Source organism: Candidatus Nitrotoga arctica (genome assembly GCF_918378365.1).
Lineage (GTDB): Bacteria > Pseudomonadota > Gammaproteobacteria > Burkholderiales > Gallionellaceae > Nitrotoga > Nitrotoga arctica.
The window spans coordinates 977002-1092344 of sequence record NZ_OU912926.1; the positions used below are offsets into that span (position 1 = coordinate 977002).

The window sequence follows — 115343 nt, forward strand, 5'->3', positions numbered from 1 at the left end:
ATAGGCTGCGGCGATGGGCTCGTACTGAAAGCTCACCTCGCGGAAGCCGGCGGTGCGGGCGATGGCTTCCAGCGTCACCTCGGCTTTGTCGTCGGCCGCTGTATCGTCATCCACAAAAAATACTGGCCGACCAAACACGGCTTGGTCGAAAGAGCGATCCGCTGCCATTTCGGCCCGATGCTTGAGTTCGGTGATGAATTGGGTCAGTAATTCCTTGTAGGGCAGCGAGCGGCCCTGAATTTCGGTTTTGCCTTCCATCAGGCTGCTGCCGAGGAGGCTCTTCAAGGCGCGCATCAAGCGGCCTTCGTAGCCATCCAGATATTCCTTGAGGCCGGCCTGGCCAACGCTTACGGTGTTTTCTTCGGCATTGAAAAAAACTACGGAGGGCAGGCTGGGCTTGCCGTTTTCCAGTGCCAACAGGGTAGGCTGGCCGGGACACAGCCAGCCTACGGTGGAGTTGGACGTACCGAAATCGATGCCGCAGGCGCGGGCGGGAGTTTCAACAGACATGGTTAGGAGAGGGGTCTGAAATCGAACCGATAAAAAATGGAGCGCGATGCTACCGCCCGTGCAGGAAAATGTCGAATGGTAGCCAGAAATGATCATTCAAAATTCTGCCCAAAAATGACAGCAGGGACCGATGATCTGCCCGTCATGACGAGAATACCAACCGTCGCTTCATCGGCTATTGCGGACATCAGGAGCGCCGATCAAACTTGTGTCGATCAGGATCTGCCCGTTGATTTTCCGCCGGGTGATTGATACCGCTGAAACACACCCGCTATGCCTCTACTTTCTTGGACTGGTAGCCCTGATATGGGTTGAAAATTCCTAAACTATCGTACTTTGGTTGGTTATCCATATTTTATGGCAAACGAGTAAAAAATTTAAGCGCGGCATATGATTGATATGTAAGCGATAATTTTTTCGAGTAACGCCGTATTGTGACGAAAATTGGATTTTTAGAGATGCCCTTATGTTCCACCAGCAATGTCTTGGTGCCAATATCGTGTGTGGGTTCTGCGATATCGCTCTACGCTGATATTCTGCGCATCCATTTCTACGAGGATGGCGCCGTCCCGATCCGAACGCAATAGTTCGCTGTCCACTGCAAGATAGCGTTCGACCACCTCTTTATTCGGATGACCGAAGCGATTGCGGTAACCCACGGTGAATACTGCATAGCGCGGATGTATGGCCGCTACGAAAGCATTCACCGATGAGGTTTTGCTGCCGTGGTGTGGCACCACCAAAAGTGTAGCGGGGAGCTTTTCCTCATGTTGTTTCAATAATCGCCATTCAGATTCTTTTTCGATATCGGCGGCGAGCAATATGCTATTTTTGCCCGTGCTGATTTTCAACACGCAGCCGCGGTTATTGTCGCGGATTTTTTCTGCTGCATAACTTTCCGCTGTAGGGTGTAGCACTTCAAAGTGCACTCCGTCCCATTCCCACGTTTGCCCATCCATGCAGCGTTGGGTGTTTGAAGCGTGTTGTAACAGGGGATGGTTTGCAGCGAGCGAGGATGAGAGCCAACCTACCGGTAACCCTTGCAAAATAGATAATGCGCCGCCGGTGTGGTCGTTGTCATCATGGGTAAGAATCAGGCCGTCGAGTTGAGAGATCCCCATGCCGCGCAATGCCGGGATGAGGATGCGGTTGCCACTATTGGCCTCGCTATTAAAATTGGGACCGGTGTCATACAGCAGTGCATGGTTGTGTGTCTGAGCGGCTACCGCCAAACCTTGCCCGACATCGAAAATTACCAGGTGTAGCGTACCTTCTGGCGGTACTGCGGGCAGTACCAGAAACATGGGTAGCAGGGCGAGCAGCCCCAGCCAGCGTGCGGGAAATCCGCGTGGCAATAGCATCCATAACACACCAAACATGCCGATGGCTATGCTCCATGTGGGCGGTGCGTGCTGTGTCCATACCACCTCTGGCAGACTATTCAGCCATTCCAGCAGGTTGATACACACTCCCATGGCCTGATGTGCCAGCCATAGCGGCCAATCAAAGGGAAGCACTGCACCCAGCAGGGTGAGCGGTACCACCACGAAGCTGACCAACGGAATGGCAAAAGCATTCGCGATCGGTGACACTAGTGAAACTTGCTGGAACATTGCCAACAGCGGCGGAATCAGCCCAATGCTCATAGCCCACTGTACGCGACCATACGTTACTAACCAGTGCGGGGGGCGCAAACGGTGCGCCGTTACATAAAAAATTAATGCCACCGCACCGAAAGATAGCCAGAATCCCGGCGACAGCACCGCCCATGGGTCGAGCAACAATACAACGAGCAAGGCGGCGGCAAGAATTTGTGACGGTGCGACAGTGCGTGATAGCCACAGCACCGTCGCTATCGTCGCCAGCATATACACCGTGCGTTGCGCCGGTACACCGTAACCCGCCAGTAGTGCATAGCCGAGTGCCACCAGTAAGCCGATGAGTGCAGCAGCTTTGCGTGCCGGTAGCGCGCGCGTGAGGCGTGCACTGCGTCGCCATAACCAATAGCTTGCAGCAAACGCCAGACCGGACAGCATGGTGATGTGCAGACCTGAAATACTCATCAAATGATTAACCCCAGTGCGCGTAAAAACTTGCCACTGTGCCGCTGGGATGCCGGCCTGATCGCCGATGGCAAGTGCGGTTAACACGCCGACGTAATTATTTTTTTCGATGACACTCGCTTCAGCGCTCTGGAGAACTTCTTTCCCGCTTGCGGTGTGAGGAATTCGTAATGGATGACGCTGATTGAGGAATGGGTTTAACCTTTTCTGGATATGTTCGCGCACTTTTTCGCGTAGGTTTTGGATATAGTAATCTGGTGATTGCACTAACGCATCCAGTCGTACGTTATCTTGCTTTCGATGAATATAACCATTGGCGCGCAGCTTGTTTTCCAGCATCCATGCTTCAAAATCAAAATCGTGAGGATTGCTGCTGCCGTGTGGCTGCTTCAAGCGTACTGTGAGCCGCCAGCGTTCACCGGCGTGGATGTCAAGAGGTTCTTCTCGTATACCATCGTAACTGGCAAGCAGGATGTGTGGCGGAACAATGGCATTGGGGGTGAGTACCTGTTCCACATCAAACACAAAACGAAGTCCGTGTTCATGCTGTGAAGGGAGCTTTGCCACTACGCCTATGATTTGAATGTCTTTGCCCTGCCATTCGGCAGGGAGAGTATCGGACAAACGTTGCTGGGCAAAAAATGCTGCATAGAAAAACCCAAAGGTACAGGCAAATGTTGCAAGAAGAGCAGGGTATGCTTGGCGCTGCAAAAGAGTGCTACGCGGTAGTAACAAAATACCAGCGAGCAATAAAGTCAGCCCACTCCAAGCGAAGTTGGGAAGTACTGACTGTTGTTGCAAAAGCCATACGCCAAATGCAAAAAATAAAACGGCATAGCGCATGGTTTGCTTAGTGCCGCCGAATGAGCTTGAGCAATTCGCGCACCATTTCCAGTGCAATCGTTGGAATGTCGCGGCATCGGGTTGGGGGCAGTTTGTTCATTCTTTCAGCTTGCAGCCGCATATGTGCTTCGGCATACGGTAGGCCGCTCATGTCAGTTGGATCGGGTATTTTCGGACTCACGTGTGCAAACTTCCCAAAGAGGGCTGGCATATCAAATATAATCAGGTAATCTACTATCCTGATTTTGCTCAGTAACGATTTTGCCTTATTAACGATTGCTCGTGCCGAAAAAATATTTTAGAAAATTCCTGCCCAGCCATGAAACATTCAAACAAAGCCGTTGGGCGCGTTGGTTTGGCGGCTGGCTACATCATCCCAACCTATGGCATCTTAACCGCCATTCAGTGTCGGGCGGCGTAGCCGTCGGGCTGTTCACCGGGCTAATTCCTGGTCCGCTTCAAATAATAAGCGCAGCTTTGCTGGCAGTGCTATTCCGCGTTAATTTGCCGGTGGCTGCGGTCACCACGCTGTACACCAACCCACTTACCATCGTGCCGCTCTATGCGCTGGCATATCAGCTTGGTGTATTTGTTACCGGGCACAATAACGGCCAGTCGCCCGTTAACTTTTCCCTGCCAGAAATGACTTGGGTTAACTGGCCTACCGTCATGCTGGATTGGCTTGTGTCATTGGGTAAACCCCTCGCTGCTGGCCTGCCGCTTCTGGCGTTAAGTTTTGCTATCGCGGGTTATTTTAGCGTGCGCATGCTGTGGTATGCGATTGTGGTATGGGAATGGCGCAGGCGTGCATCACGGCGGCAATAATGATTTTCAGGGGCAGCGCATATGCCACTGTGCTCAATTTTTTATACCCTGGTATGGTTTTCGGCAAGTCGGACTTATTGACTAAGATAAAAAGATTGTGATGAAAAAACTTGACCAATTGAATTTTGATAATACTTTTTCTCGGCTGCCAGATATTTTTCATAGCCGTCTGAATCCTACGCCGTTGCCCCATTCCTATTTGGTTAGTTTTAATGCGAGTGCTGCCGAATTAATTAATTTGGATGTAACCGAAGCTGAGCGCGCGGATTTCGCCGATTATTTTATTGGTAACCGTTTGCTGCCTGGCAGCGAGCCATTATCGATGCTCTACGCCGGGCACCAATTTGGTTCCTTTGTGTCTCAATTGGGAGATGGGCGCGCAATTTTGCTTGGTGAAATAAAAAACAGCAATGGAGAGTATTGGGATATTCAATTGAAAGGGGCTGGTATCACACCGTTTTCGCGCAATGGCGATGGGCGTGCCGTGCTGCGATCCAGCATTCGTGAATACTTGTGTTCAGAAGCAATGCATGGCCTGGGTATTCCTACTTCTCGTGCTTTGTGCATTGTGGGCAGCGACGCAGAGGTGTACCGTGAGACTATCGAAAGTGCCGCGGTGGTTACTCGTTTATCACCGTCGCATGTGCGTTTTGGTTCGTTTGAGGTGTTCGCCTATAGGGATCAGCACGAGCCGATCGCCTTGCTTGCTGATTATGTTATCGCCAAGCATTTTCCTGATATAAGCGATGCGCCGGACAAGTACTTGCGTTTTTTGAATGAAGTAATCACGCGCACCGCAAGTCTGATGGCTCAATGGCAAGCTGTCGGTTTCGCACATGGCGTGATGAATACGGACAACATGTCGATCCTGGGGCTAACTTTCGATTATGGCCCCTTCGGTTTTATGGAAACCTACGACCCGGGTTTTATTTGTAATCACTCCGACCATGGCGGGCGCTACGCCTTTGATCAGCAGCCGCAAATCGGCTTGTGGAATCTGGCTTGTCTGGCGCAGGCTTTGACGCCTATTATTGCGGTGGAGGAAGCGCAAGAGGCCCTGGAAAATTACGAGCCGACATATTTCGAACACTATACTGAATTGATGGGCAAGAAGCTGGGACTAACCAACGTCACCAAAGAAGATGCTTCTCTAGTTACCCCACTGCTGGAAATGATGCGCGCAAGCCAGCTGGATTACACCAATCTGTTTCGCAGTTTAGGTCTGTTCAAATTCGCGCCGGATGAGAGAAGCAGCGAGTTACGCGATCAATTTGTCGATCGAGCAGCGTTTGACGCTTGGGCTGATGTTTATCGTACACGTCTGCAAAGTGAGCCTGGAACGGATGAGGAGCGAAAGGCACGTATGGACAAGGTTAACCCGAAATATATTCTGCGCAATTCCATGGCACAAAGTGCGATTGCTTTAGCTGAGCGGGAACGTGATTTTTCGGAAGTAGATCGCTTGCTGGCATTACTTAGCCGACCTTTCGATGAGCAGCCAGAAATGGAAGATTATGCTGCGCCAGCACCGGATTGGGCGCGCCATGTCGTGGTCAGTTGTTCATCCTGATGAATGAATGCTGTCTGTAAAGCTTTTGGGTTGCCAAAGCAACACCCTAAAGCTTAGCCGGAATTTAAGCTTGGCCGACAGAGTAGATATTTTGTGTTGTTTGATGACGAATTATTTGCGGCTAAAATTGTTCACACGTATACCGGCATGAGAAATTTCCCATACAAATCCGCAAAAAACCAAAAGTTAGGTCGTTATGTTGGATGAGCATAGCGCATTGAGCGACTGGCTCGCCTATCTTGAGACCAAGCATCCCAAAGCTATTGAACTGGGTCTTGAGCGTGTTGCAAAAGTTAAACAGCGGCTGGGACTTAACCCAACTTTTCCGGTTATTGTTGTCGGCGGTACTAACGGCAAAGGTTCAGTGTGCGCAATGCTTGAAAGCATGCTGCACGCGGCAGGTTATCGTGTTGGTTGCTACACTTCGCCTCACTTGCTGGATTACAACGAACGCGTCCGTATCGGCCAGCGGCAGGCCAGTGATGCGGTGCTGTGTGCAGCATTCGAGCGAGTAGAGCAGGCGCGTGCGGTTCCACCTTTGCAAAACATGGATGCCAGCTTGCAGGGCAATGATGAATTATCAGAAATTTCGTTAACCTATTTCGAGTTTGGCACGCTGGCTGCGATGCAATGTTTTATCGATCAAGCGGTAGAGGTGGCGATACTGGAAGTGGGTCTGGGTGGACGGCTGGATGCGGTTAATGTGTTCGACCATGATTGTGCGGTGGTTACCAGCATAGATTTGGATCATATGGAGTATCTTGGTGATACGCGTGAACATATTGCATATGAGAAGGCGGGAATTTTTCGTGTTGGGAAAGTGGCGGTGTTTGGCGATATGGATGTGCCTATTACGATCCGTGCGCAGGCACAGCATGTCGGCGCGCAGCTTTGGTGTCTGGGTGAGCAATTTAGTTTCACGGCAGGTGCGCAACAGTGGAATTATCATGGTGTGAGTGGTACTCGCAGCGCCTTGCCCTATCCTGCTTTGCGTGGAGCATTTCAATTGCACAATGCCAGCGCCGCATTGGCGGCGCTGGATGCGCTTAAGAATAAATTGCCGGTGAGTATGGCGGCGGTACGGCGAGGCTTGGTCGAGGTAGTGTTGCCAGGTCGTTTTCAGGTTGTACCCGGCAGGCCGATGCTGATTTTGGATGTGGCGCACAATCCCCAGGCGGCGCGCTCTCTGGCGCGAAATTTGGCCGACTTGCCGCCTTGCCACAAGACTTTCGCAGTGTTCGCCATGCTTAAGGACAAGGATATGGCCAGTGTTGCGCGTGCGCTCAAGGGGCAAGTGGATGTCTGGTTAGTGGCTGGCATAGCCGCGTCACGCGGTGCAACGGCCGCAGAATTATCCAGAGTGCTATATGCCGAGAGAGTAAAAAGTGCAGTGTTGACGTTTGTCACAGTAACAGATGCGCTACAGCATGCCTGTAATGAGGCTGTCGAAAATGATAGAATTATAGCATTCGGTTCATTCTATACAGTAGCGGAAGTGATGCGTGCGCAGTCTGCGCTACGCTTTGATTTGCGCGGAGATACATAATGGCAAAGCAACTGATGGATGATGAAGTCAGTCTGAAGCGTCGAGCAAGACGTCGGTTGATTGGCGCAGTGGCACTTGTCATCGTAATTGTGGTGCTACTGCCCATGGTGTTGGATAGCGAACCCAAGTTAGGGGGCCAGGATATTGAGTTGCGCATTCCGGACAAAGATAAGGTGGGTGAGTTCATGCCCAAGATGGGCATGCCGTCAGCGCCTGTCTCCGTTCTTGCGGTTTCTTCACCGGTTGCTGTTCCTGTTTCAGCTGTGCCCAGCCTACCTGTCATTAAAGAACAGGTAGTCGCGGCATCGCAAACGATTGAAAGTAAGCTTGCTCCAGTCAAGTCTGAAGTTAAGTCTGTTGGGGAGATTCACATAGAGAACAGGAAAATCACGCCACACTCTGGTTTTGTGGTGCAGGTTGGCGCATTTGCAAATGCCGACACCGCGCACCAATGGCAGAAAAAATTGAATGAACAAAATATCAAAGTTTATACCGAGAAGGTAGGTAACAAAATCCGCGTACGCGCCGGTCCTTATGCCACGCGTGAAGCTGCAGACAATATCTACAAAAAGCTGGAGGCGCAAGGGCTGAAACCGACGGTAAGTCCAGCGTATTAGGCATGACGTGGTTTGATTATACTGTCATTATAATTGCCGTATGGTCGGTGTTGCTGGGATGGTGGCGCGGCTTTGTGTATGAGGTGTTGTCGCTACTCGGTTGGGTGGCAGCTTACGCGGTGGCACGTTGGCAGGCAGTAAATTTGGCAGCGTTAATGCCGGCAGAGCTTGGGATAGATGCGATTAAGGTCACGGTTGCTTTTATCTTGCTGTTTGTGGCGACCTTGATCGTGAGTGGTATCGTGATATGGTTGTTATCGAAATTAATTAAGTTCACCGGCCTCGGTTGGATAGACGGCCTATTCGGCAGTCTATTTGGCATGCTACGTGGCATGCTATTAGTGCTGATGTTGGTTCTGCTAGCGGGGTTGACTGATTTGCCGAAAAAGCCGTTTTGGCGCGAGGCGAAGTTAAGTAAGCCATTAGAAAGTATGGCTCTAGCTAGCTTGGTCTGGTTGCCAGATAGCGTGGCGCGCCGTGTGCATTTTGGATTGAGAAAATGAATATTGGGGTTAAAACATGTGTGGCATTCTAGGCGTTGTCGCGCAAACATCGGCCAATCAAGTTCTATATGATGGCTTGTTAGTGTTGCAGCATCGCGGGCAGGATGCCGCCGGTATTGCCACTATTGAAGGAAATACCTTTCACTTGCACAAGGGTAATGGCCTGGTACGCGATGTGTTTCGAACGCGTAACATGCGAGCGTTGCGCGGCAATGCGGGCATAGCTCATGTGCGCTATCCTACTGCGGGTTCCGCCCTCGATCACAATGAAGCACAGCCATTTTATGTCAATTCGCCATTCGGCATTGTGCTTGGACATAACGGCAATTTGACCAATACCGAGCAATTGCAGCAAGAATTGTTTCTGGAAGACAGGCGTCATGTCAACACCAATTCTGATTCGGAAGTGCTGCTCAATGTGCTTGCGCATGAGTTACAAGCCAATTCCACAATGCGCTATCGTCTTGATATTAAAAATATCTTTGACGCCGTATCCGGGGTACATCGTCGCTGCCGCGGTGCTTATGCTGTGGTGGCAATGATTGCGGGTTATGGCCTGCTGGCGTTCCGCGATGTTTATGGCATCCGGCCACTGGTATTGGGTAGCCATCAAACTGAAAATGGCACGGAATATTTGATTGCTTCGGAAAGCGTGGCATTGGATACGCTAGGCTTTAAGTTTCTCCGCGATATTGCACCAGGTGAAGCGGTATTTGTTGACTTTGATGGAAACTTTCACAGTCAGCAATGTGCAGAAAATCCAACACTTAATCCATGCATTTTTGAGTATGTTTATCTGGCGCGTCCGGATTCGGTGATCAATGGGATTTCGGTATATGAGACACGCTTGAATATGGGTGAAAACCTGGCCGACAAAATTACCCGCGAATGGCAGCAACACGATATTGATGTCGTTATTCCCATTCCTGATTCCAGCCGTCCTAGTGCCTTGCAATTGGCTAATCGTTTGGGTATCTCATTTCGTGAAGGTTTCGTGAAAAATCGTTATATTGGGCGTACATTCATCATGCCGGGACAGGCAATGCGGAAAAAATCGGTGCGCCAGAAACTAAATGCAATTAGCGTGGAATTTAAGGGTAAAAATGTCCTGTTGGTAGATGATTCCATCGTACGGGGTACCACGAGCCGTGAAATTGTTCAAATGGCGCGTGATGCCGGAGCGCGCAAGGTGTATTTCGCCTCCGCCGCCCCACCGGTACGTTTCCCTAATGTGTATGGCATAGACATGCCGAGTCGCAAAGAGCTGATTGCCACCGGTCGCAGTGATGAAGAAATTTGCCGTGAAATCGGTGCAGACAGATTGATTTATCAGGATCTTGATGATCTCAAAGCGGCAGTGCGCAAGACGAATCAGGATATTCAGTACTTCGATGCTTCATGTTTTGATGGTGATTACATCACTGGAGATGTCACATCAGAGTATCTCGATGAAATTGAAGCGGCGCGTGAAAATGGCAAGGTAAATACGGACGATGATGTCAGCCAGCTTGATCTTGATTTAGTCGCTAACCCGTAAGCAGAATTGCTGTTCAGAGGTTGAGTTATCAGTTTTTCGAACGACCAATCTGATTGAACTCAAAGTGCCAGAAAGAACATGTTATAAAAATAACAATTTTCCTTGATACTGAAACCGAGGATTGGGTAGTGTCTCAGTTTGAAATTCAACTAAGTTGAACTTGTTTTTATCAATGCTATCATACAGGCATGAATAAAAGACCTAAAAACTTAGACATGAATCAGCTTGCCAAACGCATTGTGGATGAAGCTGTAGGTGATGAGCCTGTAACCCCACCGCCACCAGAAACGAATCAAACCGCCGCAGATAAGAGACGGCTTGATGGGTTGAAAGGTGGCGTTGCTCGCGCGGAAAAATTAACTGCGGAACAACGCAGTGAAATAGCTAAATTGGCTGCCAGCGTTAGGTGGCATAAGGTAGATTAAGCAGCCTTATCAAAAGGCATTTGTAATTCTTCAACGTCGACCGTAAAGTCCAAAACAACCTGTATTGGCTCAGGAGATTTCCTTTTATCGTTATATACATCAGCATCAGTTTTTAGCTGGTAGCAGTCTCCAACTATTTGCGAGCGTCTTTGTGCTATAGATTTCTGAAAATGAGAATGTGGTGCATTAACATCATCCATATCCGCCCACAATGACAGTGTCTTATTGCCTTGTTTCTTTATAACCGCATGTTTTGCCCTATATCTTCTTCCATATTGATCGGTTCTATATTCTTCTCGGAAGAGCTGAGCAATATCTTTAGCAATTAAATCAATAATTGTTTTTGTGCTTGGTTTGTGCAAGCCATTTTGATAAGCCCAAGCCGCTAAATTATGCGGGTCAATCAAGGGGCTGTCATCAACCTCCATTTTATAGCGGTCTATGTATTCCTTTACTGCGTTTGAATATGCTGACATATGAATTTTCCTTAGTTATTTTCCACGAAGCCCCAGCCATCGGTTAGCGCGCCAATAGTTGCATGGTTGCGAATTTTTACCTGATAGCCTTTACCTCTTAGATAATCATGCCTGTCCAATCTTTTTTGAAGCTGACCAACAACAATCCCCATATGAATGCCAAGACGTTGAGCAAACATCTTGACTTTATGCTCACTAAAAAGAGGAAATACTCGAGCATAAAAATTTTCCAGTTCTTTTTTGGGGACACAAAAATCATCACCTGCTAAGTTTGCAATGTTTTCCTCCTCCACTATTACATCTAAGTTTTGTTCCTCTGAGTCCGAATCTAAAATGTAACCCACTTCCTTGCCGTGCCCCTGTAAAACATGTTCAATTTCATGGCGCAATACGAACCAAAAAATATCAATTCTATCTAGACGCAAAGACAAGGCTATTACTGGCTGACCATTGTCCAACCAAAAACATGCGCCATCAATTTTCGAGCCGGGAAAAGGTTCAACAATGACATATTTAACCCCGCACTCCGTCAAAATTTTTGAAACATGCCTTGTTTCTTCGGGCGCTGCAAGTAGTGCGCTTAATTTTGGGATTGAATTGCTTAGTGCAATTGCATCGTATTTTTTCGTCACTTGTGACGAGGCCAACATCTTGGCGCGATAAAGCCATGCAAGCTGTTTTGGAGTAATGCCATCATGTGCATTTGTTTTTTTAGCGGAATGCGAAAATACTGGAGATGTCTCCAAGTCAGAAATATTAAAAAACTTCTTAAATTGCTGCTCTAATATTTCAATGTTATCAGCCGCCTCAACCCAGCCTCTTTTTATCATTTCTCTTACAGGAAATTTTTCATATAGTTTTGCTTTACGGGATATTGTATTGACTGCCTTATCTCTTACCTTGAATAACTGATATTGGCTTTCAAGATTCATCCAAACTTCGGGGCCAGTACCCAAAGCGTCGCCTAGCTGAATAGCTGTATCAGGTGTGATTTGCTTCTTACCGGTAATAATGCCGCTAACTAAAGTCGTGGGACGTCCGATAATTTCAGAAAATTCTATCTGAGACCATTCTCTCGCTTCCAGTTCTGCCGCCAAAAATTCACCAGGTGAAAATATCTCTGCTGCTTTGTTCATTTCTATCTCCTCGTATCAGTGGTAGTCACTTATTGATATAACAACTACCCACTTACTTGAACCTTCCTTTCTTAATTTAAGTATCAAGCGCCATTTTTTATTCAATCGCATTGAATGCAATCCATCCAAAGTGCCTTTAAGCTTTTCATAGTGCAATGACTTCATATTGTAGAAGGCTCTCTCATCTTGAGCCGCCCTTATATATTGAATCAACATCCTAAAAGATTTAACTATAGATCGCTCAAAGCCTGCATCGTAGGATAGGTCTTCTTCCAGTTTCTTTAGCGAGTCTTCTTCAAAAATTATTTCCATATGGGCAGTATATCAATGCTTGGTTATCTGGTATATATATATTTACACTATGTGTAAATATAGTATACAAATGCTTAGTATGTATATATAATTCAGTTTCAATATTGACAGCAAAGAACAACATGAATGCCCTAACAATAGAAAAACGCACACAAATAATAAATCTGTTGGTTGAAGGCAATTCTATGCGCGCTACCTCTCGCATTGCGGACTGTTCAATAAATACCGTTACCAAATTACTTATAGATGTTGGTGTTGCTTGTAGCGAATATCAAGACAACGCGATGCGCAATCTCACATGCAAGCGCATCCAGTGCGATGAAATATGGTCATTTTGCTACTGCAAACAAAAGAATGTAGCACCCGAAAATGAGGGTGTTCTAGGCTATGGCGACGTTTGGACGTGGACAGCGATTGACCCAGTTACAAAGCTGGTTCCCTCGTTTATGGTCGGAAGCCGTACAGTAGAATATGCGGAAGCGTTTATAAGTGATTTAGCCTCTCGTTTGGCTGGACGTGTGCAATTAACCACCGACGGATTAAAGGCTTATGTGGATGCGGTTGAAGGCGCTTTTGGGGCAGATATAGACTTTGCGCAACTGGTTAAAATCTATGGCTCGGAAGGCATAACAAAAACCGATGCTAGACGTTATAGCCCGTCAGAATTTACAGGCTCAGAAAAGCGCATAAAAATGGGCGATCCAGATGTTAAACACATTTGCACTAGTCATGTTGAACGTCAGAATTTAACAATGAGAATGTCTATGCGCCGCTTCACTCGTCTGACAAACGGTTTTAGTAAAAAGATTGAGAATCTTGAACACATGGTTGCGTTGCACTTCATGCACTACAACTTTGTAAGAATTCATAAATCGCTACGCACTACGCCTGCAATGGCTGCGGGGGTAAGTGAAAAGCTTTGGGAAATTTCAGATATCGCAGCGCTTGTTACTGACCCTATACCAATGAAGCGCGGAACATACAAAAAGAAAGGTTAAGAATGTGTCTGTGCCTTGTTGACACAATGGATGATTCACCTTACTGTAAGGGCATCCCTCCAGATTAGAAAGCTGCCGTTATGATTAGCTGCTTCCAAGTTGCAGATTACTTTCTTGCGCAGCAAGACACTGAATCTGGCGACACGATATCAAACCTTAAATTACAAAAACTTGTGTATTACGCGCAAGGGTTTCACCTCGCTATATTTGACGCCCCTTTGTTTAATGAGCCTATAGCAGCTTGGACACACGGGCCTGTTATCCCTGAGCTTTATCAAAAATTTAAGATTTATGGCTCTGGTGCCATTCCTTGTTCAGCCGATATTGATCTCACCAGATTTGATGAGGAAACAAAAGCTTTTTTGGATGAAATATATTCAGTATTCAATCAATACTCTGGCTGGACATTGCGCAACATGACCCACGAAGAGTTGCCATGGAAAGAGCGGGAAGCAGATGCCGGTGTTATTTCATTAGAATCCATGAAGTCGTATTTCAAGACACGAATCAACAGCTAAATAGTGAAGATCAAGCGCCCGGATCGTAAAAAAAGCGGTCATATTCCACCGCCAACAGAACCAATTAATTATGATCAGAAACCACCTATATTTTCACTTGAGAAGCTGGCTCTTGGTAAGTATTGCTTGTCCGGTTTAGATCAAGAGCATAAAGCTAAATTTGCGGATGCAGTATTTCGTCGAAAAAATTTGCCATGGATAGATATTAAAAATGCCGACAAACATGCACTTGGAACTGAGAAGATAGCAAGAAAAAGCATCAAGGCCCCAATGCCTAAATTCATAACAGAGGATGTTGACCATTTTATCGCTCTTCGCTTTCACGGAATGAAGCCAATGGTTGGGTATAGAACTAGAGATATTTTTTATGTTCTTTGGTTTGACAGCGACTTTACTTTATACAATCATTAAAATCCCGCTTCGGCGGGTTTTTTTTGGAATTTCAAACTGAGACACTACCGAGGATTGAATTTGTTTGACAGGGGCTAGTCTTTTAACATAAAATTCGCGCCCTTCGAAGTTTACTATTTTTTGTTTTAGGAAGCGCCATGAAAACATTTTCAGCTAAGCCCCATGAAGTCCAGCATGACTGGTATTTGGTAGATGCTGCCGACAAGATTTTAGGTCGTTTAGCTAGCCAAATTGCAGCCCGTCTACGGGGCAAACATAAGGCGATATATACACCGCACGTGGATACGGGCGACTTTATTGTCGTGGTTAATGCTGAAAAGCTGCGCGTTACCGGCAACAAGGCGAAAGACAAGGTCTATCACCGTCACACTGGCTATCCTGGCGGAATTTATACAACTAATTTTATCAAGTTGCAGGAACGTCATCCAGACCGCGTGCTGCAAAAAGCGGTCAAAGGTATGCTGCCAAAAGGCCCGTTAGGCTATGCCATGTTGCGCAAGCTTAAGATTTATGGTGGTGCTGAACATCCACATTTGGCGCAGCAACCTAAACCTATTGATCTATTGAAAGCTTAATCATGAACGTGACTTACAACTATGGCACCGGTCGCCGCAAGAGCGCAGTAGCTCGTGTATTCATTAAACCAGGCAAGGGCGATATCGTGGTAAATGATAAGCCACTCGATATATTTTTTTCGAGAGAAACTGGTCGCATGATAGTGCGTCAGCCGCTGGAACTGACCGACATGCTTAACAAATTCGATATTATGGTAAACGTGTGTGGAGGTGGTGAATCTGGCCAAGCTGGGGCGGTGCGTCATGGCATCACTCGTGCTCTGATAGATTTTGATGCGAGCTTGAAGCCAATGTTGAGCAAAGCTGGACTCGTTACCCGCGATGCGCGTGAAGTTGAGCGTAAAAAAGTTGGTTTGCGCAAGGCGCGCCGCCGCAAGCAATTCTCCAAGCGTTAAGCGTATTTGGAGTGTTTGGAAAAGCCGCCTTTGGGCGGTTTTTCATTTTCGTTGTACTATTTCGTCAATAAATAGTTGGCAAACAGTTGAGCGCTTCATAAACCGGAACAATGCCCTGACAGTTTGAGTGCGCGCGGAACAGGCTGTAATCTTTGACCCTGTATCTTCGTGATGGCGAAATTTCGATTGGTATGGCACTATCGACCGCCTTCACAGGAATAATAGCTGCTACGATGTATTTGCCATAGATAACGCAAAATAGGGGAAAGAAGTGATCAAAGTTGGCATCGTCGGAGGAACAGGTTATACGGGAGTCGAGCTGTTGCGGCTACTGGCACAACATCCGCAAGTGGAGTTGCGCGCCATTACCTCGCGCGCCGACCAAGGAATGCCAGTCAGCCAGCTGTTTCCCAGCTTGCGTGGCTATGTAGATTTATGTTTTACCCACCAAGATGAAGCACATCTGGATCAATGTGACTTGGTGTTCTTTGCTACACCCAATGGCATTGCCATGCATCATGCACGCGCATTGCTTGACGCAGGTGTACGGATAATAGATTTAGCGGCGGATTTTCGTATTCAAGACGTGGCGGTTTGGGAAAAATGGTATGGTATGAGACACGCCTGCCCTGATCTGGTTCCTGAAGCAATATATGGTCTGCCAGAGAGCAATCGCGAACAGATAAAACATGCACGGCTAGTGGCCAACCCGGGGTGCTATCCAACCGCTGTGCAGCTCGGCTTTCTTCCGTTATTGGAAGCGGGGATTGTGGATTGCAATAGCTTGATTGCCGACGCGAAATCAGGTGTGTCTGGCGCGGGGCGAAAGGCAGAGGTTAGCATCATGTTTTCCGAGGCAGCGGACAATTTCAAAGCTTATGGTGTATCTGGGCATCGCCATTTACCAGAAATTAGTCAAGGACTCGCGCGAGCGGCACAACAGGAAATTGGTCTGACCTTTGTGCCACATCTTACTCCGATGATACGCGGTATCCATGCCACATTATATGCGCGCATACAATGCGATGCCGACCTGCAAGCGCTATATGAACAGCGTTACGCCAATGAGACATTTGTGGATGTAATGCCAGCCGGTAGCCATCCGGAAACGCGTACGGTACGCGGTTCGAATTGCTGCCGTATCGCGGTACACCGGCCGCAACAAGGTAATACTGTGGTTGTATTGTCAATAATTGATAATCTGGTCAAAGGTGCGGCCGGTCAAGCGGTACAGAATATGAACATTATGTTCGGCTTACTTGAAACAACAGCGCTGACCAGCATCCCTTTGCTGCCTTAGAATGCATTAATTCAATTTGGGGTAAGTTGAAGTGGGTTATAAGTAATGGATTATAGCTGCACATCGCTTTCGGTATTCTTTGCATCATTTGACACCTCCGTTTTGAGTTTAACAAAACGTAATAGCCATTTGTTAAACTTATTTAATGGCAAAAAGCTCGCAAAATTCAGGATGCCATCTGAAAATCTCGTTTTTTTGAATCTCAGTTATTTCATTTTTGAAAAATACTATCGCTTCATAAAGTATACGGAAAACGTTAGAATTGCGGTCTTTGTAATACTCTTAAGGAAATTCAACCATGTCTATGGCTGACCGCGACGGTTTTATCTGGTATGACGGCAAACTCGTGCCTTGGCGAGATGCCACAACACACGTACTGACGCATACACTGCACTATGGTATGGGAGTGTTTGAAGGTGTACGTGCATATAAAACTACTGAGGGCACGGCAATTTTCCGCCTGAAAGATCATACCGACCGCCTGTTCAATTCAGCCTATATCTTCAAGATGAAGATGCCATTCGACAAAGAAACTTTGATGGAGGCGCAATGTGAAGTAGTACGCGCTAATAATCTGGAGTCCTGTTACATTCGGCCCATTGTGTTCTATGGCTCGGAAGCTATGGGAATCGCCGCCACTGCTATTAGCACCCATGTCGCCGTTGCGGCTTGGCCATGGGGCGCGTATCTTGGTGTCGAGGGAATGGAAAAAGGGATTCGTGTAAAAACTTCCAGTTTCACCCGCCACCACGTAAACATTAATATGTGCCGTTCCAAATCAGTCGGTACTTACACCAACTCTATTCTGGCCCATCAAGAAGTAGCGCACGATGGCTATGACGAGGCGCTGCTACTGGACGTGGATGGCTATGTAGCGGAAGGAGCGGGCGAGAATATCTTTATTGTGAAAAAAGGTAAGCTGTATACACCTGACCTGACTTCCTGCTTAGAGGGCATCACGCGCGACTCTATAATCACACTGGCGGCTGATCTTGGTATGCAGCTGATCGAAAAACGCATCACGCGCGATGAGGTATATTGTGCCGACGAGGCTTTCTTTACGGGTACTGCGGCCGAAGTTACACCGATCTGCGAGCTGGATAATCGTACTATAGGCAATGGTACGCGCGGCCCGATCACAACGCGCCTGCAAGCGTTGTTTTTTGATTGTGTCAGTGGAAAAAATCCGCAATATGCCGATTGGTTGGCACACGTTTAAAGGGAATTACATGCAAACCGAACATGCCAAGCTACGCTATATCGAAGTGACCGCCACAGATTTGCCGCTTTATTGTCCTATGCCTAATACGAGCCTATGGAATGCACATCCCAGAGTGGTCATCCCAGTCGACAAGATCGGTGAAGCGCGCTGTCCCTATTGCGGCACACTATACAAGTTCAAGGGTGAGTTACCTAAAGGACATCACTAAAAAATTCCCGCTAAGCGCAAAATCATAGGGCGCTTTAAGTTGATCACATCAGGATCGAGCATTTTCTCTCACACTGTTCCGTTATCCTTGATAGCGTTATGCATACATTCCTATCTAATTTATTGAGTGAAACCATGCAAAACTTACCTAAAGAAATTTTTAAGGCCTACGATATTCGCGGCATTGTCGGTAAATCACTGACTCAGGAAATTATCGAGATTATTGGCCATGCTATCGGCTCAGAAGCCAAAGCACGTGGCCAGCACACGATCGCAATTGGTCGCGACGGACGTCTGTCTGGCATAGAATTTGCCGCCGCTTTAGCACGTGGTATTCAGAAGAGTGGCATCAATGTTATTGATGTTGGGCGTGTTGCTACGCCCATGGTGTATTTTGCAGCGTATCACCTGGACACGCATTCTGCAGTTATGATTACTGGTAGCCACAACCCCCCCGATTACAATGGACTGAAAATGGTACTGGGAGGCGAGACGCTCTCCGGTGATAGCATTCAAGCTTTACGCACACGTATTGAGCACAATAATCTCAGTCATGGTGCAGGTGCTTACTCGCAATACGATATAGGCCCCGTATATATTGCACGCATCGTTTCCGACATCAAATTGGCACGGCCCATGAAGATCACGGTCGATTGCGGCAATGGCGTGGCCGGGGATTTTGCCGCCAATTTGTATCGCCAGTTAGGCTGTACTGTCACGGAACTGTTTTGCGAAGTAGATGGCAATTTCCCTAACCATCATCCTGATCCTTCACAACCGGAAAATTTGCAAGATCTGATTCATGCACTCTCCAGCAATGATAGCGAACTGGGCTTAGCCTTCGATGGCGACGGTGATCGCTTGGGCGTCGTCACTAAAAATGGCAACATCATTTTTCCAGACAGGCAGTTAATGCTGTTCGCCGCCGATGTGCTGGCGCGCAATCCTGGTGCAGAAATTATCTTCGACGTTAAATCCACGCGCAAGCTGTTTGGCTGGATCACACAACATGGTGGTAAACCTATACTCTGGAAAACCGGCCATTCCTTCATCAAGACAAAAATGAAGGAATGCGGCGCATTGCTGGCAGGGGAAATGAGTGGCCATATATTCTTCAAGGAACGATGGTATGGCTTCGATGACGGTTTGTATGCGGGTGCCCGTTTGCTCGAATGCTTGAGCAAACAGTCAGATGCAAATGGCCTGCTGAATGGCCTGCCCAATTCAATTAATACACCGGAACTGCAAATTAAGCTAAAGGAAGGAGAGAACTACGCATTGGTCGCACAGTTGCAGAAGGATGCAAAATTTACTAATGTACAGGACATTATCACCATAGATGGCCTGCGCGTGGAATATGCCGACGGTTTTGGCTTAATACGATCCAGTAATACAACGCCAGTGGTTGTATTACGCTTTGAAGCAGATAATGAGGAAGCGCTCACCAGAATTAAGCAAGATTTTCGCCGCGTGTTGCTGAATGCCAATCCAAGTTTACAACTACCATTCTGATGCGAATTTCTTGGGTTGAAAATACCTCGCGTGATGCGGAATATTTTTGACTTTAAGCGGCATTCAGCTGTACTTTTTGTATAGGGTGGGCGTGCTTAAAACTACCGAAGTTAATAATTGAAATAAAAATTAATCGATAAAATATGATCGTTCCGGTTTACTGAAGTAAGTGGCCGGTTAATATATTGATTCATATAGCCGATTTCAGATTTAATTTCTTTATTAAAATTATAGCCTATCCCTATGAACGCTCTGTTTTGATCGAATCCTTTATGAGGCCCCCAATCGTTATTGTTGAGATTTAGAAAATATTCATCGCTAGCCACTACGCTATAAGCTGGAGCAGCAGCCAGTGGTACAGATACTTTAAACATTTGCCGAAAACGTATAGCGGTATCATCACCCAAACGAGGTGCTAAACGTTCTTCCAAGCGACTTCGGCTGGTGACTGATCCAAATGAAAATTTATTGTTCCATAATAATTGTTGCCAGAATCTTCGTTCGTTGAATGTCGTTTTGGAAAATGGTTCTGCAGTGGGAACCAATGCATAACCCACCCAAACGCTAGTCGTATTGTTAATTGCATATCCTATCCCTGGACGAATGATAGCTTGAGAAAAGCGCGACGTGTCATCGCCAAAACGCCCTTGGAATTCTGCCCAGTATTTGAAATTCTTTAATGCCGGATTGACATTCTCTAGGCTACCAACCGCCGTTGCAGTGCCCCATGTTTGGAAGTCGTTTATATCTTTTGCGGCAATAACTGGGCCAGAAAGTAATAAGCCAGATATTGTTAATGCGGTAGACATATTTATTTTATTTAGCACTGTGTTCCTCTCGCCATAGAATATTTTGTATCAAAAATTTAATCTAACTAGCTGAAAAAAATTCTAATTTTTTTAGATGCTTAACTTTATTCAACTTTAGGCAGCCTTTCCCTTTACCTTATCCGAACGGTGACATAACTAAACTCTTATTGGAGCTGAGTATCTAAATTTGAATGTAGACGCTAACTAGCAATGAATGCAGCCCCGTTTTCGTAACGGCATTGTTTTTCCTGATGTACAGCCATCATCACCTTCTACAGTACAAATACAACCATCAAAAGTTCAGCAATATTGACCGGCAGCATAACCAGATGACCATGCCCACTGAAAGTTGTAACCGCCTAGCTGACCTGTTACATCAACCACTTCTCCGATAAAATACAGACCGTTCACCTCATGGGCTTCCATGGTTTTAGACGATAAGGCATGGGTGTCAACACCCCCGCAGGTAACTTCTGCCTTGGTATAGCCCAATGTGCCGCTAGGCGTAATTTGCCAATTATGCAATTTGGTGGCAAGTGCAGCGATCTCCTTATCCAAATATTGGTTAATTGGCATGTTACCGGAAAGATTATTCCCGGCCAACTGGGCACACCATGTTTCAATAAATCGTTTGGGTAAATATTGCGCAAAAAAATTGCTCAGCAACATGCGACTGTCTCGCTGCTGCGCGAACAATTTCAGTGTGTCATGATCCGGCAGCAAATTAATGTGCAGCGGCTGGCCCGCTTCCCAATAAGAGGAGATTTGCAAGATGGAGGGGCCACTAAGGCCGCGATGGGTAAAAAGGAGATTTTCGCGAAAAATCTGTTCACCATAACTTACCACCGCATCCACGGAAATTCCGGCGAGACCAACATAAGGCGCCCAATCATCGGGATGAAAACTTAATGGTACTAACCCCGGCTTGAGTTTGGTCATGGGAATGTCGAATTGTTGCGCGACTTGGTAACCAAACGGTGTTGCGCCAATCTTGGGAATAGACAAGCCACCGCTGGCAATCACCAAGGACTGCGCACGAAATGAGCCATGATTGGTATTGCAACTAAATCGTTCGGTGGATGAACGCATATTGTCTTTTACTTCTGGCCCCTCTCCTGCTTGCGGGAAAGAGGGAAAGAGGCGCTCAACCTTATGCACTTCGCAAGACATAAGCCAACGTACACCCGCTGCATCGCATTCGTTTTTTAGCATCGCAATAATGGCTGTCGATCCTTCGTCACAAAACAGTTGCCCGAGTTTTTTTTCGTGATAACCGATGCCTTGTTGATTAAGCCATGTGATGAAATGTTGGGGGGTGTAGCGCGCCAATGCGGAGCGACAAAAATGCGGATTGCCAGATAAGTAATTTTCCGGTTTGGCGTACAAATTGGTGAAGTTGCAGCGGCCACCGCCGGAGATGCGAATTTTTTCTGCCAGTTTTTTAGAATGATCAAGTAACAGCACAGAACGCCCTCGACGTGCAGCCCCGATGGCGCACATCATGCCCGCTGCGCCGGCACCGATGATCAATACATCCACATTGACACTCATCGCAACAGACAACTAGCCGCTATCAACAGCCTGTCAGCTTGGCCATGCTTCTAACATTATGTATCACGGCTGCACCTCCAAAAGCTCCAATTGTTTCCACAGACATGCGCCTTTGCTGGCTTTTTCAATATCGGTCAACTGTTGCGCGTGTTGCGTCAATTCATCAGTGCTAGCAGGCAGCACACGCAGTTTCAAACGCGATAAATCTGCAAAAACTATGATCGGCTCTTCTTTCTGTTCATTGCTCCCATCATCCAGCAAACTTTTCTGTCCGCGCGTCATGGACAGATAAACCTCTGCCAACAACTCGGTATCCAATAGCGCGCCATGCAAGGTGCGATGAGAATTATCTATCTGGTAACGGTCACACAAGGCGTTCAGATTATTTTTCTTGCCGGGATGCAACTCCTTGGCCAGCTTCAGTGTGTCAATGACGCTCACACAATAGTTATTCAATACAGGCAGCCCGCTACGTTCCAGCTCCTTATTGAGGAACCCGATATCAAACGGCGCATTGTGAATGATGAGTTCCGCACCGCTGATGAACTCGAGCAGCGCTGGTGCAATTTCAGCAAATTTCGGTTCGTCCTGCAGACGCTCCAGCGTCAGGCCATGTATCTCCGCCGCTCCCGTATCAATTTCGCGTTCCGGGTTGAGATAGCGGTGAAAACGTCGATCAGAAACTTTGCGGTTGCATAATTCGATAGCCGCCAGTTCAATGATGCGGTGGCCTTTCCCTGGATCGAGGCCAGTGGTTTCGGTATCCAACACGATTTGTCTCATTTCATGCTTTCATTCAAAAGTTGCTCAATCCCGCGATTGGCTAATTCATCCGCACGCTCGTTCCCATCATGTCCAGCATGTCCTTTTATCCACACCCACTGAACATGATGTTTGTTTGCTAGTTCATCCAGCGTGCGCCACAAGTCTTCATTTTTGACCGGTTTTTTGTCGGCAGTCTTCCAGCCACGCTGCTTCCAGTTATGCACCCAGATACTAATACCTTGCTGCACATATTTTGAATCGGTATGCAGGACCACCCGGCACGGCCGTTTCAATGCCTCCAGCGCGCGGATCGCGGCCAGCAACTCCATTCGATTGTTGGTTGTATGCGCTTCGCCACCACATAGCTCGCGCTCTTTGCCCATAATCTGTAACAGCGCGCCCCAGCCGCCCACGCCGGGGTTCCCCTTGCAAGCCCCATCCGTATAAATTTCTACTATATCTTCACTTACTGTTACAAGTTCGCTCATTCGGGCTCCGTTTTTTTACACTGCGATATTTCTCTATTCAGCTTAGGTGTTGCCGGTAACAGCTTGCCAACTAGTCCCTCGTTCCATTTTGGCTTGATCAGGTTCATTCCCGGCACATGCTTAATCGCCTGCAAAAAATACACTCCGCCCCACACCGCCCACCAGCGGTCCCCGGCTGGCTCCATAAAATTAAAGCGGTTAAGCCAATTTGGATTGGTGAGCGGTGGTGCGTAACAGGCAAAACGCCCCGTTACCACCTCAAATCCCAGCAATGCCAGCCAATCCTTCAATCGCGACAAAGCAATAAAATCTCCACGCCAGGGGAAATTCGTCTGCGAACCCAACACACGCCGAGCCCCCCACAGGCTACGCGGATTGAAACCGCTAATGATGACATTTCCTTCAGGCCTTAATACACGCTCAACCTCACGTAAAATTTGATGAGGATGGGCATTGAATTCCAGTACATGCGGCAGAAGCACTAAATCCAAGCTACTGCATCCGAATGGCAATTCATCCATATCTAGCCGTACTTGCACCCCGGCCTCGTTTCCCACTACGGCGCGTAATGGCATACGACTGGCACGTAGAAAATTATGCTCGGCCAGCCCGAGTTGCAGCGCATTGAAGCCAAAAATGTCAGTCACACTGTGATCAAACAATGCTTGCTCGCACTCCAGCAAATATTTTCCTGGGGGCGTGGCGAACCAATCATTCAGCGTATTTGTGGTTGACATGCAATACTCTTTCACTCGAGTATAGCCAAATAAAAAACGGACATTTCCATGTTCAATATTATTCCCATCCCGGCATTCAAGGACAACTACATCTGGATGCTACACGACCACCAACATGTGGTAGTGGTCGATCCGGGCGACGCAGCGCCGGTGCTGGCTTATCTCAATCTACATAAGCTCAAACTCACCGCCATCCTGTGTACTCATCATCACAATGATCACGTCGGTGGCGTTCGCAAACTTGTTGAATTATACAACGTGCCTGTGTATGGGCCACAGCTTGAAAATATCCCCTGCATCAGTCATATGCTCGGCGAAGGTGATGTAATTGAAATTCCGGAATTAAAAATAAAACTGAGTGTTATGGATATCCCTGGTCATACCCACGGACATATCGCTTATCTGGGCGCTGGCGCTGTATTTTGCGGCGACACCCTGTTCGGTTGTGGCTGTGGTAGATTATTTGAAGGAACAGCTACGCAATTATTCTATTCCTTGCAACGGTTGGCAAATTTGCCTGATGAAACAAAAGTATATTGCGGACATGAATATACCGAGGCTAACATCCGCTTCGCATTAGTCTGCGAACCCGACAATGCTCGGCTCAAACAACGTCAAGCAGATGTACAGGCGTTACGCGCTGCCGGGCATCCAACGTTACCGTCGACTATTGCCCTGGAAAAAGACACCAACCCTTTTTTGCGCTGTGCTGAGCCAAGCGTCATCGCCACCACATTACGCATGACACAAATTAAAGAGACCGATGAAACCAGTATCTTTACTGCCCTGCGCACCTTAAAAAATAATTTCTAAAAAATTATTTTAGATTGCGATAAACCCCTTTCTGGTTTATCCTGCGCGGCCTTCGGAGAGGTGGATGAGCGGTTTAAGTCGCACGCCTGGAAAGCGTGTTTAGGATAATATCTTAACGCGGGTTCGAATCCCGCCTTCTCCGCCAGTGCTATAGGTATAGCAAGGCTTGCACGTCATTTTATTTAACTGCCCATGTTTCTGCCCATATTATTTTTTTAGTAAACGAGAAAAAGAGGAAGGCACCTTTCTCTCTCATTCATAATTTCACTTCAACAGGAGATTAAGACATGACCGTTAAATCCATTCCCGAAGGCCATCACAATGTAACGCCTTACTTGAGCATAAAGAATGCAGCCAAAGCTATCGAATTTTATAAAGAGGCATTTGGTGCAACTGAGATGTATCGTTTAGAAACACCAAACGGTCTGATCGGGCATGCGGATATCAAGATAGGTGATTCACGAATCATGCTGGCTGACCCGTGTGAGGGTGTGGGTACCTTTCGCGCTCCTGACTCTCTGGGCGGTACTTCTGTTGGCCTACATTTATATGTTGATGATGTAGATGCTCAGTTTGCCCAAGCAGTAAAGGCGGGAGCAAAGGTAATCAATGTAGTGCAGGATCAGTTTTACGGCGATCGTTCAGGGACTCTTGAAGACCCGTTCGGGCATATGTGGTTTCTTGCTACTCACAAAGAGGATCTTACCTCAGAGGAAATATACAAACGCGCTGAGGCATTCTTCAAGAAGAATAACGGTTAATAATGCACCCCGCCTAGCTTGATCTGCGACATTTCCATCCTCTCCCTTAAACACCGATATCTCACCGCATCAGCAGCATGATCAGGCCCGCTTGAATCTACGTCCTCAACGCGTTTTTGATCACGTCCTAGGTAGGGTACGGTCTCCCAGAAGTATTGACACGTTCTGGCTATGTATAGGCCGGGGACATCAGGCTTACCCGCATCAGCCAACAACCTACGCATAATATTCCAGCCGGTAAGTCGGTCGGCTTTCTTGGCTGCAATGAAACGGACGCCGCCACGGTTAAATTCGTCCGCAATACTGCCAGCGCCACTTCCGGACTTACTGAAAATAGCATCATCAGCTACACCCATAGGCTTAACGTTCCATCGCTTGCACATGGCAATGATTTCCTCAGAGAGGATCGGCACAGTCCAGCCTAGACCCTCGTTTTGTCTATCCCGTTTCGCAGTTGCGAGTTCATCTACAATCACCAGCGAATCACGTGAATAATAGCGACCGTCCGGCCCATTGGTTCCGGGGCTTTTGGCAAAGATGTAAGTAGCGCTCGGTGCACTGCTGCCAAAGTCATGAGCCAAGAATGTTTCCCACGGCTTGCCATAATGCACGGGTATTTTGTCCCATGGGTCTATGCAGTTGCGGGACTCATCCAACACGCTAGCAAAATATGCTCCTCTGCTTACCGTCCAGTCTCCATCTATCCAGGCGCGCAATAATTCGGGATCGCTGGGACAAGAAGATTCAAGCTGATTGCGATACTGCTCAATGTCTATGAATTGATTGCCGACAAAGGTACTTGGAGCGTAACACCATTGCCGCTTCGATTTGGGTTCAAGGAATGGGCTCCATGGTTTACCAGTAAATACATACCGTTTGGCAATCCAATGATGACCTGGGCCGCCCGGGTTTGCGGCAAGCACCACGCGAATGGGTACATCTTTGGGGCCACGTAAATTCGATCTGAGAATGTCGAGTAAATCAGGTGTAGAAAATTGGCCGATTTCATCTGCCATCAGTAGAGTGAAAGAACGCCCTTGATACTTTGAATAGTCGCTATGTGTTTCAAGTTGGCCGAACTCGATATAAGCACCATTTGGAAACCGCCAGACATGTTCAGCGCCGTTATAGCGCGCCGCCGTGCCATATATCAGACCAAACAGTTCACGAGTTAACAGCTCGAAATCGGCTAATCCCTTGTACGTCCGCCGAATATAGAGGATGCGAGCGCGGTCACCATACTGTTCGACGTGCCTAAGCGCCAGTAAAGCCAAGGCATAAGATTTACCACCTCCACGGCCACCACCAAGAAAGCAATCAACTTCTTCAGGCAGCAGTAACACTTTTTGCTGAAAATTGTTTAAATCAATTGTTTGGTTTGACATCTTCGATCACCTTGAAATCCTTCATTGTCATTGCGCCGGGTAGCGTGAAATTAATGCTGACCCGATTATTTGATTCGCCCTGATCACCTTCTCGGTAGCCGTGACGCGCTTTTAGAAGAAACATTGCGGCTGTTGTGTTCTTGTCAACGGTAGCAGCTGTATAAAGTACGTTATGCAGTGTATGGCGCTCTTTTTCACGTCCTTGATCAAATGCAGCCTTGAGTTCTACATCTTCATCAAGCCAACGTTTGAATGTGTCTACTGATGTGCCCAGTTGATGAGCAATGCCGATGATGGCGTGTCCAGTCGCTGATAACTCCCTGATCACTTCTTCCGCCTTTTCTGGTGGCTGTTTAAGTGGTCTGCCTATTGTTTTCTGTGTCATATTTTGTTCCGGTGTTATTTAAGGCCTATTTAACGGGTTTTGATGAACTGGATAGGGGTAAGCCTCAACTGAACAAAACAAACCCCTCCCATATCAACTAAAGAGCACTTGCTGGTGAAACTATTCGGCTTGAAACTTCTTGCTGACGAGCAACGGTAAGCCGCCGTACCGGATCTGCCGATCTACCAGAGCCAGCCGCTGACCAAATCATCTCTGCGTACGACCGATTTGATATGCAAGTCGCGATTGCCGATAGTGAGATCGCCTGTCCTGGTATTTCAATGCCATCGAGTGCTAGATCAACGCTATCGACAAAACCTGCTTCACTGCTGCGGCCCTGACCTACCCTCCAGCACTGATAAATAAGTGCTAGATTCTTGTCACTTCGCGCGTTTTCCAGCATGAGCCCCAATAAGGGCAAAGAAGAACTGGCCAGCTCTGCAGCATGATAAATCCGGATTTGTGCATCTTTTGCATCATCTTCATCGAACTTTTGCAGGCTTAAAAGAAGTGGTCGATTCTCCCAAAACCGCTGATGCGCACTTGAAGTATCTGCCATCGTCATAATTGTTTTAAGCTCGGCTGTTATTGCCGGCAATGCCTTTTCGCGTGCGGCTTTCACAGTTGAAAGTACCCAATCCCGACTTCTGGATTTATCCTTCTCTGCTGTTTCTATTACTGCATTGAGTGCTGCTACAGCCTGATCCATCTTTCTAACGCAGGCATTCGATATTTCTAGGTTCTTTTGCAGTTGTGCTTGGGATAACATTTTTAATACCTTTCATTAATTTTAATCGCCTGGGTGTTAAAACTTTCCGTTGGCGTAAGCGGCAAGTCGGTTTCTGTTTTGCTTCGATAATTAACGTTCAGGAAGTCAGTCATTAAAACCTCCTGGATAGGCATTGCCATGTAGGGTGGAGCTTCTTGCTGATTGTTGACGGGGATGGGGGCCGGTGTATTTTGTAAATTGCATTGTCGGGCCGTCGAGTGCGAGCAATACGTCACCAAGCGGGCCATTCCGGTTTTTGCGAACAATCAATTCAGCCAGTCCGATCCATGCCTGGGTAGGATTGCTCAGGTCTTCACGGTGTAGCATCGCTACAATGTCAGCATCCTGTTCAATTTCTCCAGAATCGCGTAGGTCTGAAAGTTGTGGGCGTTTGTCTTGCCGGGTTTCGGTTGCGCGGTTCAACTGTGCCAAGGCAATAATGGGCACGTTTAATTCTTTGGCGAGAGCCTTGAGTCCACGGCTCAAACTCCCGATCTCTTGAGTGCGGTTCTGACCCTCGCCCCGCATCAACCCTAGGTAATCCACCACGACTAGCTTGAGACCATGCTGGCGCTTGATCTTTCGCGCAGCAGCGCGAACATATGGGACACCAATGGCCGGGCGATCGATCAATAGTAGGCGGTGGCCGTCTGTGGATGCATGGCAGGCGCTAATTCGGCTCCACTGGCTCCCTTCAAGCTGACCGGTACGCATGGCTGTTACGGACACCCCTGATCGCAATGCAATCAAGCGCTGCGTGAGTTCACGGCGCTGCATTTCGAGGGAAAAGAAGGCAACTGTGCCGCCATGCTCGGCTACATGATTGGCTACATTGAGTGCGATGGCTGTTTTTCCAACGGATGGCCGCGCTGCTAAGATTACAAGTTGCCCTGGTTCAAGTCCGCCGGTGACAGCATCAAAATCTTCTACGCCTGTAAGTAGCCCAGAGGGGCGAGTGCCGGTCGCGCGGTCATCTATGTCCTGGATTGCGTCGGCCATGGCATCAAACAGCATGGTGGGCTCATCAGTACCAACGTCAAGTAACTGCACCATGGCTGCATCGGCTTGATTAATAATTGCTGCAACGTTTGCACCAGGAGCTGTGCAACTCGCTTGAATTTCTAGCGCCAAGGCAAGCAAACTTCTCTGCAAAGAACGCTCGCGTACTGTCATCGCGTAAAACTTAATATTTGCGGTGCTGGGGACGTTTTGCGCTAAGCTGCCTAGGTAGGCCAGTCCGCCTATGCGTTCGAGGCTGCCAGATGCATCCAGCGCCTCCGCAATGGTTATCACATCGATAGGAGAGCCAGCATTTGAAAGCTTACGTGCAGATGTGAAAATCAGCTGGTGTTCTTGGCGATAGAAATCAGATTCAACAATTAACCCTTCAAGACGATCTAAAGCCGTACCGCCTTCAAGAAGGATTGCTCCAATTACCGATTGTTCTGCATCGATCGAATGCGGCGGTAGGATGTTGGCATCTACGTTCATGCTGCCACCCTCCGCGCTTGTTCACCTGCTGTTGTCCACTGAGCAGCTTCGCCTGGTTTCATGAACCAAAGTTTTTTCCAATTACCCCGAACGCTATTTCGGAAAGTTTTTCTCCAGTCTTTGTAAGTTTTCTGAGTTGGCAAATAATCAGCTTTAAATTCTTGCCAACAAGCAGCAATCATTTCGACTTCTAAGCCAACTGTTTTTGCATACTCAAAAATCGGATCACTTTCAGGAATGGCTTGCTCAGAATTTTCCTTGCAAGCTTCCAAGAATTGTTTCAACGTAATGTCAGTTTTTTTACTACGAGAAATCTTCTTGGTGGTTCTATGATGGTTCTTGGTGGTTAGGGTGTCATGGGTGCTAGGGGTCTCGCGCACCGGTGCTAGGGGTAAACGCGCATCCATGCTAGGGGTAGCACTGACGCTAGGGGTAGCATCCATGCTAGGGGTAGCAAGGTTTTTTAAGTTCAATTTGTATTGTCGTGATTGCCCAGGATTTCCTCCACTATGATTACCAATAACTTCCAAATATCCATCCTTTATAAATCCGTGAATAATCCTTCTGGCTTGAGATTCGCTAACATTAATCTTTTTTGCAATTGCATTAATTGATGGATGTAGGCTACTCCCTTGGTCATTGCACCAATCGGCAAGGGCAAGTAAGGCTAGTTTTTCACTGCCGCCCTTTAAGTAATTTTCCCAAACCATCGACATAACGCGAATAGACATCTTTATACCCCCGCGATTCGCGCCGCTTGGCGTATTGCCGCGTCATATTCTGCAGGCGTACGCGCCGATGCGGTCAGAGACGCTTTAAGTGACTCATAACTGCCGTAATTTCCTGGCACTCTGCTGCGTTGTAGTGCGTGGGGGTTATGATTTGGATGGGTTCGTGAATCACTTTTCACTCGCTGAGAAATGATAGGTTTTGGGGTCATGCAACCCCCTTACGGCTAAGCTGAATTTGAGTGGTCAGCCATTGGGATATTTCAGATTCGATCCATCCAACTGCACGAGGCCCGAGTGAAATGTTTTTAGGAAATGTCCCTTCGGACATGCGTTGATAGATTGTGCTGCGAGATAAGCCAGTGCGGGCTTCGACTTGCTTACGACGGATTATTGCCAGTGCTTCCCGGATTTGCTGCGCCATGATGGCTCCTTGATGAATGACTCCGGCACATACCGGAATTCATGGAGCAATCTTAGGGAAGCGTGTGGACTCGCATAATGGAGGAAAGCAGTTTTCCTCCGGGGGAAAGTGGGTTTCCCACTGTTGACCTTATTCTCGGATTCTTGGAGTAAAGTTTTTGAGAGCTTCAAGGGTATGCTCAGAAAGCGCGGGGGGCCTAAGGGGCACTAGAGGGGCACCCATTATCTTCAGTGATGCGTCGGAAAGGATTGGTAGACTATTTCGAGGAGGCTTAAGTTGCGAAGCTCTGTTCTGCAGGCTGTGAGCAAGGGATGCAAGCTCGCGGTCATCTAACCATTTGGAAAGATCGTTCCGGATGCCGTTTTCCTCGGCATCTCTTAACTGGATTAAATGCGATGCCCAAAGGTGCGCGACGGCGCGGTACTTCATCCAGTTGCTTCGTACAGTATCGCGGCCAGCTTTATAGTCTTTGCCACGCCCGTCCTTGAACCCCTTCGCCACTCCCTTCTTAGGTGTATCGTACATAGTGCTAACTACGTGGCAGGCTTTATCAAGTCCACCGTCCTTAACATTGCTTGCTGCCATTTCAAGCAGAATGAGAAGCACGTCCCCGGCCATACAGCCTCCTGCCACAGCATTTTCTATATCTTGACCTACTCCAATTTCGGCTGCCTCCACTAGGCGGCGTAATGTATCTTTACAAATCTCGTATTCGGTATCAATGGCCATCTTGGCAAGTAGGAAAGCACCCAAGCGCTCCCGCTTGTTTTCATCGTCTGGATGTACCATGTAAGGCCACAATAGTACTTGGGCTATGTCTCCATTCATACCGGTAATATCCACACAGTCGCTTGTCATGCGCATCCTCTTCAAACACTCTTCAAAAAAAGAAGCACCAGACAGGCAGGATAGTCTGGTGCAAAACTTGATTAATGATACCTCGCCAGTCTCCTAGCGGGCGTGTCCCACACTGAGGTTCTCGAGTATTCCCAAGCTGGCGGTCTGAAAATGTCCCAAAGTGGTGTTCTCGAGAATTGATGAACTATCTATTTTCTTTTGCGTGGTTCTTTAGAAACGCTTCGCTTCTTTCATTGATCCATTCAATCTCTTTGTCTGATTCGGCCTCCAATAAAGTGGCAGCGGTGATTGCGAATCGCATTAAAGCGCCCGTTTCGAAAGCACTTAACATGGGTTGAGGATTATCATCATCTCGGCAAAGATTGCTAACCTCAATCAGCTGAAGACATACCAGAATGCCGCTAGCAATATCTTTGGTTACTCCAGCAAAGTCAGCGAAGGGAAACCGTTTTACTTCTTCGCGAAACCAGATAAAGGGCTGATGATAGCCGGAGCTGGGTCGAAATTCAGGTGTGGAGGTGGTTGTGGATGTGTCTGTGGTTTTCATTTGATTCTCCTTAGTAGCGGTTTATGTTTCCGCTCCCCGCTGCTAAACGAAGGAGGGCGGAACCGTGCGGGTTAGCAGACCGGACTAAGGTACCGGCATGGCTTGCGCCATCCCACACGGGCCGCCCATAAAGGGTTTGCCATGCTGCGGACGAAAAAAAACCACCTAGGGTGGCGGTTGTCCGCCTTAGTACCGGGCTGCTAAACCCGTATCGCTGATTTCAGCGACAGCGCAGGATATGCTTAAAAAGAGGGCGGTGTCAAGAAAAACCATTTGTGGGTAGACCAATCCTTTATTCTTACTTAAATGCTTTTATTAAATTGACGATTTGTTCCGTCCTATCTGAGAGTTCTCCAGGTATATGCCATAACACAGTTTGCCGAATATTCCTCCATCGCGGCCTTGAACATCTTACATCAGCCAAAATCGCAAATGAGACTAAGGCAACCGCACGGCTTGGTTCCAAATACCGTCGAAGATGTCGTTCATGATCCCTCATAAAAGATTCAATACGTTGTTCCAGAAACTTTGTCATCATTGCCATTGTTGATGCACTAGCTAAGCTATTTGGAGGCGCTAAATCGTCAATGTTCAACGCTACAATTCCAAAACCAAATGACTTCTTGATTTGTGCCGAATTGAAAACAAGCTCAGTAGGATGTTCTTTTATACATCCGGACTCGATAATTTCTGAACGCTTAACAGTGTCATTGAAAAGTTTGGATAGAGTAGGACTCTTATCAATAGAAAGTCCATGCTTCTTAAATAACGCACTTAGCGCGAATGCTCTATCTCGTGTTTGATCATGAAGGGTATTTTCATTGGAAGAGAATGTTGTGTCTGTACCGGCTTGCACTAGCGAACCTAATGCGTCTAATACAAATATGGGCTGATGATTAGATGTTCGTTTCATAAGAATTAACGGTGTACTTAGGTGTTAAGCTATTGTTTTGAGGATTTGAGGAAAGAGCAAAAAACGCTCTCAATCGGGCGAAGGAGAGATTACCATTGCTCTGCACTTGATGCGCGTAAGGGGAGACTACGAGTGCAAGGTGACCTAGCCGATCGACATCACTCTACAGCATGAAGCGGAGGGCATTTGCACCATAGGGGGAAGGACGACCGCATGTCTGTGCGGTGTGACACAGTTGGCGACTTTTCCCGAAGGTGTTCAGAGCGAACTATGTAACAGGTGGAAACTGGCGGTGGTAGGTAGTTAGGCCTAGATGTTGATGAGTGCCAATGGGTGGTACCTTGTGAAGGGGTACAAACTGAGGCACACTCTAAATTTTCATTTGAAAATTTAAATGTCGCGAACATCTACTATAGATAAATAATCCAACGCAGGGGAATAACTTGAATAAATCAAAATCAGCCCCGATTGCGTTATCTATTGCCCTGCTTCTTTCAGTGGTTACCACAGGCGTGCATGCGGAGGAAGAAGATAAAAGATCTCCATTAGAAAAATTTCAGGGTGGCACGCACTTTCATTTTTTCATGTGCCAATTGACCGCCAGAAAAGCTGAACTTGATGTAAAAATGGGGAATCTACGCGAACCCTATACAACTGTCGGAGCGTGTGTAAAAGATGGGAAATCAGCAGTAAAAGCCCTTTTTCCAAAAGCAATCTCACCTTTCGCCTCCAAACCTGAAGCATCTAAATTACTCAAAGAATATTATGTTCTATGGCTTACAGCTATGGATAGCGTTAAGCCGGATATCAATGAAGACGACAGCGAGTATGAAAAAAGGCAGAAGAACAATGATCGCAAATTAAACGAAGCGTGGCATCGATTCGAGATTGAAGCTGAGATTTAACTTAAGCTTAATTAAAATTAATAGCAATCCACAAACAATAAAAAAATGCTCAGGGGAATTTCGTGACAGCTATCACAAAGCTTCAAATCAGTAATGAAAAAATGGCGTGGGATGTATTGGAAAATGCACTTAAGGGCGGATATGACGACAAGGCAATTTCCTTATCCCTAGATAGCTGGGCCGAAATACACCTTCATTACGACGGAGGAAAGTACAATTCCTCAGTTCCTACTGGCGTAATGCAAAGCTTTCTTGATTTGCAAAAAGCAATCAACAGGGCCGCAGCCGCACTCATATATAATGAATTTAATGCGTTACGCTTGACATCAGAAGATAGAAGGCAATTTGAACTAGTTGTTACTGTTTCAGGTGGTAGTTCAAATTATAATGTTGATCTAGCCAAGATATTTAATGCATTAATAGTAAAAGCCGCAGATAAAATGTCAGGTAAAGAACTTGTAATTTTAATTATAGCGCTGGTTGCGCTGTGCGCATCGACGGTTGCGTGGAAAGATTATTTAGCGATGTTATCCGATCAATCTAAAGTTGAGCTTTCTCTTAATTTGAGTAAGGAGGAAACAAAACGCTCGCAGATTCTTAAAGATGCCTTAAAGGCAGAACCAAAATTAGGTGAAATGCGCGAGGATTTGCGTGAGTCACAACACCAATTCTTACGTAGCGCCGTAGGCGCAAAATCAATTGAAGTGCAAGGAATTAATATTAGCGGGGCTGATGCTGTTGACTTGGCACAAACGCAACCTGAACGATCAAAAGATTTACATTACAAAGAATCCTTTCGTATTTTGGCAGTAGATACCACCAATAAAGAATTAGTCAAAGTGAAAATTCGTGGTGTTAAAAAGGAATTTACCGCTTTTTTTAAAGATGAATCGTTTGACGAAAAGCAACTCACATTGCTAAAAAATAAATTGATGTCCCGTGAACCCGTTCACCTTGTGGTAAACGCTACAATGCTGCGAGATAAAATTAAAACAGCAGAAATACTTTCTGTTAATGAAATAGAAAAATAGTTTTTTCAATAATCAATCATGGCAGTCTTCAGAACCCCAGTTTGGGACACCAGTATGAGTAGGAACTATATTTATTTGCGCACCATGTAGAGATGATATGTACGAAGGCTAGGAAGATTAAGGAGCAAATATGTCCCTCGAGTTTATGCTCCAAGAGATGTTGCAACAAATCTATTGCCGGGGTGGCTCAGAATTTGTCGTGGAAGCATATTTGATTGCATGGCGTAGCGCTATAGCAAATTTTGAAAGCCCACTGCCCTGCCCACTGTGTTTTATGAAAGGGCAAATTCAGAGGCTTAATTTTCTAGATGATGATAGCGGAGTTGGATCTGTAAGATGCGCGCGGTGCCGCCAATACTTTTTGTTCATAAACGCCAAGTGAGAATCGTTTAGTAATTGGGAGGGCTTAGACTGAGGTCGTAGAAAAAAGATGGGTGCTTCGACCTCTGTATTACTTCCTGCAAAAAACAGATACTATGTTAACAATTAGTCTGCGCAATTTACAATTCCTTAGGCGAATACAGGTTTAAATTCGATCCATTATTATGACACCAACGCCAAAAAAGAAGGTCGATGAGCTCATTGAGTCTATCAATGAAATGATTTTGAACGGGCTTAATAATGATCGTATTGAAGAGATTATTGCTGACGCGGAAAAGTTAAAAATACAAGGTAAGTCCTCCGACTCATACACTGTACGTGGAATGATTGCAGCGCTTCGCGGTGACGCTAATGAAACCGATAGATTATTTACGGCTGCGCTGCATATCGGAGGGAGAAATCCAGCTACGCTCTCAAATTATGCAGCAGCACTTTGTAATTTAGGTAAGCATACTGCTTCTACCAGAATTATTGATGAGGCGTTAGCTTTGGACGGAAATAATTTAACTTATATCAAACAAGCTATAAAATTTCATTTGGTAGCTTTTGATATTGAAGCAACTCGAAAACTTCTTAAGAGATGCGAAACGCTTGGTCAACCCATTCAAGATTTTAAGATGGAGATTGAAATGACCACGAATGAGGCAATGCTGGCAGAGCACAATGCTGCTTGGCAGGATGCGGCATCCCGCATTGAGCTTGCCTCAGGCGTGCTACACAAACTTAATTTTAATTCTAGAAAGCGCAAAATATTTCCTTTTGATGGAATCCTCTTATATGAATTTCAACTCGATGCCGATATTGACACCATTGCTCAAGTGGAAAGCGCCATCAGTGATGCTATCGCTGAAATGCCGTATTCTCCAGTTGATAATTTTTTGTGTATAACGTGTTCGGCACTATGAGTGTCTTGCCAAAAGATTTCTTAGAAAGTGCGACTAAGCTTGCAACTCCTGATTGTGATGAGATAACTCAAAGAAATATTATTTCAAGGGCATATTACGCCGCTTATCATCGGTCTTGTCAATTAATTAAACCTGTGTATTCTTCCGACGAGAATATTGGAATGCACAAGCAATATATTCAACAACTCAACAATGGGAAAAAAGGATCTGTTGATCGTAGGCTTGGAGGCCGCCTTTTTAAGATGTTTGGACGCAGACGTATTGCAGACTATTTAATTAATGCAAACATTGGACAGGATATTGCTCCACTTCAGCTTACAACTGCAAAAGAATTATTTGAGATTATTGATACTCATGTAGCGAATGCGAATATGGTACCCACCACTCCAGCCAATAATTCAAACGTGGTAAGTATTAGATGATTTTCGTATCTTAAACTAACGGTCTGAAAATTTTCCAAAGTGGTGTTGCGAAAACATAATACAAGCCGCTCAAGCTGAGGTTCTCAGGGCGCACCCTCTTACCTGCGCCAAACTGACGTTCTCGAAGACTGCCCTCAGTTATGCTGCCCTCGTAATTGCACAACAGTTCCACCCTTAACGGCAACCACAGAACAATAAGCCGCCCAGTCAGCCATCAATCTTCGACGCTTATCGAACAGCGAGCCACGTGCATATGCTGCTTCGGCCTTATCCTTTAGCTGGTGTGCTAGGGCGTGCTCTATGACCTCGCGCGGGTATGCGGTAGTTTCTCCTGCCCAATCACGGAAGCTTGAGCGGAAGCCATGCGCTGTGACTGGACGACCCATACGCCTAAGTACGGCCGTCAGGGTCATGTCTGAAAGCTCAGTACCCTTGGTGTTGGGGAACAGGAGATCGCTACCGTCTATGCGTGGTAGAGCGCGAAGCAATTCTAAAGCTGCTTCAGATAGGGGAATGCGATGCTCACGGCCTGCTTTCATGCGCTCGGCCGGAATTGTCCAGACGGCACTGTTTATATCTACCTCTGCCCACGTTGCACCTCGTACCTCGCCTGATCGAGCAACAGTGAGAATAGCGAACTCAAGAGCACGGGCACCCATACCAGCTTGCTGACGAAGTTCAGCGAGGAAAGCGCCTACATCAGAATAGGGGAGGGCGGCATGGTGCTCTATTTTTCGCACCTTACTAGGTGCTGCCAGCAGTTTATCAAGGTGGCCTTTCCAGCGTGCTGGGTTATCCCCCTTCCGATATCCTCGGACAGTTGCCCAATCTAGCATTGATTCTATGCGCCCCCGCAAGCGACTCGCTGTTTCCGTTTTGGTTGTCCAAATAGGCTCAAGTATTTTGAGGAGTGTGACTGTGGAAACAAGATCTACACTTACGGCTCCAATTATCGGGCTGGCATAGGTAGAGATTGTGTTTTTCCACTGATCCGCATGTTTGGCATTTTTCCAGCCTGAACGGTGGGCAGCGATATAGGCAGTAGCACATTGGTCAAAAGTCAGCACGGCGGCACGGGTGGCAATCATTGCGCTCTTAGCTTCTTGACGCTGATCAATTGGGTCTATGTCCTCTCGCAGTTGCTTGCGCGCCTCTGCGGCTCTTTCTCTTGCTTCTTTTAGCGTTACATCAGGATAGGCCCCCAATCCCATCTCCCTTGCCTTGCCCGCACGGGTATACCTAAATGCCCAAGATCGAGTGCTGAAGGCACTGACACGGAAATACAGCCCGCCTCCGTCTGCATAGTAGCCGCGCTCGATTAGAGCGTTAACCTTGGTAACTGAGAGCCTGTTGAGTGTGTGCTGTCCCATAATACCTCCCTATTAACCTGCCCATGTTCCTGCCCATGATATTAATCTGGAATATGAAGGAAAGCAAGAGAACAATCTGGAACTCGATTAGCTTGAAAGTCCAGTACGATTGACACTCACAAGGTATTAGTAAGATCTGTCTGGAATTAGAATTGGCGGACGCCTTCTCCGCCAGTTACAAGTTCAGTAAAATCCAAGTAAGTACACATAACCCGCCTAAACGCGGGTTTTTTGTGGAAAATAATGGCGATACGCATACCGATGTGGACTATTCAGGAACACTAAAAACAATTCTATCGTCTTTCAGTCAACCACAGCATCCCCGTCGCTAGTAACAGGAATAGTAGTGGCATCGCCACAGCACTCAGCAGGGGCTGCCACCCATTGAGTGCACCCAAATTGGTGAATAGCTTACCCACAAAATGAAACGCTAGTCCCAATATAATACCCAAGAATATTTTGGCGCTAATTCCACCTTGGCGCCGCTGGTGCGAAGCAAAGGGCAAGGCCAATAACATCATCACCAATACTGCAAATGGATACACCAATTTATTCCACATAGCAATTTCATAAGACACGGTCTTCTGATGGTTGTCGCGCAAGTGCTCGATATATTGATAAAGATTCAATATCGACATCTGTCCCGGCCCCACCAGTATCGCTCTCAGAATGCCCAAGTTAAGCGCCGAGCGCCATTCCATGCTGACCTGATGGTTTACTGTCGTACCCTGTGTATTAAAAAGAGTTTGCGTCACGTCTTCCAGTTGCCAGCGATTCTTTTCCACATAAGCAGCGCGTTTTGCTGCAGTAATGGCACGCAGATGGTAACTCTCATCAAATTCATAAATGCTGATATTCAATAGGGTGGTATCTGGCAGCACGTTTTTTATGTTTACAAAACTGCGTTCATCTTTGGCCCACACGCCGGAACGGAATTCTCTCAGCGACACTTCAGCATTCTGGGCTTTAAGCCTTAGTTCCTGCGCCATGCGTTCACTAAGAGGGGCAATCATTTCGCCACACAGATAAGTCAACAGAACGAGTGGCAAACCTATCTTGAACAAAGCTATTACCATTTGCCGCAGTGAAACGCCAGAAGAACGGTAGACGGTCAATTCCGAATTAGCAGCCATCTGCGTCAGCGCAAAAATTGCACCAATCAATACTGCTACTGGAAACAATTCATAGATTCGGCCAGGCACTGTCAGCAAAACAAACAGCAACGCATAGCCTAGGTGATAATTGCCGCTACCCAGTGCATTCAGTTCATGTATCAGGTCAAAAAAAGAAAACAGCATCAGCAAGGCAGCGAATACCAGTGCGATGCTGGCGTATATCTCACGCGCCAAACAACGAGTTAGCAGCCTCATCGCGCCAACCGCCGCAAGGAGAACACCGACAGACGACGATAGAACAGTAACACCATCAACATCAACATCAGCACATGAATGCCCCAAAAGCCAATGGCTGGGCCTAGTTTCCCCTGTCCAACCAATGTGTTAGTAACGCTGATCAGATTGTTATAAAGCATGTAAATGACCAGCGCCATAATGAGATTGAGCGAACGTCCGGCGCGGGGATTAACGAAACTCAACGGGATTGCCAGCAGGGACAAGATCAGCGCAGCGAGCGGAAAACTCAGCCGCCGCTCCAATTCGGATATATTCCCGCTGTTAAGGTTTTGTAGCAGCTGTAAAGTGGGTAATGAATCGGTAGGAGCAGGTCGCTGCTTCGCCTCCACTGCCTTAATGCGCACCGCATAGCGCTCAAATTCAACAATCTTGAAATCAAGCTGCCCCGGTGCTCCCTCATAACGCGTACCATTCAGTAATACTAGGAAACGATCACCGTTAGGTGCGGTTTCCTGCATCCCCTGCTTAGCCACCATGGTGCCCATCTTGCCATGCTGCAACGATTGCACAAAAATGTTGCCAACTCGGTTTTTGCCCACATCCACATTCTCGATAAAGAACACACGGTCAGCCTGCTTGGATTCGCGAAATGTTCCGGGCGATGCTGCGGTTACGTCATCGCGGCTATCCAATCTGCGCTTTAATTCCTCCACTTGAGACATCGCCCAGGGCGACAACACCAGACTTAACAGTGCAATCAGGCACACCACCGGCAACGCATACCACATCACCGGGCGTATCCAACGTGTCAGCCCAATGCCTGAACTGAACCACACCACCATCTCGTTGTCACGGTAACTACGCGTCAGCGTTAGCAACACCGACAAAAACAAACTTATAGAAAGCAGAGCTGGCAGGTAATTCAAAGCACTAAAGCCCAACAATGCCAGCACGCCGTCCACCGCTAAAGAACCACTAACGGATTGACCTAACAAGCGAACCAACTGAGTGAATACAACAATACCGAGTAGAATGGCAAATACCAATAGCCCCATGCCAGCGGACTCGCGCACTAGCTCACGATGAAAAATACTGGCACGCAATAACTTAAAGCGTGACAGCTTTGACTTTTGCTTTGGAACCTGCGGATAATCCGACATTTTGTGTAAAACAAAAATCATTAAGGAGATACAAGTGGAATTTAGCATAAAACTGGGCAGCCCGGAAAAACAGCGTAGCGGTTGCGTGGTGGCGGGTGTATTTGAGGGTGGCGAGCTATCGGACGCAGCGCTAATACTGGACAAAGCCGCCAAAAATACACTCAGCGGTATCATCGCGCGCGGCGACATGAGTGGCAAGATCGCTAGTACACTGCTGCTGCATAATGTGCCCAACATTCTGAGCGAACGTGTGCTATTAGTCGGGTTGGGCAAACGTAATGAGTTTGCCGCACGCCAATATCTCGACAGTATCCGCGCCGCAATGCGCGCACTATTTGCCACCGGCGCCAAGGATGCGGTGCTCTATCTGGCTGACTTGCCAATGGCAGGCCGCGATAGCGCCTGGTGCATCAGCCAAACAGTGCTTGCCGCATTCGAATCGGTTTATCGTTTTGACCACCTTAAAAGCAAGGCGGAAAAAAATAAAAAAGCTTCATGCAAAATTCAGTTTGGCTTGCTGTCCGGCAAATCAACCGCCCATCAGGATGTCGCTCTCAAACAGGCCGCAGCAATCGGGCAAGGTATGAAGCTGACCAAGGACTTGGGCAATCTGCCGGGTAATATATGCACCCCCAGCTATCTGGCGCAACAAGCAGTGGCGTTAGCCAAGGCGCATAAATCACTCAAAGTTACTGTGCTGGAAGAAAAGGACATGCAAAAGCTTGGCATGGGTTCGCTGCTATCTGTGACCCGAGGCAGCGATGAACCCGCCAAGCTGATTACTCTGGAATATCGCGGTGCCGACAAGAAACAAACCCCCATCGTGCTGGTCGGCAAAGGCGTTACTTTTGACTCTGGCGGCATCTCGCTTAAGCCGGGTGCCGAGATGGATGAAATGAAATATGACATGTGCGGTGCAGCCAGCGTGCTAGGTACGCTGCAAGCCATTGCTGAAATTGGGCTCAAACTGAATGTAGTCGGCATTATTCCTACCTGCGAGAACATGCCCAGTGGTTCCGCCACCAAACCGGGCGACATCGTCACCAGCATGTCCGGGCAGACCATCGAAATTTTAAATACCGACGCAGAAGGCCGTCTCATCCTGTGCGATGCACTAACCTTTGCGGCCAAATTTGAACCAACTACAGTAATTGACATAGCCACCCTTACTGGCGCCTGCGTCATCGCTTTAGGCCATGTTGCCAGCGGACTGTATAGCAATCAGGATACCCTGGCCCAGGAGTTGCTGGCAGCAGGCGAACAAACCTATGACCGTGCTTGGCACATGCCGTTGTGGGAGGAATATCAGCCGCAACTGGATAGCAACTTCGCCGACATCCAAAACATCGGCGGACGCGCAGGTGGCAGTATCACGGCCGCCTGCTTCCTGTCGCGCTTCACCAAAGACTATCGCTGGGCGCATCTGGATATTGCCGGTACCGCATGGAAATCAGGCAAAGAAAAAGGTGCCACCGGACGTCCCGTGCCACTACTGACACAGTATTTGATCAATCGTGTCCAAGCAGATAATTAATTGGACTCTCATGACTGTTTGGGTCAAAGTGAGAAATTCAGGTAACAGCGGGCTGCACTCCAAGTAGCCACAAATAGTTACTCGAAATTATCGTCATAACTTGTAAATTCATGGCTCTATGTGATTCGTAGTGGGTAACCCTTCGATAAGTGCAAGATGAACAACAAGAAATATTCAGCTAAAAACCCGCTCATCCTTCGACAGGCTCAGGACGAACGGATTTATTCCTTCTGCGGGAGATTTACTTCTTCAGAGGGAGGTTGAAAGTTGATTACCCACTCTATTTCGCATAGAGCCCTCTAAATCATCGATATCACTCGTAAATTCATTAAATGACCAAAGTTGATTTTTATACCGGCGTGGACGACAAACTGCGCACCGCTTGCCACCTTAGCCACAAGGCCATGCAAAGCGGACTGCGCGTGCTGTTGCACACCCCGGACGAAACCACTACTGAGGCGTTGGACAAAGTATTGTGGCAGTATCCCGTTACTGCTTTTATGCCGCACTGCCACAGCGATGAGTCAGCCGCCGCTGAGATGCCGGTTGTGATCGATCATCACGGCGAAACTTTTCCACACAATGAAGTATTGATCAGTCTGCATACCGTCTGTTTGCCATTTTTCAGTCGTTTCGAACGCGTACTTGAAATCGTCAGCCAAGATGCAGAAGATGCACGCTTGGGCCGTGAACGCTTCAGCTTTTATCGAGACCGCGGCTATGAAATGCGCCACTTCGACCTGAGTAAACAACCTGAATATTGAACATGAAGGCATCTCTAAAAATCCAGACTTGAGTGCATCTGTCACACAGTAACCCTCAAGAAATTTATTGTAAATTTTTATAGACACCCATGAGCTATCCGCCCGAACAGTTAAATGAATTAAGCAACTTTCCTGTACTTACAGATGTAGTCGATGCCGACTCCCTGGAAATTCCCACCCTGACAGAAGTCGTGGCTGAAGAACCTTCAGCAGTCATAGCGGAAAATAAAGAAGAAAATAAAGAATTTGCTACCTTATCTGATGCAGAGTACCAGCATCTCGCGACGCAAATCGCACCACAACTGGAAACGCTGCTGCGCGCGAAACTTGCACCACAATTCGATGCGCTTTGGCAGGACGCTTGGCGCCAGGCCAAATCAAATTTACCCGAATTAATTCAAGCACACATTTCCATACCGCCGGCACCATCTCCATCCGCTATAATCACGCCCTTCCTCACCGCACCCGACAGAGTTAAATCAAACACTATCAACATGGAACTCACAAAAAGCTTTGAACCGCAAGCAATCGAAGCGCGCTGGTATCCAATATGGGAAAGCGCGGGTTATTTCCAGGCTAAATTAGAGAGCGACAAGCCCGCTTACGCCATCATGCTGCCGCCACCCAATGTGACCGGGACTCTGCACATGGGACACGCCTTCCAGGACACGCTTATGGACGCGCTCACCCGCTATCACCGCATGCGTGGCGACAACACCCTATGGCAGCCGGGTACTGACCATGCCGGAATTGCCACACAAATCGTGGTAGAGCGCCAGCTGGACGCACAAAAAATTAAACGTCACGACCTTGGCCGCGAAAAATTCATTGAACGCGTATGGGAATGGAAAGAGGAGTCCGGCTCTACCATCACTCACCAGATGCGTCGCCTCGGCGCCTCATGTGATTGGTCGCGGGAGCGCTTCACTATGGACGAAGGTCTATCCGAAGCCGTTACCGAAGTATTCGTCAAACTCTACGAGCAAGGTTTAATCTATCGCGGGAAGCGATTGGTGAACTGGGATCCGATACTGGGTACCGCAGTATCCGACCTGGAAGTAATAGCGCAGGAAGAAGACGGCTTCATGTGGCATATCGCTTATCCGCTGGAAGCCAGTGTGGGCGCTTTAATCGTCGCCACCACACGCCCTGAAACGCTGCTCGGCGACGTTGCTGTGGCGGTGCATCCTGAAGATACACGCTACCAACACCTGATCGGCAAACGCCTGCAACTGCCACTGTGCAATCGCACCATCCCCATTATTGCCGATGAATATGTCGATCCGGCTTTTGGTACTGGCTGCGTAAAAATCACGCCCGCGCACGATTTCAACGACTACATAGTGGGGCAGCGTCACAGCCTTACACCGATCAACATATTCACGCTGGACGCAAAAATCAACGAACATGCACCTGACGTCTATCAAGGGCTGGATCGTTTCGACGCACGCAAAAAAGTCCTTTCCGACCTGTCCGCACAAAACCTGCTTATAGACACCAAGCCGCATAAACTGATGGTGCCGCGCGGAGACCGCAGTCACGCAGTAATTGAACCGATGCTGACCGACCAGTGGTTCGTGAAAATGGAGGGTTTGGCGCAGCGCGGCCTGCAAGCGGTGGCGGATGGTGAAATTAAATTCGTGCCGGAAAACTGGACCAACACATACAACCAGTGGCTAACCAACATTCAGGACTGGTGCATCTCGCGTCAACTGTGGTGGGGACATCGCATCCCGGCATGGCATGACGAACAGGGTAATATATTTGTCGCTCGTAATGAAGAAGACGCCCGCAAACAGGCAGGAGACTCAAAGCTGCGCCAGGACGAGGACGTGCTCGACACATGGTTCTCCTCCGCATTGTGGCCGTTCTCAACACTGGGCTGGCCACACGACACCAAAGAACTCAAAACTTTTCTGCCGACCTCGGTACTGGTTACCGGCTTCGACATCATATTCTTCTGGGTGGCGCGCATGGTGATGATGACGCTGCACTTCACCGACAAGGTGCCATTCCGCGAAGTGTATGTCCATGGCCTGATCCGCGACGCGGAGGGACAAAAGATGAGTAAATCCAAGGGGAATGTGTTAGACCCGCTGGATCTCATTGACGGCATCTCACTGGAAGATTTGGTGGCCAAGCGCACGCAGAATCTAATGAATCCCAGGCAGGCAGAAAGTATTGAAAAACAGACACGCAAACATTTCCCGGACGGCATCCCGGCCTTCGGCACGGATGCCATGCGCTTCACCTTCGCCAGCCTTGCCTCGCATGGGCGCGACATCAAATTCGACCTGCAACGCTGTGAGGGTTACCGAAATTTCTGTAACAAGCTATGGAATGCCACGCGCTTTGTACTCATGAATTGCGAAGGTCAGGATATCGGGCTGGACGAATCACTGCCGGTTAAATTCAGTGCGGCAGACAAATGGTTGATCGGTCGTTTGCAACAAGCTGAAACTGAAATGGCGGATCACTTTGACCATTACCGTTTCGACATGGCAGCGCGCACGCTGTATGAATTGGTGTGGGACACTTACTGTGATTGGTATCTGGAATTAGCCAAGGTGCAACTCAACCCTCATTCCGGCAGCCTACTTTCAGCGGAAGAAGAGGCCTCAAATACCGCAGGGCGGCGTGCCACGCGGCGCACCCTGGTGCGTGTACTGGAAACCATACTGCGTCTGGCACACCCTATCATCCCGTTCATCACTGAAGAGCTGTGGCAGAAAGTTGCGCCGCTGGCCGGGAAACAAGGCGACAGCATCATGCTGCAACCCTATCCGCAAGCCAACGCCAAGTTGATTGACCCCATTGCCTTGCAACAAATCAACCTGCTGCAGGAAATGGTCACCTCCTGTCGTAAGCTACGTAGCGAGATGAATTTGTCGCCGGCACAAAGAGTGCCACTGATTATGAGCGGCGATGCAACCAACCTGCACGGCTTCGCACCTTACCTGCAAGCGCTGGGCAAGTTAAGCGGGGTTAGCCTGGTGGATGATCTGCCTAACACTGATGCGCCAGTCGCCATCGTCGGCAATTTCAAGTTGATGCTGGAAATTGAAATTGACGTGGAGGCAGAGTGTGAGCGCCTGGACAAGGAGATAGCCCGTCTTGCGGGCGAAATTACCAAGGCGCAAAGCAAGCTGGGTAATGCCAGTTTCGTCTTACGCGCGCCACCGCAAATAGTGGACCAAGAACGCAGGCGTATGGACGATTTCAACATTACGCTGATCCAGTTACAGGCGCAGCTCGACAAACTGGGTTAAATCTGTCGGCGACGCAGGTAAAATACGAACTCGTCACCTTGCTGTGCAGCAGACAACAAATCATTCCCGGTTTGTTTGCAAAAATCTGTGAAATCATCTGGTGATTTTTTGTCTGTAGCAACTACTTTCAGTACTTGCCCACCTTGCATCTGCGCCAACATTTTTTTAGTACGCAGAATGGGCAAAGGGCAACTCAACTGACGAGCATCCAATTCGACATCGAATTCTATTGTGCTCATCCTACGGGAAACGCACTTGCTTGCGTCCAATCAATAGCGTCACTTTGCAGCTTGTACGTTTCAGCAAAACTCAGCGCTGTGGCGAAATCCGAAGTATGTGCGGCATTCTCATCTATTTGAACCTGCAATTCTGTCTTGTTAATATTCATAATCTTTACAGTTAATTATTTTTTTCAGTGGTTAAGGGAGCTATCGCAATCATTAAGCAGAAATGTGCAGTAGAAAAATTAGTAACAACTGCCAAACGTTTTCAAATTTACCTCCAACCTTTAATTATTATACCTTGCTAATAAGTAAACACGGGCATCCTCGCCTGAATGCTACGTTGAACCCCTGCGCTCCAAGCTTGGGAACCACCGGGCAAAGCAGGTATCATATTGTCATGAAAAATTTGCTGTACATAGTGCTCTACGCATGGTCAATGTTGTGCCGCGCTGAAGGTCTGCCCGATTTGGGTGATGCATCGCAGGAGGCTATGACACCGCAACAGGAGCGAAAAATCGGCGAACAGAGCATGTTTGAAATCCGCTCCGATAAAGACTACCTTGATGATGCTGAAGTCAACGATTATCTTAATCAACTTGGGTATCAGCTGGTTTCCAACAGCAACGAACCAGGGCAGACGTTTGAATTCTTTGCTCTCAACGACAACAGCATCAACGCTTTCGCGCTGCCCGGCGGCTTCATTGGAGTAAACACCGGGCTGATGCTCATGGCGCAAAGCGAATCCGAACTCGCCTCAGTACTGGGCCACGAAATCGCTCACGTCACCCAGCATCACCTGGCACGTATGGTAGCAGGCCAAAAGATCGACTCAGTGGCCGCCATAGCTGCGCTTGCAGTGGCTATCCTGGCAGCACGCAGCAATCCACAAACCTCACAGGCGGCCATTGTCGGGATGCAGGCCAGCTCCATCCAACGGCAACTGAACTTTACCCGCATTCATGAACAGGAAGCGGATCGCATCGGCCTCACCACTCTACAAAAAGCCGGCTTCGATCCGCACGCCATGCCCATCTTCTTCGAACGCTTACAAAAATCCACACGCCTGCTGGACAACAACATGCCGTCTTACCTGCGCACCCATCCGATCACCAGCGACCGCATCGCCGATGTCGCTAATCGCGTGCAACAAACCTCCTATCGCCTGGTTGCCGACAGCCTCAACTTCCAGTTGGTGCGCGCCAAACTACGGGCCATGCAAAAAAATTCACAGGAAGCGGTAAGTTTTTTCAAAAGTGCAATTGGGGAGCAAAAACATGGCAATCAGACAGCCCAGCGCTACGGTCTGGTACTGGCATTGCTGCGCGTCGGTCAAGTCGTACGTGCCACGCAGGAATTCGCCCCTTTGCAGATACTGATATCACAAAATCCAATGATCGCGACGCTGGCCGGACAAATCAGGCGTACGAACAAGAGCAACACGGGCAACACTGAATTCTACCGTAACGCCACACAGAATTTTCCCCAGCACCGAGCGCTAGCCTATGACTACATCGAGTTGCTGCTGGAAGCCAATCGTTTTGAAGACGCGCTCAAACTGCTCAACGAACAAATTATCGCTCACCCTAATGACCTGCGTTTGCATGAGTTACAGGCACGCAATTACGCGGCATTGGGCAAACGACAAGAAGAGCACCACGCATTGGCCTACACTTACATTCTGCGCGGTAACTTGCTCACTGCAATTGAACAACTGGAATTAGCCAAAGGAGCGGGTACCGATTTTCACGAGTTATCGATCATTGAAAGCGAGCTGAAACAATTTAAGGAGATCGCGGCGACGCGTGGGAAAAAGAAGTGACACACTATTTCTATCCAACATCCATTCCACCATAATACAAGCGGCTTCTTCATCGGATCGCATGTGTTATTTATGCCTCACATCACTACGTCAGCAAAATTCATTTTTTGCATAATAGAGCTCAAATTATTTAGTTTTAATGCTATCCCACATAAAATTTCATGATGCCATGACTTACGGTGAAACATTCTTGTGTTGCTGCTGACTCAATGCCACGATGACACAAGCTTGTTGCAGTCCCAACTGACAGCTTTTTTCCATTTGCTTAATCGACCCAGCCATGTCCCGTAAATTTTTTAAAACGAAGCTTTTACCATAATAGGCACTGGCATTTTTCGGGTTACCAGCAATCACTTTATCAAATTCTGTAAGCGCTTCCGTATACCGTCCTGAATTTGAATATGCAGAAGCCAAAGCAATATTCACCTCAGGATAGGTTGAATTAATTGCTAGCGATTTTTGATAATCTGCAATAGCCGCATCCCAATTTTTAACCGCAGCCGAAGCCTGTCCGCGAATGAAATAAGTACGATGGGCGCCGAGGCGGTCCTCACCATGTAGCAAGCGCACCGCGTCATCCCATAGACGGTATTTATCCGCAAGCACCCATAACCGATTCCATGCCAGCGGCACCAGTAGCAAAACAGCTAATGCACCAACCAGCATAATTTTTCGGCTAGGGAATGAACTAAACACTAAAGGCAATAACAACATATAACCGGGCAACCATAAATAGCTGCGATACAGCACAAAAATTTCCTGAACGCGTATGCTTGAAAATTCCACCATGAAGTAACACCATGGATACAGCAATGCCAACCCCAACAAGGCAGCACGCCCACCACGCAGCAAAAAAATCAGCGCAATGGCGCCATAAACAACAAAACTAACCAGACCAATCCAGCTTGTCCACTCTTTCCAAGTGAGGATAAATGGCTCACGCATATCTATCGACATCCACGCGGGATTGGGCACAAGCATTAACAAGCAGTATTTAAAAAAAAGTCCCGCCTGCGTCAACACACTCAGCAAATGCAGCGATGAAGTTCCCTGGAGCAGCGCTTGTTCCCCAAACAATGCCGCCGCATCCTTCTCATAAGGCACACCAAACACACCTTTTATGCGTAGCACCACCAACAGCCCCACTAATACAAATCCTAACCAAGTTGCAAGTAAAGCGCGGGACGAAAGTTTATTCTGCGCGCGAATCGCGAATGTCAAAGGGAGCAATATAGCGGGAGCCATCAAGCTATGTTCCTTGCTGAACAGTGCCAGAAAATATGCCATGACTGCTAGCGCCATATAGCGTTTGTCGCCCTCCAGCAGGCCACGCAAATAAGCTAGTTGCATTACCAATGCGAACATTGTCGCCATCAATATGCTGCGCTGTATCAAATAGCCTACGCCATAAACCGCTAGAGGGTGGCATGCGAATACCAGCGCTCCCAACCACGCGCCCCAATTCACGATATTTTCTTTGCTCGCATCAGTGATAAATAGCTTGATCCACATCCGCAATACCAGCAATAGTAAGAATACATTCACACCATGCAGCAATAAATTCTGTATGCGGAAAACAGGCTGGTCCTCTCCAAAAAATACCCAGGTAACACCAAACGTCGTATAGGGAAACCAGCGTAAATCTAAACGAAACAATGTATTTGCGTAATGGTCTATCGCTGCATCAAAAAATGGAACGTCATCAAATATAAGGGGGTTATTCAAAAAAGGGACATACACCACAATAACCAGCAGCGCCAAAAACAGCGCTTTAATTCGGTCAAGCGGGTAAACAAATTTAGAAAAAAAATTCATCGAGCTCACCAATGTAATATCTGCGCCTTACACAAAAAACCCGCGATCCATTACAGAGCGCGGGTCTTCAGAAAATCATCAACTTTACAATTTAAAATCTTGGTTCGAGCAAAAGCTTTTATTTCATGCTACTTCCACTTGGCAACGGTGCTTGTTACCACTACATCTGTACTAGTTGGAGTGATTCCCCAAGTTGTAGCCGACGCCCCAAATGTTGGAAGCCACGTGATGGTCGTTCCATCGATTCCAGATTTAATGCAACTAGCGCAGAGAGTGGCTACGATAGCACCAGTTACAGCCGTCACAGTATAACTTGCAACCTCTTGGGTTGGTGTTGGACCGGTACCCAACCCCAGCGAAGTCCAGTTACTAGCACCAGCAGGCGCAGAGCCGTTTTCCTGGGCAAACATGGCAACCGCCAGCTTAACCGGATCCACAGCAGTCGCGACTTTTGCAAGCTTGGCTTTAACTACATAATCCTGATAGGCAGGAATCGCTACAGCCGCGAGAATACCGATAATCGCGACCACGATCATCAATTCGATCAGAGTAAAACCTTTTTGCATTTGTTTCATTATTGATACTCCTTTAAGAGTTAAAATTTGGTACACGGGGTGTGCGGTTTATTATAAGCAGGATTCATGCCAGAACATCTTCTCCTGCAATTATGATCGTCTAGACCCAGTTCGACTAACAATCAGAGAGGCTGTGAAATTTCACACTGAAGAGAGAAGCCGATTTACGTCAGGAAAGTGACGGTTTTTGTCACTCTGGTTTTCGCATAAGGCACAACGCAAAAAGATCATGTAATCCATTATCAGCTGAGGGAGGACATGATTTTGTCAGCGTCGGGTTTGGAAGCCACTGAGCACAGCATGTATTACTATTACTTTTTTTGAGCACACCGCCGGAAAATTACTACTCGTCGGCTCGGATAGATCTTTTCGCGCAACAAGACATCGGGACAGCAATTTTATCCAGTCAGCGCAAAAGATAATGATCTGGAGATTTACTTCTTCTGAGAGAGATTGAAAAAAGTAAATCCGTTCATCCTTCGACAAGTTCAGGACAAACGGATTTATTTCTTCTGTGTGTGCGGGTATTACTTCATGCAGACGACACGCACCTGATGCATGTCGGTGATGCCGGATAATACCTTTTCAATGCCATCTTGCTTCAGGGTGCGCATGCCGTCATTGAGAGCGTTAGCAAACATTTCCGCGACGCGAGCGTGTTCCTGAATGTTCTTTTTTATCAGATCAGTGCCCACCATCAACTCATGTAAACCTACCCGTCCGCGATAACCTGTGCCGGAGCAATATTCACAGCCTACCGGTTCATACAACGTGAATCTCCCCATTTCATCCGCAAACAGCTTGACCCATTCGGCGTACAGTGCCTTGTAAGCAGCATTGGTATCCTGTTTCCAGGGAGCGCAGTTCATAAGCTCTGTTGCATATTCAGCAAGCAATGATTTGAGTTCATCTTGAGTGGCGGTATGCGATTTTTTGCATTTCTTGCATAAACGTTTGGCCAAACGCTGCGCCAAAACACCTAACAGGGCATCGGAAAAATTAAATGGATCCATACCCATATCCAATAATCGCACGACGGATTCCGGCGCGCTGTTAGTGTGCAGGGTGGCGAACACCAAATGGCCGGTAAGAGAGGCTTCTATGCCGATGGAAACCGTTTCCTTGTCGCGCATTTCACCTACCATAATCACGTCCGGGTCAGCGCGCAAAAAGGCTCTCATGATGGTGGCGAAATCCATACCGGCCTTCTTGTTGATTTGCACCTGACGCAGGCCCTTCTGTGTAATTTCTACCGGGTCTTCGGCTGTCCAGATTTTGGTCTCAGGCTTGTTAATGTGGCCAAGTACGGAATGCAAAGTAGTCGTTTTGCCGGATCCAGTTGGGCCGCATACAAAAAACAGGCCGTAAGGTTTGCTGATTACCGCTTTCAGGGTTTCAAGGTTTCGTGCCGACAGCCCCAGCTCATTAAGTTTTATCGGCTCGCCAGTGGCCAAAATACGCATCACGATGTCTTCCATGCCGCCCTGAGAAGGAATGGTGGCAACGCGCAGTTCAATATCCAGAGGCCCATATTTATTGAACTTGATCTTGCCGTCCTGCGGTTTGCGCTTCTCCGAAATATCAAGGTCGCACATGATTTTGATACGCGTAACCAGCGCACTCCGGAAAGATGATGGCACTTCGATATAAGGTAGCAGCGAACCATCCTTGCGCAAGCGAATCACGGTCTTGCCCTTGCCCGGTGCGGGTTCAACATGAATGTCGGAAGCGCCCATTCTGTGGGCATCCATGATGATCTTGTTAACCAGCTTGACTAGTTCATTGTCTGCCGCCGCACTGACTTCCTCTTGGTTAATCTCATCAAGCTCTACTTCATCCCCTCCCATGGCGGTAAGCATCTCATCCATTGAGGTACCGTCCATTTCCAAGCTACCGGACATGCCACCAGCGCCACTTCCGCCTCCGCCAAAGAACAAGTTGAGGGTTGCATTGAATTCGCGCTGCGAACAAACCCGATAAACCAGTCGGCTCCTGGAAAAAACGTTGTTCACCACGCGTGAGGTTTGGATCCACTCTGGATCGGTGGTAAGGATTACCAAGCCTTCCTTAACCTCATCTATCGGCACCCATTGGCTGCTTTCGACATATTCCCGTTTCAGATTTTTGAGTAATTCGGACGGTTTGGTGCGATCAGGGTTGAATGGTTCATAGGGCACGCCGAAGAAGAGTGCAAGCGCTTTACCAAGAGCGGCCGGTTTAACCTGAAATTCGTCGAGCAACTCATCCTCGATGTCAACATTTTTGCGCCGCGCTGTGGATACGGCCAAATCCAATTCGTCAGCAGATAACACCGCGTCATAAACCAAATGATCGTACTTGGTTTTAGCAGCAGGTTGCTGCTGACTCTGGCGCAGCGCCACTGCCAAATTCTGTGCTAGCTCTAATATCCCATCTACTAGCATTCTCGAAAAAGGCTGGTCGGCCTTATTATTGAGAACCTGGATGACACCGGCCAAATCCTTGCTATCTGGATCGAGTATGGGCACCACAAGAGCTTGCTTGGTACGATAGCCAGTGCGCTTATCTACGTCTTGCAAAAAGCGTAGGTTGGTACTATGCGAAGCTAGCTCTTTTTCGTCGTATACATCCGTGATGTTAAGTACTTTTTTTTGTAGCGCGACATACCCAACAAGACTCTGCTCAGTAACGCGTAATTTGAGATCCTTGAATGAGTTAGCCCCGGTCTTTATTTTTGAAATCAGCGTGGCCTTGTCTTTATCCAGTGAATAAATGGTGAGGCGATCAGCATTGAATATCGTACATATATCTTTGCTAACTCCCAGCATAATTTCGTCGAAATTGTATGCAGTATTAATCTTGCTTATGACGTGATCATGAATGTTACTTATGACTTGATTAAGATTCTTCGTGAACACCAGTTGCGCCTCAATCTGGCTGGCATTGGCCCGTCGTTCTCGCTGTATTGTTGGTGCGCTATCCATCCACTTCTCCCTGATCACTCCAAATGTGGCTTGCCGTATGGTGAGATTGCATAACATTATTGCTTGCTATCAAGACAGCGGCATTTAGCGAAAGTTCTCCATGCGATTTTGAAACAAAGACGGGTTATGTCACCCCTATTTAAGGTGCCGTGTCATTATTTACGTCCCACAAAAAAATACTACCTAGCAACAAAAAAACACGGCCAGCATCACAAATATGATATTTCGGATGGGAAACTATGCAACTTTATTTATGGTTTCTGCGGAGATAGAAGTTGAACGCTTGACCGTTCTGCAAATATCACCGGTGTGAATCCATGCAGGCATTCGCTGATTTTTTGCATGGCCCGACACGCAGCGCCAATTCTTTTTTGAATTGAAGAAGGCGGTTTCGATCTACTGCGTAAAACTCACTCACAGAAGCCCTCAAATTTTGAGATAGAACTCCATTTTGATCCCCGCTAACTCAATAATGTCGTGCTCATTAAGCTGACACGGTTGGTCGTCCAGCGGCTTACCATTAAGATTGGGGTAGCTTGCCCCTTCCACATAGGTGATGAAATAACCACGCGGACGACGCGTAAATACGACGACCTGCAAGCCGGATTTTCCTACAGTAGTCAGATTCTTCACTAACTCAAGTTCTTTTCCCGCATTAGGTCCGGTCAGTATCTGTATTACACCCATTGCTTGCTGCAAATCAGGTGCTTTTTGGACGGGGGTTACAAGAGCAGGCTCCGATGGTATGGCAACCTCAGCCTGTCGCAATTCAGGTACTCTCTCCGCGGGTGTTAATGGAGGCTGCTCTTTAGGCTTTAATTTCCCTGACATTTCATACGGATCAGCTTTCACCGGGGGGGTGGATGCAATACGGGAAGACGCACGAAATACCATTGTCTTCTCGAAATCTGCCGCAGTAGATTGGCTTTTCTGATCATTCACATACTTGAGTTTATATTTACCAATTTCAATTACGTCATTACTTTGCAAAAAATGCTTCTTAATTGCCGCGCCATTTACTAAGGTTCCATTAGTGCTATCCAAATCTTCCAAAAAGGAATCATTCAGTATGGTCACTATCGCAGCGTGCTCGCCGCTAACAGCAAGATTATCAATAACGATCTCATTGTGCGGCTTGCGCCCTATCGTCATGCGCTCCTTGTCCAGAACATATTCCTGCAACACCCCACCATTCATGCTTAGTATCAGTTTCGCCGCCATATCATCAATCCCCGTATTTAATTCTTGAACCAGGACAGTATTTTTGCGAGCCAGCCACGCTGCACGGCAAACTCACCGTTAACCTTAATAAGTATTACAGATACATTATCCCGCCCGCCATTATCGTTTGCCATTTCAATCAACTGTTTCGCTACCAACTTTAGATTGGCTCGCAGCATGTGCAACGTAGCTCTGATCTCATTGTCTTCGACCATATCGTTCAAACCGTCCGAGCATATTAAATAAATATCGCCCACTTGCACCGCATGAACTTGAATCTCCGCCTCGACTGCTGGGTCAACTCCAACCGCGCGCGTAATCAGATTTTTGTTTTTGGATAGTCGCGCATCTTTTTGACTTAGCAAGCCTCTGTCGATTTGCTCCTGCAACAGTGAATGATCACGAGTGATAGGCTCAAATATTTCACCGCGCAGTCGGTACATCCGCGAATCGCCGACGTGAGCAACTGCTAAACGGTTATCGTAAAACAGCCCGGCCACCACTGTGGTGCCCATGCCAGCATATTGCGGCTGGCTTTGTGACGAATGGTAGATAGAGGTATTGGCTTTTCGCACTTTTTCGCGTAACAGTTCCACGCCAACATCTTCACCGCCTTTCCCCCTGTCTTCAGGGCGCATGCTTTCCAAGCTATGCTTTATTTCGGTCGTTATCAGCGAAACTGTAATGCCGCTAGCAATTTCACCAGCATTGTGCCCACCCATACCATCCGCCAGCACCACTAACCCACACGACGCGTCATAAGCCACGCTATCTTCGTTGTGCGAGCGCGCAACACCCGGGTGAGTCACACTAACGATTTCTAGCGCCTGTTCAATATCCATATTCGGGCATCTCTATACAATTAAGACATCTCTATACATTCAAAACTCTAAGTTTTTTAAATTACCACTTTCTTAGCGTAACATTTTTTACAGCACCCGCGTACCAGTGGTGAATTGGAATATTGACGAACCTTTACGCAGAGTAAACATGGCAGCATGTTACTGCACACCCAACAAATAAAATAGAAAAAAGCGCTATGTGAAACCAGAGTCGATAATCAACTTTCACCTCTCGTAGAAAAAGTAAATCCGCTCATCTGTCAACAGGCTTAAGACGAATGGATTTTTAACTGACTATTTTTTGTTGTTCATCTTGCCCTTATCGAAGGTTATCTACTGCGAATCACATAGAGCGTAAAAAATACAAAGTTGAGCTAAAGTTTTCCAAAAGTTATCCGCTATTTTAAATAGCAGCGGCTAATTGTGCCTTGCGTGCATAAGTCGAATCGAAGCGGTATTGCCTGATCATCCAAGCTTAAAAATGCAAGCCATGAATCCAGTTATCAAAAATTTTGAGCTTTTCTCTATCCACAGAATTTTATATTTCGGTGTGGACAAATGATTACATCATCAGAGATAAGCCGTATCACATTGCCTGTTTCCGGGCATCTGAAGCAGGCTGAAATCATGCACAAGTTAATAGCTGGAGATATCACCGAATATGCTCCGCCCCGCGATAATTCGTTGTTATACCAAACTAATGAGTGCACCAATACCAAACTGCGCTGTGGTGAGCTACCAAGCAGCAGTGTTGTAATTCCTGCGGCCCAGAGCACGGTCAATGGTTCCGTGCTCTTCGTTGATATTCGTAACTTTACTATGTTCGCCGATCAACTTCATGCCGGGGAAGTAATTGAATTTTTGAATACATTCTTTGAACGAGCGTATGAGCCAGTCCGTCAGCAGTGTGGATGGGTTGTAAGATTCCTCGGCGATGGAATGGTAGCAATGTTTGAGCCAAGGGCAGAACAATCAGATGATCACGCCGAGCGTGCACTTAAAGTGGCACTCCTGATAGTGCTCGCCGCCGATTCCTTCCGTGATTGGATCGCACAGCGCTTCCCAGAACGGAAGTTTCCGCAGTTCGCAGTCGGTATCGGCATACATTCGGGCGAAGTGATGATATGCAAGATGGGTGGTGGCTCCGTAATCGAAACCACCATAATCGGCGATACGGTAAACATCGCTGCTCGCCTGCAAACGATGACCAAGGTTCTTGGTTGGAGCATAGCGACGAGCCACTCCTGCGCAAGTATAGCCGGAGGCCGTTTTCAGCTCGGTCGTGGCAGTACGGTAGCCATGAAGGGGAAAACGGTACAAATTCAAGCCATAGAGGTCATAGGACTTAACCCCCGTACTGCAAGCTCCTACAATGATAGCGCTTTCTATGAGAAGCTAGGTCTATCTGTAGCTGTAAATACGGCAATATTCGAATTGGCACGAGAGCAGACCGACTCGATGCAAAACCATTATTCGGGCGCCGGAAGCACGCTTGAAACGATTCCTCAAGATCAACCAATCGAACTGGAAGGCTATCGCTTACTGCGCAAGCTGGGACAGGGTGGAATGTCTGAGGTTTTTCTCGCAGAAAATCTCATTACACATACCCAGCAAGTACTAAAACTTGTTCCGACGACAGCGATCGACATTGACAACGACGATACATTGCAGCGTTTTTTGCATGAGTTCGCACTTATCTCACAGATTGATCATCCTAACGTTGCGCGCATCTATCAACAGGGTTTCACTTCAACCCACGCTTATATTTCAATGGAGTTTTTTCCCGGCGGGGATTTACGGTGTCTTATCTCAGAACATCCCACACCGCAAGTTGCAATCGCCTCGTTGCTACAGATAATGGGCGGACTCTCCGCGATCCACGCATTGGGCATCATTCATTGCGATATGAAACCCGACAATGTGATGATTCGCAGGGACGGTTCACTCGCACTCGCCGATTTCGGAATTGCCGAGCATTCCGACGTAACCAGGCTACCTACCCGCCCTGGTGAAATTATGGGTTCACCGTCATATCTTGCGCCCGAGCAGGCGTTGGGTCTACCTGTCGATGAGCGGACGGACCTGTACAGCATGGGAGCCATGTTTTACGAAATGTTGACGGGACGGCCGCCTTACAAGGGAAGCTCAGTGCAGGCGATTCTTTACCAACACGTAAATCTCCCGGTACCCATATTGCCCGTGGGTCTCGAGCGCTTTCAACCCATCCTGAATCGCATGATGGCTAAATCGGCCGCGGCACGCTTTGAAAGCGCCGACGCAGTCGTCGAGTACGTCATTTCCTCCGGCTTGATCGGAAATCTATGATGATGGAAGCATTTACCACCATGTCCCCGGCGAAATCCCAATACACCATAGATGTCCACGGCTTTAGCCAGACCGAACGGATTATCTTGAAGAGCATTTTCAGTTTATCCGCGCGCCGCGCGCCTAAATTTGTTGAGTTTATGCCGACGGTGGATTCAACGATGGGTTCAGCGCCGGACGTTTTTCTCGTTGATGCTGAAGACGCAAGTGCGATAGCGGATTTTCGTCAAAAAAATGCCATGAACACCCGGCCTGCCATCCTGATTGGCGACACCGATCACGGTATTGCGGGCACAACTTTATCACGACCATTGCAATGGACGAAGCTGTTCAAAGCATTCGATCTCGCAGTAGGGATTAACACACCCAGCCAAGCACCCAAACCAGAGCCCGCAATTCGTATAGCCACCCCCTACGAAAAAACCCAACCGATGATTGCAATACCAGCCCTGCGATCATCGGTGCCCTCGATAGCCCCACCAAAAATATCAGATACAGCAGTGCGAAAGTTAGTTTCAGAAAATCACAGTCTGACAGATAACACCGCGCCCGCGTACCCGCCGGATCGCCCATTTAACTGGGTTCTAGTCTGCGACGACAATATGACTGTGCGTGAATTCATGCGCGTCAAGCTCGCGCCATTTGGTTTCAATGTCGATTACGCCGAAACAGGGGAGCAGGCAGTTGGACTCACCGGCACCAAACACTACACCTGTGTCTTTCTCGATGTCGTGATGCCAGGAATCAATGGCTATCAGGTTTGCAAACTTATCAAGTCTAAGAAAGGTGCCGCAAAAACTGCGGTGGTGATGCTTTCAAGTAAAGATTCAACTTTCGACAAGATTCGAGCCACTATGTCTGGCTGCGATACTTACCTCACAAAACCGGTCAACGAAAACCGCCTTTTCGAAGTAATCAGCAAGTACCTGCCAACGAATGCCTGACCCGACCGCATTATATTTTACTCAATCCCATTACAAGGAGAAGCAACCATGACAATCAAGAAAGTTCTTTGCGTCGATGATTCGTATACTGATCTTGTCAATATTCAAACAATCGTAATCGGCACAGGCCGCTTTGTCGTCACCGCCGCCAATGGTAAGGAAGCGATCGAGATGACCAAATCCGAGAAACCGGACCTGATTTTCATGGATGTAAACATGCCGGACATGGATGGCTTTGCCGCTACCCGCGCTTTAAAAAAAGATCCCGCGACCAAGGACATTCCGGTCGTATTTGTAACCAGCAAGGACCAGAAAGCAGACAAGATGTGGGGGCAAATGCAGGGAGGTAGCGGATATGTCGTTAAACCCTATACATCCGATGATATCGTCAGACTCATCAATACGTTATGACGACCCCGTTGCCACGTTTGAATGCCTTCTTGCTGATCCATTCTGTAACAGACAGCCATGCAAAACGAAATCAACTCTGCTGATTCGCTGCTAGCGCCGAGCGTGGCATTGCACCCGGCACGCACGGCAGGGGCACTCATGACCATCGGACTCCCTCGACGGTACGGAGCCCCACTCGCCGCAGCTCAGGAATGGATAGGTTTTGAAGTCGCGAACATTAAGTTTCTGGTTCCACACGCGCAAGTAAACGAAATTTCAGAAATGCCGCCTGTTTTTCGCCTTCCGAACACTGGCCGCTGGTTGCTTGGTCTCGTGAACCTTCATGGCAATCTTGTGCCAGTGTTTGATTTAGCGTCGCTCGTCGGCGGAGCATGCAACACGAAATCGAAAACAATGCTCCTCGTGCTGGGCCGCGGTGATGCGATCGCAGCTATCGTGGTTAACGGTATTCCGAACCGCAAGCGTTTCGGTACCTCGAATCGAACCTCGTTTCCCGCGTTCCCAGAGTCAATCCGCGACTACATATCGAACGCTTATGCAGAAGAAGAACAGGTGTGGCTGGAGCTCGATCACGTCCGCTTCTTCGAAATGATGGCGCGCAAAATTTCAGGCTGACGCACCTGCCCCCAACTTACGACCCGACTGGAGAAACAAAATGAAAAGCAGGCTGAAAATTACCTTCCTTACCCGGATGAAGCTGTGGCAGAAGTTCTTGCTCCTGGGCGCCGTCGCGCTACCCGCTGCCGGAGTGCCTGCCTATCTGTTCTTGACGCAGACCACCGCCGCCATTCAGACCGCCAAGCTCGAGGCTAGCGGAATTGACCCCGCAGCAAAGCTACTTAAGGTAATCCAGAATACCCAACAGCATCGCGGCTTGGCCGCCGCCTTCATCGGCGGAAATGCCTCCATAGCTGCAGATCGCGCCGCTAAGGAAACGGAGGTTGCCCGGGCGATCAGCACCTTCGACCCCTACATGAAAGATACCAACAATGCCAAACAGGCCGAGGCATGGGACAAAGTAAAAACCGATTGGACACGAATCGCGACCGAGACCGCGAGTCAACGCGCAGACGCGCGTAAATCATTTGCTGACCACTCTGCACTAGTCGCTACCGAACTGACCCTGCTTGATCTTTTGATGGATCATTACAAGCTCTCATTCGAATCAGATGCTGCGACGCACTTCCTGATCCAGGCCACACTGGCAGATCTACCGCAAGTCGCTGAGACATTAGGGCAGGTGCGGGCGTTTGGAGCCGCCCGGCTCGCGGAAGCCGAGCACTTAGTCATCGCTCAGCAATCCGGTACCGAACTAGACAAAGAAACACTTACCTTGACCGACCGCGCGACGATGGCAACTTTAATCTCGGCCTTGACCGCCAGAACCAATCAAGCGACTAATCAGTTAGGTAAAGCACAGATCGAGGAAGCGCGAATTAAGAACAAGATTGCAGGCAAAGATCAAGTCGCTGAAGAACAAATCAAGCACCTTGCCGGTCTGGCCGCCGCAGAAATCAGCAATGCGCAGCGGCTTCAGTTCAGTTCTGCAGAGTATGTCAAGCAATTCACTGCCAGTATCAACGATCAATTCAAATTAATTGATATCGCGATGGTGGCGCTGAACGACGAGTTGCAGCTCAAGGTTGCAAACCTGCTCAAACGTTCATTAACACTGTCGGGCGTGGTACTTGCCTTTATTATATTCGCAGCGTTTCTCGCCTTGCTGATTACACGAAATGTCACCGACACAGTACGTTTATTACAGCTATCAGTCGAAAAAGTGCGTGGCGGAGATAACACAGCGCTAGGCTCGATCGAGGCGAAGGATGAAGTCGGCGATTTGGGACGGACGGTTAATCAGCTGCTCGAAGAACGTATGGCTGCGCAACGCAAGGCTGAGGCGGAAACCGAGGCACTCAATGACTCGGTGATCTCGCTCCTGCAAACAATGCAGAAGCTCTCGGAAAAAAATCTCACGGTCAAGGCGCCTGTCACGCAAGACATCGTAGGTACGGTGTCTGATGCCGTAAATCAGCACACGGAAGAGACGAGCAAAGTGCTTTATCGGGTGATGCAAATCGCCGGCCAGGTGGAAAATTCCTCGGTCAAATTGAAAGGGCAGGCAGATCAAGTGCAAGCGACAGCTGCAGTGGAACGAAAAGGCGTCGAAGAAATGATCCGCGAGCTCGCCACTTCAACTGAAGCCATGAACAATGTGGCACAGCTCACCGCAAAATCCCACATTGCATCCGGCGATGCGACCCGTTCAACTTTCTCTGCGCTTAATGCCGTAACTGGAACAATGAAGGGCATGAACTCAATCCGTGAAATGATTGCCGAAACCGAGAAACGAATTAAGCGTCTTGGCGAACGTTCGCAGGAAATCAGCGGTATCGTGAATTTGATCAATACAATCGCGGAGCGCACACATGTACTTGCGTTGAACGCGAGCGTACAGGCCGCAGTCGCAGGCGATGCAGGCCGCGGTTTCGCAGTGGTGGCCGAAGAAGTACAACGCCTTGCCGAATCCTCTCGTAACGCTACCGCGCAAATTGGCACGTTGGTAAATAACATTCAAATCGAGACGAACGACACTATCAATACAGTGAACAAAACGATCTCTCAAGTAGTACAAGGAACCGAGTTCGCTGAAAAAGCCGGCGTTCAAATGGCAGAAACACAGAAGGCAACCGATAATTTGGTTGAGTTAGTGCTGCAAATTGCCGTCAGCTTGGAGGTGCAAATCAAGAGCGCAGAAATTCTGCAAAACAGAGTTGAAGATATTGGCCGTAGTGCGGAGAAGACCGGAGAACAGATCACAACCCAGACGGCCGAAACCAACCTGCTCTCCAGATCCGCCGAGCAATTGGTGAGAACGGTGGGCGTATTCAAGTTACCGAGCGCACAAACGCTTGGTTTGTCGATCATGCCAGAGCGTACGAGCGCCATGCCCAAGCTCCAAGCGGTTGTTTAAGCCTGCAATGACGGCGGCACAATGGTGCCGCCGTGCTTCGACCTGAGGATGATAGACAATGCAAATGAGTGATTTCATCGAAGCGCTACGAACCGAAATCGAAGAGGTGCGCGCCGACCTTGCCGGTTGGATCGCAACGATCTGTTCGGTTGCCCCAGAGGATCTCGCATTCGGCGACGCACTCGATCTATATGTAAGTCAGATTGAACGCACGGCATCAACTTGCGGAATGCTCGGACTGCGCGGCTTGGAGTCCTGTTGCGCTCAGGTACAGGAGTGCCTGGTGGTCATTGTAGGGATTAAAGCGGAAGAACGCAGCGCGGCACAAGCCTTCTTCGATATCTGGCCGGATCTTGTGCTCGCTTACCTTGCTGACATTACCAACTTCGAATCCGCTGAGCACTTGGCAGAACACTTTTCCCAGCCCTCCTGTCCGGCACCCGTGGATGCCGAGCACAACCTTGAACTCATTATCGAACTCACCGCCGAACCCGTGTTAGCGGCGTATTTACGTGCCGAAGCAGAGGCCGAAGAACTTGAACGTCCGCGCGTGGCGACTGATGAAGATATCTCTCTTGCCCTACCGTCCGACGTGGATCGAGGCGTGTACGAGGCGCTGCTGCAAGAAGCACCAACGCAGGCCGCCGAACTTTCCGCCTACATCCGCAATATTGTGGACGGCGAAGCCACGGACGAGGATATGGCCGCAGCGAAGCGCATTGCGCATTCGTTGAAGGGTTCGGCAAACATCGTCGGCATCCGGGGCATTGCGACGCTCGGACACCACACAGAAGACATCCTCGAATGGTTCGAGCAGAACCGGACACGCCCACCGTTGGCGCTTACCAATGCACTGCTCGACGCGGCAGCGTGCCTGGAACAAATGATAGGCTCACTGCTCGGTATCGAGGATGCCCCTACACAGACTCAGGCGAAGGAAATACTGCAATCTGTTCTAGATTGGGCGAGCCGGATTCACTCAGGAAATATTGAGGATGAAATTGATGCCGCCCCGCTTGCGCTTGCCGGACTCGAAGCATCATGCCTAGTATCCACTGAAATCACGGCCCTTGATGCAACGTTTGCGATTGAAACAGAAATCACCGATCTCGACACGACACCCCTGATCCAGGCTGAAAATGTAGATCTCAATACGACGCTTCCGGTTTTGATTGAAACTGCCCATCGCAACGAAATGCCCCGGGTACTCACTGAAACCGTCAAGGAAGAAGAAGCTTCTTTGCCCAGTAATGTGACTAACCAGGTACCTGTCGCTCCAACAATACGTGTCCCGGTTACAACGATGGACGAACTTTTTCGTCTCACTGGTGAGCTATCTGTAAAAATTGGGCAACTTACCGAGCAAGTGAAGCAGACTCAACAACGCACTAACGGTTTATTACGTCAAAGTCTCAAAGTACAGCAACGTATTTTTGATCTTGAGAACCTGGTTGACATCCGCGGCCTCGCGAACCTGCGCGACACACGAACATCTCACGGTGATCAAATATTTGATGCACTGGAAATGGAACAGTACACCGAGCTTCAAAGCAACACTCGCGCGCTGACAGAAGAAGCGGCTGACACACGGGAGTTCAGTCGGCGCATTGAGGAAGACGTGGCACAGATGGGCGCCGTACTTCAGCAAACGCAGCGAGTACAGCGCGAACTTCAGTACATGGCCATGACCACTCGTATGAGCCCAGTAGGAAGCCTCGCTCCTCGCCTGCACCGCAACATTCGCCAGACTTCGCAGCAAACAGGAAAAAAAGCAAAGCTGATAATCGAAGGGGAAGATATCCTGATTGACGGGGATATGCTGAACAACCTCGTCGATCCGCTGCTGCATATACTGCGAAACGCCATCGATCACGGCATTGAGACACCCGATGAACGTACGCGTGCCGAAAAGCCAGAAGTGTCCACCATCCATCTTGTTTTCTCGCGGCGCGGCCAGACGGTCACTGTGCGTTGCCGGGACGACGGGCACGGGCTCGACTACAGCGCAATCCGACACAAGGCGATCGAGCGCGGCCTGATGCAGGCCGGTCAGGATGTCTCCGAAGAAGAATTGTCACGCTTCATTCTACTTCCTGGCTTTTCAACACGAGAACGCACAAATGAAATATCGGGACGGGGTGTAGGGCTCGATGTAGTACGCGACCGGCTTCTTGTTATGAAGGGAATGGTCGAAGTACGATCCGAGTTCGGGAAAGGCTGCGAGTTCCTACTTCGCTTCCAGGCGTCGCTCGTCGCTCAGCACGCATTACTAATAGAATCTTCCGACCAAATTTTTGCGGTGCCAAGCTACGCGCTGGACCAAGCGTTACCGCCTGCCGCAGGGGAATTCGTATCAATCGGCAGCGAAATAAACCTTCGCTATCAAAAACGCACTTATCCGGTAAAGGCCCTGAGTGCACTGATCGGTTATGACAGCGGCGTAATGACATCAGAAATCATGAATTCGAAGTCCGTATTGCTTGTGCACGTCGACCTTGATATTCATGCGGTACTGGTTGACCGCATCGTTGACGGTCGTGACCTGATCCTCAAAGATCCAGGCCGGTATGTAAAGAAAATTAATGGCGTGGGCGGTATCGCGATCCTGGGTGATGGCACAGTCGCGCCGCTGCTCGATTTAGCCGAATTGCTGCGTCTTCCCATGCCACAACTGATAGAAACCGCACCCTCCATCACTTCAGATGACCCGGTAACGTCGGCGCGACGTGGCATTCTCGTTGTGGATGATTCCCTTAGCGTGCGCAAATCGCTAGTGCAACTCGTAAGCGACGCAGGATATAACGTGAAAGCAGCGAAAGATGGATTAGAAGCAATCACGCTCCTGAAGAATTTTACACCCGGAGTGATACTCACTGATCTTGAAATGCCTAACATGAACGGGCTCGAATTCACCTCGCACTTGCGCGCACGCCCCGACACCCGCGAGTTGCCGGTGATCATGATCACCTCGCGCTCCATGGATAAACATCGTAAACAGGCCGAGCTCGCAGGCGTTAGCGTATACATGACCAAACCCTACACCGACACCGACCTTCTCGGGCACATCCACAGTGCGATCGGCGGAGTGCAATGAACGCCGCGACAGCCGGGTACGCGTTGATCTGTTTTGACGGCCTGAATCTGCTCATCGACCAACACGCAATCATCTCCCTCGAAAACATGGTCACGTTACGGGACGGCGATGATGAAATAAAAGCGAGCGAGATCATTGAAGAGAATGCATGTGAAGTCCATTCGCTAACTGCCCATTTAATCGTGGCGAACAAAATCGATACACGGTGTCGCTACATTGTCGTACTACAAGCACATGAGCAGCGCTTCGGCATTACTGTGGACTCGGTACAGTCACTCCTCATTCAAGATCCAAAACTACATTCTTTACCCGTATGCATGAGTACCTCCGAATCGCCGATCAAAGCTTACGTACAGGTCGAAGAGCGCATCGCATTCTGTTGCGATATCGGTGCCCTGTGGCGTCACATCCACTCCTCGGAGAGCAGGCATGACTGCACAACATAACGCCGTTTTGTTCGAATTCACAAGCGGCCGCCACGCAGCAATCGGTCTGCACGAAGTCGCCGAACTCGTCATGTCGCCAAGGCTTGTAAATGTACCGCTGGCCCCAGACTACTGCCATTCGCTTTGTATTTGGCAAGACCGCGCCATTCCATTCGTGGAACTGGCATCACTCATCGGCCAACGCTCTCTGGAAAAAGTTAGTCTTGCGCTGGTCGTCACCTATTTTGCCCGATCAAACGGCGAGCAGCGATGGGGCGCTCTAGGGCTATCTACCTATTTTCGCATGATGAGCGTCGGAGACGATGCAGCGTGTCTGCTACCACAAGATTCGTCTGCATGGCCATCTATCGCCCATTCCTGTTTCCAGTTGGTAGACGAAAACGTTCCCATTCTGAATCTGGACGCCCTGTTTGAGCAACGCCTGCAGTTGATCCCTTAATCAAATTTTTTATTACTTATACAAATCATCGTCGCATTTGCATTCGAGTACCGAAACAAATCCTGCGGTGTACAAATCTCTGCTGCACTGTTCATACCTCTGCAAGCAAGCTGCCGACCTGTAGGCGAGGGCGATTATGTCAACTGGATTGATCAGCGTGCGTTATTAGTTACAGTAAGACTAGGTCATATTTTTTCACGCATCATTTCTAGGGATATCTGTCATGAGCAAATTGTTATCAGTACTAATCGCTTCATTTTTTGCAGCCTCAATGAGCTTAAACGTCGCCGCGGCAGACATCACCAAAGCTGAAGTTAAAGCCGAGAAAGCCGAAGCGACAGAAATGAAAAAGGACGCCAAGGCCGAAGCCAAGGAAACCAAGAAGACAGCCGATGCAACCGAGAAAAAGTCGGACGCCAAGGCAGACTACAAGCACGCCAAAAAGAATGCCAAAGCAACCTACAAAACAGCAAGTGCGGATTGCAAGAAGAAGCCATCTGCCGAACAGGATACCTGCGTGAAGGATGCGAAAGCCGCCAGAGATGCAGCAATCGTTGAGGCGAAAGCGACAATGGAAAAGGCTGTAGCCGAAGCCAAGGCAGCGAAAAAAGCGGCTGGAGCCGAAGCCAAAGCTACCAAAGCGAAGGCTGGCGCCGAAGCCACGGCCACGAAAGAAAAAGCCAAGATTGAAGAAAAAGCTACCAAGTAATATTTAGCAGGTCTGCGTAAGATAAGGCAAGGCTCTCCGCCCTGCCTTATCTTTTTTAAGATTGTGTATGTATGAGGCTGGATATCGCAAAAAATACATCCGCGTCCGGCTGATTATCGTTCCCAATTCCATACTAATTTAAGCGTTACTGATGTCTGCGATTGCATTTGTACGGGCTCATCAGCAGCGTCACTCGTTGCTGCTAAGTAATTGGCCGCAAGAAAGACCTCGCGTCCGGGCACAATTATCCAATGCACGCGAGCGATGGCTCCAAGTTGTTCGGATACATTATCCCATTGAAATGTTAAGCTTTCCGAAAGCCGATTCGATGCGGCATGATCTAGTCGTATCTTTGCAGTGTGTACAACGAAGCTTCCTGTTGGTAAGTCGATGTCACTACGCTCCAAACCACTACGTAGTCCCCAGTGTTTATTGACGTTCCAAATTGTGCTAATAGATTGATCATTACGTCGGCCGTCATAGTAACCCCCAATCCGAGCGTAGGCTGTAATTGAAAGAGGTCGAGACGGCGATGAACCAGCCTCAAGTGAGAAGTAGTTCCAGCGATAGTTTCCAGCCGGGATAACAACGCCTGGCAGTACGTGAAATGGTGCGGCTAGCCGATCAGTCTGTATGAAAAACTCAGGAAAGATGAAATCTTCGGCCGCATTTGCAATATAGATCTCTGGATTGAGTAGCACTGAGCTTTCTGTTCCATCGAGTTTATTGCGAGTTTGCCAATCTAGCGCCGGGATAATATCCCCCCCTTTTTTTGTGCGTGTCCACCAGCCGATTTCGCCTCCAGTACGATTTACACCAGATTCGGTTATAAAGCCTAACGCGGGCAGAAAGCCTGCGTCAATGTATTGCCAGTTTGCATTGCCGGATAATCCGATATTCGGATAATTGATACTGCCACCAAATGCTCGACCAGTGCCCAACCCGGGATTACCGGATTTTTGCGCCCAGGCAAAGGCATCCAGGGTGCGGTCACCAGGAAGATTTGTATTGCGGTATTGAAAATCCGAGCCTACAAGGTAGCTGCCGCTTGTGCCTTCAGGATTGCCTTGCGTGGCGATCATACCCATTCGAGTTTTTTCAGCTAACGCACCTGTCACCCGCATGCCCCCTACTTGGGCCGCTCGTTCTGCTTCGCCTTTTTCTACGCGCGTGCCGAGAATTCCGAAGTCCAGGCCTGCCACAGTACCGGCAACTTTTGCGCCGAAATCCAGATTCGAAACCATGCCTTGTGAGTTAATACCAATTCGACGAGAAAAGAAGGGTATTGCTGTTTCTGATAAACCGCCAAAGCTAAAACGGCCTGAGTCTCTTAAGAAAAACTCACGTCTTTCTGGTCGAAAGAGGGGAAAGCGAGTAAGGTTGACAATGCGATCATCCGCCTCCGCCTCACCAAAATTCAGGTTATAAGCGAATGATGCAGAGAGGTTACGGCGCCCTTGATAAAATACCTCCAACCCGGGTTCCAAATCAAATTGATTCTTAATATTAGTCGCTCCAAAACTGTTAGCATTTAGCCGTATTGATGGTTTTATGCGCACTCCGAGACCAGTCGAATCGGGCTTAATACCATTCAGATCTTTGGCGTCGCCCAGAGAGGTGAGGTGTTTATCTGCTGAAATTCCATATAAGCGTACTTTTTCACTAGCACGAGCGATCCAGCGCTCAGCATTAAACTTCCAGGGGGCATCGCTATTGGCAGCGCCTACTGCCGATAATGGAATGAACAGTTCTGCGCTCCATCCGGCATCGTCGATATGGGCTTCAGCATTCCAGATAGCATCCCAGTCACTGCGTTCTTCCACACCGTCATAAACCAGGCTATCAAGCCGTGCTCCATTAGCATTGACACGAAAAACGAAACCGTTGCGCCCGCGACCTTCCGGATCAAAAACAAGGGCAACGTGATCGTCGTATTTAATGCCATCGGCATCACGAAGCATCTGACGTGCGACGATCTCTTTTGGGGCAGTATCATAAGCACGAATAGCAACGAACAGTATGCGACCATCATGAACCATCTGGATTTCAGTACGGCGTGTGGGAGCCGCACCGTGAGTGGGTTGAATCTGCACGAAGTCGCTTATGGGGGGAGCTTGCTTCCAGACCAGATCATCTAGTACACCATCGATTACAGGGATAGATGTAGTACGAATCGCAGTGGGAGCTGTAGGGTTAGTGGTGACAGCTAACACTAGAGGAGAACCGAATAGTAATCCGGTGGCCATGGTACGAACAATCCAGACGCGCAGAACCAGCGATATAAATAAACACGACTTCACGCGCCCTGCCTAACAATTTATAGGCTGCGATGAAGCTGCCGTCTGCGTAATTGAAATATGTCGGGTCTGCGATAAAAAACGGTTGTGATCTATCTTCGAGGACAGAATCACATTTGATTCACTTGTAAAAATGTCCGTCGTTTGTTCTTACCTATTTCTGCCGACTTGAAGCGGTGTCTTTGTTCGTTCATAGATTTTTGTAAGGCTGAATAATGGTTACGTGACCACCGTATTGGGTGCCTGACGTGTGCGTTCAGTAAGAACCGCACGACCGCGACGTTTTTTCCACCAGATGTAAACTCCCGTTACGGAGAGCATAGCTACGACTAATCCCATAATGAGATAAGGATGCGTCCTGGTAGACCAAGAATTCGACCAGAATGCAGTGGAAATTGCATCTGCATAAAGATATCCGCCACTGAACTTTCCCAAGGTTTTCTATCACCTAAATAACGTCCATCTTCAGCATTAAAGTAAAGATTTGTCGGACCAACCCCTGCTGCCCCGTGGTCATCACCCGGATAGAAAAAAGCTACCCCATAGATGCCATAATCTTCCGCGTAGAAGATGCTTCCGGCCGGTTCTTTCCAGCCTCTACGCGCGGACTCTACGTGAGCTTTGTCAATTATTGATTCGTAATTAACCTTGGGAATAATCGGGTGATGCTTATCTCTCGGTACCCGTAGATCGAAGGGGCTGGGGGTTACATTCGATACGAGTGACATGACGGGGAAAAACACTTCACGGTTCAGGTTTAATGAAAACGCGGTAAAGGCCATGATAAATAGCAACGCCCAAGTCCATAAACTTGTTGCACGATGCAAATCAAAATTGCGCTTATATTCCGTTTTTCCAGCACACTTGCCATGCAGGTAGCCATCTTTCCCACCAGGTGGGTTCTGTTCTCTGCGTCGATAACTTTGGTTTTAAATTAGTGTGGGGAATGGCTCTATTCAGTGGAGCATTCGTTTCGGATAAGCGCTGATGCCGCTGCAATGGCAATGTTAGGTAAAATCCAAAGAAACAATCGAGCACCCAAATCATGGCAATGATTCCCAAAAGCCAGATACCCCACCTGTCTATACCCCAAGTTTCTGGGATATGCAGGCTGTAATGTAACTTGTAAAGAAAAGATATCAGATTCTCGCGAGATAATGACACGGCCCCCCATTCACGTTTGCCCAACTCCTTTCCTGTGATTGGATCGACGAATACTTGGTTGTATCCCAGTTCAAATAGTTGTTCTGTATCGGGATTGACGCGGGGCGAAATACCAAAGGTTGCTGATTCGCCACTTTGTGTTAATAAAGGAATGAAAGTAACCCACGCATGAGGATTGGCGGCCTCAATGCGTCTGGCTATTTCCAGTGCAGGGATAGCCTGTCCCCGACTTTGCACCTCGGTGAGGTGTGGATTAAGTAATTCGTCAAGCTCATGGTCCCAGGAGATGATTGCGCCAGTAATGTCGGAAATGAATAAAAAACCAGCAATAGTCAGGCCGAGCCAGCGATGTAGATGAACGAAAACTGAGCGCATAGGACACCCTTAATATTCAAAGATCGGCTAAAGAATTTCTGAACAGGTTATGAAACTCTTTATTTTTCCCTTTCGAGAACGGGTTTGATTTACCACCGATTTCACGCTAGCTATCACAGTCTGTGTGTGCCCAGGAAATGGGTAAAGGTATTTCTTGTAGAGGTGTATTGCTTGTTGAACAGGTTCGCGGCATTCAGGGCATAGCGCCAATGGCCTGATTCGTAGCGAACTTCCGCATCAAACAAAGTAAACGAGGGTAAGGACGAGGTATTGGTAGAGTCGTTAAAGCGGCTATCGGTATATCGAACGCCGCTACCGAAACCAAATCCCCGCCAAACTGGTCCAGATAGCTTATAGTCAAGCCAGAGTGAGGCCGTTGTTTTAGGTACCCGCGGTGGAACTTTACCTAAATCAACATCGTTGCTCTTAGTTACCTCAACATCGTTGTAAGTGAAGGCCCCAATAGCATTCAGGTTACGGGTAAGTTCGGTCCTCGCTTCCAGTTCCAGTCCGCGCGATCGAATTGCACCAGTCTGAATGCTAGCAAAAGGATTAAGTACAAGGTGCGCAGGATTCAGATCTGGTGTTGCAACATTCGTTTTGGTCAGGTCAAATACTGCCGCTGTATATAGATTGTTACTGTTTTCCGGTTGATATTTAATCCCAATCTCATATTGTCTGCCGCGACTTGGATCAAGAAGTCTACCGTCAAATGTGGAAGAGACCTGTGGCACGAAAGATTCTGCGTAGCTTATGTAAGGTGCCAAGCCATTGGACATGAGGTAGGTTAACCCCGCACGGCCGCTAAACGCATTTTGTTTCGATGTTTCTGCGATGCCCTGAGGGACATCGTTATGAATGGTTTTTACTCTGTCCTGACGCCCACCCAAAGTAAGAATCCAGCGCTGATTAAATTTAACTTGGTCCTGAAGGTAGAAACCAAGCTGCTGGATTCTCTGCTTTCCATCAGCAGTCAGTATTTCAGGGTTGGGTATGGTCTGATTGTATACAGGGGAAAATACATTAAGTGGAGGGGTCACCGCACTTGCGAATGCGTTGAGAGTCAGATCGGAGCGGTTGGAGTCGATCCCGAACAGCACGGCGTGCTCCGCCATTCCGGTCTGTAACTTAGCCTGTAACTGGGTGTCAAACAAGTGTCTGCTTAACCCGTTCTTTATTGATCCGGCACGAATTATTCATGAAGCCGCGTAGGCGACTTTTGGGTCGCGGAAATAACGGCGCACGCGTTCGGGGTTTTGCTCAAGCATGGTCATGTGATCAGTCGCAGCAGCTCTGAGTTTTGCCTTGGTGCGCACTGGCACCTTTGAAGTGATGACGTGCTTGAGATCTGCATTCAGTCTTTCTTCGGGGTTGAGTTCAGGGCTGTAGCTGGGCAAGTAGAACAACTCGATTTTCTGTGCGTTCTCGGCAGCCCAAGCCTTTACAGGTTTGCTGTGATGAACTCTCAAGTTGTCCAGTATCAGAAACACCTTGCGGTCTGTATCCTTGATGAGCGCCTCCAGAAATTCAATGAGCTTGTCGGAGTTAAATGCCTCATCAATAATCATCCAGCGCGTTTTACCCTGATTGGTTACCGTCGCAATCATCGATAGCTTGTGGCGCGTGCCGCCTACTGCGAACGTCACAGGTGTCTTGCCCACCGGCGCATAGCTCCTGCCTCTGACATCCGTGTTGACTAGCGCCGTCTCGTCGCCCCAGTGAATTTCCGCACCTTCTGTTTTTGCTCTGGCTTCAATGGCCGGATATTGTTCATCAAGCCAAGCCTGGACGGCTTCAGGCCGCTGCTCGTATGCTTTTTTAATGGGTTTTTGTGGTGTAAAACCCCAACGTGCCAAGTAGTTGCCTACTGCCCGAATAGACAGCTTGATACCGTGCGCCAGCTCAATGTGCTGGCGCACAGCGGGCCTGCTCCATAGCGCAAAATCCATCTTAAGTTGTTCGGGGCGTCTGTCGCAGATGGTTTGTTGAATCGCCAGCTCTTGGCTAACCGTCAAGCGACGTCCACTGCCAGGTTTTTTACCCCGAACGCCGGGCTTGAGTGCCCCCGAACCTTCAGCCTTATACAACCGCAGCGCCGTATTGACTGCCGTCCAGCTCAGTCCCGTTTGCACCACGATCTCCATCACCGCCACACCTTTGCGGTGCATACGTATGACTTGCTTGCGTCGTTCATGCAGTACTTCTCGCGACTGCTTGCGGGCATCTTCTTTTTCCATACTCCATAGACATCGAAAACCAATAAAAATTCATTTATAAATCGTGCCGGGTCTATAGTTGATATTGCGGAGCGGAGTAGCGTCTGACCGTCCTCCAGGTAATCAACTGGATTAACCTCTCTCACCTTGACATCAGTTTGCGCATGCCGGAAGTTTTGCCGGATGGTCCAGATATCATTGAAATGATGTTCGATTTTGTAGCCGATGGAATTTTGGTCCTGTTTATAATTAACAAAACTAGGATCAGCGGGCATCGTGCGAGTTAAGACCCCATTTGGGGCAACCATATAAAAGGGAGAGGCTCCGATAGAATTTTTTAGCATATCCGCAAGCACGGTAATTGACGTGTTGGTTGAGGGGTGCCATGTCAATGAAGGAGCCAAATACTGTCGTTCAATGGAAGGACGTTCCCCATTAGCGTATTTGACTTGCGTATCTGTATCCAGCCCGAGGCCGACAATGCGATAAAGCAGTGTGCCGTCCTCATTGAGTGTCCCACCCTGGTCAGCATTGATTTGCTTGCGGTTAAAGTTGCCGACCCGAACTTCAATCTCGCGCATGGCATCCCGACTGGGAGTTTGCTGACACGATTAACGACACCTCCTGCATCGCCTTTGCCAAACATGATGGAGCTTGGGCCGCGCATCACCTCAATTCGTTCAATTCCATAAGGTTCGCTAAGGAAAGATGCAAAATACAGGCCTTCTGTTAATTGGTGCAAACTGTCCCGGTAGTTTGCTGAATTAGTTCCATTAAAGCCACGCATAAGGAGATACTCGAAGCCTCTTGGTTCGTATCCAAAATTGTCGACGACTACACCGGGTACATATCGTAATGCTTCCGTTATCCTTGAACGCCGCGGTCGTCAAGTTCGTCACGGGTGATGACGGAGATTGATTGCGGTATTTCGATAATCGGGGTGTCGGTCTTGGTTGCAGTAGCGCTACGTTTGGCAACATAACCTGTTATCGGGCCATAGGTTGTTTCTTTATGGCTCATTGCGGCCGATACCCTAACCTCTGGTAATGTCGTTGCATTGAGTTCAGCTCCCCGTTGGATCGGAACAACGGGTAAGGTTTTCAGGGTGTACCGGCCACCTGAAATCGCAACCGCTTCAACATCTGAACCGGCCAACAGCCTTGCAAATGCATCGGGAAGAGCATAGTCACCGGATATTCCATTGGTACGCTTCCCTTCAGCGAGTGCCGGGCCGAACGACAATAGCACACCCGCTGTTCGGGCGAGGTCATTCAAACGGGTAGCAAGCGGTCCGGCAGGAACGTCATAGTGCTTGAGTGCTGTCTGGACCTGCGCAGTATCCGCTGCATAGGCAAATGGTGTCGCCACTGTCATGCTGGCTAATGTCGCTAAGCCAAAAAACATAGTATGAATAGCGCGTGAACGTGTGAGCGTCAATATTGATATGTTCCCGATATTGTTGTATTGCTTGCCTCGATTTTTCCGGATTCCCATTGTTTCCTCTTTTCAAATTTTTTAAGTGGTACTAACGTGTGCACTGCTGTTCGCAGCGGCTTATTTGGTAGGCCACTTGAAACTGAAAAAAGGACAGTAATTATTTAAAATAATTTTTTATGAGGAGATTTGTCACTTGTGTACCACTGTCACCCAGAATCGGGTTCGATAATGGATGCTGACTGGCAGTGAATCAGTGAGCGATGCCAAGACGCTGTCCGTATTTTTCAATGGAAAAACTCCGGAAACGAGCAGATTCGCCGCTGCTGGATCGCAGATCAGATATCCATTTCGATAACGGCGCAGGCTGTCGATAAAGTCGCCCAAGCGTATTTTTTCGGCGACGATCATGCCTTCGATCCAAGCGATAGCATTTTCGTCAGCCGATAAAAAGGTATCTCTGGTTTGACGAGTAAAGCTGAGTGCTTGTCCGACTGGCACGACGATCTTTTGATCGCTGGCATCGAAAGGTGCAATTTCAACCGCGCCTTCATATACGGCCACATGCTGCGGCCGTTTTCTTGCCGTACAACGAAACGTGTGCCGAGCGCATGCACCGTACCTTCTGCAGTTTCAACAACGAAGGGCCGCATCAATGTTGCCGCTGGCCTATCCTGAGCTGTGGTAATGAACATTTCACCAGTGCGCAGCTGTATTAATCTTATAGTGTCGCTGTAATCCACATCAATGGCGCTAGTGGTATTGAGCACAATGATCGTGCCGTCTACCAACGTAAGCTTGCGCTGCTCACCTGTGCCGGTTCGATAGTCGGCAGTCCATTCACGCCAGGGTGTTGTCTGTCGGACGATTAAGCCCGTTCCACTAGCCATGAGCAATACAGTTAGTGCCTTAATTAAGCGACGGCGACTTTGCAGAGCATTGGGAGCCAATGTTTTGAAGACGATATTGGTTGGTATGTCCTGAAGGCGCTGGTTGATATTCTCAATGTGACGCCAAGCACGACCATGCTCTGGGTCGGCGTTGCGCCATTCTTCCCATGCATGGCGATCTTTATCTGTGCAGTACCGGAAATTAGCAAGACTAGCCATTCGGATGCCTGCTGGGCAATATGGGGGTTGAATGGTAACCCACCTTCCGCAAAAGGAGTGGCTTGTTGAGGCATAGCAGCAGAACCCACAGTATTCTTGGTGGCCATAGTTCAGAACGAGAGCGAAAAATAGCATTGCTGTGTAGCACGCAGCATATATTGTTTGATCATGCTGACAGATACACCCAACTGCTGAGCAATTTCTGCATAAGTCAAACCTTCGAGTTGCGCCAGCAAGAACGCTCGGCGTGCTTTCGGGGGCAAATTGTCGAGCAATTGATCAATTTCAATTATGTTTCCAATAGAATAGCGCTGTACTCCGGGGAAGGAGCTTCCGGTTCTGGCAAGCTGGTTAGCGCATCAAGATAGCCACCCACACAGCCAACTATGATGATTGCTGTAGAGTGATTCAATTTCCTGAGAAATGGTATCTGCCGTTGACATGAGTACTAGCTTGCTTCATATTTTTATGAGAATGTTTATCATTGCATGATAAACAAAATGATTCAAGCAATTAGGAAATGACATATCACCTTTTGGTTGGTGATTAGATCATCGGCATTGTTCCTTTTGTGCACAAATTTTGCACAAAATGAAATGTCATTGCATACGGCTTTTGCTGACGAAATATTGGTGACATACCTCTGTACCTGAAGAGATGTTGGACGGTTATCCGCAATATTCTGAAACCGCGGGGCATCAAGCCGAAACGACCTACACCGAACTAACCGTTGCGATGTGAAATCGACGCATGGATTATTGCATCAAACTTTCAGTCGCTCCGATGCGACGCACTAAACAGCTGCCACATGAGATAGTTCTTGCAAGGCACCCCATTGATGAGGCCCTTTATCTTTAGTTGAATACAGCTTAACTAACGGAATATCTTCTGCCGTTCCTTCTTGTTTTAAACGGATAGCTAAATGATGACCTCCTTGATGCAAGATAAAATTTGGGCCCATAATCTTCGTTAATTTCTCTCGAGCTTCCTTTAGAGAGCCGCAATTAATCACCAACTGACTAGCCGCTAATGCTTTGTAGATATGTAAATTATCCATATTTACATATCGGTTTTTGAACTCTTCGGTATTCACACTATAAATAACGATTGCCATGTCAATTTCCCTTGTTTATTTGGTTGGGCAAAATGAATTGTCCAACTATTTTTTTAGGTACATATTTTTATATTTGAATAAAAATTCGCCATGTAAAGCTTCATAATTTAATACATAAAACTTACGGTAATAAGGAAATTAAAAAAATTTAATAGCTTCAGTGAATCATTATACGATTAATAATGATTCTTATTCAATAAATTTAAAAGTAAAGAATGTAGGAACGTTATCCTGTTACTTTTGGAACTCTCGGCGATACTGCCCGTGATAATTGCTCGTACGCTTGCATGGTCAGATTCTGTGGCGTGAAACCCCAGCTCACCAAATACAGGCTTGCATTGTGCCTGTGTAGCGCAAGGCAAAATCAACTACCTGAGTGCAGTTCATCTCTCGGCACCGACCACGCTTACGGGATGCCAATGCGCTGAACCCTGGGCTACATAACGGGCAATAGATATTCTGACCAATCTATTGGATCTAGACGTTGTCTCAAGCTTTGATTAAATTGACCGATAATTTAAGGACGCTACGATCAATCAAATACGCAAGCAATACGGTAGATATGAAATAGGCAAAATTTAAACTGGTGGCGTTCGTCGTGATTTGTAGGGGTTCCCTTAACCATATCTTATGGACAGTGCTTAATGATTGGAAAAATGCTGGATAGATTGAGTGTGCAGTGAAGGAATTCAGTACAGGGAACTTTGCATAAACACTTAAAGAATTTCAAAACTTGCAGTGCGATGTTCTGCAAAATGGGCAGATTCTATCCCGAGATTAATGAGGAAATAATCATTCTATTAAAAACGATACATTAGACTATCGAGTGTTTTACTTCGAAGTTGAATCCCAGCGTGAAATTCGTAAACATGACAAATGTGAACCCCCACAAAGCTTCCGGGTTACGCCGGCTGGTGAATGCCCTGAGCTATTCCCTGTCTGGACTGCTACTTGCATGGCAAGATGAGGCCGCTTTTCGTCAGGAAGTTATTCTCTCCATCGTTCTTGTGCCGGTGGCCTTCATGGTGCCGGTCGACGTGACCCAGCGGGTGTTGTTGGTGGCTAGCGTTATGCTGGTATTGGTGGTGGAAATGATCAACTCGGCCATCGAAGCCACCGTGGATCGGGTATCACTGGATATTCATCCATTGGCCAAGAGGGCAAAGGACATGGGTAGCGCTGCCGTTTTGTTGGCACTGACGAACGCCATTTTGATTTGGGCCATGATTTTATGGCCCCTGAGGTAATGATAATATGCTCGGGCGATTCGTGTCTTTGATCCTGCGTTTATTGCGCAAAGACAGTACTTTGAGGGAAGCCACGATCAATCAGACTCATCTGGGAGTGCTTGGCCTACCTGCTGATGTGGGCCTGTGTGGCGCCAGCTTGGTAAGTGTTTTGCTGGTGCGGGACGAGGCACTAGGGCAGTGTTGTGCACTCTCGTCAGCACGCAATTTCAAACAGGCAGGGCAGCTGGCCATATTGGCATCGGGAGAGTCCGGCCAGAAATTTATGGATCAGTTCGCTCTCAGCCTTGATACCTCCGATAAAGGCAGTCCTGGAGTACTTGTTTTTTTCCGTGTGACCGATGATTGTGCCGAGATCATAGGGCGACTGGGTGCTAATCGCTTCTTTGATGAGATTGGTGCTTGTGGCGTGACAGCACAACACACTTTGCTGGTTCAGGAAGGTCAGGCGATTTTTGATTGGCAGAATCACGATCTATTGATCAAACAGTGGCAAGCCTGGAAGGCATGGGCTGCCAATCATCATGCGCCCATTCTTCTAATAATCAAAGATATTGACGGAGCTCAGGGTTTTTTGCCATTGCTGCGAGCTTTGCCGGAGCTTGTGCCCAACCTCGCCGTATTGGATGCGGATTGCGGTGGTGGATTGTTAACTGTTGAACGGTGGGCGGGGCAGGATAAGAGTGAGCATCGCCAATTTGGCCTGAAATTGTCCGCACATGATAAATCTTTAAATTTAGATGGCTCTGAAATGGATGCTAGAGGACAGGTAGTTTTTTATGCGCCTGACCAGGGGCGAGTCATAGCGACAGCAGCTACCGTGGCTGGTGTCAAAGGTGTGCCCGCAGAATGGACAGTGGTAAGTGATCTGTCTGATATGGAAGCGGTTTGTGATAATGCGGTGGCCGCTACTATCCTGTTGCATGCGGATGGTGACCAAGAGTTTGAAACGCTATCGCGATTTGTCCATCGCATGCGCTCGTCCCATCCCCGTTCCCTGAAAATTGTTGTGCGAGAGACCACCAATAAGCTTCGTTACAACAATGAGTTGATGCTCCTGCGTTTGGGGGTCAATTTGATGGCGTACAAGGAAATTCCATTCTCTCGCGTAGTGCAGGTTATAAATGACATGTCGGATCAGATATTCAGTCGCCCGGTTGAGAATGAATATCTTCTTGCTGTGCAGGCTGCTGAGCCGAACCGGATTGCGGGTTACCTATCGCCGTCCACTTTTTGTCGCGAAGTGGCGGCAATGCTCAAGCGTTCCGAACGTATTGATCTGGGCCATAGCCTGGTGCGCCTTCCAATTCTTTCCAGGGTAGCACAACTGGATGCTCTTCAGGCTTGCCAGGCACGAAGACTTGGCGATATCTTTACCGCCGATCAAAATAGTATTTATCTGTTTTTGTTTGCTTGCCGAGAGTCGGATGTGGATTCGACGCTCGATCGGCTTTTTTCAGTGCCTGTGACAGAGCTGTTTTCTTCCCATATTATTGAGCCGACACCAGAGTTGATCTGGGAATCCGTGGGTCAGTTGCGGCGAGATAACGAAAATTCGCCTATGTCCGACTACTCAGCGGTACTGCAAGTCGATTTGCCGATTCTGGAAGACAAAGTTGAGCGTCTGATCGCAATAACTGGCCTCCAGAAGGAAGGGGTGCAGATTTCCCCGTCTTCATCGGCTGAAATCACTCAGCTTAAGTTGATATGCCCAGTGGACAAGCACCGGACCATGCGACCTTTTTCTTTGCCGCGGCATGCAACGACGGGCATGCTTTCCAATTTATCTGAACAAATTCTTTGATAATGCTTAAAAATTTTATTTTATCCCTCTTCTCAGGCGTGCTGTTAGCTGTAGTTATCTATTATGTACTGAAGTACCGCCTGCTAAGACGCCTGTTCTTGCGTCGGCATTTGCGTTGCATAGTGCCCTATAAGTCTAGGCACACCGAACGGGTGCCTGGTGCGAGGGACTGATTCATGTTCAAGATTGCCATTGTTTCAGCTGCAGGCGGGGTGGGTCGATCCACCCTGACGGCCAACCTGGCCACCTTGCTTGCCCAGCGCGAAATGGCGGTTCTGGCTTTGGACTTTGATCCCCAAAACCTATTATCCACTCTACTCGGTAGTGATGAAGCTAGCCTAAGCGGGCTGCTGCCAGACTTCTTAACAAGGAAAGAGTTTGGCAAGAGTGCGCTTGTCAATTCAAACGAAGTGGCTTGTTTGCCATTCGGCCGAGCTAATGAAGCGAGCCTGGTCACTTTTGAGCAACACCTGCGTGCAGAACCCGAGTGGCTCAAAAAATGTATCACTCAGGTTGATTATCCGTCAGGGGCTTTTCTACTGATGGATACGCCTCGTCTGCCTTCTCTCTATGCACGCCAGGCCATGGTTGCAGCAGACCTGGTGCTTGCTGTGCTGGCGCCAGATGCTCGCTCCCTGGCTTTGCTACCAGCGGTGGAAGCTGCGCTATCCCGGTGCGCTCCAGGGCCTCAGCTCATTTATGTGATAAATGGTTTGGACAGTACCCGGGTACTGCAAAACGATCTATTGGTACGATTTCGGTCGGCTTTACAAATGCGGCTATCACCTTATCCCGTGCATCGGGATGAAGCGATTCCACGTGCTGTCGCAAATCGGACGAACTTACAGAGCTTAAGCCCGGATTCCCTGGTTGCCCATGATTTGAACGGCTTGCTCAACTGGTTGCTTGCTGTACCTGCAAGCAGCCTCGACGGAAGGGCGCAAGTTTGATGCGCCCTGTTGTCCTCTGGGTTGTTCGTCATTTAGGTGTGTTTCGACCAGACCAATCAAGCCTATGGCTGAAGCGATTGGGCTGGTTGCCGAATGCTGATGAGTTGACTGAATTAGCTCATCTGGAGGTTAGATCGCGTCCTGATCCGCTGGGCTGGCTAGCTAAGAAACTGGGCGTGGTTGACAAGCGTAGCGTTTGGCAGTGGTTGCTGTATTTATTTATATTCCCTCCGGGCCACGCCGCGCGCACTGAAACCTCTTTCTGGAGTACTTTTCTAACCTTGTCAGTTAACACTATCGGTCTGTTGTTTTTAACAGGGGAGTGGATTGTACTGGCAGGCGTTCGAGTCCTAAGATGGCTTTGGCAGCGGTTACTTTCTTTCCTGCCAGCAGTGGACCACGAGGCAGTTGGTCGTCGCTTGGAGGGCTGGCTGGAGACACCATCTTTTCGAAAGCCTTTGCTACTTTGGTTACTGGTTCTATTTTCAGCATTCTTTTTCTGGCTGGTGGTTACCACTCCCTTTACCTGGTTTGGACAGTTTTTATTCCTTGTTTGCTTGTGGGGAACTGCGCTGTTCGTACGGCGTATTCCCGGTAATCTGCCCGCTCTGATATTGATCGCCCTTTCAGTGCTCGCTTCATGCCGTTACGGCTGGTGGCGATTGACTCAGACCATCCCGCTGGATTCCGGCTGGGAGACTTTTCTTGCCATCGGTTTGCTCCTTGCGGAGATATATACCTGGCTGGTTCTTCTGCTCGGCTATATCCAGAATGCCTGGCCGCTCAAGCGGCACACCTTGAGCCTGCCATTGGACACTTCCGTGTGGCCCAGTGTTGATGTCTTCATTCCCACCTACAACGAGCCGCTCAAGGTGTTGGAGCCGACGGTTCTTGCAGCCAAGGGGATAGACTGGCCCAGGGATAAGCTCAATATTTATATTCTCGACGATGGGCGACGGGATGAATTTCGTCGCTTTGCCAAGGAAGCCGGCGTGGGCTACATCATTCGACCCGACAACGCCCATGCCAAAGCGGGCAATCTGAACCATGCACTAAAATTGACCCACGGCGAGTACGTGGCCATTTTTGACTGCGACCACCTACCGACCAATTCCTTTCTGCAGTCTACAATGGCCTGGTTTTTCAAGGACAAGCGTTGTGCCATGCTGCAGACGCCTCATCACTTCTTTTCTCCTGACACCTTTGAGCGCAATCTAGGCACTTTCCGCCGTGTTCCCAACGAGGGCGCCTTGTTCTATGGCTTGATTCAGGACGGCAATGATTTCTGGAATGCCACCTTTTTCTGTGGTTCTTGTGCGGTGTTGCGTCGGGGGCCACTCGAAGAGGTGGGGGGAGTTGCCGTGGAAACGGTGACCGAAGATGCCCACACCGCACTTAAACTCCATCGACTTGGCTACACTACCGCCTATATTAATATTCCCTTGGCAGCGGGGCTGGCTACTGAAAGCCTCTCTAGCCACATCGGGCAGCGTATCCGCTGGGCACGGGGTATGGCGCAGATTTTCAGAATCGACAATCCATTCCTGGGTAAGGGGCTGAGCTTCTTTCAACGCATCTGTTACAGCAACGCGATGTTGCATTTTTTCTACGGCATTCCGCGTCTTATTTTTCTAACGGCCCCTTTGACCTATCTTTATTTCGAAGTTCATATAATCAGCGCGGCAGCCGCTATGCTTGCCCTTTATGTGTTGCCCCATATGCTGCAGGCCAATCTGGCTAATGCACATATTCAGGGATCACATCGGCACTCATTCTGGGCCGAGGTATATGAATCGGTTTTGGCTTGGTACATCATTCTTCCCACGGCTGTCGCCATCTTCAATCCGAAAGCCGGAAAATTCAATGTCACAGCTAAAGGAGGCCTGATCGAGCATTCCTTCTTCGACTGGACCATTTCCAAGCCGTATATTGTGCTAGCTGCCCTTAATATTGTCGGGTTGACCATCGGTCTGGGGCGGCTTTTTTTCTGGAACACTTTTGAAATGGGCACGGTGTTGCTCAACCTGACATGGACAATTTACAACCTCCTGATATTGGGTGCAGCTATTGGCGTCGCCACTGAAGCCAGGCAGGTGCGAGTATCCCACCGAGTATCTGCCAACTTGCTGGTGGCACTGCATTTTACGGATGGGAGTACCAAAATGTGTCGCACCGAAGACTATTCCATGACTGGCCTCGGCCTGTTGCTCGACCGGGAATTAGCATTGCCGGTGAAAGAGCGGGTTTGGGTTTCACTTTGGCATGGCGAGGTGGAATTCACCTTTCCAGCAAGGGTAATTGCCAGTCATGGCAACAAACTTGGCGTTCAGTTCGACAATTTGAGCATAGAGCAGGAAGCAAATTTGGTTCGGTGTACTTTTGCTCGAGCCGATGCCTGGAGCAATTGGTCGGACGAGCAGGGCGCGGATCGCCCCCTACAGAGCTTCAAAGAAATCGCCATCTTCGGATTCAAGGGTTACCGTAGTCTGTGGCGTAACCTAGGCAAAAGTTTGGCAAGGCAGCGTCAGTTAGTTCGGAGTTGACTTGGGGGACAAATGATTTAATGGCTGTAGACAGTATAAATTTCGGGAGTCGATAGCACTTATGGGTTACTGGAGTATTTATTTTATTGCTAAGTTGGGCCTGTTTTATAGCGGGTTTATTGGCTTTCACTGGCTTCCTAATCTGGCCTTCGCCATGGTACTTGTGCTGCCCCTGGCGTCTGTTCGGCATCGCCTGATTCGTGCGATGCTGGCCATTCCAGCGGGGCTGGCCTTGCTGTATCATGATTCCTGGTTGCCACCAATTTCGCGCGTGCTTTCCCAGAAGGAAGCTCTGACAGGGTTCAATAGCGATTATTTGCTTGAACTCTTGGGCCGCTTTGTGAATATCTGGGTGATTGCTGTTCTGGGTCTCCTGCTGGTAGTTTATCTGCTGCTGCGTCGCCGTCTGCGTTTTGCCACTCTGGCTTTTCTTGGCATCCTGAGCGCGCCCTTTGCTAGTCTGCAGGGTGGCAATGCCATCTCGATTGTTTCTCCTCACCCGACGTTAGCGGATGGAAGCGCCACGGTTTTGTCTAAGCAGGAGCCGACGGCCCAGTTGGAAGCCTTTTACGCCGCCGAACAGGGCAAACGGGTGAGCTTCCCATCTATTGCAGATTCTGCTGCGCCCTTTGATGTGGTGTTCCTGCATGTCTGCTCTCTGTCATGGGACGATATGGACTATGTGGGCGAAAGCAACTCGACCCTGTTAAATCATTTTGACGTAGTGTTTCGTCGTTTTAATACTGCCGCCAGCTACAGCGGCCCAGGTGCGTTACGTCTGTTTCGCAGTAATTGCGGTCAGCTTTCGCACCGCAAGCTGTATGAAGCGGATGCGTCCCAATGCAACCTTTTCCGTAATTTTGAGGCTGCCGGCTTCGAAGTGCGGGGCCTGCTTAACCATGATGGACATTTCGACCAGTTTGCAGGTATGGTACAAGAGCCGTCTGGTATCGGGGTAAAACTGGATGACAATCGCTTCGCACCCGTAGTGATGCGCAGTTTTGATGATACCCCTATTTATGAGGATTTCCCGCTACTCTCGGAGTGGTGGGTACGCCAGCCGCCATCAGTTCGGCCCCGAGCCTTGTACTACAACACCATTGCCTTGCATGATGGAAACCGTGTTTCTGGGGTTAAGTCACGCTCTAGTCTGGAAACTTTCAAACCGCGACTGGATAAATTGATGTCAGATTTTGATCGTTTTATTACTTTCCTAGAGGGCAAAGGAAGGCCGGTGGTGGTGATTTTAGTGCCGGAACACGGTGCTGCTTTGCGGGGAGATAAGGTGCAGATATCCGGTATGCGTGAAATTCCTAATCCCAAGATCACACTGGTGCCCGCCGCCATCAAACTGGTAGGCTTCAAGGGTAAGTCCGGGGATGCGCCACATCAACCCTTACAGGTGGATAAGTCGGTGAGTTACTTTGCGATTAGCACACTTCTTGCCGACTTTATCGCGGATAGTCCCTTTGCCGGAACTGGTGGCAAACCTCTGGCGGAACGGGTACAAAATCTGCCGGGTACACCTTTCGTGAGCGAAAACGAGGATATCGTTGTCATTGGACGTGACAACGGGTACCTGATGCGCTCTGAGGGCACATGGATCGATTATCAGCCTGGGTTGTGATCAGAAGCGGGAGTAAGGCCTAGCCGTTATCGGCGGGAAGCGCACTGGTTCTGAATGAGCCTTAAACAGGTAGCGCAGATATATGAAAGTTAAGTTTGGAGTATAGAAAGCTGTGCGATCCATGTTGTAATATCCACCAATGGCCAGATGAGGCGTGACCTGATATTCGGTTGCCAACCGTAGGGAATAGCCTTTTCCACCGCCATCCCCCCCGGGGTAAAACCCAGGGTCAATGCTATTGCCACTATGGACAGCATCGCTTTGCAAAGCGCTGTCTGTCGGGTAATAAGGCATACGTTTTTCATTGGTCCAGGCGAAGGAGGTTGAACCTCGCACCAGATAAGAAAGCTTCCCGCTACGGCCTGCCCACTCTACCGGCAGGTTCACTGAAGTGTAGCTTTGTGGGCTATAGTAACCGCCATGACCAAAAGTGTAGAAAGATTCGTTTTCCTTGTAGCGCCAGTGGGTCAGGGTTAGTCCCAGATTGACCCACTTGTCTTCCCGGCGCAGCATGTCCTTGTCTATGCCGATGCGCAGGGCAAGACGATTGTTATTGAGAACATTCTTGCCCCGCAATAGGCCATATTCGGCGCTAGCGAAGGTATTAAATTGACCAAAAGTGTGAGCAAGCCGACCGCCCACCCCGGTATAGGCGATACCCCCCCATATTTCACCTGTAGCTGGGTCGCGCGCGCCGGCATAGGAAAGCAGGCTGTTAGTTTGAGGGCGGCGGAAAATTTCAAGGGCGTAGTCTACTTTGTTTGCTTCCCAGCCTTTGCGAATCCCCCCAACCATATTCTGGACCGGGAAACCGATACCGATCACGCCCAAATCCCAGCGTAATGCATCACCTTCATAGCCCACACCTACCGAGGTGCCATCTACTTTCTGCGCAAATGGAGGAGGAAGAGAGGAAGGCCTTACACCCAGCTTACCGAAGAGAGGTGCATCGTCTTGGGTGAGCTCGCCTGCATTGACACTGACCCGATCCACGTGGACAAAACCGTGCCCATCATAGCCCACCGGCCACCACCCGACCATTGGGGTCTCCGTTCCGTGATAGGTGGATGTACCGTTTGAAGAGTTCCTGCTGAGCTTTTCGAACCCTATTTCAATGCGGGGATCTCGCCTGGCCTCAATACGAGTAATTTCCTCCTCTGCTCTGGTGAGGCGGTGAATTAAAGCTGTTTTTTCTAGCTCTGGTGTAGATTTTTGGTTGTCAGCGGTATCTGTATTCTTAACTGCATTGGGATATCCTAAGGCGTAACCCGATTGCGGTGCTAGGCCGATCATTGGATGCTTGGGATCCAGATCGAGTAGAGGCACTGATTCGGCGGTTGTTGCCGTGCCTGGAGCGCGCCTCTCCAAGATCAGTGCTTGGCGGAAATAAGCCAAGGCAGCAGGGTATCTTTGGTCACTGCGTTCGATACGACCTGCCTGAATCAGAACATCTGGATTGTCAGGGTTGCTGGTGAGGAGTTCCGTAACTATCTTTTTAGCTCGATCCATATTTCCAAGGCGAGTTTCCAGCCGGGTAATGGACAATTTGGTATCTACATCATTCTCACGCAAACGAGGCAGCAGTTGATCGATCACCCCCTGAGCAGCCTGCTTTTCTCCTGCCTGGACGTGAGCTTGCGCGAGATTTAGACGTGACTCCAAGTCGTCCGGATATTTGTCCAGTATCGCCTGCAAGATCAGCAGGGCGGCTTTCCAGTCATTAGCCTCCAGCAGCAGGCGAGCTTGGGCTTTCAGGGTTGAAAGGTCGCCTGTTCGCCCAGAAACAGCCGCCCGGGCAGCGATAGTCCGAGCTTGAGCTGCTTCGCCACGCTGCAACAGATGTTCGATTTGCCGGGCAGCAAGGTCAGTTTCAATTGCCAGAATGGTTTCCCGTTGCCCGTCATTCCAGTCGGGGCGTTGCTGTAACTCAGGCAGGAAAATGCTCAGTGTGTCATCTTGTTTGGCCCGATTGAGCAACGAGGCGTAATAAAGCTGGCTGCTGGCTGTTGCTGATTTCGCGTCAATCAGGTGCCGTTTCATAAGGGCGAGGCCGCGGGCCGGTTGCTCTAGGCTAAACCAGCCTTCTGACACTTGTTCGATCGAATTCGGATTGTTGTCTGTGGCATGTCGTTCGGCAAGGAGCAGCACTCGGGTCGCTTCGTCTCTCCTGCCGTCAGCTTGGAGCTTTGTGGCCTGACGAATGCGCAACTTGATCCAAGTGCGTGTTTCAAGTTCATTCATGGCGCTGGAACGTGCTGACGGGGGAATACGGACCAAGCGCTGCAGTGCTTCTATTTCCCGCTCCTGGGTAGTCAGTACCAAAGCATAGGCATAGTTCATGCCGGAATCGTTCGGAACCAGCGCAATACCCTCTGCCATGACACGGCGACTGAGGATCTGCAAGCCCAAACTCTCATACAAATTTGCCAGATCATGGCGAATCCAGGCATCACGAGGGGCGAGTTGTACAGCGGTTTCCAATGCCAGCAGGGCGTGGCTGGGGCGGTGAGCGCTGATGAATGCCTCGGCTTCATCACGTAGCAGGCTGGCTTGGCTTTCGTTGAATCGATTGGCTTCCTTGGGGTTGTTCTGGCGGAATTCGGCGATCAACGCTTGGGCTTCATCGCGACGTTCGCTACGGGAGAGCAGCGCAAGTAGGCCGCGCATAGCCGAAGTATTGCTCGCATCCCGTTTGAGTGCCTCACGGTAGAGTGATTCGGCACCGGACAGATTCTGGCTCCGGGCGAGAATATTGCCCAGCAGGGCAAGTCCATCAGCATTGTTCGGCTCGATACTCAGTGCTTGTCGTGCAAATTGTTGCGCTTCAGCCAGCTTTCCGGCTTCGAGTAGCTCATCGGCCCGTTTCATTTGTCCCCAGAAAGTTGCAGTGCGGATCAGACCAGACCATTTGTTGCTACCTGGTTCAGCCTTGGCCGCACGCTGAAACCAGCTCTTAGCCTCTTCGTGATGTCCTTGGCGTAAGCGAAGCAAGCCCATGCTACCCAGCACTTGGGGATCTTTGGGGCGCTTTGATAGCGAGTTTTGCAGCTCACGCTGGGCAGCTTCCAGCTGGTCGTGTTCCAGAAAAGCGATCCCAGTCTGACGGGCACGTACCGCAGGGTCGTTGGCGATGCGCAACGCTTTCTCATGCAATTGTTGTAATTCTGCCAGATATTCGATGGCATTCTGGTCATTCGGAAATTCTTTCAGATAGCGGCGGATCCAGGGTAAGGTTGCCGGTGCTGCCGCGAGACGCTTTATGGCAGCCCACCAGTTTTCGCGTAATTTTTGTCGGTTAACGTCGGGCGCAGCGGCCAGGGATTCATAACCTTGCAGGATTTCCTGTTTGCTGCGTTGATTACTCTGCAGCCTAAGCCAGGCAAGGCGGTAGCGTGCTTCTCCTGTTTCCCGGTAAAGTTTGTCGAGAGCGGATTTTGCTGTTTGCTGATCTGCGGCAGTGCTACTCACGAGTTGGTAATATTCGAGCCCGAGTTCACCTGGAGGGGGGGCTTCCGGAAATAATCGGCGCATGATTTTGGCAGCTTCTTTGGTGTTGCCGGCTCTGGCCATCAGACGTGCGTTTGCCAGAATCTGCTTCTCAGTGGTGTTAACCCGATATAGGCTGTGCAGACCCAGAGTCTTGGCGTGTTGAGGATAACGCTGTTCCAGGCGACGTAAATATTCACCGGCAAGTTTTATATTTCCTGTGCGTAGCTCAATGCTTCCCAGCATAAACAGCACTTCTGGATTGGATTCGATGGTCAGTAATTTTTCCAGCATGACACGTGCCAAATCCGGGCGATCCTTGGCTTCCCACATGTGAGCGCTGCGCAGCAGGTCGGCACTAGCGCTATTTTCTGAACGGGCAAGAGCTGGAACACTTAGCAACCCAGCCAGAGTCAGTGCGAAGGTAAGCGGGATGAGGCGGAGCTGCATGGTTTTTGCCAAGAGGGCAGCAGGCTGCCATTTGTCGTGAAGTAGTAGCGCCCATCCATCCAGCCATGGGCAAAGAGGGAAAGCGCCTGTTCATAGTAGGCATCCGGCCGCGGTGGGCGAGCCGTCAGACGATCGTGTTGTCCCTGCAGAGCAGCGTTATCTTTCTGGGCGGCCAGGAAGGGTAGTAGTGCGGCGGAAAATCCTGATGGCCCTGGGCCATTGGCTTCACCCGTGATTATATTGACAGACTCTGGCGGGTAGCCATGGCGCGTGATAAAGCTGGCCATGGGGGAAAAAGCAGCAAGAAGTCGTGGCCGGGCAGAAGCCTCGGGTGCAAGCATGCCGGCCCACAGATAAACCCGGATGGCGTTATAGCCGCCTGTGCCTTTTTCTTTTCCCCCACTATCTATTCGGAATCCCTTGCTGTCCTGATAGACCGTCCAGTCAGGCGAGAATCCATTCGGGGCCGATTCCAAGAGGATCCGCTGGGAGGATTCCGAGATTCGCTGCCAAGTGGAATCAGGACTCCGGCTGCTTAGCCAGTCCATTAGCTGCATGGGCAGGTAGCTGGGATTGAGGCGCCAAGTTTTCACTCCCGTCTGGAAGCCGCGCGGTGCAGGCAGCAGAGTGGGGCCTAAGCCAGGCAGGTCTGCGGTTTCCTCGCGCAAGATACGGCTGGCCAACAGTGATGAAAGTGCAACGAAGCGGCGTTCGCCCCAGAGCCGGCCAGCTTCGCCCAATGCATAGACTATCCACAGATCGGCATCCGATGCCGGATTGCTGTCCAGCACACCCCAACTGCCATCATCTCTGCGACCCCATAGCCACGCGGGCAGATGGCTGGTGAGATCGCCATTTGCCAGGTTGTTTTCGGTCCATTGCAGGATCTTGTCGAAGGTTTTGCGATCGTTGGCTACCAAGGCGAAAAACAGCGCATAGGCCTGTCCTTCTGACACGGTCTGCTTACGAGGGGTGCTGCCATCCACTACTCGTCCGCCCTCGTTGATGAATCCTGACTTGAAGCTTTGCCAAGCAGGCCAGTCTGTCTGGCAAGTGGGTTCGACTGTTACTGCCTGCGCAGTGCCCAAGCAGAAGAAGAGCGTAGCGAGAATTTGGTATCTCCGGCACAGCAAAATGCCCGACTTGCGCACGGTATCCAAGAATAAATATTTCATTTCTAGGTGCTTATTTCTTGTGCTGACCAAGTCGTTTGGTAGCCAGATTATGCAGAGCACCAAAGGCAAGAAGGGCAACAAAAAGACCGATTGCGACGCCGATAGCAGTCAGGAACAGTGGGTGGTGATGCAGGTGGAACCATATCCAGCGCCACCACGGTAACTCGCCTACGTAATACACATTGTTAACGCGAAAACTCTCGACACTTTCGCCACGCATTAAAGCGAGGTCACCGCGGATGTATTGAACTTTCCCGCCATCATTCAGGGCATCAAGAGCTGAGGTCAAAGCTGTGGGGGTATTGGAAGTAAAGGCTACGACACTACGTGACGGGCTGAGCGGTGATTCAAAGCCGATGATGGCGGCCAAAGGTCCAGAGCCAAGAAGTATGGTACCTTCTCCGGATTTGGATGTTTTGTTATCACTCAGTCCGAACCATTCATAAGCCATATCCATGGCTTTGCCCAAAGGCGTAAAGGTGCGGCTTCCTTCTTCCAGAAGGGCCGGAAGGGATTTACCCCAACTCGCGAGAAGATCCTTGTTAGCACCGCTGGCAATCACCAGCAGATCCAAATTTTTTGCATCTTGCACTGATTTTGTCTGTATGAGTTTGAAGTGCAGGGCAGGAACCCCGGTGGAGCGGCCCATGTGGCCCAGTAAAGCGAACATAGCTTCCATGTCAAAGGTGTTAGGCTGATCGGGGATGACGATCGCTGTCTCGGCAAGGTCGGCGTACTTGGTGAACGGAAATCCACTATTAGCGAAAAATGCCAGGTTTGGCATCGCGGCATAGTGGTATAAGTGGCTCAGATCCAAAGTTGAGTCCGGATCGATTGCAGCGCGCATGTTTCCTTGAGGTGAAGATTTGCAGCGACCGTTGTCACTGAAAGGAATGGAAAACGAAAACTGTAGTTGGTTATTGCTGCCCAGGTGGAAAGCGGGGATCACCACTCCGCTTTGCTCCCGCAAGGAACCATCATCCAGAATAGGCAGCATCAGGTGATTCTTTTCTCGGGTTCCTGTGCTGGACAGCAGTGGTATTGCTTCGATAAATTGGTCGTTTATTTCAATTCTCAGATTAGCATCGCCTTGTTCTGCCGGTGGCGTGTAACGGTATTTGAGGTCAATCGGTACTCCCTTCACTTCCCAAGTAAATAGATCGGCGGGCAAGCGGGCGTTGATGAGAATTGGTTCGAGAGGTTGGCCCTGACGCTGTAGGTCGGCGGGACTATTGACGAGTTGGCCCAATGGTATGGGACGGCCTGATTGCAGCCAGTTAGGCGCATCGTAAGCGACACGACGCGGTGGATATTCCAGTGTCTTGATGGCAATTGAAGTACCAGTCATGGCAGCTTTGCCCAGAACCAAGGCATCTGCGGCTAGCTGCAGGTCGGCAGCATTACGACCAAGGATGAGGAGTAGCTTGCCTGTAGGATTTTCCGGATGTTGCATCAGAGAGATGGTTGGTGCGTTCACCTTGGGATATTTAGCAAGAAATTCTGGTCGTTCGTCATTGGTCGCGAAAACCACGCCATAGCGTTCTGGCAGACGATTCAAATAGGCTGGAAAGCGGGCACCGCGATAACTCGCCAAAGCACCAAACCAGGAGGCGATACCGCCTGCCGCTCGCAGTGAATTTAGAGAGGGCTCGGTGGCAAATACAAAAGGCAGGTTAAGTAAGCGATTGTCTCGTTGATCGAAGAAGGGCGCGGGCAGCAGAGCAAGATCGTTGCGTAGAGCTATTGATTGAAAATTTATTTCCAGCGTGCTCATGTTGCTAATGTTGGCCCACAAGCTGGAGTGGAGAGGAAATTCGCAATCATTGGTGTAATGGCCGATGAATTGCAGGTGCAGTTTGTTAAAATCAGTAAAGAAACGGGGATCAAGATCAAGATCAAGTTTTTGTGGACCAGCCAGACTCTCCTTGGTCACTGGCAACGTGGCCATCACTTCATCGTTCAGGTATACCTTGAGATGAGATAGATTTGGTAGCAATGCGGGGGATAGTGTGTAGTTTAGGTGCAGCCTGGCCTTGGTGACGATCTCGTCCAGCCGCACGCCCAAAGAAAGATAGGCGTTACCGTCCACGCCCCTCAACTCGATTGGCCGGGAGGCGCCAATGTCCTTCATGGTTAATACAGACTGGCGGCTGGGAATTGTTGCGACTTCTGACTTTGGTAAGAGAGGTGGTGCATTTGTTTGAACGGCCCATGAAAGAGATGAAAAGCTTAAACAAAGACCTGCGAACAGTACGAAATATTGATTGAGGTTGGCAATCACAGAAACTTTCATTTTTTGATTTTTAGGTTTTGTCTGACTTCAATTGGCAGGGGATTCGATTTTTTTTATCATTGGTTTTTACCATTGCAACTTATTGCCTCTGAGTTGAATTATCAGAGAAATTTAGTCGGGGTGATGTATGGAATAAGGCGGAAAATTTCCTCTAGCTTGGCATTTAGTAATGCACGAGTTCGATAGTTCAGCCCTTATTGTGTTATTGGTCAGTCTGTTTCATCTGCTGTTTTCTGTGAAATGAGACATTGCCCAGCATAAATTCATTATCGGTCAATATTTCACGAAGCTTAGGAAGTTCCTATGCTCTATCGTAACGCGTACAATGACATGCGCTCGTTACAGAAGCATCAGTGGATCATTGTTTGGCGGACGGACTTCACGATGTGAGATTTGATGCTCTAACGTGTTTGAGCTTAACGCGTCAATTATTGAAATGAGAAGGGGGCTTCAACTCGCAAAAGGCATGCTGGTAACTCGAATACATCTGCGATCACTGTGCTATTGCTAAGAAGCGTTCTAAGAGAGGATTGATACATCCACCTGAACATGGCAGCCGGTGCCTTGTTCTGGAGTACCGACAATTGCTTAATCAATTTGGAATAATGGTATCCATGCTATGACGATAATGGCTACGAATAACGTACCGATGGAAAGCTTCTAGTGGGCTCAAAAAATAGCATGATCAGAAGTACAAACGGAGCTACGACATTCTGCTATGCATTGATTAGCTAATCTTTAAACTCAGCTCATTATTATCTTGACTAATTGGTTCCCCGTACATTATTGTCTTAACAAAGATTTCATTTACTTTAGAGATTAAAATGAACCCACAAAAGATAGTTATTGCTATGCCAACCGAAGAAGAATTTATGCCAAGTATTTCAAGGTGGGGGCATGAATATGTCTGGACCAAAAGAGAAACATACTTCGTTAATGTTATTAAGAAAGATATTAGCGTTAGTGAGATGGGTGTTGAGGAAACTCCTGATAAGGCAACAGTTGAAAAATTGAAACAACAAATGCTAGATTTCATTAAAAATAAAGCAAGAGAAATGATGCCTGTGCTGGCATTCAATAAAGCTCATTTTGAAGTTTTATTTGCGGAGTCTCCAGCAGATCGACTGGCTGAGTATGCCAAAGAAATTAATGCGGGTATGATTGTAGTAGCGACAAGAAATAAGAGAGGTTTTTCTGGGCTTTTTCTTAGCTCCTTTGCGGATCGCCTTTTAAAATTATCACCCTGTGATGTATTAGTTTTAAGACCAAATTAAAAATTAATATACGGCGAATTCAAGACCAACCGCAACAGTTAATGTTTAGTTGCGGCTTTAATATATTGAGCAGGAGTTTGTTGTAAACCGCTACCGGTGATCGAAATACGAGCGATTCTTTAGACATGTATTCAAGATGCAAGCAATTTCATCCAACTGTTCTTGCGTGTAGGTCGACAGGTCTCCCCTTGGTCAAATACTGGCGCAGCAGTCAGTTAGTATTGTCGTTCAAACTGCATTGCCACGGGCTGCGCGGCTCGTAAGTTTACTGCCATACCAGTTCGTTCAGTCAGTTGCACGTGTTTACTCATCTCGCGCGCTTGGTGGTAGGTGAAGGTATTGCGTAGTTCTGGCGGAATTACTCTGCGCTTCACTGAATCCGTCCAGCCCCGATTGTGCCATACCATCAGCCACTATCATCAATGTGGAGCGTTTGATCAGCGTGCTGACTGAAACAGTTCATTGCGCCTTTCATCATGTGGGTTTCCGAGCCATGACGACTGGGCATTTAGTTACATTAAAGCAAGATTTGTAATTTATCGTGAGAGATTTGATGACATCTAATACCCGTGACACTCAATTATTGCTTACGCCGGAAATGGCATTAAAAGCTCTTAAAGACGGCAATGCGCGCTTCGTGAATAACCTTAAAATCAGCCGCAATCTGTTACAACAATTGAACGAAACTTCAGATAGGCAATGCCCATTCGCCGTTGTCCTGAGTTGCATCGATTCGCGCGCATCAGCTGAGCTTATTTTTGATCAGGGTTTAGGTGATCTCGTCAGCATTCGAATTGCTGGAAATGTTATTAATGAAGACATTCTTGGTAGTATGGAATTTGCTTGCAAAATTGGCGGTGCAAAAATTGTCGTTGTATTAGGTCATAGCCGTTGCGGCGCCATCAAAGGGGCGTGTGATGATGTCAGACTAGGAAATCTTACCACTCTAATCGCTAAGCTCAAGCCAGCAGTGGCAAGTGTTCGTGAGCCAACAACAGATCGGAACTCCAAGAATTCAGAGTTTGTGGAAAAAGTTGCTGTGGCTAATGTACACTTGATGATTGCTAACATTAAACACCGGAGCGAAATTCTGCGTGAAATGCAGGGCAACAACGAGATAGCTATTGTGGGCGGTATGTACGAAATCCAGACTGGAAGTATTGAGTTTTATCAATAATAAATATAGCGAACCAGGTCGGACTCTTACCTACGTGTTTATTTATGACCAAAATAATTCCGATTTTATAGATAGGTTTTTCATAAAATTATCACCATAACCTCATACTATTGTTAAACATACCGTAATATAATGCGATCAACATAAAATTGTAGAGGTGGAAAAAATGACCCAGCAGCCCATGCAGTACTATATTCGACACCTGAAAGATGATTTGCCTGCGGGTATCGTGGTATTTTTAGTGGCTTTACCGCTATGTCTTGGTATAGCTCTGGCATCTGGCGCGCCTCTGTTCGCAGGACTAATAGCAGGAATGGTCGGTGGTCTGGTTGTCGCTTGGTTAAGCGGTTCACAACTGAGCGTCTCAGGCCCAGCGGCCGGTTTAACTGTGATTGTTTTTAACGCTATTGAAACTTTAGGTAGTTTCCAAGGATTTTTGGTTGCCGTGATATTAGCGGGCATTATGCAATTGATAGCTGGCTTCCTCAAAGCAGGGGTCATCGGAGCTTTTTTCCCTTCAGCTGTCATTAAAGGGATGTTGGCTGCTATTGGTTTGATTCTTATAATTAAACAGATCCCTCATGCTACTGGTTACAATGAACATTTTGGAGGTCCTGAAGCCTATACACATGAAGAAGTACATGAATTTTTCTTCCCAATATTAGATGCATTTAGCTCTATTTCACAGGGCGTCATACTCATATGTATGGTTGCCTTGCTTATACTAATAATTTGGGAAAGACCATGGTTTAAAAACCAAAAATTTTTTAAACTAATTCCTGGCCCGTTGATCGCCGTAATATGGGGAGTTCTCTATAATTTAGCTGCTGAACGATGGGCGCCGGATTGGTCGGTCAGTGCAATTCACTTAGTGAGAGTTCCTGTCTCAAATAATGTCGGCGAATTCTTGAATAATTTTATATTTCCAGACTACAGTTATTGGACTAATCCTCAGGTTTATCTTATTGCAGCAACGCTCGCTATTATTGGTAGTCTCGAAACATTGTTAAGCCTTGAAGCAGTAGATAAGCTGGATCCTTTGAAACGCACTGCTCCGACTAACAGAGAGCTAAAAGCACAAGGAGTCGGAAATATTATTAGCGGATTAATCGGAGGATTACCGATTACTGCTGTCATTGTGCGCAGTTCAGGAAATATTAACGCTGGTGGTAAAACTCCTCTATCTTCTTTTATTCATGGCTTATGTATATTGCTGAGCGTAATGTTCTTTGCAAATTATATAAATTATGTTCCGCTCGGTTGTTTGGCCGCTATTTTGCTGCATACGGGGTTTAAATTGGCTAAGCCCGCCTTATTCCAGGAATTTTATCGCAAAGGGTGGAGTCAATTAGTGCCTTTTGTTATTACAATAACAGCGATTTTAACAACCGATTTATTAATAGGCATGTCAATCGGTGTGGTAGTTGGTTTGTTCTTTGTTATTAAGGCTAATTACCGTGCGGCCATTACCTTGACTCAAGATAAATCGTTTTATATATTAACGCTTAACAAAGATGTCGTATTTTTGAATAAATCTTTATTGAGAAAGCTTCTTTCACATATTAAGCCAAACAGCACGCTCACAATTGATGCCAGTAAATCTCAGTTTATTGATCACGACATTATCGAAACAATTGACGACTTCTTAGTAACCGCTCCTAATCATAATATTTCAGTTGAGATTTATGATCTTTACGGTAAGGAAAATTTAAAGATGCATGAAGATTTTGTCATACTGAAAGACCACTATGATAAAAGCCCATCTGGTAACAACATGATCATCGATAATAAGATAATGGGATTGTAAAATAAATTATGAATTTCATGGTGATTCAACTCTGAGAAGTATTTTCTATAAGTAACATGACTAAGGCAGTTGAAAAAACTTAAGCGGATTACCAAGGGTAACGATATTCATCCTTAGGACAAAACTTTGGATGAGAACTGAAACGATCTATTTGGAATATTTCCCCATGGTAGGTGGAGTTGGTGAATTTGGCGGTAGAGCTACTTAATTTTTGATCATGCAATGCGCTCGTATTTAAATCAACTTAATCGATTTATCTATTTTTGCATAGCATCATATGGTTGAGTGGAAAATGCTTTATGAGTTATTCGGCCTGCACATGGTTGCAATGTTTTTGTTACCACATGGATGTTCTCTTGTCCAACATTCGTTTTTATTAACTGTGCCCTGAGTGAGCGGCGCGCCGTATCCTATCATTGATTGCAACCCACTCTTGCGTTACGGGCGGTGTTTCTGCCAAAATATGATCGAAGCTTGCGTGATCAATACGATGCAGTGTCGCATAAAGGTCGCGCCCATACTCATCAGCCAGTAGCGGCATCTGAAAGCATGTAATTCCATTACTGTTTATGCACTTGTTGTCATCACTTAGTTTAAGAATTGCTACTTTATGGCCCAGCTTAGCTAGTTGATGTGCTCGACGCCATAATTCGTCTGCCGGATGGATTTCAATTGGAGTTGTGGGCGCATAGTGTAAGTCCAGTAGGCCGGAAGCCCGAACTTTAGAGGCAGTCGCTTGAGCCAGCAAGATTTTCTTATTAAGTGTGTTTTCAATAGCTTCGATGGAAAGCCCACCGGGCCGCAATAACACAGCCTCTCCATGCGCTAAGCTAACGATGGTGGATTCCACACCGATACGGCATGGACCTCCATCCAGAAGCATCCCCACCCTAGATCCCAATTTGTCATGTACGTGTTGCGCTGTGGTTGGGCTTACCTGTCCAAAACGATTGGCTGATGGTGCTGCAATTCCGCCGCCGAATGCATGCAGCAGGGCGGTCGCGATAGGGTGGTCTGGCACACGCAGGCCTACGGTATCTTGGCCTCCGGTAACTTCATTCGGCACTTGACTGGAGCGTTGCAGGATCAAAGTCAGTGGACCCGGCCAGAATGCATCTGCCAGTCGCCATGCGGCGTCGGGGATATTCCGCGCCCAAGCTGGTAATTGGGAGGTCGCGGCAATATGAACGATCAGCGGATGGTAGACGGGTCGGCCCTTGATCTCAAAAATCTTTCGCACGGCAAGTGGATTGGAGGCATCTGCTCCCAATCCGTAGACAGTCTCCGTGGGAAAAGCCACCGTCTCGCCTGCCCGCAGCAATGCAGCGGCAGCTTGTATCTGGTCATTCGGGATAGTATGGGGATTCACTGAAAGCGTCTTGTTTTCAATCCTGCATTCGGTCGGCTTGTCGCAGTTCCGCCGACGACTCATCGCCCGAATAGGGATAACGTACATGGCCAAAGCGAATCAGAAACACTGCCAACGTTAGCATTAGGATAGAACCAGTTACCGCGAGCATGCGCCAGTCATCCATGGCTTTCATGTCCAAGATCAAGTAGCGCGCAAGTGCCACCATGCCGATGTAAAGCGGGAAGCGCACTGGCAGCTTGCCTGAGTTGTAATACAGTCCGACCATGGCAAGTACCTCTAGATAGAGGAAGAGCAGCAACAGGTCGGTTAGTGTCACTTGTACTGCTCGCACCATAATCATGGTCTCGCTTACCATGGCGAACACTGTGGCAATGGCGATGACTAGTAAGCCGATATGTTCGACCAGAGAAAGAAGTCGCTGGTTGAATCTTTTAATGGTTGTTTTTTTCAATCCGTTCACACCTCAATAATATAAATGTACACTGAAAATATGGGAGATTTTGTTTTTAACAACTTGACTTTGCAGGCCCACTTTCAATGGCCTGACTTTTATGGATGTATGTAGTACTCGCGGAGTAATTACGATAACCGAAGGTAACAATAGCTGGCAAGAAAAAACGTTCTGTTAATCTTAATTAAATACATTGTAGAGCGATAATTCCCCTTTCTGCATGTTGGAATGCAGCAGTAGAAAGTGAGCTTACCGTTCTTATTACCCTCAATCAAAGAACCCAACCGCTATAACTCGCATAGGAAATATTAATTATTTTGATAAGCGTAGGTATATCCCATTATGGGGATGCTGCCATAGCATTATGATGTAATCCACGCTAGAGATTGTGTTCATTAAAATTCAGCGCTGTACAAATGTTACTTGTTGCAGGAATGTATTACACGTCCATTAACAGGAATGTATTACACGTCCATCAACAGTCGCACGGCTTCGTGATATTTTTCCACAGTCTTTTCGATTACGTCGGCAGGAACTTTCGGCGCTGGGAATTGTTTATTCCAGCCAGAAGTCTCGAGCCAGTCACGTACAAACTGCTTATCAAAGCTAGGCGGGTTGCTACCCACTTTGTATTGATCAGTAGGCCAGAACCGCGAAGAATCGGGTGTTAGCGCTTCATCAATTAAATACATTTTCCCTGATGAGTCCACACCAAATTCAAATTTGGTATCAGCAATGATGATCCCCTTTGTAGCCGCATATTCCGCTGCCTGGGCATAAAGTGACAAGGCGGCATGACGCACTGCATTAGCACGCGGCACACCCAACAATTTTGCGGCCTGTTCGAAGGAGATGTTTTCATCGTGTTCACCTGCTGGTGCCTTGGTTGAAGGTGTAAATAAGGGTTGCGACAGTTTCTGCGCTTCCTGTAAATCGGCAGGTAATTTAATGCCACACACCATTCCAGTCTTTTGGTATTCTTTCCACGCGGAACCGGCCAGATAGCCGCGCACGATAGCCTCAATGGGCACAGGTCTCAAGCGTTTTACTACGAAGGCACGGCCAGCCAGCTGCGCGCGTTCTTCATTAGTCTCAACTAGAGATTCTGGCTTGATACCGGTAAGGTGGTTAGGGAGAACGTGATTAAGCTTACTAAACCAGAAATTGGACAGGGTGGTGAGGACTTGACCCTTGCCTGGAACCGGAGTCGGTAAAATGACATCAAAGGCGGACAAGCGATCAGTTTGCACAATGAGTAGGCGATCCTCATCCACTTCATAAATGTCACGCACTTTGCCCCGGTGTAATAATGGCAAGCTGGTTAAGTTGGATTCAAATAATACGGAGGACATAGACTTCCCTTTTAGCTTAGTGATGGCAGCTTGATCGTAGCAATTGCTTCGGCCTGCTGTTTGCGGAATGCGATGAGGCGCTTGGCCAACTGTGTATCGTTAAGTGCCAGCATGGCTATTGCGAATAGGCCAGCATTCGCCGCACCTGCTTCGCCGATAGCAAATGTGGCCACCGGAATACCCTTAGGCATTTGCACAATGGACAGTAGCGAATCGATTCCTTTGAGGTATTTGGATGGAATGGGTACGCCCAGTACCGGCAAAGTGGTTTGCCCAGCAATTACGCCAGCCAGATGCGCCGCACCACCTGCTCCGGCGATGAAACACTGTATGCCCTGTTCACTCATTTCTTGAACATAGCTTAACAACAATTCAGGTGAACGGTGCGCGGAGATCACGCGGGCATCGTAGGCTACGCCGAAATCATGCAAAGGGCGTGCGGCCTGCTGCATGATTTCCCAATCATTTGAACTGCCCATCAAGATGGAAATTAGTGGTTTGTTCATATATCTCCTTTTTATATTGTTATTTTAACTTGTTCATAGTTTTTGCCATTTTATTTTTTGTTGCGGTCGAATTTTGCTCGTAACAAATTGATGACATTAAGGCACCTGATAATTTATATTAATTAACTTGTTAATATTAATCAATTTATTATGTATATAATAAAGCCGAAAATTCGGTGGTCTGCTAGCAACATTTTAAAAGCTTACTACTTTATGCGGAACTGAATTTATACTCGCGTATATTTGTTACTGCTGTGCCATAAAAGTACCCAGTCCTTCACAACGCCGTTATTTTCTTCCGTTTAACTTAAGCTCAGCTCAGATTACCTGGCTATCCAAAAACATGCGGCTGGTATAGATTTCTTTGGCTTTGATAGTCTTTAAAGTAAATCTTGGTGAGATTTTTAAATTCGGTATTAGGTCAATTAGGGTGTTGAGATAAGATTTTTTAAGGTTTCGTTAATTATGTTTAGCCTAAAAAATCAGTCACCAGTTAAGGCTTTGGATTTGTAATTCCGTATATCACGAGAGGAGCACCTACATTAAATATTAAGCAATTGAATACTAAAGTAGATTAACACGATAATTAACGTAAGAATTATGGACGCATTTAACAAAAATAATTAGTACAATGTAGGAATAAACCTATAGAACAGTTCAAATGGATTGAATTAATTTTTGTTTTGGTTGGAAGTGCTTATATTACGGCCAAAATTATATCGTAGTTTAAATTTAAGCCAATGCACAACGTTCAATCCCTAGTGTTTTTTAGAAAGTATCCTGCTCAAAAGAGATGTACAGTCGTGCATATATCTGATTTGGGTGCACTCTAGAGTTTAATGGCGTCTAAAATTCATAATTATTTTTTAAATCCAATAAGATAGATGCCGATAATTTTACCCACTTTATCTTTGATAGGATCATAACAAGTATAAAAAGAATTACCTAAAATATCGATATCTCCACAATATACTTCTCCCTTTATTACTGCGTCATAAGCCTTGTTATGGGCAAGTTTAGTTCCAACCCCGCGGACTCCTTTAGGTGTTAGTACATTTGTACTAACGCGAATAAATTCCGCGCCATCTTTAACGAAGACAGTCGCGTACGCACCAGACGTCTTTTTAATTTCATCAACAACATCAAAAGTATTGTTTATTTTTTGTTTACCGAAATAAATGACCGGAGTAATTATATTTCCAGACTTTTCTACTCCTTCTATTCTAGGCTCGCCCATTTTTATAAATTTCGCTTTAAGTTCATCCACTGTTTTTCTGGCGTTATCGGCACTCGCAGTGGTCATAAATAGTAATGTTGTTAGAAACAGAATTGTCTTTTTCATATAAAATATCCTTTATTTTAAATAAATTGATTCAAATAAAATGTGCTTATGGGTATTGAATTTTAAGTATTCATTATGTAATTGTACATATTTAATAAATATTAATATCAATAAATAACGTACAAATATTGATATATTTAACTTTAGTTTTTTTCAAAACCCTCAAATTTCACCATTTTTATGAAAAGTTTAGGATCGAGCCTTCTGGCTACAAAAAACAATCATCCATGTATCTAAAGTTTTTGGCGAATCCACCCTCGCAAACCCGCCTTTTTACAAGGAGTAAACGAAAATTGTGCCTTGCAAGTGTCAAAGTCGGGTTTAACGTACATATCCTTCGCGTTCTAGTTTGAGCAAAATTTGTTGCACCGCCTCTTCTACACTGATATTTGTAGTATCAATTACTAGTTCGGGTTTTTCTGGGGTTTCATAGGGGTCACTGATGCCAGTGAATTCCTTCACTATGCCAGCGCGGGCTTTAGCGTAAAGTCCTTTGCGATCACGACCTTCACATACGTGCAGTGGCGTGGCCACATGGATTTCAAAAAAGCCGCCCAATGGTTCGATCATAAGCCGTACATCTCGGCGTGTGGCGTCATAGGGTGCAATCGGTGCGCAAATGGCAATGCCGTGGTTCTTGGTGATTTCGGAAGCTACGTAACCGATTCTTCGTACGTTGATATCACGATGCTCACGCGAGAAACCTAGTTCGCTGGAAAGATGCTTGCGCATGATATCGCCATCCAACAAAGTAACTTGCCTCCCTCCCATTTCCAGCAGCTTCGTCATTAGGACTTTGGCTAAAGTCGATTTTCCGGCGCCAGACAAGCCTGTAAAAAATATCGTAAGACCCTGTTTATCACGGGCTGGATAGGCTATACGTAATTCATTCAGTATTTCAGGGTAAGAAAACCATTCAGGAACTTTTAGCCCTTCTGCCAGGCGACGCTTCAATTCCGTATCGGTCAAACTAGCACTGAGCGCACCTTCAGGTACTTCTTCCAGAGGTAAATATTGTGCGCGTTCTTCTACGTAAACCATGCGTGGGAATGGGATCAATTCTATGCCTATAGCATTGCGCTTCGCTGCATTGGCGGGTAAGCAGTATTCCTGAAACAAATCTATTCCGCGTCGGGTACCCTCATCGTCTTTATACTCTCCGCCAATAATTAAATGAGAGCAGCCATAATTGCGTTGCACAATGGCTTTCCAAAAAACTTCACGTAAGCCGGATCCGCGAGGGTACAGGGGAAGTAAGGATATGGCCGTGGTCGTAGAAGAAAAACGCGGCATGATGGCTTGATAGCAGCGTATCAATGTGAAGTAATCGGAATGATCAGATTTTGCGTTGCCTATGACAGGGTGGATTAGCAAATTGGCTTCATGGGCCATGGCAGAACGCAACGTAAATTCATATTGAACACGATGTAATGGTTGGTGTGCTTGAAAAGCAATGATACGGCGCCACCCGCGCCGTGCGAAAGATTTACGCAATTCTTCCGGGGTAAGATGGAGTGTCGGAAAATCGTGGCGTAAGGGTAAGGATAGTCCTTCAAGACGTCCAGAAACATACGGGCCTTTTTGCTGTAAAAGATGAGTAACACTGGGGTGAGCAGGGTCATCGGAATTGAATAGAACTTGCGCTTCCACTGTTCTATCAGGCTGCCAAATTTCTTCTACGGTGATCACGGCCAGCATGAAGCCTTCCGGATCGCGCAACGCTAGACAGCTTCCAGGCACCAGTTGTTGGGCAACTGAATCTGGAATATCCAGAGTAATGGGCATAGGCCAAAACGTGCCATCGGCGAGGCTCATGTCATTCAGAACGCTGTTGTAGTCGGCCTGGTTCATGAAGCCGCGTAATGGAGAGAATCCCCCGTTCAGTAGCAATTCCAATTCTGATAATTGTCGCTGGTTAAGATCCAATGATGGAAAGTATATGGCTTCGCGGCATAGGGTTTCCGCACGTTTTTGGTCAACATTCAGATTGACCAAGTCGCCACCATAAGGTGTTATAAGTTTATCTATTACGTTAGGCATTGTGACTGAATGTTGTGTTGAATATTTGATTGAACCGGTCGAATTGATTTTCCGGCAGACAATTAATGCCGGCTGCACCTTTTCTTCCTCCGCCCGTTTCAAATTGCTCGCATACTTTTTCGGCACCATTTTTTCTGGCCAATGGCGCACGCACGCTAACCACGAATCCTCCATTAGTGCGTTTGGTCAATATGGCATGGGCTTTGAAAGGGAATGCAGTGGCTAGGAGATTTCCGAATACACCGGAGATGCGCCGACTCCATGGTGCATCGGGAAGAAGGTAAATAGTCCCGGTGGTATTTTCTACTTCTGGCTTTAGTTTTTGGGCTAATGCAATATCTGCAATATAGCCATTTTTCAAAGTTTCAAAGGCTGGTTCTTCATGGATAAAGGTAAATGGGTCGCGATGATGATGCATTATTTGATAAAGCTCGGCTGGATGAAAATACAAATCTTGTAATGATTCCCCATAAGCATTGTAGTTAATGCATTCTCCCAATTTTTGCAGTGCATCTAACTGGGTAGTACTAAGTTGCAGAGTCTTTGACGCGTTAATGGCGGATTCATGCATATTGTCCCCAAATGCGGCAACTACTGCCCAGATTAAAAATTGACCGTTAAGGTGATTGTTAACCAGCAAACTAGTACAGATGTTGGGGCAGGTGTCGATAAAAGTGGTTAGTTGTGGATGAGTGGGAATGTCGCCAGGGATATGATGATCAAAATACCGCACTTGCGCTCCGCGATCCAATGCTAACAGTAGAGCCTCTCGGTTTTTGCTCATGGCAATGTCCAAAACAGTAATTTGGTCATCAACTTCAGCCTGGACTTGCGCCAGTAATGAAGTGTCCCGTTTTACACCCGTGACGAGAATGCTTTTAGCCGGATGAGCGAGACGCAGTTGATGCAAGGCACAAATACCGTCCGCATCGCCGTTAAATATATCGTAAATCGTCACATTGCTCACTATTGTTTTATCTATCTATAGGGATTGTATAAGTCGGCGATTTCCGCTCAACATACCAATACTGTGTTATCTATCACACGAATTTATGGAAAGCTTGGGTTAAGTGGAAGTTAACTTATTCTGAACTAAAAGAGGCTTTGAAAGCGCGGGATTTTTCGCGAAATAGCTTTTAATGCCACTAAGAATAGCGCGCGCCATTTTCCCCTGATAGTCCTTGTCGTTCAGGCGAAGCTCTTCACTGGGATTGCTAATGAAAGCGGTTTCAATCAATATTGAAGGAATGTCCGGTGATTTCAGCACGGCGAAACCAGCTTGCTGAACAGAATTGCCATGCAATGTATTGATGTTGCCCATCTCACCGAGCACATGCTTGGCTAGCTTCATACTGTCGTTGATGGTGGCTGTTTGCGAAAGATCAAGCAATGTGCGTGCGAGATAGGGGTCTTTTACTGCGAGATTCACGCCGCCAATTAAATCAGCCTCATTTTCTTTTTTTGCTAGCCAGCGCGCGCTAGCGCTAGTAGCACCGCGTTCGGACAGGGCGAACACTGAGGAGCCGCGGGCATGGGGTTTAATGAAAGCATCGGCATGGATGGAGATAAGTAAATCGGCGCGCACTTGACGCGCTTTCTGCACACGTCCGTTCAGTGAAATGAAATAATCGCCATCGCGAATTAATACGCCATGCATGTCAGGGGTCTCATCCATCAGTTCCTTCAGTTTGCGTGCGATCGCCAGCGTAACGTTTTTTTCGTATGTGTCATTGTATCCTTTCGCACCCGAGTCTTCGCCGCCATGTCCGGCATCGATAGCAATGATGAGTGTACGTGTGCTCATCTCGGGTCGGAGGCGTGATGTAGATTTGTTTGATCTAATGGTAGGTTGTGGAGTTGTTTGCGTACTTGCTATTTTATATTTTTTTGATTCAGTTTCTTGAGGCAACTGACTTACGGTGGTGGGGGCAGATTCCAGCGTGCGAGATGCTGGCTCCTCCTGCAATAGTGCCATCATTGGATCAATGGGAATGGCGGGGTAGATGTCAAGAACCAAGCGGTGGTTGTATTCTGCCACCGGCATAAGATTGAATAATTGCGGCTTGACTTGGGACTTAAGGTCGAACACCAAGCGCGTTATGCCGGGTTTGAAGCGAGCTACGCGTACACTTTTTATGTAAGGGTCGTCGCTGCGAATTTTACCAACAAGTTCATTAAGAGGGCCGTTAGTTTCGACATCTTTTAGATCAATGACCAGTCGATCGGGGTTTTTAATGAAAAATAGTTCATAGCGGATCGGTTTGGCTGATTCCAGCGTTAGGCGAGTGTATTCCAGTGCCGGCCAAACGCGAGCAGAGCTGATGGCGATAGCTGCCTGTGCGTGGGGCAGCCACAGCAAAAGGCCAAATACGATTAACTTTGCAGTAATTTTAAGCATTCCCTGCCAGCCTGCGAAATTGCAAGAATTTCAATATTGCGACCATTACATACTGTTTCAGTAGATAATATTTCGAGTGTGATTTCCATGTCTGCTTGTGGTACAAGACCTTGCGCTTTTTCTGGCCACTCCACTAGGCATACGTTTCGCCCGCCAAACTCGTCGCGGAAGCCGGTGGCATCCCATTCACTCGCGTCATGGAAGCGGTAGAGATCAAAGTGACGCAAGTGTAACCCACCAGCTTGATACAGCTCAAGCAAAGTATAGGTTGGGCTTTTGACCCGTCCAATATAGCCCATCGCATGCAGCAGTGCACGTACTAAAGTAGTTTTACCGGCGCCTAAGTTGCCGTGCAGATAAATCACCATGCCAGGCTTTATTCCTGGGGCTAGTCGTGCTGCAAAAGCAACGGTAGCGACTTCATCGGCCAGCGGCAGGCTTATTCGGCTATTATTCTGATTATGCAAATCGAGACACCTCAAATTGTGGATTACACCGCACTAGCCGCCAAAATAAAAGAATGGGGTAGGGAGCTTGGCTTTCAGGCAGTAGGTATCGCTGATATCAATCTTCACGATGCCGAGGAGCGCTTGCTGGACTGGCTCGCGCGAGGCTTTCATGGCGAGATGGATTATATGGCAAAACATGGCGTTAAACGCACCCGTCCGGCGGAATTAATTCCAGGCACACTGCGCGTCATCTCTGTACGTATGGATTACTATCCACCCACTGTTAAAGACGGTTGGGAAGTGATAGAGGATGGCAGCCGTGCTTTCATTTCCCGCTATGCCTTGGGGCGCGATTACCACAAAGTTTTGCGCAAGCGTCTGGAAAAATTGGCTCAAAAAATTCGCATTGAGGTGAGCGGTTTCAGCTATCGCGTATTCACTGACAGTGCGCCAGTAATGGAAGTAGAGTTGGCATATAAAGCTCGGTTGGGCTGGCGTGGTAAACACACGTTGCTGTTGTCGCGCGACCATGGTTCGTGGTTTTTTCTGGGTGAGCTGTACACCGATCTGCCGCTTCCTATTGATGAGTCGGAATCGGAACATTGCGGCACCTGCATGGCGTGTATTCAAGTGTGTCCGACGCAGGCTATCATTGCGCCATACAAACTGGATGCACGACGCTGCATTTCCTACCTGACTATCGAACTTAAAAGTAGTATCCCTCTAGAGTTCCGCCCGCTTATCGGAAATCGCATCTACGGCTGCGACGATTGTCAAATGGCGTGTCCATGGAATCGTTTTGCGCACAAAAGCCTTGAACCGGATTTCGCTGCAAGGCACGGGCTGGATGATGTCGCATTAGCCGAATTATTTGGATGGGACGAGGAAACGTTCAATCAGAAATTTTCTGGCAGTGCTGTCTACCGCATCGGCCATGAGCAATGGCTGCGTAACATCGCTGTGGCGCTGGGTAATGCGCCTAACAGCATTGAAGTGCTGGCCGCGCTGCAAGCCCGTGCCCAAGACGCGTCTCCGTTAGTGCGCGAGCATGTAGCGTGGGCACTGGAACGGCAAGGAAGCTGACCATTTGTTAATCTAAATAATCTATCAGTAGTGTCCGGTTAATTAACAAATTTAAGAGCCAAGACTGAGTATTGGCGCGGGTTGCAGAGCAATTTATTTTGGTGCCGATTTGAAATCAGTTTACCGATATTCCGGTTCGAGTAACTTCCAGAGATTAAACCCTCTGGAGATGAACGATGAACTTGGGCAAGACGCTGTTCGCGCAACTCATGGAGTTTGTGCCGTGGATCAGCTTTGCGCGGATCGTAGATCGCTATGGCGGCGATTCCAGAGTGCGCAGCTTGAGGTGCCCCGAGCAATTTCGCGCCATGGCCTTCGCGTAATTGACTTATCGCGAGCGTCTGCGCGACATCGAAACCTGTTTGCTGGCGAATCAAACGAAGCTGTACAGCATGGGCTTTCGTTCGCCGATCAGACGGTCGACACTGGCCGATGCCAACGAAGGGCGCGACTGGCGCATCTGGGCGGACTTGGCCGCCTTGCTCATCCGGCGCGCGCGCAAGCTGTACTGCAACGACAGCTTCGGTATCGACTTGGACAATACCGTCTACGCCTTGGATGCCACAACCATCGACCTGTGTTTGTTGCTGTTTCCATGGGCACCATTCCGCTCCACCAAGGCGGCGATCAAACTGCATACCCTGCTGGATCTGCGCGGCAACATCCCAGCTTTCATCCATATCTCGGACGGCAAGATGGGCGATGTCAACGTGCTGGATAGGTTGCTTATCGAAGCCGGTGCGTTCTATGTGATGGATCGGGGTTATCTGAATTTCAGCCGGTTGTTCGCGTTGCACCAGGCAGGCGCGTTCTTCGTGACTCGAGCCAAGCGCGGCATGGATGCGCGCAGGGTGTATTCGATGCCAACCGACCGGAACACCGGCATCATCTGCGATCAGCGCATCGCGATGAACGGTTTCTACATCTCCCAGGATTATCCCGAGCAGTTGCGACGCATCCGTTTCAAAGACCCGGAGTCGGGCAAGACATTGGTGTTCCTGACCAACAACATCGCCTTGCCCGCATTGACCATTGCCGCACTGTACAAGAGCCGCTGGCAAGTGAAGTTGTTCTTCAAGTGGATTAAACAGCATCTGCGCATCAAGCGTTTCATCGGCAACAGCGAGAATGCGGTGAAGACGCAAATCTGGTGCGCTGTCGCTACTTACGTGCTGATTGCTATTGTCAAAAAGGAGCTTCAACTTGATGCCTCTCTCTATTCTTTGCTACAGATTTTATCGGTGTCTGTTTTTGAGAAAACCCAGCTATCTCAAGCCTTCGCAGGCAGTGGGCAGTTCCCAAATCAGATGGATTTTTATAACCAACAAAATTTGTTCGACTTTTAACCGGACACTACTGATAATCTATTCGAAATAATCGTATGTCAGACATGCTCAAACCGATGCAGGTCTGGGTTGATAGCGGATCGAACTCAAAAAACCCTTGAACCATGCCTATGTCCCCCCGAAACCTTTGATAAAGTGATCCTCTCAAACAACTATGCTAACCAAGCGCTTGGAATTGCCGCATGACAGCTAACAAGCCCAAGGCCAAATCTCAAGATCAGATGATCGTGACACCCAACGGCGTTTATGTCATCCCACCCAACCGCGACATGGCTATCTTCCACGGTGTGCTGCAACTGAGCGTGCCGGAGCAACCCCGCGGACTACGCATGCCGATTGACGCCTTCTTGCGTTCCTTGCCGATGATCAGGGAGAAAATGTCATTGGCATTATCCTGTCCGGCACCGGTACCGACGGAACGCTGGGTCTGCGTGCCATCCTCGGCGGCGGTGGCGTCTCCATAGTGCAGGATCCGGCCACGGCAAAATACGACGGAATGCCGGTCAGTGCCATCCAGGCCGGTTACGCCACGCATGTCCTGCCGGTGGAAAAAATGCCGCAAGTGCTGCGGGCCGCCATACATACCTTGATTGTCCGCCAGGAAACGCCTCTAGCCCCGGCTGCAGTGAGCGGCATGAATCGCATCCTGATGCTGTTGCGTTCCGGTATCGGTCACGATTCTCGGAACTAAGGCTCTTTGACCATCAGAAAATGCGTTTTGCAGCGGTCACACCGAGGAGGACGACCGCACCAGCCACAATTCCCGTCAGGATGTTTAGTAGAACGGGTGCTCCAATATTAACTATGGAACCAATAATGCCGCTGTCGTTATGTGCTAAATTGTCGATCAATTCAGATGCACCAAATATGCCATGGATAAGAATACCACCGCCTACCATGAACATGGCAACTGTGCCAATGATGGCCAGGCTCTTCATCAGGTAAGGAGCAATTTTCAAAATAGCGCTGCCTATGCAACGCTGAGTTTTGCGAAATAGACTGTCACCGTTTTTTTGACTAAGGTAAATTCCACCATCGTCCAGCTTAACGATCCCAGCCACCAAGCCGTAGACACCGACGGTCATGATGATGGCTATGGTCGTTAGTACTGCAACCTGCTTCCAAAACGATTCCATCGCAACCGTTCCTAGCGTAATTACAATAATTTCAGCAGACAGGATAAAGTCAGTACGGATCGCTCCTTTAATCTTGTCTTTTTCGAAATGGGCCATGTCGACGCCACGATTGGCGAGTGCTTCCATATGCTCAATGTGACGTACATCGATTTCTATTTTGCTTTGTATCAACTTATGGGCAAGCTTTTCAAATCCTTCGTAGCAAAGGAAGGCTCCGCCCAACATTAATAAGGGCGTTACAGCCCAAGGGATAAAGGTGCTAATAGCAATTGCAGTAGGCACCAAAATGAATTTGTTTTTGAGTGATCCCATTGCAACCGCCCAGACAACGGGTAATTCGCGGTCGGCCGTGACCCCTGCTACTTGTTGAGCGTTAAGCGCCAGATCATCCCCGAGTACCCCTGCAGTTTTTTTAGCAGCGACTTTGCTCAGTACAGCAACATCGTCCAGAATGGATGCGATGTCATCGATTAGGGTTAAAAGGCTGGTTCCCGCCATTTTTTATTATAATTCTAATTATAAACAATATGTTATTAATAATTTAATCGGGGGGCTGTCACCGAACGAAATTCATGGAATTGTCGCTGACCGCCGATGCGGGGATGATGACATTTATAAAAACTTCACCAGAAATATCTTTCCCGCGAGGCCTTTATTGTCTATGGATACAGTCACCCCAAAGGCTACTTTCACTCAATCGTTTATTGGGACAGCACAAATGTCACCAACTTCTCGATATTTTCATCCGATACTCGAGGAGAATACGGAGGCATGGCGATTCCACCTGTTACATCCGTCCAATTGCCCTTGCCGCCCACCTTCACCTTTGCAATCAGACGCGCCTTGGCATCAGTATCTCCGTTGTAGCGTTTGCTTACGTCGCGCCATGCGGGGCCAATTAACTTGGTTTCGATCTTGTGACAGACTAGACAGCCGCTTTTGTTAGCTAAGGCCAGTCCCTCCTCGCGATTCAGCGACCCGCCCCCCGTGCCTTTGTTCACCGTAAGCGGCATTTCGGTCTTCGTCGGAGAAGAGGGTTTGGGGGCAGCAGATTCTAGCACTGCCTTTTCCAGCGCTTTTTCTACTGTGGGCGAGAGCATTGGTTGTCCGGCAATAATAGGAGCGCTTTGTTCTACGCTTAGCACTTTTTTACGGCTAGACAACTCGCCCTTTATGCTTTCATTCGTCTTCGGTAGTTTGCTGCCTGTCTTGTCAGGAGTAGTGGGAGTAGCGAGCGCCGATTCTGGCAATGCCGTCTCTGATACTTTGTCCTTTGTGGGGGAGGCCATTGATGGGTCGGTGATAACGGTAGTGTTGTGCTCAGCTAAAGGTGGCGATACTGGGACTACAGTGGACTCCTTTTCGCTCTTATTTCCGCATGCCGATAACATCAGTACGGTAATGGCAATAACAAATCCTGACTGTTTCATATCCACCTCATTTTGTTGATGTACTCATTCCTTGCTTTTGGAAGCTGTATTCGATTGCAGCTATCAGGGGCAAGTTGAACATTTTGAATATAAACATAATTTATGTGGATTGACAATAGCTGCTGCTCATTGTTGCACCCTTAAGATATTTAGTCGACACTATGCTTATTGATACGGCCAAGTAATGCAATGGATGACTATTTTCCATAATCGCATCAAAGTGTCAAAGCAATGGAGGCACGAATTTTGACTAACGAGGGAAGGAGTATCTGTCATGAAAATTGCGACGATTGACACCGATTTGGCACACAATATTTTTGCAGTTCACGTAGATTTGATATGTTAGTTGCCAATTGCTGTCACCTTCATTCAGACGTATAGTAATCCTTAGCGTAAGATGTGCCACTTGGGATGGGCCGTTTAATATTTTTTTCCGTAATCTTTTGATGAGGAGAGCATCATGCGTATTTGGCTATTATTCTTGGCTTGTCTTTCCACACTGGCTTTAAGCGGTTGTGGCTACAACACACTGCAATCCACCGACGAGCAAATCAAAGCAAGCTGGGCTGAAGTGCTAAACCAATATCAGCGTCGAGCCGATTTGGTACCCAACCTGGTTAATACGGTCAAAGGCTATGCCGCACAGGAACAAGCAGTGTTACTGGGTGTAACCAATGCGCGGGCCAAGGTCGGCGGCATCCAGGCTACACCGGAGCTCATCAATAACGAACAAGCTTTCGCCAAATTTCAAGCTGCCCAGAGTGAGATGACTTCGGCATTAAGCCGCTTGTTGGTAGTAAGCGAGAATTATCCGCAGTTGAAATCTGACGCCAATTTTCGCGATTTGCAAGCGCAGCTTGAGGGCACGGAAAATCGTATTACAGTGGCGCGTAACCGATACATAAAAACGGTGCAGGATTACAATATTGTGGTGCGCTCTTTCCCTGGCAACTTAACCGCGATGATGTTCGGATTCAAGGTCAAGCCATCGTTCACAGTCGAAAACGAGAAAGAAATTTCCAAGTCGCCGACAGTTGATTTCAGCGCGCCTAGTCAACTATTGCCTGCTAAGTGACATGGTGCGGGTCTGGGTGCCAGCCTTGCTGCTTGTACTGATATGGTTAAGCAGTTTAGCGCACGCAGAAGTAGCAGTGCCGCCACTAAGCGCGCGCGTAACTGATTTAACCAGTACCCTCGATACTGCCCAAAAACAACAGCTTGAAACCCGCCTCGCCCAATTTGAAGCGAAAAAAGGTGCGCAAATTGCTGTGCTGTTGATTCCAACTACCCAACCAGAAACGATCGAACAATACGGTATTCGGGTTGTGGAAGCTTGGAAGCTTGGGCGCAAAGGAATTGATGATGGTGTATTGCTGCTCATTGCCAAGGATGATCGTACATTGCGCATTGAAGTTGGCTACGGTCTGGAAGGTGTGCTGCCCGATGCTGTTGCGAAGCGTATTATTGCCGAGACCATAACTCCGCACTTTAAGCGTGGAAATTACTATGCGGGTATCGCAACGGGGATTGAACAATTACTGGCGATAATTGAAGGTGAATCGTTACCGCCTCCACGTGAGCGTGGTGCAATATCAGGAAGTTTTAAAAATCTTGAGTCGTTGTTGTTTATCGGTTTTATGCTGGCGATTGTGGTGGGTGGTGTACTGCGCAAACTTTTAGGACGGCTACCTGCGGCGATTATCATTGGTTTTGCTACAGCTATGCTCGCTTGGTTCATCGTCGCGCCTATTTTAATAGCAGGGGTTGTGGGCATCATTGCGTTTATCTTCACTTTGGTTGGTGGCGGGCGTGGCCCTTTGGGAGGCGGTAGTTTCGGCCAAGGAGGGTTTGGTGGAGGAGGTGGATTTGGTGGCGGAGGCGGTGGTTTCGGCGGCGGTGGCGCCTCGGGGCGATGGTGAATGGCTATTCAGCGCATTATTAAGCATTTAATTACTGGCAGCATGGCGGTGAGGGCTGCATTCCCTGCGCATTCACTGCACGCCATCGAGCAGGCGATTCATGAAGCCGAAGCCAAACATGCCGGGCAAGTCCGCTTTGCGGTTGAAGCATCGCTTGATTTCGTCGCTCTCTGGCGTAACCAGACTGCGAGTGAGCGGGCTATTGATATGTTTTCGCAATTGAGAGTGTGGGACACCGAGCATAATAATGGAGTCTTGATTTACTTGCTGCTCGCTGATCGTGACGTGGAAATTGTCGCTGACCGTGGTATACACATTAAGCTTGGCAAGGCTGGCTGGGAAGAAATTTGTCTTGAAATGGAATCGGCATTTCGGCTGGGCAAGTTTGAAATGGGGGTAATCAAGGGAATTCATGCTGTAAGTAGTCATTTACAGCGGTATTTCCCGAAAAAAACTACCTCAGTGAATGAACTGTCAGATAAGCCAATAATCTTATAGTAGCAGGTAAGCCTATATTACTACACGTGATTGTTAGGCATATTTTTCTGGCTCGGCACTGAAAATTGGATATTAGTGCGTCGTTATCAGAGCCTCGGCCTCGAGGAATGCTTCTATCAGTAAATCGTTTTGCGCCGCTTCACTATGTGGTTCAGTCTTTCGGTGCGCTAAAATTAATCAGCTAAGTTCCTGCTTATAGGTGGACTGGTGCTCGTGCTGTTATATCATGGTGCGTGATCGTCAGAGCGAGTTTGATTAGGGAAACGTTGATTAATTCAAAATTTCGCGGAATTTCGCGCGTAACCAATTGATTCTTAAATATGTGAAATTTTTAAACGCGAATTAATCAGCGCTTCCTTAGTTGTTATTGTTTGCGAGTTTTTGATTGAAGGACAGGTTAAAAATTGTAAACAAATGTATCAAACAATTGTTTCATAATTAGCCCGGTGGTAGAATTTTTTTGTTGTTGCTTTAAGATGTGTGCGGCAGGCGTAATCTTTAAAATTAACATGCGGTCTGTGCGCGCCACTTTTTCTAAATACATTTAAGGAGAGCACTATGCTGAAACAAAATATCATTGCTGCATTATTGTTGGTAAGTTTGCCACTCGTTGCCCATGCTGCAGATTCTTATAGCATGGATCCTCAACATACCTTCGCACATTTCAGTGTTAGTCATTTGGGTTTTTCTACCATGCAGGGACGTTTCGATAAAAGTAGCGGCAAACTAACTTTCAATCGTGCTGCAAAGACTGGGTCGGTGGATGTCGCCATTGAAGCGGCGTCTATCACCACTGGTTTTGGCAAGCGCGATGACCATTTGCGTTCACCGGATTTCTTCAATGTCGCCGAATTTCCCAGTCTTACATACAAATCGACTGCAGTAAAATTCAAGGGTGATATTCCAGTCAGTGTAGAAGGTAATCTTACACTGCTCGGTGTAACCAAACCGGTAACGCTCACCATTCTTGCGTTCAAGTGCGCCAATCACCCGATGAACAAAAAAGAGTTATGTGGCGCGGATGCTACCGCACAGATTAAACGCTCAGACTTCGGCATGAAATTTGGTCTGCCTAACGTGGGGGATGATATAAAAATGGTGTTTGAAGTGGAAGCATATAAAGATTAATCTCTAATCTGTACTTGCAACGCAGAAGAAATGGCAAGCACACGCTTGCCATTTCTTCTGGTGAAAAGGATATACCATTTAAAAATTAAAACTATTATTCCTGTTCTGTTTACAAGCCATCGGGTAGGTGATGGCTTCTCTGTGCGGTGGGTTTTGCTGATATGGCTTTTACAGAGGAAATTAGCTCATTTCAAATGTGGCGTTCCCAATTTTTTTGAAACATTTGATAGTTCAAACTTCAATCCGCCTGATAGCAGCTGCTATCAAATGTCATCGGTTCACCGTACTAGCGCGTTAAATCAATATCGCTGACAAAAAAAGGATTCTCAAAATGAAGCGTTTTCTATTTACAGCGGCGCGGGTATTGATCACTGCTCCAACATTAGCTGCTGATGTCGGGGTGTCTGTTAATATTGGTCAACCCGGCTTTTATGGTCGAATCGATATCGGTAATTATCCGCAACCTCAGTTAATTTACCCAGCATCTGTCATGATCTAGCCAATGCCAATGCCAATGCCAATGGGCATGGTG

General features: G+C 48.0%; 108 protein-coding genes, 1 tRNA gene and 3 pseudogenes (1 of these 112 running past the window's edge). 53 read left to right on the top strand and 59 right to left on the bottom strand.

Annotation, left to right across the window (positions count from 1 at the left end; all coding sequences use genetic code 11):
- On the bottom strand, window positions 1–606 hold the beginning of the coding sequence (locus tag MKZ32_RS04440; RefSeq protein ID WP_239796150.1) for an Hsp70 family protein. It extends 756 nt beyond the left edge of the window; only the first 606 of its 1362 coding nucleotides appear in the window; it begins with the start codon at window positions 604–606; its stop codon lies off the left edge, out of view.
- 18 nt (window positions 607–624) lie between these two features.
- On the opposite strand from MKZ32_RS04440, the gene MKZ32_RS04445 reads away from it, so the two are divergent.
- Complete coding sequence (locus MKZ32_RS04445) at window positions 625–762, top strand: hypothetical protein (protein WP_239796151.1); 138 nt, start codon at window positions 625–627, stop codon at window positions 760–762.
- A gap of 212 nt (window positions 763–974) precedes the next feature.
- On the opposite strand, the gene MKZ32_RS04450 is transcribed toward MKZ32_RS04445, so the two are convergent.
- Together MKZ32_RS04450 and MKZ32_RS04455 are read right to left on the bottom strand one after the other, a co-directional pair.
- Window positions 975–3416 (bottom strand): DNA internalization-related competence protein ComEC/Rec2, encoded by a 2442-nt coding sequence (locus MKZ32_RS04450; protein ID WP_239796152.1) that lies wholly within the window; start codon window positions 3414–3416, stop codon window positions 975–977.
- Window positions 3417–3423: 7 nt separating this feature from the next.
- Window positions 3424–3597: a hypothetical protein gene (locus MKZ32_RS04455; protein WP_239796153.1), complete on the bottom strand. Its 174-nt coding sequence runs from the start codon at window positions 3595–3597 to the stop codon at window positions 3424–3426.
- Between the two features lie 101 nt (window positions 3598–3698).
- Here MKZ32_RS04455 and MKZ32_RS04460 point away from each other — a divergent pair, with 101 nt between their 5' ends.
- From MKZ32_RS04460 to MKZ32_RS04490, 7 genes are all read left to right on the top strand, one after another.
- A complete protein-coding gene (locus MKZ32_RS04460) occupies window positions 3699–4241 on the top strand; it encodes a DUF2062 domain-containing protein (RefSeq protein WP_239796154.1) in 543 nt (180 codons plus the stop codon).
- 100 nt (window positions 4242–4341) lie between these two features.
- Entirely contained in the window at window positions 4342–5811 is a 1470-nt protein-coding gene (locus MKZ32_RS04465) for a protein adenylyltransferase SelO (RefSeq protein ID WP_239796155.1), read from the top strand.
- A 196-nt stretch (window positions 5812–6007) separates the two neighbouring features.
- Window positions 6008–7357: a bifunctional tetrahydrofolate synthase/dihydrofolate synthase gene (folC, locus tag MKZ32_RS04470; protein WP_239796156.1), complete on the top strand. Its 1350-nt coding sequence runs from the start codon at window positions 6008–6010 to the stop codon at window positions 7355–7357.
- Window positions 7357–7974 (top strand): SPOR domain-containing protein, encoded by a 618-nt coding sequence (locus MKZ32_RS04475; protein ID WP_239796157.1) that lies wholly within the window; start codon window positions 7357–7359, stop codon window positions 7972–7974. Before folC ends, MKZ32_RS04475 begins: the two co-directional genes overlap by 1 nt.
- A 2-nt stretch (window positions 7975–7976) precedes the next feature.
- Window positions 7977–8477: a CvpA family protein gene (locus MKZ32_RS04480; protein WP_239796158.1), complete on the top strand. Its 501-nt coding sequence runs from the start codon at window positions 7977–7979 to the stop codon at window positions 8475–8477.
- Between the two features lie 16 nt (window positions 8478–8493).
- Window positions 8494–10014: an amidophosphoribosyltransferase gene (gene purF, locus MKZ32_RS04485; RefSeq protein ID WP_239796159.1), complete on the top strand. Its 1521-nt coding sequence runs from the start codon at window positions 8494–8496 to the stop codon at window positions 10012–10014.
- Window positions 10015–10229: 215 nt separating this feature from the next.
- Window positions 10230–10439, top strand: coding sequence for a histone H1 (locus tag MKZ32_RS04490; protein ID WP_239796160.1), 210 nt, complete (start codon window positions 10230–10232; stop codon window positions 10437–10439).
- On the opposite strand, the gene MKZ32_RS04495 is transcribed toward MKZ32_RS04490, so the two are convergent.
- Genes MKZ32_RS04495 through MKZ32_RS04505 form a run of 3 tightly spaced genes read right to left on the bottom strand, consistent with a single transcriptional unit; the run spans window position 10436 to window position 12363 of the window.
- Window positions 10436–10915 carry a hypothetical protein gene (locus tag MKZ32_RS04495; protein WP_239796161.1) on the bottom strand — a complete coding sequence of 160 codons (480 nt, stop codon included), beginning with the start codon at window positions 10913–10915 and terminating at the stop codon, window positions 10436–10438. The genes MKZ32_RS04490 and MKZ32_RS04495 overlap by 4 nt on opposite strands.
- An 11-nt stretch (window positions 10916–10926) precedes the next feature.
- Window positions 10927–12051, bottom strand: coding sequence for a HigA family addiction module antitoxin (locus MKZ32_RS04500; RefSeq protein WP_239796162.1), 1125 nt, complete (start codon window positions 12049–12051; stop codon window positions 10927–10929).
- A 15-nt stretch (window positions 12052–12066) separates the two neighbouring features.
- Window positions 12067–12363 carry a type II toxin-antitoxin system RelE/ParE family toxin gene (locus MKZ32_RS04505; protein ID WP_239796163.1) on the bottom strand — a complete coding sequence of 99 codons (297 nt, stop codon included), beginning with the start codon at window positions 12361–12363 and terminating at the stop codon, window positions 12067–12069.
- A gap of 122 nt (window positions 12364–12485) precedes the next feature.
- On the opposite strand from MKZ32_RS04505, the gene MKZ32_RS04510 reads away from it, so the two are divergent.
- The 9 genes from MKZ32_RS04510 to MKZ32_RS04550 all read left to right on the top strand — a co-directional run bounded on the left by MKZ32_RS04510 (window position 12486) and on the right by MKZ32_RS04550 (window position 19501).
- Window positions 12486–13361 carry an IS1 family transposase gene (locus MKZ32_RS04510; protein ID WP_239796164.1) on the top strand — a complete coding sequence of 292 codons (876 nt, stop codon included), beginning with the start codon at window positions 12486–12488 and terminating at the stop codon, window positions 13359–13361.
- 80 nt (window positions 13362–13441) lie between these two features.
- Window positions 13442–13879: a Panacea domain-containing protein gene (locus MKZ32_RS04515; RefSeq protein ID WP_239796165.1), complete on the top strand. Its 438-nt coding sequence runs from the start codon at window positions 13442–13444 to the stop codon at window positions 13877–13879.
- Window positions 13880–13882: 3 nt separating this feature from the next.
- Window positions 13883–14290 carry a hypothetical protein gene (locus MKZ32_RS04520; protein ID WP_239796166.1) on the top strand — a complete coding sequence of 136 codons (408 nt, stop codon included), beginning with the start codon at window positions 13883–13885 and terminating at the stop codon, window positions 14288–14290.
- A gap of 137 nt (window positions 14291–14427) precedes the next feature.
- Entirely contained in the window at window positions 14428–14865 is a 438-nt protein-coding gene (gene rplM, locus MKZ32_RS04525; RefSeq protein ID WP_239796167.1) for a 50S ribosomal protein L13, read from the top strand.
- 2 nt (window positions 14866–14867) lie between these two features.
- Window positions 14868–15260, top strand: a complete 393-nt coding sequence (gene rpsI, locus MKZ32_RS04530) for a 30S ribosomal protein S9 (RefSeq protein ID WP_173055385.1) — start codon at window positions 14868–14870, stop codon at window positions 15258–15260.
- 271 nt (window positions 15261–15531) lie between these two features.
- Window positions 15532–16560 carry an N-acetyl-gamma-glutamyl-phosphate reductase gene (gene argC / locus MKZ32_RS04535; RefSeq protein ID WP_239796168.1) on the top strand — a complete coding sequence of 343 codons (1029 nt, stop codon included), beginning with the start codon at window positions 15532–15534 and terminating at the stop codon, window positions 16558–16560.
- 298 nt (window positions 16561–16858) lie between these two features.
- On the top strand, window positions 16859–17779 hold the full coding sequence (locus MKZ32_RS04540) for a branched-chain amino acid transaminase (RefSeq protein ID WP_239796169.1): 921 nt from the start codon (window positions 16859–16861) through the stop codon (window positions 17777–17779).
- A gap of 10 nt (window positions 17780–17789) precedes the next feature.
- Window positions 17790–17990 (top strand): zinc-finger domain-containing protein, encoded by a 201-nt coding sequence (locus MKZ32_RS04545; RefSeq protein ID WP_239796170.1) that lies wholly within the window; start codon window positions 17790–17792, stop codon window positions 17988–17990.
- A 134-nt stretch (window positions 17991–18124) separates the two neighbouring features.
- A complete protein-coding gene (locus MKZ32_RS04550) occupies window positions 18125–19501 on the top strand; it encodes a phosphomannomutase/phosphoglucomutase (protein ID WP_239796171.1) in 1377 nt (458 codons plus the stop codon).
- Window positions 19502–19611: 110 nt separating this feature from the next.
- Here MKZ32_RS04550 and MKZ32_RS04555 read toward each other — a convergent pair whose 3' ends face one another.
- The 5 genes from MKZ32_RS04555 to MKZ32_RS04575 form a co-directional block, all read right to left on the bottom strand.
- A complete protein-coding gene (locus MKZ32_RS04555; protein WP_239796172.1) occupies window positions 19612–20310 on the bottom strand; it encodes a DUF2490 domain-containing protein in 699 nt (232 codons plus the stop codon).
- A 300-nt stretch (window positions 20311–20610) separates the two neighbouring features.
- On the bottom strand, window positions 20611–21861 hold the full coding sequence (locus tag MKZ32_RS04560; protein ID WP_239796173.1) for a BaiN/RdsA family NAD(P)/FAD-dependent oxidoreductase: 1251 nt from the start codon (window positions 21859–21861) through the stop codon (window positions 20611–20613).
- A gap of 63 nt (window positions 21862–21924) precedes the next feature.
- Window positions 21925–22644, bottom strand: a complete 720-nt coding sequence (gene dnaQ / locus MKZ32_RS04565; protein ID WP_239796174.1) for a DNA polymerase III subunit epsilon — start codon at window positions 22642–22644, stop codon at window positions 21925–21927.
- Window positions 22641–23114 carry a ribonuclease HI gene (gene rnhA / locus MKZ32_RS04570; RefSeq protein WP_239796175.1) on the bottom strand — a complete coding sequence of 158 codons (474 nt, stop codon included), beginning with the start codon at window positions 23112–23114 and terminating at the stop codon, window positions 22641–22643. Before rnhA ends, dnaQ begins: the two co-directional genes overlap by 4 nt.
- Complete coding sequence (locus MKZ32_RS04575; RefSeq protein ID WP_239796176.1) at window positions 23111–23851, bottom strand: class I SAM-dependent methyltransferase; 741 nt, start codon at window positions 23849–23851, stop codon at window positions 23111–23113. The genes rnhA and MKZ32_RS04575 overlap by 4 nt, the downstream gene beginning before the upstream one ends.
- Window positions 23852–23899: 48 nt before the next feature.
- Here MKZ32_RS04575 and gloB point away from each other — a divergent pair, with 48 nt between their 5' ends.
- The 3 genes from gloB (at window position 23900) to MKZ32_RS04590 (ending at window position 25425) form a co-directional block, all read left to right on the top strand.
- Window positions 23900–24664 (top strand): hydroxyacylglutathione hydrolase, encoded by a 765-nt coding sequence (gloB, locus tag MKZ32_RS04580; RefSeq protein WP_239796177.1) that lies wholly within the window; start codon window positions 23900–23902, stop codon window positions 24662–24664.
- 54 nt (window positions 24665–24718) lie between these two features.
- A tRNA-Ser gene (locus MKZ32_RS04585) sits at window positions 24719–24809 on the top strand.
- A 142-nt stretch (window positions 24810–24951) separates the two neighbouring features.
- On the top strand, window positions 24952–25425 hold the full coding sequence (locus MKZ32_RS04590; RefSeq protein ID WP_239796178.1) for a VOC family protein: 474 nt from the start codon (window positions 24952–24954) through the stop codon (window positions 25423–25425).
- On the opposite strand, the gene MKZ32_RS04595 is transcribed toward MKZ32_RS04590, so the two are convergent.
- From MKZ32_RS04595 to MKZ32_RS04640, 10 genes are all read right to left on the bottom strand, one after another.
- Window positions 25422–26810, bottom strand: coding sequence for a phage terminase large subunit (locus MKZ32_RS04595; protein WP_239796179.1), 1389 nt, complete (start codon window positions 26808–26810; stop codon window positions 25422–25424). The two genes, MKZ32_RS04590 and MKZ32_RS04595, sit on opposite strands and share 4 nt — an antisense overlap.
- Window positions 26791–27195, bottom strand: coding sequence for a hypothetical protein (locus tag MKZ32_RS04600; RefSeq protein ID WP_239796180.1), 405 nt, complete (start codon window positions 27193–27195; stop codon window positions 26791–26793). The genes MKZ32_RS04595 and MKZ32_RS04600 overlap by 20 nt, the downstream gene beginning before the upstream one ends.
- Before the next feature lie 97 nt (window positions 27196–27292).
- Window positions 27293–27964 (bottom strand): hypothetical protein, encoded by a 672-nt coding sequence (locus tag MKZ32_RS04605; protein WP_239796181.1) that lies wholly within the window; start codon window positions 27962–27964, stop codon window positions 27293–27295.
- Window positions 27965–28069: 105 nt separating this feature from the next.
- Window positions 28070–29455 (bottom strand): replicative DNA helicase, encoded by a 1386-nt coding sequence (gene dnaB, locus MKZ32_RS04610; protein ID WP_239796182.1) that lies wholly within the window; start codon window positions 29453–29455, stop codon window positions 28070–28072.
- On the bottom strand, window positions 29452–30186 hold the full coding sequence (locus MKZ32_RS04615; protein ID WP_239796183.1) for a helix-turn-helix domain-containing protein: 735 nt from the start codon (window positions 30184–30186) through the stop codon (window positions 29452–29454). Before MKZ32_RS04615 ends, dnaB begins: the two co-directional genes overlap by 4 nt.
- Before the next feature lie 2 nt (window positions 30187–30188).
- Complete coding sequence (locus tag MKZ32_RS04620) at window positions 30189–30395, bottom strand: hypothetical protein (RefSeq protein ID WP_239796184.1); 207 nt, start codon at window positions 30393–30395, stop codon at window positions 30189–30191.
- Complete coding sequence (locus MKZ32_RS04625; protein WP_239796185.1) at window positions 30392–30607, bottom strand: AlpA family transcriptional regulator; 216 nt, start codon at window positions 30605–30607, stop codon at window positions 30392–30394. Before MKZ32_RS04625 ends, MKZ32_RS04620 begins: the two co-directional genes overlap by 4 nt.
- Before the next feature lie 129 nt (window positions 30608–30736).
- Window positions 30737–31465 carry a hypothetical protein gene (locus MKZ32_RS04630; protein ID WP_239796186.1) on the bottom strand — a complete coding sequence of 243 codons (729 nt, stop codon included), beginning with the start codon at window positions 31463–31465 and terminating at the stop codon, window positions 30737–30739.
- A gap of 184 nt (window positions 31466–31649) precedes the next feature.
- Window positions 31650–32012 (bottom strand): hypothetical protein, encoded by a 363-nt coding sequence (locus MKZ32_RS04635; protein ID WP_239796187.1) that lies wholly within the window; start codon window positions 32010–32012, stop codon window positions 31650–31652.
- 298 nt (window positions 32013–32310) lie between these two features.
- A complete protein-coding gene (locus MKZ32_RS04640) occupies window positions 32311–32925 on the bottom strand; it encodes a hypothetical protein (RefSeq protein WP_239796188.1) in 615 nt (204 codons plus the stop codon).
- Between the two features lie 443 nt (window positions 32926–33368).
- Here MKZ32_RS04640 and MKZ32_RS04645 point away from each other — a divergent pair, with 443 nt between their 5' ends.
- The 4 genes from MKZ32_RS04645 to MKZ32_RS04660 all read left to right on the top strand — a co-directional run bounded on the left by MKZ32_RS04645 (window position 33369) and on the right by MKZ32_RS04660 (window position 36569).
- Window positions 33369–33830 carry a hypothetical protein gene (locus tag MKZ32_RS04645; protein ID WP_239796189.1) on the top strand — a complete coding sequence of 154 codons (462 nt, stop codon included), beginning with the start codon at window positions 33369–33371 and terminating at the stop codon, window positions 33828–33830.
- A 62-nt stretch (window positions 33831–33892) separates the two neighbouring features.
- On the top strand, window positions 33893–34861 hold the full coding sequence (locus tag MKZ32_RS04650) for a hypothetical protein (RefSeq protein WP_239796190.1): 969 nt from the start codon (window positions 33893–33895) through the stop codon (window positions 34859–34861).
- Window positions 34862–35406: 545 nt separating this feature from the next.
- Window positions 35407–36147 (top strand): hypothetical protein, encoded by a 741-nt coding sequence (locus MKZ32_RS04655; protein ID WP_239796191.1) that lies wholly within the window; start codon window positions 35407–35409, stop codon window positions 36145–36147.
- Window positions 36144–36569, top strand: a complete 426-nt coding sequence (locus MKZ32_RS04660) for a hypothetical protein (RefSeq protein ID WP_239796192.1) — start codon at window positions 36144–36146, stop codon at window positions 36567–36569. Before MKZ32_RS04655 ends, MKZ32_RS04660 begins: the two co-directional genes overlap by 4 nt.
- Window positions 36570–36703: 134 nt before the next feature.
- Here the strand turns inward: MKZ32_RS04660 and MKZ32_RS04665 are convergent, their stop codons facing one another.
- The 3 genes from MKZ32_RS04665 to lptF form a co-directional block, all read right to left on the bottom strand.
- Window positions 36704–37939, bottom strand: a complete 1236-nt coding sequence (locus MKZ32_RS04665; protein WP_239796193.1) for a tyrosine-type recombinase/integrase — start codon at window positions 37937–37939, stop codon at window positions 36704–36706.
- 293 nt (window positions 37940–38232) lie between these two features.
- The gene (gene lptG, locus MKZ32_RS04670; RefSeq protein ID WP_239796194.1) at window positions 38233–39309 is read right to left on the bottom strand and encodes an LPS export ABC transporter permease LptG; all 1077 of its coding nucleotides are present in this window, start codon (window positions 39307–39309) and stop codon (window positions 38233–38235) included.
- On the bottom strand, window positions 39306–40472 hold the full coding sequence (lptF, locus tag MKZ32_RS04675; protein ID WP_239796195.1) for an LPS export ABC transporter permease LptF: 1167 nt from the start codon (window positions 40470–40472) through the stop codon (window positions 39306–39308). The genes lptG and lptF overlap by 4 nt, the downstream gene beginning before the upstream one ends.
- Window positions 40473–40485: 13 nt before the next feature.
- On the opposite strand from lptF, the gene MKZ32_RS04680 reads away from it, so the two are divergent.
- The 3 genes from MKZ32_RS04680 (at window position 40486) to MKZ32_RS04690 (ending at window position 46018) form a co-directional block, all read left to right on the top strand.
- Window positions 40486–41985, top strand: coding sequence for a leucyl aminopeptidase (locus MKZ32_RS04680; protein WP_239796196.1), 1500 nt, complete (start codon window positions 40486–40488; stop codon window positions 41983–41985).
- Window positions 41986–42317: 332 nt separating this feature from the next.
- Window positions 42318–42749: a DNA polymerase III subunit chi gene (locus tag MKZ32_RS04685; RefSeq protein ID WP_239796197.1), complete on the top strand. Its 432-nt coding sequence runs from the start codon at window positions 42318–42320 to the stop codon at window positions 42747–42749.
- A gap of 494 nt (window positions 42750–43243) precedes the next feature.
- The gene (locus tag MKZ32_RS04690) at window positions 43244–46018 is read left to right on the top strand and encodes a valine--tRNA ligase (RefSeq protein WP_239798100.1); all 2775 of its coding nucleotides are present in this window, start codon (window positions 43244–43246) and stop codon (window positions 46016–46018) included.
- On the opposite strand, the gene MKZ32_RS04695 is transcribed toward MKZ32_RS04690, so the two are convergent.
- Entirely contained in the window at window positions 46015–46248 is a 234-nt protein-coding gene (locus MKZ32_RS04695; RefSeq protein ID WP_239798101.1) for a sulfurtransferase TusA family protein, read from the bottom strand. The genes MKZ32_RS04690 and MKZ32_RS04695 overlap by 4 nt on opposite strands.
- Window positions 46249–46253: 5 nt before the next feature.
- On the bottom strand, window positions 46254–46406 hold the full coding sequence (locus MKZ32_RS04700; RefSeq protein ID WP_239796198.1) for a hypothetical protein: 153 nt from the start codon (window positions 46404–46406) through the stop codon (window positions 46254–46256).
- A gap of 233 nt (window positions 46407–46639) precedes the next feature.
- Between MKZ32_RS04700 and MKZ32_RS04705 the strand changes: the two genes are divergently transcribed.
- Window positions 46640–48061, top strand: coding sequence for a beta-barrel assembly-enhancing protease (locus tag MKZ32_RS04705; protein ID WP_239796199.1), 1422 nt, complete (start codon window positions 46640–46642; stop codon window positions 48059–48061).
- Between the two features lie 174 nt (window positions 48062–48235).
- Here the strand turns inward: MKZ32_RS04705 and MKZ32_RS04710 are convergent, their stop codons facing one another.
- From MKZ32_RS04710 to MKZ32_RS04735, 5 genes are all read right to left on the bottom strand, one after another.
- Window positions 48236–49876: a tetratricopeptide repeat protein gene (locus MKZ32_RS04710; RefSeq protein ID WP_239796200.1), complete on the bottom strand. Its 1641-nt coding sequence runs from the start codon at window positions 49874–49876 to the stop codon at window positions 48236–48238.
- Window positions 49877–50004: 128 nt separating this feature from the next.
- Complete coding sequence (locus MKZ32_RS15395) at window positions 50005–50451, bottom strand: pilin (RefSeq protein ID WP_275584250.1); 447 nt, start codon at window positions 50449–50451, stop codon at window positions 50005–50007.
- A gap of 527 nt (window positions 50452–50978) precedes the next feature.
- Entirely contained in the window at window positions 50979–53414 is a 2436-nt protein-coding gene (locus tag MKZ32_RS04725) for a GspE/PulE family protein (RefSeq protein ID WP_239796201.1), read from the bottom strand.
- Between the two features lie 426 nt (window positions 53415–53840).
- Window positions 53841–54635: an FHA domain-containing protein gene (locus MKZ32_RS04730; protein WP_239796202.1), complete on the bottom strand. Its 795-nt coding sequence runs from the start codon at window positions 54633–54635 to the stop codon at window positions 53841–53843.
- A 17-nt stretch (window positions 54636–54652) separates the two neighbouring features.
- Window positions 54653–55477, bottom strand: coding sequence for a Stp1/IreP family PP2C-type Ser/Thr phosphatase (locus MKZ32_RS04735; RefSeq protein ID WP_239796203.1), 825 nt, complete (start codon window positions 55475–55477; stop codon window positions 54653–54655).
- Window positions 55478–56035: 558 nt separating this feature from the next.
- On the opposite strand from MKZ32_RS04735, the gene MKZ32_RS04740 reads away from it, so the two are divergent.
- The 9 genes from MKZ32_RS04740 (at window position 56036) to MKZ32_RS04780 (ending at window position 66819) form a co-directional block, all read left to right on the top strand.
- Entirely contained in the window at window positions 56036–57802 is a 1767-nt protein-coding gene (locus MKZ32_RS04740; protein ID WP_239796204.1) for a protein kinase domain-containing protein, read from the top strand.
- A gap of 20 nt (window positions 57803–57822) precedes the next feature.
- A complete protein-coding gene (locus MKZ32_RS04745; RefSeq protein ID WP_239796205.1) occupies window positions 57823–58746 on the top strand; it encodes a response regulator in 924 nt (307 codons plus the stop codon).
- A gap of 48 nt (window positions 58747–58794) precedes the next feature.
- Window positions 58795–59157 (top strand): response regulator, encoded by a 363-nt coding sequence (locus MKZ32_RS04750; RefSeq protein WP_239796206.1) that lies wholly within the window; start codon window positions 58795–58797, stop codon window positions 59155–59157.
- Window positions 59158–59214: 57 nt separating this feature from the next.
- Window positions 59215–59772, top strand: a complete 558-nt coding sequence (locus MKZ32_RS04755) for a chemotaxis protein CheW (RefSeq protein WP_239796207.1) — start codon at window positions 59215–59217, stop codon at window positions 59770–59772.
- A gap of 40 nt (window positions 59773–59812) precedes the next feature.
- Window positions 59813–62131, top strand: a complete 2319-nt coding sequence (locus MKZ32_RS04760) for a methyl-accepting chemotaxis protein (RefSeq protein ID WP_239796208.1) — start codon at window positions 59813–59815, stop codon at window positions 62129–62131.
- Window positions 62132–62195: 64 nt separating this feature from the next.
- Window positions 62196–65225 (top strand): hybrid sensor histidine kinase/response regulator, encoded by a 3030-nt coding sequence (locus MKZ32_RS04765; RefSeq protein ID WP_239796209.1) that lies wholly within the window; start codon window positions 62196–62198, stop codon window positions 65223–65225.
- A complete protein-coding gene (locus MKZ32_RS04770) occupies window positions 65222–65671 on the top strand; it encodes a hypothetical protein (protein ID WP_239796210.1) in 450 nt (149 codons plus the stop codon). Before MKZ32_RS04765 ends, MKZ32_RS04770 begins: the two co-directional genes overlap by 4 nt.
- The gene (locus MKZ32_RS04775; protein WP_239796211.1) at window positions 65655–66110 is read left to right on the top strand and encodes a chemotaxis protein CheW; all 456 of its coding nucleotides are present in this window, start codon (window positions 65655–65657) and stop codon (window positions 66108–66110) included. Before MKZ32_RS04770 ends, MKZ32_RS04775 begins: the two co-directional genes overlap by 17 nt.
- A gap of 223 nt (window positions 66111–66333) precedes the next feature.
- A complete protein-coding gene (locus MKZ32_RS04780; protein ID WP_239796212.1) occupies window positions 66334–66819 on the top strand; it encodes a hypothetical protein in 486 nt (161 codons plus the stop codon).
- Window positions 66820–66932: 113 nt separating this feature from the next.
- On the opposite strand, the gene MKZ32_RS04785 is transcribed toward MKZ32_RS04780, so the two are convergent.
- From MKZ32_RS04785 to MKZ32_RS04830, 13 genes and pseudogenes are all read right to left on the bottom strand, one after another.
- On the bottom strand, window positions 66933–69119 hold the full coding sequence (locus MKZ32_RS04785; RefSeq protein WP_239796213.1) for a carbohydrate binding family 9 domain-containing protein: 2187 nt from the start codon (window positions 69117–69119) through the stop codon (window positions 66933–66935).
- Window positions 69120–69445: 326 nt separating this feature from the next.
- Entirely contained in the window at window positions 69446–69943 is a 498-nt protein-coding gene (locus MKZ32_RS15400) for a PepSY-associated TM helix domain-containing protein (RefSeq protein WP_275584251.1), read from the bottom strand.
- A gap of 13 nt (window positions 69944–69956) precedes the next feature.
- Window positions 69957–70655, bottom strand: a complete 699-nt coding sequence (locus tag MKZ32_RS15405) for a PepSY-associated TM helix domain-containing protein (RefSeq protein ID WP_275584252.1) — start codon at window positions 70653–70655, stop codon at window positions 69957–69959.
- 113 nt (window positions 70656–70768) lie between these two features.
- Window positions 70769–71809: a TonB-dependent siderophore receptor gene (locus tag MKZ32_RS04795; protein WP_239796214.1), complete on the bottom strand. Its 1041-nt coding sequence runs from the start codon at window positions 71807–71809 to the stop codon at window positions 70769–70771.
- 42 nt (window positions 71810–71851) lie between these two features.
- Window positions 71852–72892 carry an IS630 family transposase gene (locus tag MKZ32_RS04800; protein WP_239796053.1) on the bottom strand — a complete coding sequence of 347 codons (1041 nt, stop codon included), beginning with the start codon at window positions 72890–72892 and terminating at the stop codon, window positions 71852–71854.
- A complete protein-coding gene (locus MKZ32_RS04805) occupies window positions 72799–73452 on the bottom strand; it encodes a hypothetical protein (protein WP_239796215.1) in 654 nt (217 codons plus the stop codon). The genes MKZ32_RS04800 and MKZ32_RS04805 overlap by 94 nt, the downstream gene beginning before the upstream one ends.
- 95 nt (window positions 73453–73547) lie before the next feature.
- Window positions 73548–73739 (bottom strand): annotated as a pseudogene (locus MKZ32_RS15645) (hypothetical protein); the annotation flags it as partial.
- Window positions 73736–74365, bottom strand: coding sequence for an STN domain-containing protein (locus MKZ32_RS04810; protein ID WP_239796216.1), 630 nt, complete (start codon window positions 74363–74365; stop codon window positions 73736–73738). The gene MKZ32_RS04810 and the pseudogene MKZ32_RS15645, both read right to left, overlap by 4 nt.
- Before the next feature lie 132 nt (window positions 74366–74497).
- Entirely contained in the window at window positions 74498–74716 is a 219-nt protein-coding gene (locus MKZ32_RS04815; protein WP_239796217.1) for a hypothetical protein, read from the bottom strand.
- Entirely contained in the window at window positions 74713–75414 is a 702-nt protein-coding gene (locus tag MKZ32_RS04820; protein WP_239796218.1) for a FecR domain-containing protein, read from the bottom strand. Before MKZ32_RS04820 ends, MKZ32_RS04815 begins: the two co-directional genes overlap by 4 nt.
- A 110-nt stretch (window positions 75415–75524) precedes the next feature.
- Window positions 75525–75677: a sigma factor-like helix-turn-helix DNA-binding protein gene (locus MKZ32_RS04825; protein WP_239796219.1), complete on the bottom strand. Its 153-nt coding sequence runs from the start codon at window positions 75675–75677 to the stop codon at window positions 75525–75527.
- Between the two features lie 26 nt (window positions 75678–75703).
- Entirely contained in the window at window positions 75704–75826 is a 123-nt protein-coding gene (locus tag MKZ32_RS15410; RefSeq protein ID WP_275584253.1) for a hypothetical protein, read from the bottom strand.
- Window positions 75827–76207: 381 nt separating this feature from the next.
- Window positions 76208–76528 carry a hypothetical protein gene (locus tag MKZ32_RS04830; RefSeq protein WP_239796220.1) on the bottom strand — a complete coding sequence of 107 codons (321 nt, stop codon included), beginning with the start codon at window positions 76526–76528 and terminating at the stop codon, window positions 76208–76210.
- A gap of 878 nt (window positions 76529–77406) precedes the next feature.
- On the opposite strand from MKZ32_RS04830, the gene MKZ32_RS04835 reads away from it, so the two are divergent.
- The 5 genes from MKZ32_RS04835 to bcsG all read left to right on the top strand — a co-directional run bounded on the left by MKZ32_RS04835 (window position 77407) and on the right by bcsG (window position 84699).
- Window positions 77407–77775 carry a diacylglycerol kinase gene (locus MKZ32_RS04835; protein WP_239796221.1) on the top strand — a complete coding sequence of 123 codons (369 nt, stop codon included), beginning with the start codon at window positions 77407–77409 and terminating at the stop codon, window positions 77773–77775.
- Window positions 77776–77797: 22 nt separating this feature from the next.
- Window positions 77798–79579 carry a cellulose biosynthesis protein BcsE gene (gene bcsE, locus MKZ32_RS04840; RefSeq protein ID WP_239796222.1) on the top strand — a complete coding sequence of 594 codons (1782 nt, stop codon included), beginning with the start codon at window positions 77798–77800 and terminating at the stop codon, window positions 79577–79579.
- 176 nt (window positions 79580–79755) lie between these two features.
- Window positions 79756–80529, top strand: coding sequence for a cellulose biosynthesis protein BcsQ (gene bcsQ, locus MKZ32_RS04845; protein ID WP_239796223.1), 774 nt, complete (start codon window positions 79756–79758; stop codon window positions 80527–80529).
- Window positions 80529–83072 carry a UDP-forming cellulose synthase catalytic subunit gene (gene bcsA, locus MKZ32_RS04850; RefSeq protein ID WP_239796224.1) on the top strand — a complete coding sequence of 848 codons (2544 nt, stop codon included), beginning with the start codon at window positions 80529–80531 and terminating at the stop codon, window positions 83070–83072. The genes bcsQ and bcsA overlap by 1 nt, the downstream gene beginning before the upstream one ends.
- 61 nt (window positions 83073–83133) lie before the next feature.
- Window positions 83134–84699, top strand: coding sequence for a cellulose biosynthesis protein BcsG (gene bcsG / locus MKZ32_RS04855; protein WP_239796225.1), 1566 nt, complete (start codon window positions 83134–83136; stop codon window positions 84697–84699).
- On the opposite strand, the gene MKZ32_RS04860 is transcribed toward bcsG, so the two are convergent.
- From MKZ32_RS04860 to bcsB, 3 genes are read right to left on the bottom strand one after another with little or no spacing between them, the layout of a single operon-like run.
- The gene (locus MKZ32_RS04860) at window positions 84700–88635 is read right to left on the bottom strand and encodes a cellulose synthase subunit BcsC-related outer membrane protein (RefSeq protein WP_239796226.1); all 3936 of its coding nucleotides are present in this window, start codon (window positions 88633–88635) and stop codon (window positions 84700–84702) included.
- The gene (bcsZ, locus tag MKZ32_RS04865) at window positions 88599–89810 is read right to left on the bottom strand and encodes a cellulose synthase complex periplasmic endoglucanase BcsZ (RefSeq protein ID WP_239796227.1); all 1212 of its coding nucleotides are present in this window, start codon (window positions 89808–89810) and stop codon (window positions 88599–88601) included. The genes MKZ32_RS04860 and bcsZ overlap by 37 nt, the downstream gene beginning before the upstream one ends.
- Window positions 89811–89820: 10 nt before the next feature.
- Window positions 89821–92103, bottom strand: coding sequence for a cellulose biosynthesis cyclic di-GMP-binding regulatory protein BcsB (bcsB, locus tag MKZ32_RS04870; protein ID WP_275584254.1), 2283 nt, complete (start codon window positions 92101–92103; stop codon window positions 89821–89823).
- A gap of 824 nt (window positions 92104–92927) precedes the next feature.
- Here bcsB and MKZ32_RS04875 point away from each other — a divergent pair.
- Window positions 92928–93377, top strand: a complete 450-nt coding sequence (locus tag MKZ32_RS04875) for a universal stress protein (RefSeq protein ID WP_239796229.1) — start codon at window positions 92928–92930, stop codon at window positions 93375–93377.
- Window positions 93378–93592: 215 nt separating this feature from the next.
- Here the strand turns inward: MKZ32_RS04875 and MKZ32_RS04880 are convergent, their stop codons facing one another.
- The gene (locus MKZ32_RS04880; RefSeq protein ID WP_239796230.1) at window positions 93593–93751 is read right to left on the bottom strand and encodes a hypothetical protein; all 159 of its coding nucleotides are present in this window, start codon (window positions 93749–93751) and stop codon (window positions 93593–93595) included.
- 179 nt (window positions 93752–93930) lie between these two features.
- Here MKZ32_RS04880 and MKZ32_RS04885 point away from each other — a divergent pair, with 179 nt between their 5' ends.
- Together MKZ32_RS04885 and MKZ32_RS04890 are read left to right on the top strand one after the other, a co-directional pair.
- Window positions 93931–94554: a carbonic anhydrase family protein gene (locus MKZ32_RS04885; RefSeq protein ID WP_239796231.1), complete on the top strand. Its 624-nt coding sequence runs from the start codon at window positions 93931–93933 to the stop codon at window positions 94552–94554.
- 166 nt (window positions 94555–94720) lie between these two features.
- On the top strand, window positions 94721–96361 hold the full coding sequence (locus MKZ32_RS04890) for a SulP family inorganic anion transporter (protein WP_239796232.1): 1641 nt from the start codon (window positions 94721–94723) through the stop codon (window positions 96359–96361).
- Between the two features lie 376 nt (window positions 96362–96737).
- Here MKZ32_RS04890 and MKZ32_RS04895 read toward each other — a convergent pair whose 3' ends face one another.
- The 9 genes from MKZ32_RS04895 to tsaE all read right to left on the bottom strand — a co-directional run bounded on the left by MKZ32_RS04895 (window position 96738) and on the right by tsaE (window position 106289).
- The gene (locus MKZ32_RS04895; protein WP_239796233.1) at window positions 96738–97730 is read right to left on the bottom strand and encodes an L-threonylcarbamoyladenylate synthase; all 993 of its coding nucleotides are present in this window, start codon (window positions 97728–97730) and stop codon (window positions 96738–96740) included.
- Between the two features lie 16 nt (window positions 97731–97746).
- Window positions 97747–98193 carry a phosphate-starvation-inducible protein PsiE gene (locus MKZ32_RS04900; RefSeq protein WP_420887719.1) on the bottom strand — a complete coding sequence of 149 codons (447 nt, stop codon included), beginning with the start codon at window positions 98191–98193 and terminating at the stop codon, window positions 97747–97749.
- Between the two features lie 455 nt (window positions 98194–98648).
- Window positions 98649–99536, bottom strand: coding sequence for a phosphoribosylaminoimidazolesuccinocarboxamide synthase (locus MKZ32_RS04905; protein WP_239796235.1), 888 nt, complete (start codon window positions 99534–99536; stop codon window positions 98649–98651).
- An 11-nt stretch (window positions 99537–99547) separates the two neighbouring features.
- Window positions 99548–100042, bottom strand: coding sequence for a 5-(carboxyamino)imidazole ribonucleotide mutase (gene purE / locus MKZ32_RS04910; RefSeq protein WP_239796236.1), 495 nt, complete (start codon window positions 100040–100042; stop codon window positions 99548–99550).
- Between the two features lie 859 nt (window positions 100043–100901).
- Window positions 100902–101384: a Cache 3/Cache 2 fusion domain-containing protein gene (locus MKZ32_RS04915; protein ID WP_239796237.1), complete on the bottom strand. Its 483-nt coding sequence runs from the start codon at window positions 101382–101384 to the stop codon at window positions 100902–100904.
- Window positions 101385–101705: 321 nt separating this feature from the next.
- Entirely contained in the window at window positions 101706–103424 is a 1719-nt protein-coding gene (locus MKZ32_RS04920; protein ID WP_239796238.1) for a bifunctional sulfate adenylyltransferase/adenylylsulfate kinase, read from the bottom strand.
- Window positions 103417–104382 (bottom strand): acetyltransferase, encoded by a 966-nt coding sequence (locus MKZ32_RS04925; RefSeq protein ID WP_239796239.1) that lies wholly within the window; start codon window positions 104380–104382, stop codon window positions 103417–103419. The genes MKZ32_RS04920 and MKZ32_RS04925 overlap by 8 nt, the downstream gene beginning before the upstream one ends.
- Window positions 104383–104490: 108 nt before the next feature.
- Window positions 104491–105822 (bottom strand): N-acetylmuramoyl-L-alanine amidase, encoded by a 1332-nt coding sequence (locus tag MKZ32_RS04930; RefSeq protein ID WP_239796240.1) that lies wholly within the window; start codon window positions 105820–105822, stop codon window positions 104491–104493.
- Window positions 105798–106289, bottom strand: a complete 492-nt coding sequence (gene tsaE, locus MKZ32_RS04935; RefSeq protein WP_239796241.1) for a tRNA (adenosine(37)-N6)-threonylcarbamoyltransferase complex ATPase subunit type 1 TsaE — start codon at window positions 106287–106289, stop codon at window positions 105798–105800. Before tsaE ends, MKZ32_RS04930 begins: the two co-directional genes overlap by 25 nt.
- On the opposite strand from tsaE, the gene queG reads away from it, so the two are divergent.
- The 3 genes and pseudogenes from queG to MKZ32_RS04950 all read left to right on the top strand — a co-directional run bounded on the left by queG (window position 106284) and on the right by MKZ32_RS04950 (window position 109391).
- Window positions 106284–107354 carry a tRNA epoxyqueuosine(34) reductase QueG gene (gene queG, locus MKZ32_RS04940; protein ID WP_239796242.1) on the top strand — a complete coding sequence of 357 codons (1071 nt, stop codon included), beginning with the start codon at window positions 106284–106286 and terminating at the stop codon, window positions 107352–107354. The genes tsaE and queG overlap by 6 nt on opposite strands.
- 176 nt (window positions 107355–107530) lie before the next feature.
- Window positions 107531–108700 (top strand): annotated as a pseudogene (locus MKZ32_RS04945) (IS4 family transposase).
- Window positions 108701–108969: 269 nt separating this feature from the next.
- Window positions 108970–109391 (top strand): annotated as a pseudogene (locus tag MKZ32_RS04950) (chemotaxis protein CheB).
- 13 nt (window positions 109392–109404) lie between these two features.
- Here MKZ32_RS04950 and MKZ32_RS04955 read toward each other — a convergent pair.
- Window positions 109405–110334 carry a DUF808 domain-containing protein gene (locus MKZ32_RS04955; RefSeq protein WP_239796243.1) on the bottom strand — a complete coding sequence of 310 codons (930 nt, stop codon included), beginning with the start codon at window positions 110332–110334 and terminating at the stop codon, window positions 109405–109407.
- A gap of 203 nt (window positions 110335–110537) precedes the next feature.
- Complete coding sequence (locus MKZ32_RS04960) at window positions 110538–111266, bottom strand: c-type cytochrome (RefSeq protein ID WP_239796244.1); 729 nt, start codon at window positions 111264–111266, stop codon at window positions 110538–110540.
- Window positions 111267–111726: 460 nt separating this feature from the next.
- Between MKZ32_RS04960 and MKZ32_RS04965 the strand changes: the two genes are divergently transcribed.
- The 5 genes from MKZ32_RS04965 to MKZ32_RS15540 all read left to right on the top strand — a co-directional run bounded on the left by MKZ32_RS04965 (window position 111727) and on the right by MKZ32_RS15540 (window position 115310).
- Window positions 111727–112341, top strand: coding sequence for a LemA family protein (locus MKZ32_RS04965; protein WP_239796245.1), 615 nt, complete (start codon window positions 111727–111729; stop codon window positions 112339–112341).
- A 1-nt stretch (window position 112342) separates the two neighbouring features.
- Complete coding sequence (locus MKZ32_RS04970) at window positions 112343–113185, top strand: TPM domain-containing protein (RefSeq protein ID WP_239796246.1); 843 nt, start codon at window positions 112343–112345, stop codon at window positions 113183–113185.
- A complete protein-coding gene (locus MKZ32_RS04975) occupies window positions 113186–113683 on the top strand; it encodes a TPM domain-containing protein (RefSeq protein ID WP_239796247.1) in 498 nt (165 codons plus the stop codon). It begins immediately after the preceding gene.
- 558 nt (window positions 113684–114241) lie between these two features.
- Window positions 114242–114811, top strand: a complete 570-nt coding sequence (locus tag MKZ32_RS04980; protein ID WP_239796248.1) for a YceI family protein — start codon at window positions 114242–114244, stop codon at window positions 114809–114811.
- A 331-nt stretch (window positions 114812–115142) separates the two neighbouring features.
- A complete protein-coding gene (locus MKZ32_RS15540) occupies window positions 115143–115310 on the top strand; it encodes a hypothetical protein (RefSeq protein ID WP_320412261.1) in 168 nt (55 codons plus the stop codon).
- Window positions 115311–115343: the final 33 nt, after the last annotated feature.

Excerpts from the sequence above, each read along its gene's own strand:
- MKZ32_RS04445 (WP_239796151.1), top strand. The coding sequence starts at position 625 with ATGACAGCAGGGACCGATGATCTGCCCGTCATGACGAGAATACCAACC.
- MKZ32_RS04450 (WP_239796152.1), bottom strand. The coding sequence starts at position 3,416 with ATGCGCTATGCCGTTTTATTTTTTGCATTTGGCGTATGGCTTTTGCAA.
- MKZ32_RS04465 (WP_239796155.1), top strand. The coding sequence starts at position 4,342 with ATGAAAAAACTTGACCAATTGAATTTTGATAATACTTTTTCTCGGCTG.
- folC (WP_239796156.1), top strand. The coding sequence starts at position 6,008 with ATGTTGGATGAGCATAGCGCATTGAGCGACTGGCTCGCCTATCTTGAG.
- MKZ32_RS04475 (WP_239796157.1), top strand. The coding sequence starts at position 7,357 with ATGGCAAAGCAACTGATGGATGATGAAGTCAGTCTGAAGCGTCGAGCA.
- MKZ32_RS04480 (WP_239796158.1), top strand. The coding sequence starts at position 7,977 with ATGACGTGGTTTGATTATACTGTCATTATAATTGCCGTATGGTCGGTG.
- purF (WP_239796159.1), top strand. The coding sequence starts at position 8,494 with ATGTGTGGCATTCTAGGCGTTGTCGCGCAAACATCGGCCAATCAAGTT.
- MKZ32_RS04490 (WP_239796160.1), top strand. The coding sequence starts at position 10,230 with ATGAATCAGCTTGCCAAACGCATTGTGGATGAAGCTGTAGGTGATGAG.
- MKZ32_RS04495 (WP_239796161.1), bottom strand. The coding sequence starts at position 10,915 with ATGTCAGCATATTCAAACGCAGTAAAGGAATACATAGACCGCTATAAA.
- MKZ32_RS04500 (WP_239796162.1), bottom strand. The coding sequence starts at position 12,051 with ATGAACAAAGCAGCAGAGATATTTTCACCTGGTGAATTTTTGGCGGCA.
- MKZ32_RS04505 (WP_239796163.1), bottom strand. The coding sequence starts at position 12,363 with ATGGAAATAATTTTTGAAGAAGACTCGCTAAAGAAACTGGAAGAAGAC.
- MKZ32_RS04510 (WP_239796164.1), top strand. The coding sequence starts at position 12,486 with ATGAATGCCCTAACAATAGAAAAACGCACACAAATAATAAATCTGTTG.
- MKZ32_RS04515 (WP_239796165.1), top strand. The coding sequence starts at position 13,442 with ATGATTAGCTGCTTCCAAGTTGCAGATTACTTTCTTGCGCAGCAAGAC.
- rplM (WP_239796167.1), top strand. The coding sequence starts at position 14,428 with ATGAAAACATTTTCAGCTAAGCCCCATGAAGTCCAGCATGACTGGTAT.
- rpsI (WP_173055385.1), top strand. The coding sequence starts at position 14,868 with ATGAACGTGACTTACAACTATGGCACCGGTCGCCGCAAGAGCGCAGTA.
- MKZ32_RS04540 (WP_239796169.1), top strand. The coding sequence starts at position 16,859 with ATGTCTATGGCTGACCGCGACGGTTTTATCTGGTATGACGGCAAACTC.
- MKZ32_RS04545 (WP_239796170.1), top strand. The coding sequence starts at position 17,790 with ATGCAAACCGAACATGCCAAGCTACGCTATATCGAAGTGACCGCCACA.
- MKZ32_RS04550 (WP_239796171.1), top strand. The coding sequence starts at position 18,125 with ATGCAAAACTTACCTAAAGAAATTTTTAAGGCCTACGATATTCGCGGC.
- MKZ32_RS04555 (WP_239796172.1), bottom strand. The coding sequence starts at position 20,310 with ATGTCTACCGCATTAACAATATCTGGCTTATTACTTTCTGGCCCAGTT.
- MKZ32_RS04560 (WP_239796173.1), bottom strand. The coding sequence starts at position 21,861 with ATGAGTGTCAATGTGGATGTATTGATCATCGGTGCCGGCGCAGCGGGC.
- dnaQ (WP_239796174.1), bottom strand. The coding sequence starts at position 22,644 with ATGAGACAAATCGTGTTGGATACCGAAACCACTGGCCTCGATCCAGGG.
- rnhA (WP_239796175.1), bottom strand. The coding sequence starts at position 23,114 with ATGAGCGAACTTGTAACAGTAAGTGAAGATATAGTAGAAATTTATACG.
- MKZ32_RS04575 (WP_239796176.1), bottom strand. The coding sequence starts at position 23,851 with ATGTCAACCACAAATACGCTGAATGATTGGTTCGCCACGCCCCCAGGA.
- gloB (WP_239796177.1), top strand. The coding sequence starts at position 23,900 with ATGTTCAATATTATTCCCATCCCGGCATTCAAGGACAACTACATCTGG.
- MKZ32_RS04590 (WP_239796178.1), top strand. The coding sequence starts at position 24,952 with ATGACCGTTAAATCCATTCCCGAAGGCCATCACAATGTAACGCCTTAC.
- MKZ32_RS04595 (WP_239796179.1), bottom strand. The coding sequence starts at position 26,810 with ATGTCAAACCAAACAATTGATTTAAACAATTTTCAGCAAAAAGTGTTA.
- MKZ32_RS04600 (WP_239796180.1), bottom strand. The coding sequence starts at position 27,195 with ATGACACAGAAAACAATAGGCAGACCACTTAAACAGCCACCAGAAAAG.
- MKZ32_RS04605 (WP_239796181.1), bottom strand. The coding sequence starts at position 27,964 with ATGTTATCCCAAGCACAACTGCAAAAGAACCTAGAAATATCGAATGCC.
- dnaB (WP_239796182.1), bottom strand. The coding sequence starts at position 29,455 with ATGAACGTAGATGCCAACATCCTACCGCCGCATTCGATCGATGCAGAA.
- MKZ32_RS04615 (WP_239796183.1), bottom strand. The coding sequence starts at position 30,186 with ATGTCTATTCGCGTTATGTCGATGGTTTGGGAAAATTACTTAAAGGGC.
- MKZ32_RS04620 (WP_239796184.1), bottom strand. The coding sequence starts at position 30,395 with ATGACCCCAAAACCTATCATTTCTCAGCGAGTGAAAAGTGATTCACGA.
- MKZ32_RS04625 (WP_239796185.1), bottom strand. The coding sequence starts at position 30,607 with ATGGCGCAGCAAATCCGGGAAGCACTGGCAATAATCCGTCGTAAGCAA.
- MKZ32_RS04630 (WP_239796186.1), bottom strand. The coding sequence starts at position 31,465 with ATGACAAGCGACTGTGTGGATATTACCGGTATGAATGGAGACATAGCC.
- MKZ32_RS04635 (WP_239796187.1), bottom strand. The coding sequence starts at position 32,012 with ATGAAAACCACAGACACATCCACAACCACCTCCACACCTGAATTTCGA.
- MKZ32_RS04640 (WP_239796188.1), bottom strand. The coding sequence starts at position 32,925 with ATGAAACGAACATCTAATCATCAGCCCATATTTGTATTAGACGCATTA.
- MKZ32_RS04655 (WP_239796191.1), top strand. The coding sequence starts at position 35,407 with ATGACACCAACGCCAAAAAAGAAGGTCGATGAGCTCATTGAGTCTATC.
- MKZ32_RS04660 (WP_239796192.1), top strand. The coding sequence starts at position 36,144 with ATGAGTGTCTTGCCAAAAGATTTCTTAGAAAGTGCGACTAAGCTTGCA.
- MKZ32_RS04665 (WP_239796193.1), bottom strand. The coding sequence starts at position 37,939 with ATGGGACAGCACACACTCAACAGGCTCTCAGTTACCAAGGTTAACGCT.
- lptG (WP_239796194.1), bottom strand. The coding sequence starts at position 39,309 with ATGAGGCTGCTAACTCGTTGTTTGGCGCGTGAGATATACGCCAGCATC.
- lptF (WP_239796195.1), bottom strand. The coding sequence starts at position 40,472 with ATGATTTTTGTTTTACACAAAATGTCGGATTATCCGCAGGTTCCAAAG.
- MKZ32_RS04685 (WP_239796197.1), top strand. The coding sequence starts at position 42,318 with ATGACCAAAGTTGATTTTTATACCGGCGTGGACGACAAACTGCGCACC.
- MKZ32_RS04690 (WP_239798100.1), top strand. The coding sequence starts at position 43,244 with ATGGAACTCACAAAAAGCTTTGAACCGCAAGCAATCGAAGCGCGCTGG.
- MKZ32_RS04700 (WP_239796198.1), bottom strand. The coding sequence starts at position 46,406 with ATGAATATTAACAAGACAGAATTGCAGGTTCAAATAGATGAGAATGCC.
- MKZ32_RS04705 (WP_239796199.1), top strand. The coding sequence starts at position 46,640 with ATGAAAAATTTGCTGTACATAGTGCTCTACGCATGGTCAATGTTGTGC.
- MKZ32_RS04710 (WP_239796200.1), bottom strand. The coding sequence starts at position 49,876 with ATGAATTTTTTTTCTAAATTTGTTTACCCGCTTGACCGAATTAAAGCG.
- MKZ32_RS15395 (WP_275584250.1), bottom strand. The coding sequence starts at position 50,451 with ATGAAACAAATGCAAAAAGGTTTTACTCTGATCGAATTGATGATCGTG.
- MKZ32_RS04725 (WP_239796201.1), bottom strand. The coding sequence starts at position 53,414 with ATGGATAGCGCACCAACAATACAGCGAGAACGACGGGCCAATGCCAGC.
- MKZ32_RS04730 (WP_239796202.1), bottom strand. The coding sequence starts at position 54,635 with ATGGCGGCGAAACTGATACTAAGCATGAATGGTGGGGTGTTGCAGGAA.
- MKZ32_RS04735 (WP_239796203.1), bottom strand. The coding sequence starts at position 55,477 with ATGGATATTGAACAGGCGCTAGAAATCGTTAGTGTGACTCACCCGGGT.
- MKZ32_RS04740 (WP_239796204.1), top strand. The coding sequence starts at position 56,036 with ATGATTACATCATCAGAGATAAGCCGTATCACATTGCCTGTTTCCGGG.
- MKZ32_RS04745 (WP_239796205.1), top strand. The coding sequence starts at position 57,823 with ATGTCCCCGGCGAAATCCCAATACACCATAGATGTCCACGGCTTTAGC.
- MKZ32_RS04750 (WP_239796206.1), top strand. The coding sequence starts at position 58,795 with ATGACAATCAAGAAAGTTCTTTGCGTCGATGATTCGTATACTGATCTT.
- MKZ32_RS04755 (WP_239796207.1), top strand. The coding sequence starts at position 59,215 with ATGCAAAACGAAATCAACTCTGCTGATTCGCTGCTAGCGCCGAGCGTG.
- MKZ32_RS04760 (WP_239796208.1), top strand. The coding sequence starts at position 59,813 with ATGAAAAGCAGGCTGAAAATTACCTTCCTTACCCGGATGAAGCTGTGG.
- MKZ32_RS04765 (WP_239796209.1), top strand. The coding sequence starts at position 62,196 with ATGAGTGATTTCATCGAAGCGCTACGAACCGAAATCGAAGAGGTGCGC.
- MKZ32_RS04770 (WP_239796210.1), top strand. The coding sequence starts at position 65,222 with ATGAACGCCGCGACAGCCGGGTACGCGTTGATCTGTTTTGACGGCCTG.
- MKZ32_RS04775 (WP_239796211.1), top strand. The coding sequence starts at position 65,655 with ATGACTGCACAACATAACGCCGTTTTGTTCGAATTCACAAGCGGCCGC.
- MKZ32_RS04780 (WP_239796212.1), top strand. The coding sequence starts at position 66,334 with ATGAGCAAATTGTTATCAGTACTAATCGCTTCATTTTTTGCAGCCTCA.
- MKZ32_RS15405 (WP_275584252.1), bottom strand. The coding sequence starts at position 70,655 with ATGCGCTCAGTTTTCGTTCATCTACATCGCTGGCTCGGCCTGACTATT.
- MKZ32_RS04800 (WP_239796053.1), bottom strand. The coding sequence starts at position 72,892 with ATGGAAAAAGAAGATGCCCGCAAGCAGTCGCGAGAAGTACTGCATGAA.
- MKZ32_RS04805 (WP_239796215.1), bottom strand. The coding sequence starts at position 73,452 with ATGCGCGAGATTGAAGTTCGGGTCGGCAACTTTAACCGCAAGCAAATC.
- MKZ32_RS04810 (WP_239796216.1), bottom strand. The coding sequence starts at position 74,365 with ATGGGAATCCGGAAAAATCGAGGCAAGCAATACAACAATATCGGGAAC.
- MKZ32_RS04815 (WP_239796217.1), bottom strand. The coding sequence starts at position 74,716 with ATGATCGTCGCCGAAAAAATACGCTTGGGCGACTTTATCGACAGCCTG.
- MKZ32_RS04820 (WP_239796218.1), bottom strand. The coding sequence starts at position 75,414 with ATGGCTAGTCTTGCTAATTTCCGGTACTGCACAGATAAAGATCGCCAT.
- MKZ32_RS04830 (WP_239796220.1), bottom strand. The coding sequence starts at position 76,528 with ATGGCAATCGTTATTTATAGTGTGAATACCGAAGAGTTCAAAAACCGA.
- bcsQ (WP_239796223.1), top strand. The coding sequence starts at position 79,756 with ATGTTCAAGATTGCCATTGTTTCAGCTGCAGGCGGGGTGGGTCGATCC.
- bcsA (WP_239796224.1), top strand. The coding sequence starts at position 80,529 with ATGCGCCCTGTTGTCCTCTGGGTTGTTCGTCATTTAGGTGTGTTTCGA.
- bcsG (WP_239796225.1), top strand. The coding sequence starts at position 83,134 with ATGGGTTACTGGAGTATTTATTTTATTGCTAAGTTGGGCCTGTTTTAT.
- MKZ32_RS04860 (WP_239796226.1), bottom strand. The coding sequence starts at position 88,635 with ATGCAGCTCCGCCTCATCCCGCTTACCTTCGCACTGACTCTGGCTGGG.
- bcsZ (WP_239796227.1), bottom strand. The coding sequence starts at position 89,810 with ATGAAATATTTATTCTTGGATACCGTGCGCAAGTCGGGCATTTTGCTG.
- bcsB (WP_275584254.1), bottom strand. The coding sequence starts at position 92,103 with ATGAAAGTTTCTGTGATTGCCAACCTCAATCAATATTTCGTACTGTTC.
- MKZ32_RS04875 (WP_239796229.1), top strand. The coding sequence starts at position 92,928 with ATGAACCCACAAAAGATAGTTATTGCTATGCCAACCGAAGAAGAATTT.
- MKZ32_RS04885 (WP_239796231.1), top strand. The coding sequence starts at position 93,931 with ATGACATCTAATACCCGTGACACTCAATTATTGCTTACGCCGGAAATG.
- MKZ32_RS04890 (WP_239796232.1), top strand. The coding sequence starts at position 94,721 with ATGACCCAGCAGCCCATGCAGTACTATATTCGACACCTGAAAGATGAT.
- MKZ32_RS04905 (WP_239796235.1), bottom strand. The coding sequence starts at position 99,536 with ATGTCCTCCGTATTATTTGAATCCAACTTAACCAGCTTGCCATTATTA.
- purE (WP_239796236.1), bottom strand. The coding sequence starts at position 100,042 with ATGAACAAACCACTAATTTCCATCTTGATGGGCAGTTCAAATGATTGG.
- MKZ32_RS04915 (WP_239796237.1), bottom strand. The coding sequence starts at position 101,384 with ATGAAAAAGACAATTCTGTTTCTAACAACATTACTATTTATGACCACT.
- MKZ32_RS04920 (WP_239796238.1), bottom strand. The coding sequence starts at position 103,424 with ATGCCTAACGTAATAGATAAACTTATAACACCTTATGGTGGCGACTTG.
- MKZ32_RS04930 (WP_239796240.1), bottom strand. The coding sequence starts at position 105,822 with ATGCTTAAAATTACTGCAAAGTTAATCGTATTTGGCCTTTTGCTGTGG.
- queG (WP_239796242.1), top strand. The coding sequence starts at position 106,284 with ATGCAAATCGAGACACCTCAAATTGTGGATTACACCGCACTAGCCGCC.
- MKZ32_RS04955 (WP_239796243.1), bottom strand. The coding sequence starts at position 110,334 with ATGGCGGGAACCAGCCTTTTAACCCTAATCGATGACATCGCATCCATT.
- MKZ32_RS04960 (WP_239796244.1), bottom strand. The coding sequence starts at position 111,266 with ATGAAACAGTCAGGATTTGTTATTGCCATTACCGTACTGATGTTATCG.
- MKZ32_RS04965 (WP_239796245.1), top strand. The coding sequence starts at position 111,727 with ATGCGTATTTGGCTATTATTCTTGGCTTGTCTTTCCACACTGGCTTTA.
- MKZ32_RS04970 (WP_239796246.1), top strand. The coding sequence starts at position 112,343 with ATGGTGCGGGTCTGGGTGCCAGCCTTGCTGCTTGTACTGATATGGTTA.
- MKZ32_RS04975 (WP_239796247.1), top strand. The coding sequence starts at position 113,186 with ATGGCTATTCAGCGCATTATTAAGCATTTAATTACTGGCAGCATGGCG.
- MKZ32_RS04980 (WP_239796248.1), top strand. The coding sequence starts at position 114,242 with ATGCTGAAACAAAATATCATTGCTGCATTATTGTTGGTAAGTTTGCCA.
- MKZ32_RS15540 (WP_320412261.1), top strand. The coding sequence starts at position 115,143 with ATGAAGCGTTTTCTATTTACAGCGGCGCGGGTATTGATCACTGCTCCA.